Annotated in this window: 108 protein-coding genes, 1 pseudogene and 1 riboswitch; of the genes and pseudogenes, 91 read left to right on the top strand and 18 right to left on the bottom strand. The window is 41.2% G+C overall.

Annotation, left to right across the window (positions count from 1 at the left end; genetic code table 11):
• Positions 1 to 176 precede the first annotated feature (176 nt).
• Positions 177 to 1,892 carry a phospho-sugar mutase gene (locus tag O2Q26_RS10040; RefSeq protein ID WP_289215781.1) on the top strand — a complete coding sequence of 572 codons (1,716 nt, stop codon included), beginning with the start codon at positions 177 to 179 and terminating at the stop codon, positions 1,890 to 1,892.
• 197 nt (positions 1,893 to 2,089) lie between these two features.
• Positions 2,090 to 3,190: a glycosyltransferase family 4 protein gene (locus tag O2Q26_RS10045; protein WP_289215782.1), complete on the top strand. Its 1,101-nt coding sequence runs from the start codon at positions 2,090 to 2,092 to the stop codon at positions 3,188 to 3,190.
• A 51-nt stretch (positions 3,191 to 3,241) separates the two neighbouring features.
• Here the strand turns inward: O2Q26_RS10045 and O2Q26_RS10050 are convergent, their stop codons facing one another.
• From O2Q26_RS10050 to O2Q26_RS10060, 3 genes are all read right to left on the bottom strand, one after another.
• Positions 3,242 to 4,276 carry a glycosyltransferase family 2 protein gene (locus tag O2Q26_RS10050; protein ID WP_289215783.1) on the bottom strand — a complete coding sequence of 345 codons (1,035 nt, stop codon included), beginning with the start codon at positions 4,274 to 4,276 and terminating at the stop codon, positions 3,242 to 3,244.
• A 114-nt stretch (positions 4,277 to 4,390) separates the two neighbouring features.
• Positions 4,391 to 6,175: an asparagine synthase-related protein gene (locus O2Q26_RS10055; RefSeq protein WP_289215784.1), complete on the bottom strand. Its 1,785-nt coding sequence runs from the start codon at positions 6,173 to 6,175 to the stop codon at positions 4,391 to 4,393.
• A gap of 259 nt (positions 6,176 to 6,434) precedes the next feature.
• A complete protein-coding gene (locus O2Q26_RS10060; RefSeq protein ID WP_289215785.1) occupies positions 6,435 to 7,466 on the bottom strand; it encodes a GNAT family N-acetyltransferase in 1,032 nt (343 codons plus the stop codon).
• Between the two features lie 465 nt (positions 7,467 to 7,931).
• Between O2Q26_RS10060 and O2Q26_RS10065 the strand changes: the two genes are divergently transcribed.
• The 7 genes from O2Q26_RS10065 to O2Q26_RS10095 all read left to right on the top strand — a co-directional run bounded on the left by O2Q26_RS10065 (position 7,932) and on the right by O2Q26_RS10095 (position 14,687).
• Positions 7,932 to 8,825, top strand: a complete 894-nt coding sequence (locus O2Q26_RS10065; protein WP_289215786.1) for a PIG-L deacetylase family protein — start codon at positions 7,932 to 7,934, stop codon at positions 8,823 to 8,825.
• Between the two features lie 121 nt (positions 8,826 to 8,946).
• Complete coding sequence (locus tag O2Q26_RS10070) at positions 8,947 to 10,335, top strand: O-antigen ligase family protein (protein ID WP_289215787.1); 1,389 nt, start codon at positions 8,947 to 8,949, stop codon at positions 10,333 to 10,335.
• 12 nt (positions 10,336 to 10,347) lie between these two features.
• Positions 10,348 to 11,448 (top strand): glycosyltransferase, encoded by a 1,101-nt coding sequence (locus tag O2Q26_RS10075; RefSeq protein WP_289215788.1) that lies wholly within the window; start codon positions 10,348 to 10,350, stop codon positions 11,446 to 11,448.
• The gene (gene pssD / locus O2Q26_RS10080) at positions 11,449 to 11,919 is read left to right on the top strand and encodes a PssD/Cps14F family polysaccharide biosynthesis glycosyltransferase (protein WP_253935441.1); all 471 of its coding nucleotides are present in this window, start codon (positions 11,449 to 11,451) and stop codon (positions 11,917 to 11,919) included. It begins immediately after the preceding gene.
• On the top strand, positions 11,916 to 12,395 hold the full coding sequence (gene pssE, locus O2Q26_RS10085; RefSeq protein ID WP_289215789.1) for a PssE/Cps14G family polysaccharide biosynthesis glycosyltransferase: 480 nt from the start codon (positions 11,916 to 11,918) through the stop codon (positions 12,393 to 12,395). Before pssD ends, pssE begins: the two co-directional genes overlap by 4 nt.
• A 66-nt stretch (positions 12,396 to 12,461) precedes the next feature.
• Positions 12,462 to 13,343 carry a UTP--glucose-1-phosphate uridylyltransferase GalU gene (galU, locus tag O2Q26_RS10090; RefSeq protein ID WP_289215790.1) on the top strand — a complete coding sequence of 294 codons (882 nt, stop codon included), beginning with the start codon at positions 12,462 to 12,464 and terminating at the stop codon, positions 13,341 to 13,343.
• A gap of 18 nt (positions 13,344 to 13,361) precedes the next feature.
• The gene (locus O2Q26_RS10095) at positions 13,362 to 14,687 is read left to right on the top strand and encodes a UDP-glucose dehydrogenase family protein (protein ID WP_289215791.1); all 1,326 of its coding nucleotides are present in this window, start codon (positions 13,362 to 13,364) and stop codon (positions 14,685 to 14,687) included.
• Positions 14,688 to 14,769: 82 nt separating this feature from the next.
• Here O2Q26_RS10095 and csaB read toward each other — a convergent pair whose 3' ends face one another.
• From csaB to O2Q26_RS10115, 4 genes are all read right to left on the bottom strand, one after another.
• Complete coding sequence (gene csaB / locus O2Q26_RS10100; RefSeq protein WP_289215792.1) at positions 14,770 to 15,843, bottom strand: polysaccharide pyruvyl transferase CsaB; 1,074 nt, start codon at positions 15,841 to 15,843, stop codon at positions 14,770 to 14,772.
• Between the two features lie 14 nt (positions 15,844 to 15,857).
• Positions 15,858 to 17,420: a putative polysaccharide biosynthesis protein gene (locus O2Q26_RS10105; RefSeq protein ID WP_289215793.1), complete on the bottom strand. Its 1,563-nt coding sequence runs from the start codon at positions 17,418 to 17,420 to the stop codon at positions 15,858 to 15,860.
• Positions 17,417 to 18,148, bottom strand: a complete 732-nt coding sequence (locus O2Q26_RS10110) for a WecB/TagA/CpsF family glycosyltransferase (RefSeq protein ID WP_289215794.1) — start codon at positions 18,146 to 18,148, stop codon at positions 17,417 to 17,419. Before O2Q26_RS10110 ends, O2Q26_RS10105 begins: the two co-directional genes overlap by 4 nt.
• Positions 18,149 to 18,253: 105 nt before the next feature.
• Positions 18,254 to 20,170, bottom strand: coding sequence for an S-layer homology domain-containing protein (locus O2Q26_RS10115; protein WP_289215795.1), 1,917 nt, complete (start codon positions 20,168 to 20,170; stop codon positions 18,254 to 18,256).
• 443 nt (positions 20,171 to 20,613) lie between these two features.
• Between O2Q26_RS10115 and O2Q26_RS10120 the strand changes: the two genes are divergently transcribed.
• The 5 genes from O2Q26_RS10120 (at position 20,614) to O2Q26_RS10140 (ending at position 28,468) form a co-directional block, all read left to right on the top strand.
• Positions 20,614 to 22,026 (top strand): N-acetylmuramoyl-L-alanine amidase, encoded by a 1,413-nt coding sequence (locus O2Q26_RS10120; RefSeq protein WP_289215796.1) that lies wholly within the window; start codon positions 20,614 to 20,616, stop codon positions 22,024 to 22,026.
• Between the two features lie 60 nt (positions 22,027 to 22,086).
• Positions 22,087 to 23,754 carry a S8 family peptidase gene (locus tag O2Q26_RS10125; protein ID WP_289215797.1) on the top strand — a complete coding sequence of 556 codons (1,668 nt, stop codon included), beginning with the start codon at positions 22,087 to 22,089 and terminating at the stop codon, positions 23,752 to 23,754.
• Between the two features lie 415 nt (positions 23,755 to 24,169).
• On the top strand, positions 24,170 to 24,373 hold the full coding sequence (locus tag O2Q26_RS10130; RefSeq protein WP_289215798.1) for a hypothetical protein: 204 nt from the start codon (positions 24,170 to 24,172) through the stop codon (positions 24,371 to 24,373).
• A 211-nt stretch (positions 24,374 to 24,584) separates the two neighbouring features.
• Entirely contained in the window at positions 24,585 to 25,589 is a 1,005-nt protein-coding gene (locus O2Q26_RS10135) for a C40 family peptidase (RefSeq protein ID WP_289215799.1), read from the top strand.
• A gap of 659 nt (positions 25,590 to 26,248) precedes the next feature.
• Positions 26,249 to 28,468 (top strand): 5'-nucleotidase C-terminal domain-containing protein, encoded by a 2,220-nt coding sequence (locus tag O2Q26_RS10140; protein WP_289215800.1) that lies wholly within the window; start codon positions 26,249 to 26,251, stop codon positions 28,466 to 28,468.
• Positions 28,469 to 28,515: 47 nt separating this feature from the next.
• Here the strand turns inward: O2Q26_RS10140 and O2Q26_RS10145 are convergent, their stop codons facing one another.
• Together O2Q26_RS10145 and secA2 are read right to left on the bottom strand one after the other, a co-directional pair.
• The gene (locus tag O2Q26_RS10145; protein ID WP_289215801.1) at positions 28,516 to 29,433 is read right to left on the bottom strand and encodes an accessory Sec system S-layer assembly protein; all 918 of its coding nucleotides are present in this window, start codon (positions 29,431 to 29,433) and stop codon (positions 28,516 to 28,518) included.
• The gene (secA2, locus tag O2Q26_RS10150; RefSeq protein WP_289215802.1) at positions 29,417 to 31,807 is read right to left on the bottom strand and encodes an accessory Sec system translocase SecA2; all 2,391 of its coding nucleotides are present in this window, start codon (positions 31,805 to 31,807) and stop codon (positions 29,417 to 29,419) included. The genes O2Q26_RS10145 and secA2 overlap by 17 nt, the downstream gene beginning before the upstream one ends.
• A gap of 249 nt (positions 31,808 to 32,056) precedes the next feature.
• Here secA2 and O2Q26_RS10155 point away from each other — a divergent pair, with 249 nt between their 5' ends.
• From O2Q26_RS10155 to O2Q26_RS10180, 6 genes are all read left to right on the top strand, one after another.
• A complete protein-coding gene (locus O2Q26_RS10155; RefSeq protein WP_289215803.1) occupies positions 32,057 to 33,103 on the top strand; it encodes a glycosyltransferase family 4 protein in 1,047 nt (348 codons plus the stop codon).
• A gap of 159 nt (positions 33,104 to 33,262) precedes the next feature.
• Positions 33,263 to 34,021, top strand: a complete 759-nt coding sequence (locus O2Q26_RS10160; protein ID WP_289215804.1) for a YveK family protein — start codon at positions 33,263 to 33,265, stop codon at positions 34,019 to 34,021.
• Positions 34,011 to 34,712, top strand: coding sequence for a CpsD/CapB family tyrosine-protein kinase (locus tag O2Q26_RS10165; protein WP_289215805.1), 702 nt, complete (start codon positions 34,011 to 34,013; stop codon positions 34,710 to 34,712). Before O2Q26_RS10160 ends, O2Q26_RS10165 begins: the two co-directional genes overlap by 11 nt.
• A 145-nt stretch (positions 34,713 to 34,857) precedes the next feature.
• On the top strand, positions 34,858 to 35,064 hold the full coding sequence (locus O2Q26_RS10170) for a YkvS family protein (RefSeq protein WP_253935424.1): 207 nt from the start codon (positions 34,858 to 34,860) through the stop codon (positions 35,062 to 35,064).
• 67 nt (positions 35,065 to 35,131) lie between these two features.
• A riboswitch (cyclic di-GMP riboswitch) is annotated at positions 35,132 to 35,219 on the top strand.
• Between the two features lie 33 nt (positions 35,220 to 35,252).
• On the top strand, positions 35,253 to 35,387 hold the full coding sequence (gene sinI / locus O2Q26_RS10175) for a DNA-binding anti-repressor SinI (RefSeq protein WP_289216025.1): 135 nt from the start codon (positions 35,253 to 35,255) through the stop codon (positions 35,385 to 35,387).
• A gap of 243 nt (positions 35,388 to 35,630) precedes the next feature.
• On the top strand, positions 35,631 to 36,890 hold the full coding sequence (locus O2Q26_RS10180; protein WP_289215806.1) for a TcaA second domain-containing protein: 1,260 nt from the start codon (positions 35,631 to 35,633) through the stop codon (positions 36,888 to 36,890).
• Positions 36,891 to 37,144: 254 nt separating this feature from the next.
• Here the strand turns inward: O2Q26_RS10180 and O2Q26_RS10185 are convergent, their stop codons facing one another.
• From O2Q26_RS10185 to O2Q26_RS10195, 3 genes are all read right to left on the bottom strand, one after another.
• The gene (locus O2Q26_RS10185) at positions 37,145 to 38,605 is read right to left on the bottom strand and encodes an APC family permease (RefSeq protein WP_289215807.1); all 1,461 of its coding nucleotides are present in this window, start codon (positions 38,603 to 38,605) and stop codon (positions 37,145 to 37,147) included.
• Positions 38,606 to 38,830: 225 nt separating this feature from the next.
• Positions 38,831 to 39,856, bottom strand: coding sequence for an LCP family protein (locus tag O2Q26_RS10190; protein WP_289215808.1), 1,026 nt, complete (start codon positions 39,854 to 39,856; stop codon positions 38,831 to 38,833).
• Between the two features lie 29 nt (positions 39,857 to 39,885).
• Positions 39,886 to 40,524, bottom strand: a complete 639-nt coding sequence (locus tag O2Q26_RS10195; protein ID WP_289215809.1) for a YigZ family protein — start codon at positions 40,522 to 40,524, stop codon at positions 39,886 to 39,888.
• A gap of 149 nt (positions 40,525 to 40,673) precedes the next feature.
• Between O2Q26_RS10195 and O2Q26_RS10200 the strand changes: the two genes are divergently transcribed.
• From O2Q26_RS10200 to O2Q26_RS10295, 20 genes and pseudogenes are all read left to right on the top strand, one after another.
• Positions 40,674 to 41,813, top strand: a complete 1,140-nt coding sequence (locus O2Q26_RS10200; RefSeq protein ID WP_289215810.1) for a sensor histidine kinase — start codon at positions 40,674 to 40,676, stop codon at positions 41,811 to 41,813.
• Positions 41,814 to 41,969: 156 nt separating this feature from the next.
• Complete coding sequence (locus tag O2Q26_RS10205) at positions 41,970 to 42,644, top strand: response regulator (RefSeq protein ID WP_253935418.1); 675 nt, start codon at positions 41,970 to 41,972, stop codon at positions 42,642 to 42,644.
• A gap of 276 nt (positions 42,645 to 42,920) precedes the next feature.
• Positions 42,921 to 44,126 (top strand): stalk domain-containing protein, encoded by a 1,206-nt coding sequence (locus O2Q26_RS10210; protein ID WP_289216026.1) that lies wholly within the window; start codon positions 42,921 to 42,923, stop codon positions 44,124 to 44,126.
• Between the two features lie 216 nt (positions 44,127 to 44,342).
• Positions 44,343 to 45,188, top strand: a complete 846-nt coding sequence (locus O2Q26_RS10215) for a DegV family protein (protein ID WP_289215811.1) — start codon at positions 44,343 to 44,345, stop codon at positions 45,186 to 45,188.
• A 64-nt stretch (positions 45,189 to 45,252) separates the two neighbouring features.
• On the top strand, positions 45,253 to 46,620 hold the full coding sequence (locus O2Q26_RS10220; protein ID WP_289215812.1) for an ATP-dependent helicase ComFA: 1,368 nt from the start codon (positions 45,253 to 45,255) through the stop codon (positions 46,618 to 46,620).
• The gene (locus tag O2Q26_RS10225) at positions 46,617 to 47,288 is read left to right on the top strand and encodes a ComF family protein (RefSeq protein WP_289215813.1); all 672 of its coding nucleotides are present in this window, start codon (positions 46,617 to 46,619) and stop codon (positions 47,286 to 47,288) included. The genes O2Q26_RS10220 and O2Q26_RS10225 overlap by 4 nt, the downstream gene beginning before the upstream one ends.
• Before the next feature lie 66 nt (positions 47,289 to 47,354).
• Complete coding sequence (locus O2Q26_RS10230) at positions 47,355 to 47,777, top strand: TIGR03826 family flagellar region protein (RefSeq protein ID WP_289215814.1); 423 nt, start codon at positions 47,355 to 47,357, stop codon at positions 47,775 to 47,777.
• Positions 47,778 to 47,840: 63 nt separating this feature from the next.
• Entirely contained in the window at positions 47,841 to 48,110 is a 270-nt protein-coding gene (gene flgM, locus O2Q26_RS10235) for a flagellar biosynthesis anti-sigma factor FlgM (protein ID WP_289215815.1), read from the top strand.
• Between the two features lie 6 nt (positions 48,111 to 48,116).
• Entirely contained in the window at positions 48,117 to 48,611 is a 495-nt protein-coding gene (locus tag O2Q26_RS10240) for a flagellar protein FlgN (protein ID WP_289215816.1), read from the top strand.
• 18 nt (positions 48,612 to 48,629) lie between these two features.
• Complete coding sequence (gene flgK / locus O2Q26_RS10245; protein ID WP_289215817.1) at positions 48,630 to 50,168, top strand: flagellar hook-associated protein FlgK; 1,539 nt, start codon at positions 48,630 to 48,632, stop codon at positions 50,166 to 50,168.
• A gap of 11 nt (positions 50,169 to 50,179) precedes the next feature.
• Positions 50,180 to 51,055, top strand: coding sequence for a flagellar hook-associated protein FlgL (gene flgL / locus O2Q26_RS10250; RefSeq protein ID WP_289215818.1), 876 nt, complete (start codon positions 50,180 to 50,182; stop codon positions 51,053 to 51,055).
• A 50-nt stretch (positions 51,056 to 51,105) separates the two neighbouring features.
• Positions 51,106 to 51,657 carry a DUF6470 family protein gene (locus O2Q26_RS10255; protein ID WP_289215819.1) on the top strand — a complete coding sequence of 184 codons (552 nt, stop codon included), beginning with the start codon at positions 51,106 to 51,108 and terminating at the stop codon, positions 51,655 to 51,657.
• Between the two features lie 14 nt (positions 51,658 to 51,671).
• The gene (fliW, locus tag O2Q26_RS10260) at positions 51,672 to 52,124 is read left to right on the top strand and encodes a flagellar assembly protein FliW (protein ID WP_289215820.1); all 453 of its coding nucleotides are present in this window, start codon (positions 51,672 to 51,674) and stop codon (positions 52,122 to 52,124) included.
• Positions 52,111 to 52,341 carry a carbon storage regulator CsrA gene (gene csrA / locus O2Q26_RS10265; RefSeq protein ID WP_289215821.1) on the top strand — a complete coding sequence of 77 codons (231 nt, stop codon included), beginning with the start codon at positions 52,111 to 52,113 and terminating at the stop codon, positions 52,339 to 52,341. Before fliW ends, csrA begins: the two co-directional genes overlap by 14 nt.
• Positions 52,342 to 52,345: 4 nt before the next feature.
• Positions 52,346 to 52,645: pseudogene (locus tag O2Q26_RS10270) on the top strand (flagellin); the annotation flags it as partial.
• Positions 52,646 to 52,853: 208 nt separating this feature from the next.
• The gene (flaG, locus tag O2Q26_RS10275; RefSeq protein ID WP_289215822.1) at positions 52,854 to 53,222 is read left to right on the top strand and encodes a flagellar protein FlaG; all 369 of its coding nucleotides are present in this window, start codon (positions 52,854 to 52,856) and stop codon (positions 53,220 to 53,222) included.
• Positions 53,223 to 53,233: 11 nt separating this feature from the next.
• Positions 53,234 to 54,739, top strand: a complete 1,506-nt coding sequence (locus O2Q26_RS10280) for a flagellar hook-associated protein 2 (protein ID WP_289215823.1) — start codon at positions 53,234 to 53,236, stop codon at positions 54,737 to 54,739.
• A gap of 25 nt (positions 54,740 to 54,764) precedes the next feature.
• Complete coding sequence (gene fliS / locus O2Q26_RS10285) at positions 54,765 to 55,154, top strand: flagellar export chaperone FliS (RefSeq protein ID WP_289215824.1); 390 nt, start codon at positions 54,765 to 54,767, stop codon at positions 55,152 to 55,154.
• 1 nt (position 55,155) lies between these two features.
• A complete protein-coding gene (fliT, locus tag O2Q26_RS10290; RefSeq protein ID WP_289215825.1) occupies positions 55,156 to 55,506 on the top strand; it encodes a flagellar protein FliT in 351 nt (116 codons plus the stop codon).
• On the top strand, positions 55,503 to 55,880 hold the full coding sequence (locus O2Q26_RS10295; RefSeq protein ID WP_289215826.1) for a DUF8042 domain-containing protein: 378 nt from the start codon (positions 55,503 to 55,505) through the stop codon (positions 55,878 to 55,880). Before fliT ends, O2Q26_RS10295 begins: the two co-directional genes overlap by 4 nt.
• A 33-nt stretch (positions 55,881 to 55,913) precedes the next feature.
• Here O2Q26_RS10295 and O2Q26_RS10300 read toward each other — a convergent pair whose 3' ends face one another.
• Genes O2Q26_RS10300 through O2Q26_RS10310 form a run of 3 tightly spaced genes read right to left on the bottom strand, consistent with a single transcriptional unit; the run spans position 55,914 to position 58,470 of the window.
• Positions 55,914 to 56,918 carry an aliphatic sulfonate ABC transporter substrate-binding protein gene (locus O2Q26_RS10300; protein WP_289215827.1) on the bottom strand — a complete coding sequence of 335 codons (1,005 nt, stop codon included), beginning with the start codon at positions 56,916 to 56,918 and terminating at the stop codon, positions 55,914 to 55,916.
• A gap of 21 nt (positions 56,919 to 56,939) precedes the next feature.
• Positions 56,940 to 57,698 (bottom strand): ABC transporter permease, encoded by a 759-nt coding sequence (locus O2Q26_RS10305; protein WP_289215828.1) that lies wholly within the window; start codon positions 57,696 to 57,698, stop codon positions 56,940 to 56,942.
• On the bottom strand, positions 57,676 to 58,470 hold the full coding sequence (locus O2Q26_RS10310) for an ABC transporter ATP-binding protein (protein ID WP_289215829.1): 795 nt from the start codon (positions 58,468 to 58,470) through the stop codon (positions 57,676 to 57,678). The genes O2Q26_RS10305 and O2Q26_RS10310 overlap by 23 nt, the downstream gene beginning before the upstream one ends.
• 982 nt (positions 58,471 to 59,452) lie before the next feature.
• Here O2Q26_RS10310 and hpf point away from each other — a divergent pair.
• From hpf to O2Q26_RS10380, 14 genes are all read left to right on the top strand, one after another.
• Entirely contained in the window at positions 59,453 to 60,007 is a 555-nt protein-coding gene (hpf, locus tag O2Q26_RS10315; RefSeq protein ID WP_289215830.1) for a ribosome hibernation-promoting factor, HPF/YfiA family, read from the top strand.
• Between the two features lie 228 nt (positions 60,008 to 60,235).
• Positions 60,236 to 60,436, top strand: a complete 201-nt coding sequence (locus tag O2Q26_RS10320; RefSeq protein ID WP_289215831.1) for a hypothetical protein — start codon at positions 60,236 to 60,238, stop codon at positions 60,434 to 60,436.
• 172 nt (positions 60,437 to 60,608) lie between these two features.
• Entirely contained in the window at positions 60,609 to 63,125 is a 2,517-nt protein-coding gene (gene secA, locus O2Q26_RS10325; RefSeq protein WP_289215832.1) for a preprotein translocase subunit SecA, read from the top strand.
• A gap of 81 nt (positions 63,126 to 63,206) precedes the next feature.
• Positions 63,207 to 64,308, top strand: a protein-coding gene (gene prfB, locus O2Q26_RS10330) for a peptide chain release factor 2 (RefSeq protein ID WP_289215833.1) whose coding sequence is annotated in 2 segments (ribosomal slippage) — positions 63,207 to 63,278 and positions 63,280 to 64,308 — 1,101 coding nt in all. Because the reading frame shifts where the segments join, the coding sequence is not laid out codon by codon here.
• A 210-nt stretch (positions 64,309 to 64,518) separates the two neighbouring features.
• Positions 64,519 to 65,358 carry a YitT family protein gene (locus O2Q26_RS10335; protein ID WP_371925025.1) on the top strand — a complete coding sequence of 280 codons (840 nt, stop codon included), beginning with the start codon at positions 64,519 to 64,521 and terminating at the stop codon, positions 65,356 to 65,358.
• Positions 65,359 to 65,417: 59 nt separating this feature from the next.
• Positions 65,418 to 65,771, top strand: a complete 354-nt coding sequence (cccB, locus tag O2Q26_RS10340; RefSeq protein ID WP_289215834.1) for a cytochrome c551 — start codon at positions 65,418 to 65,420, stop codon at positions 65,769 to 65,771.
• 307 nt (positions 65,772 to 66,078) lie between these two features.
• Positions 66,079 to 66,765, top strand: a complete 687-nt coding sequence (gene ftsE, locus O2Q26_RS10345; protein ID WP_253935392.1) for a cell division ATP-binding protein FtsE — start codon at positions 66,079 to 66,081, stop codon at positions 66,763 to 66,765.
• Positions 66,755 to 67,648, top strand: a complete 894-nt coding sequence (gene ftsX, locus O2Q26_RS10350) for a permease-like cell division protein FtsX (RefSeq protein WP_289215835.1) — start codon at positions 66,755 to 66,757, stop codon at positions 67,646 to 67,648. The genes ftsE and ftsX overlap by 11 nt, the downstream gene beginning before the upstream one ends.
• Positions 67,649 to 67,676: 28 nt before the next feature.
• Positions 67,677 to 69,128 carry a murein hydrolase activator EnvC family protein gene (locus O2Q26_RS10355; RefSeq protein ID WP_289215836.1) on the top strand — a complete coding sequence of 484 codons (1,452 nt, stop codon included), beginning with the start codon at positions 67,677 to 67,679 and terminating at the stop codon, positions 69,126 to 69,128.
• Positions 69,129 to 69,601: 473 nt separating this feature from the next.
• Positions 69,602 to 70,192 (top strand): copper resistance CopC family protein, encoded by a 591-nt coding sequence (locus tag O2Q26_RS10360; RefSeq protein ID WP_289215837.1) that lies wholly within the window; start codon positions 69,602 to 69,604, stop codon positions 70,190 to 70,192.
• On the top strand, positions 70,189 to 71,343 hold the full coding sequence (locus O2Q26_RS10365) for a copper resistance D family protein (RefSeq protein WP_289215838.1): 1,155 nt from the start codon (positions 70,189 to 70,191) through the stop codon (positions 71,341 to 71,343). Before O2Q26_RS10360 ends, O2Q26_RS10365 begins: the two co-directional genes overlap by 4 nt.
• A 96-nt stretch (positions 71,344 to 71,439) precedes the next feature.
• Complete coding sequence (locus tag O2Q26_RS10370; protein ID WP_289215839.1) at positions 71,440 to 72,939, top strand: S41 family peptidase; 1,500 nt, start codon at positions 71,440 to 71,442, stop codon at positions 72,937 to 72,939.
• An 86-nt stretch (positions 72,940 to 73,025) separates the two neighbouring features.
• A complete protein-coding gene (locus O2Q26_RS10375; protein WP_289215840.1) occupies positions 73,026 to 74,207 on the top strand; it encodes a PDZ domain-containing protein in 1,182 nt (393 codons plus the stop codon).
• A gap of 238 nt (positions 74,208 to 74,445) precedes the next feature.
• Positions 74,446 to 75,297: an ABC transporter ATP-binding protein gene (locus tag O2Q26_RS10380; RefSeq protein ID WP_289215841.1), complete on the top strand. Its 852-nt coding sequence runs from the start codon at positions 74,446 to 74,448 to the stop codon at positions 75,295 to 75,297.
• Positions 75,298 to 75,337: 40 nt separating this feature from the next.
• On the opposite strand, the gene O2Q26_RS10385 is transcribed toward O2Q26_RS10380, so the two are convergent.
• Positions 75,338 to 75,994 (bottom strand): haloacid dehalogenase type II, encoded by a 657-nt coding sequence (locus O2Q26_RS10385; protein ID WP_289215842.1) that lies wholly within the window; start codon positions 75,992 to 75,994, stop codon positions 75,338 to 75,340.
• A gap of 117 nt (positions 75,995 to 76,111) precedes the next feature.
• Between O2Q26_RS10385 and O2Q26_RS10390 the strand changes: the two genes are divergently transcribed.
• Positions 76,112 to 76,660: a metal-dependent hydrolase gene (locus O2Q26_RS10390; RefSeq protein ID WP_289215843.1), complete on the top strand. Its 549-nt coding sequence runs from the start codon at positions 76,112 to 76,114 to the stop codon at positions 76,658 to 76,660.
• 83 nt (positions 76,661 to 76,743) lie between these two features.
• Positions 76,744 to 77,625: a COX15/CtaA family protein gene (locus O2Q26_RS10395; protein ID WP_289215844.1), complete on the top strand. Its 882-nt coding sequence runs from the start codon at positions 76,744 to 76,746 to the stop codon at positions 77,623 to 77,625.
• 59 nt (positions 77,626 to 77,684) lie between these two features.
• Here O2Q26_RS10395 and O2Q26_RS10400 read toward each other — a convergent pair whose 3' ends face one another.
• On the bottom strand, positions 77,685 to 80,888 hold the full coding sequence (locus tag O2Q26_RS10400; RefSeq protein WP_289215845.1) for a DEAD/DEAH box helicase: 3,204 nt from the start codon (positions 80,886 to 80,888) through the stop codon (positions 77,685 to 77,687).
• A gap of 296 nt (positions 80,889 to 81,184) precedes the next feature.
• On the opposite strand from O2Q26_RS10400, the gene O2Q26_RS10405 reads away from it, so the two are divergent.
• The 35 genes from O2Q26_RS10405 to O2Q26_RS10575 all read left to right on the top strand — a co-directional run bounded on the left by O2Q26_RS10405 (position 81,185) and on the right by O2Q26_RS10575 (position 114,439).
• Positions 81,185 to 82,768: a peptide chain release factor 3 gene (locus tag O2Q26_RS10405; protein ID WP_289215846.1), complete on the top strand. Its 1,584-nt coding sequence runs from the start codon at positions 81,185 to 81,187 to the stop codon at positions 82,766 to 82,768.
• Between the two features lie 166 nt (positions 82,769 to 82,934).
• Positions 82,935 to 84,914, top strand: a complete 1,980-nt coding sequence (uvrB, locus tag O2Q26_RS10410) for an excinuclease ABC subunit UvrB (protein WP_289215847.1) — start codon at positions 82,935 to 82,937, stop codon at positions 84,912 to 84,914.
• Between the two features lie 7 nt (positions 84,915 to 84,921).
• Positions 84,922 to 87,798, top strand: a complete 2,877-nt coding sequence (gene uvrA / locus O2Q26_RS10415) for an excinuclease ABC subunit UvrA (protein WP_289215848.1) — start codon at positions 84,922 to 84,924, stop codon at positions 87,796 to 87,798.
• A gap of 70 nt (positions 87,799 to 87,868) precedes the next feature.
• Positions 87,869 to 88,240, top strand: a complete 372-nt coding sequence (locus tag O2Q26_RS10420; protein ID WP_253935377.1) for a YojF family protein — start codon at positions 87,869 to 87,871, stop codon at positions 88,238 to 88,240.
• Positions 88,233 to 88,892, top strand: a complete 660-nt coding sequence (gene bshB2 / locus O2Q26_RS10425) for a bacillithiol biosynthesis deacetylase BshB2 (RefSeq protein ID WP_289215849.1) — start codon at positions 88,233 to 88,235, stop codon at positions 88,890 to 88,892. Before O2Q26_RS10420 ends, bshB2 begins: the two co-directional genes overlap by 8 nt.
• 422 nt (positions 88,893 to 89,314) lie before the next feature.
• Entirely contained in the window at positions 89,315 to 90,340 is a 1,026-nt protein-coding gene (locus O2Q26_RS10430; protein ID WP_289215850.1) for a DUF4097 family beta strand repeat-containing protein, read from the top strand.
• A 28-nt stretch (positions 90,341 to 90,368) separates the two neighbouring features.
• Positions 90,369 to 90,713 carry a phage holin family protein gene (locus tag O2Q26_RS10435; RefSeq protein ID WP_289215851.1) on the top strand — a complete coding sequence of 115 codons (345 nt, stop codon included), beginning with the start codon at positions 90,369 to 90,371 and terminating at the stop codon, positions 90,711 to 90,713.
• A 118-nt stretch (positions 90,714 to 90,831) separates the two neighbouring features.
• A complete protein-coding gene (hprK, locus tag O2Q26_RS10440; RefSeq protein ID WP_289215852.1) occupies positions 90,832 to 91,773 on the top strand; it encodes an HPr(Ser) kinase/phosphatase in 942 nt (313 codons plus the stop codon).
• Between the two features lie 14 nt (positions 91,774 to 91,787).
• On the top strand, positions 91,788 to 92,624 hold the full coding sequence (gene lgt, locus O2Q26_RS10445; protein ID WP_289215853.1) for a prolipoprotein diacylglyceryl transferase: 837 nt from the start codon (positions 91,788 to 91,790) through the stop codon (positions 92,622 to 92,624).
• Positions 92,625 to 92,640: 16 nt separating this feature from the next.
• Positions 92,641 to 93,585, top strand: coding sequence for a nucleoside recognition domain-containing protein (locus O2Q26_RS10450; RefSeq protein WP_289215854.1), 945 nt, complete (start codon positions 92,641 to 92,643; stop codon positions 93,583 to 93,585).
• The gene (ppaX, locus tag O2Q26_RS10455; RefSeq protein WP_289215855.1) at positions 93,575 to 94,213 is read left to right on the top strand and encodes a pyrophosphatase PpaX; all 639 of its coding nucleotides are present in this window, start codon (positions 93,575 to 93,577) and stop codon (positions 94,211 to 94,213) included. The genes O2Q26_RS10450 and ppaX overlap by 11 nt, the downstream gene beginning before the upstream one ends.
• A 3-nt stretch (positions 94,214 to 94,216) precedes the next feature.
• Positions 94,217 to 94,738: an acyltransferase gene (locus O2Q26_RS10460; RefSeq protein WP_289215856.1), complete on the top strand. Its 522-nt coding sequence runs from the start codon at positions 94,217 to 94,219 to the stop codon at positions 94,736 to 94,738.
• Positions 94,738 to 95,283 carry a glycerol-3-phosphate responsive antiterminator gene (locus O2Q26_RS10465; protein ID WP_289215857.1) on the top strand — a complete coding sequence of 182 codons (546 nt, stop codon included), beginning with the start codon at positions 94,738 to 94,740 and terminating at the stop codon, positions 95,281 to 95,283. Before O2Q26_RS10460 ends, O2Q26_RS10465 begins: the two co-directional genes overlap by 1 nt.
• Positions 95,284 to 95,415: 132 nt before the next feature.
• Positions 95,416 to 96,231, top strand: a complete 816-nt coding sequence (locus tag O2Q26_RS10470) for an MIP/aquaporin family protein (protein ID WP_289215858.1) — start codon at positions 95,416 to 95,418, stop codon at positions 96,229 to 96,231.
• 12 nt (positions 96,232 to 96,243) lie between these two features.
• The gene (gene glpK / locus O2Q26_RS10475) at positions 96,244 to 97,743 is read left to right on the top strand and encodes a glycerol kinase GlpK (protein ID WP_289215859.1); all 1,500 of its coding nucleotides are present in this window, start codon (positions 96,244 to 96,246) and stop codon (positions 97,741 to 97,743) included.
• 225 nt (positions 97,744 to 97,968) lie between these two features.
• A complete protein-coding gene (locus tag O2Q26_RS10480) occupies positions 97,969 to 99,636 on the top strand; it encodes a glycerol-3-phosphate dehydrogenase/oxidase (protein WP_289215860.1) in 1,668 nt (555 codons plus the stop codon).
• A 420-nt stretch (positions 99,637 to 100,056) separates the two neighbouring features.
• Positions 100,057 to 100,878: a hypothetical protein gene (locus tag O2Q26_RS10485; protein ID WP_289215861.1), complete on the top strand. Its 822-nt coding sequence runs from the start codon at positions 100,057 to 100,059 to the stop codon at positions 100,876 to 100,878.
• 121 nt (positions 100,879 to 100,999) lie between these two features.
• A complete protein-coding gene (locus O2Q26_RS10490) occupies positions 101,000 to 101,386 on the top strand; it encodes a MerR family transcriptional regulator (protein ID WP_352232238.1) in 387 nt (128 codons plus the stop codon).
• Between the two features lie 40 nt (positions 101,387 to 101,426).
• Positions 101,427 to 101,600: a hypothetical protein gene (locus O2Q26_RS10495; RefSeq protein ID WP_289215862.1), complete on the top strand. Its 174-nt coding sequence runs from the start codon at positions 101,427 to 101,429 to the stop codon at positions 101,598 to 101,600.
• Positions 101,575 to 101,760 (top strand): hypothetical protein, encoded by a 186-nt coding sequence (locus O2Q26_RS10500; RefSeq protein WP_289215863.1) that lies wholly within the window; start codon positions 101,575 to 101,577, stop codon positions 101,758 to 101,760. The genes O2Q26_RS10495 and O2Q26_RS10500 overlap by 26 nt, the downstream gene beginning before the upstream one ends.
• 181 nt (positions 101,761 to 101,941) lie before the next feature.
• The gene (locus tag O2Q26_RS10505) at positions 101,942 to 103,126 is read left to right on the top strand and encodes an ATP phosphoribosyltransferase regulatory subunit (protein WP_289215864.1); all 1,185 of its coding nucleotides are present in this window, start codon (positions 101,942 to 101,944) and stop codon (positions 103,124 to 103,126) included.
• Positions 103,119 to 103,757 carry an ATP phosphoribosyltransferase gene (gene hisG / locus O2Q26_RS10510; protein ID WP_253935362.1) on the top strand — a complete coding sequence of 213 codons (639 nt, stop codon included), beginning with the start codon at positions 103,119 to 103,121 and terminating at the stop codon, positions 103,755 to 103,757. Before O2Q26_RS10505 ends, hisG begins: the two co-directional genes overlap by 8 nt.
• A complete protein-coding gene (hisD, locus tag O2Q26_RS10515) occupies positions 103,754 to 105,028 on the top strand; it encodes a histidinol dehydrogenase (protein ID WP_289215865.1) in 1,275 nt (424 codons plus the stop codon). The genes hisG and hisD overlap by 4 nt, the downstream gene beginning before the upstream one ends.
• On the top strand, positions 105,028 to 105,618 hold the full coding sequence (gene hisB / locus O2Q26_RS10520) for an imidazoleglycerol-phosphate dehydratase HisB (RefSeq protein WP_390216768.1): 591 nt from the start codon (positions 105,028 to 105,030) through the stop codon (positions 105,616 to 105,618). Before hisD ends, hisB begins: the two co-directional genes overlap by 1 nt.
• Positions 105,619 to 106,248, top strand: coding sequence for an imidazole glycerol phosphate synthase subunit HisH (gene hisH, locus O2Q26_RS10525; RefSeq protein WP_289215867.1), 630 nt, complete (start codon positions 105,619 to 105,621; stop codon positions 106,246 to 106,248). It abuts the gene before it with no gap.
• A gap of 12 nt (positions 106,249 to 106,260) precedes the next feature.
• Positions 106,261 to 106,992 carry a 1-(5-phosphoribosyl)-5-[(5-phosphoribosylamino)methylideneamino]imidazole-4-carboxamide isomerase gene (gene hisA, locus O2Q26_RS10530; protein ID WP_289215868.1) on the top strand — a complete coding sequence of 244 codons (732 nt, stop codon included), beginning with the start codon at positions 106,261 to 106,263 and terminating at the stop codon, positions 106,990 to 106,992.
• A complete protein-coding gene (gene hisF / locus O2Q26_RS10535; RefSeq protein WP_289215869.1) occupies positions 106,992 to 107,750 on the top strand; it encodes an imidazole glycerol phosphate synthase subunit HisF in 759 nt (252 codons plus the stop codon). The genes hisA and hisF overlap by 1 nt, the downstream gene beginning before the upstream one ends.
• Positions 107,747 to 108,370: a bifunctional phosphoribosyl-AMP cyclohydrolase/phosphoribosyl-ATP diphosphatase HisIE gene (hisIE, locus tag O2Q26_RS10540; RefSeq protein WP_289215870.1), complete on the top strand. Its 624-nt coding sequence runs from the start codon at positions 107,747 to 107,749 to the stop codon at positions 108,368 to 108,370. Before hisF ends, hisIE begins: the two co-directional genes overlap by 4 nt.
• Before the next feature lie 97 nt (positions 108,371 to 108,467).
• Positions 108,468 to 109,484: a tetratricopeptide repeat protein gene (locus tag O2Q26_RS10545; protein ID WP_289215871.1), complete on the top strand. Its 1,017-nt coding sequence runs from the start codon at positions 108,468 to 108,470 to the stop codon at positions 109,482 to 109,484.
• Between the two features lie 79 nt (positions 109,485 to 109,563).
• Complete coding sequence (trxB, locus tag O2Q26_RS10550) at positions 109,564 to 110,514, top strand: thioredoxin-disulfide reductase (protein ID WP_289215872.1); 951 nt, start codon at positions 109,564 to 109,566, stop codon at positions 110,512 to 110,514.
• Positions 110,515 to 110,747: 233 nt separating this feature from the next.
• Complete coding sequence (locus O2Q26_RS10555) at positions 110,748 to 111,215, top strand: 8-oxo-dGTP diphosphatase (protein WP_289215873.1); 468 nt, start codon at positions 110,748 to 110,750, stop codon at positions 111,213 to 111,215.
• Positions 111,216 to 111,233: 18 nt separating this feature from the next.
• Positions 111,234 to 112,118: an RNase adapter RapZ gene (gene rapZ, locus O2Q26_RS10560; protein ID WP_289215874.1), complete on the top strand. Its 885-nt coding sequence runs from the start codon at positions 111,234 to 111,236 to the stop codon at positions 112,116 to 112,118.
• A gap of 3 nt (positions 112,119 to 112,121) precedes the next feature.
• A complete protein-coding gene (locus O2Q26_RS10565) occupies positions 112,122 to 113,075 on the top strand; it encodes a gluconeogenesis factor YvcK family protein (RefSeq protein ID WP_289215875.1) in 954 nt (317 codons plus the stop codon).
• 21 nt (positions 113,076 to 113,096) lie between these two features.
• Positions 113,097 to 114,053, top strand: a complete 957-nt coding sequence (gene whiA / locus O2Q26_RS10570) for a DNA-binding protein WhiA (RefSeq protein WP_253935350.1) — start codon at positions 113,097 to 113,099, stop codon at positions 114,051 to 114,053.
• A 131-nt stretch (positions 114,054 to 114,184) separates the two neighbouring features.
• Complete coding sequence (locus O2Q26_RS10575; RefSeq protein WP_253935349.1) at positions 114,185 to 114,439, top strand: HPr family phosphocarrier protein; 255 nt, start codon at positions 114,185 to 114,187, stop codon at positions 114,437 to 114,439.
• 115 nt (positions 114,440 to 114,554) lie between these two features.
• On the opposite strand, the gene clpP is transcribed toward O2Q26_RS10575, so the two are convergent.
• The gene (gene clpP, locus O2Q26_RS10580) at positions 114,555 to 115,142 is read right to left on the bottom strand and encodes an ATP-dependent Clp endopeptidase proteolytic subunit ClpP (RefSeq protein ID WP_253935348.1); all 588 of its coding nucleotides are present in this window, start codon (positions 115,140 to 115,142) and stop codon (positions 114,555 to 114,557) included.
• Positions 115,143 to 115,343 lie beyond the last annotated feature (201 nt).

Raw genomic sequence — 115,343 nt, forward strand, 5'->3', positions numbered from 1 at the left:
ACAGAATCTGAAGAACTGTCATCTTCTGAAGAGGTTATTAACAGAATGATCCAGCAGCTGCAAGCATAATTCAAGAGCAGATTTCTGCTCTTTTTTTGCAACAGAAGGCTCTTGAATTTACCTTTTTATGTTATAATTTAAACCACTACATAAATAAAATGTAAAGGGATGATGATATGACTTGGAACCAAGAATTTGAGCGTTGGAACAATTTTGCTGATTTAGATCCAGCACTTCGAACGGAACTCGACCGTTTACAACAAGATGAACAATCTTTAGAAGATGCCTACTACAAGAATCTAGAATTCGGTACTGGTGGTATGAGAGGAAAACTTGGACCAGGAACAAACCGTATGAACATATACACCATCCGCCGAGCCGCAGAAGGACTAGCCGCCTATGTGGAAAGCAAAAATGCCAAAGAACAAGGTGTAGTAGTTGCCTATGATTCCAGATATATGTCCCAAGAGTTCTCAATTGAGACAGCAAAAGTCCTTGGTCGCCATGGTATCCAATCCTACGTATTTTCTTCCTTGAGACCTACACCTGAATTATCTTTCGCTGTCCGCCATTTAGGGGCTGCAGCAGGTGTAGTAGTTACCGCAAGTCATAATCCCCCTGAATATAATGGATTTAAAGCATACAACTCCGATGGTGGACAGCTTCCTCCAAACGAGGCTTCCACTGTGATCGACATGGTTAATAAAGTAGAGAATGAACTAGAGGTCGAAGTGGCTGAACAATCCGAAATTGAAGCCTCAGGACTTCTGAAATGGATAGATGAAGAAGTGGATAAAGCTTATTTGGATGCTTTACAATCTGTCCATGTTCACCCAAGAATATCTGAGATCGCAAAAGATCTAAGTGTGGTGTTCACCCCGCTACACGGAACAGCGAAAATGCTTGTTGAAAAAGGATTGCAAAGCATGGGTGTGCAGAACGTTCATACGGTAGAAGAACAAGCTCAGCCCGACCCTGAATTCTCTACTGTAGCTTCACCTAACCCTGAAGAACATCAAGCATTTGAAATGGCGATCAAAAAGGGTAAAGAGTTAGGGTCTGATATCCTGATTGCTACAGATCCTGACGCAGATCGATTGGGAGTTGCTGTTCCAGATGAATCAGGAGAGTATCAAGTCCTGACAGGGAACCAAACAGGTGCACTTCTGATTGACTATCTGCTTTCTCAATCTGAACAAGTCCCTAAAAACGGAATAGTCATTAAGACTATAGTCACATCAGAATTCGGACGAGTGATAGCGAACCATTATGGGGCAAGCAGTCTTGATACGCTGACAGGTTTTAAATTCATCGGTGAAAAAATAAAAGAATACGAAGAGACTGGTGAACACAGTTTTCTATTCGGGTATGAAGAGAGTTATGGCTATTTAGTTAAAGATTTTGCCCGGGACAAGGATGCCGTACAGGCTGCAGTTCTATCAGCAGAAGTGGCTGCCTACTGGAAATCCAAAGGCATGACCCTTCTCGAGGCGCTGGAAGAGCTATATCAACAGCATGGTTATTTCTTAGAAGACCTGCAATCCCTGACTATGGAAGGAAAAAGCGGGTCAGAGCAAATTGAAGAAATTATGAATGACTTCAGGAGTAACCCTCCTAAAAATGCTGGAGGTCTTAAAGTGTTGGCTGTGGAGGACTATTCCACTTCGGAAAGACTTACGACAGAAGGTGATAAAGAAGTAATTGAGCTGCCTAAAGCCAATGTTCTTAAATTCATTTTAGAGAATGACAGCTGGTTCTGTCTGCGACCATCAGGTACTGAGCCTAAAATCAAGTTCTATTACGGAGTCAAAACTTCTTCAAAAGAAGACAGCCAAAACTTAATAAAGTCTTTGAAAGAGACAGTCAACGAACAAATTAATAGAACAGTATAAAAAAAGCCTCTGTTAAGGGGCTTTTTTTACTGGAAAAGGCCGTCATAAATCAGAACTCCATACGAAGTAATATAGTTGTGTAGTTTATATAAAGACTTTAAAATTTTTACTGAAGTGTAAAATGAATAACCTTTATGTATGCTATAATTAAGTTTGCATGTTCTAAAACTAAGTTATTAAGACAAGTGAGGATATTTATGAATGAATACATCAATATTGCCATAGCGTTAGCTATATCTATGCTAGTCAGTTATTTACTCGTTTTCCCAGTCATCAAGTTAGCAGTCAAGTGGAGAATGATGGATCACCCAGAAGAACGGAAAATTCACAAAGTAGTAACTCCTAGAATGGGTGGTATCGCTATTTTTGGTGGTGTAGTGGCAGGGATGCTATTTATTCGTCCCGAACTCAGCTATCTTACACCTATCAGCATTGGAGCTTTTATTATAGTATTGACTGGTCTATTGGATGATCGGTACCAAATCAGCCCGATATTAAAGCTAACAGGCCAAATTGCTGCTGCATTTGTCGTTATACTCTCAGGATTAAAAATAGATATTATTACTATTCCATTCCTTGGAATGATACCTTTGAGCGATCCAGTCAGTGTAATTTTCACATTCTTTTGGATCATCGGGATTACGAATGCGATTAACTTGATAGATGGACTGGATGGATTAGCAACAGGAGTCACCACCATATCACTAATAAGTATAGCTATAATGGCACTAGCCATCGAACCGCAAATTGCTATCGTTTATTTGTGTGTTGTGCTGATCGGTAGTAATTTAGGTTTCTTGATCCATAATTTCTATCCAGCCAAGATTTATATGGGGGATACAGGCTCGCTGTTTTTAGGTTATTCTATGGCTGTCATCTCTATGGTCGGACTATTTAAAAATGTAACACTTTTTAGTTTTATCATTCCTATAATTGTTCTGGCAGTTCCCCTGTTTGATACTTTATTTTCTATTATGCGAAGAATAATCAACAAACAGAAAATCATGATGCCTGATAATAAGCATATCCATTATCAAATATTAGCTGAAGGTTTTAGTCATAGAGCGACCGTGCTGATTGTATATGCGTTCAGTGCCTTATTCGGGTTTCTAGCAATAATGTTTTCTTTAACTTCTTTTGGCATATCATTAATTATAACTTTTGTGTTACTGCTAATGATTCACTTATTTGCAGAAATGACGGGAGTTGTATCTAAGGGTAAGCGTCCTATAATTGATTTACTCAAAAACCCAAAATCAGCTCAGCGTAACAAAGAAAAAAATAAAGAGAAGCAGTAAAAAAATGCTCGAGCCATTGAGTTTTCCTCAGTGCTCGAGCATTTTTACGTTTCAAGATAATTGATTCGGAAATTCCGCGACAATATAATAATTCCACTTTTTACTCAACTTACCATTTTTAGATGATTGGTTAATTTTTTTGAGTTTTTTTCCAACAATTGAACGACCGGCAAGTGTCTTGAATTCATTCAATTTTATCTTTCGTGCGGAAAGCTCGTCCTTCGAATGGGACTCTTTGATAAATTGTTCTTTTTCTCTTAGGTACCCTTTGTAATTTTTATTCTGGATGTAGACTCCTGCTATTTTTTCTAAATGAATTTCTTTTACTTTAGCTTTCAGTGAGTCGTCTATTTTAGGAAAGAGATTCTCTTCAGTATAGCTGTATAGCTGCCTGATTCCCTCAAGTTTAGGACCATAACTGTCACTGATCCTATTGTTTGAGTGAATTCGGTAAAGAAGTAACGGTTCTTTTAAAATAAACACATCTGCGCCACAATCAATAATCCTAAGAAAAAGATTCGTTTCCTGTGCACTTTTTAAATCTTCTTGAAAACCACCCAGTTTCTCCAAATGAGATCTTCGTAAAAGTGGAAAAGAAGCTCCGCCTATAAAATTACCGAGAAGCATTTTCTCTAAAGCCTGCTGGCTTTCGAATAATTTATCATTTCCTCTATTCCGATAACCTGCAATGTCATCATTTTCATCAAGATAAAAGTTATTGCAGCTTACTATACCTACAGACGGCCGTTGATTCATGATCTCCAGCTGTAGTTCCAATTTTCTCTTCGCCCAAACATCATCATCGTCTAAGAAAGCGATGTAATTTCCTTTTGATTGTTTTAAGCCGTTATTTCGAGCAATATTTCCACCTTTAGGCTGTTCATGAGTGATTATTTTCACCCTTGGGTCTTCAATACTTCGTAAATACTCAGGCGTACTATCGTTAGAAGCTTCATCAATAATAAAGAGCTCCAGGTTTTCATAAGTCTGGTTCAATACACTTTCAATGGCTACCTTCAAGAGGTTGACTCTGTTTCTGGTAGGTATAATTACACTAATCAAATCTTCATTATTATTTTGGTTCATATTTTGACCTCTCTTATTCAAATGACATATAAATGATGCTGACTGATGAATCAGTGTAGTATTTAATTAATTGTAACAATTTATTACCGCAAGTTGAAGTTGTGGAAGATCGAGCTAACTTTGTTTTAATTCTTCCTCTATCCTCAAGTTACTATGAAGAACTTGCATAAGGTTTATTTTTTGTGACTTGTTTAGTTTGTCGGTTTCAAAAAGGTTGTATAAATCGTTGTCTTTTAGTGCGGGCTCAAGAACAGACAAGCCTTCTGAATAACCTTCATAGCTATGTTTCCAAGTATCGCTTTTCATTACTACATCCCATTGGGTCCAGGACTCCTGATTTCCTTTAATGATATTAGTTTTCTTTCCAAATTCCCGAAATATCCAAACCCACAATTGTACAAAAAAGTTTACGTATATTGGGAAATAAGGTAATCGTCCTTCCCCATGTAACAACCATTTAGTTTTTGACAATAAGGGTTTTGCCATAATCCGGAACAACCTATGGTTAAGCTTCCAGCTTTGAGGAACTGAAGCACTTATTTTAACGACGTCTTTTGCCATAAAAGGTTCGTAACTCCGGAAGAGTCTCCGATTTCCATGAAGGTTAGGGATATTCATGTTCATCGTACTTGGCCAAAGTTCAAACCACTCTTGAGCCGAATGTGTCCGAAATGCTTTTACTCGATCTAAATGTGCCCGCCTTCTTTTCGTAACCTCAGTTAGAATATCTTGTGTGAAGGCTTCATTTTTTTTAGAATGCGCATTCGAATATTTTCTGTTTTTTATTTGTGGAAGAAATGGGAAACGTCTAGGGCCGCGAACCTTTTTAATGCGGGAGCCTTTAAGCATTGCATCCGCAAACAATCCTCCAAAAACGGCCGGATATTCGTCGAGCTTACAATGCTTATGAAAGCCAAAAGTGTGTACGTGATGAAATTGAGATCCGCTTCCTACTAACCGGTCAGTTTGAGGGAGGATGCTAAGGTAGTGATTTTGCGTCCGTGTTGAAAGAGTAAAATTCGCTCCATAAGCATTAGCGGCTTTTTTTGCTACTTTTCCTTCTCTGTTCATATGTTCTAAGAACACAAATGCATCCCGTCTAGATGTCTCAGGTAATAATCCCGATAAAGCACGAGAATCTTCGCCGCCGCTTATGAACTGGGCGATATGAGGCATATCCTCTGTAATTGACCCCACATATTCTTGTAAGGCATTTCGTAAATCCGAAGCAGCTTCTGTAATATTTTCATATTTGATCATTTCCCTGGGGATCCAATAAGATTCAGATTTCAGAGTGTTTGAAATGCCTGGAATAGTGTGTATGGAAGCTGGTGGTATTTGTTTGATTTCCTTGTATATAGTGAATGGATAAGTGACAAATCCGTGCAGGATAAAATCTGCCTCAGATACTAAATCAATATTCCCCTGTTCATCCGCTGCGCAGGCTAATATGTCTACGTGGGAAGAGAGCATGATATTACTATGATTACTAAATGAATAAACAGGAATGAAAGACATCAAGTCGGTCATACAATAGATCTCGGATGTATGCTTATTTACGATGAAAACTGAATAAGGTCCACTCAAATCCTCATTCCAAAGCATTTGGTCGCTATGCCAGCGTTCATAAATTGAGCGGGTCCCCTCGAAAACGGCCTCTTCATTGACTAGAAAACGGTTATCTCTATAACACAATACCGGGCCTCCCAGCACCAAAGTGATGTGTTCGTCTGTTTCGTAGGGCTGGAAACCGTTATACAAGTTGTGACTTACAGCTAAAGCACCCCATTTTCCGTGGAACTCTTCTACTATAGGCGCATCCTCGTGATATATTTTTTTTATATGATTTGTTAACTCACCGCGGTCGAATGTTTTTCTTGAAAAAATAAAATCGCTCACTGCAAAACACCTAATTTCTCTTATTTTGAAGTTTCAATAACCTTTTCATCAAACTTTTTACTGATCCTTATAGTTATGAAGATCAACAATAAATTCAAGATCGCTCCTCATAAAGCAGTATAATTCTGACTCAATCCTCTTATTATGGAACGTGATAATTAAGACTTAATTTGAAATAGTAAAGAGCAACGAATGTATCGTTGCTTCAGAATTTAAGTAATCAGGTTGTTATATAATTGCTGGTTATTCTGAGTTTATACTAAAAAGAATCTACATCGCCAGGGGTGATGAACCATTTGGATTCGTCTTCGAAACCTGTGAATTCATCATGTGTTTGAATACCGACTAGAGGAACAGGTCTATCTTTTTGATAAAAGCTGTTATTAATGAATTGGGAATACATTGAGGTATGCGGTAAAGCCCAAGTCTGAATAATTGCAGTATTCCTCATATATTTCAACGCTGAATCTAATAGCAAATCACAGCCTTCGGTATCTTCAAGGCAGCACCAATCTAAAATCATACCACTCTTATAAGATTCTTTGTTTTCAATAGTGAAAACTATATAGCCTCGAAGTGCTTTAGAAGGACCTTCCAAAGCTAAAATGGTATATTTTTTTTCTGAATGGAAAGTATATCTCCAATTCAAATAAGCAGCGTCTCTCACTACTTTAACAAGGCCGTCATTACGAATACCGGCATCGAGGCTAGTGAACCTATCATCAAAGTTATCGATTTCAACTACAGATAGTTCGTTAGATGGTTTCATTTTTTTGCGGTTTTTAAAATTATAAATAAGTTCATCCACAGGTTTTAACATTTTCAATACAGATAGCTTAGACGATAACAAAGAGAAAGGTCTTTGAATATTTATGAGTCTGGGTATGTCGGTAATGTGGACACCTTTCGAATATTTAATCAATAAATCTTTCGCTTTAGGTGCAGGGAATCCATACAAATAAACGATATTCTCTTTTTGGGCTATCTCGCTGAGTTTTTCATTTAATTTACTATATATACCTTTACCTCTTGTTTGAGGATCTACCATAGTATCGATTCTTAAACCGACTTTGTGAATCTCGTTTCCTATATAAGCTTTATTCACCCATAGACTGATATGTCCTAGAATTTTTCCATCCTCTTCCCATACCAATATCGTAGGATCTTCATAATGCGGATGTTTTTTAAATTTCCACTCCCACTCTTCATAAGAACGGTTATGGTTAAAAGTTTTTGCAAACAGTTCTTGAATCTGTTCTTCATCACCAGGTGCATAATTTCTTATCGCCATTCTGACTACCTTTCCTCTCGAAAATGGATAATATTGAGTATCTTATTTCACGCACTTAATATTACACTAAATTCTATTCCATTGAAAACTAATAATAATGTTGAATTTGTCTGTTTTGAAGGCTGTTTGAAATTCTATTTAACTTCAGCCGTTCCCTGGATAATCAACACTTAATTATTATAGATATCTAAATGAATCAATAATAAATAATGCAGGAAGTATATTAGATTTTTTTTACTCAAATGTTATAATGTTTGAAGTGGGATGGAAGTATGAACATTTATGTAGTTTAATGTATAGTTCTATTAAAGATTGTAGAAAATTGACGAATAATATATATACATACAATTTTTCCCTCTCCATATATCATATCCAAAAGTCATGTTTATGAACTAGACAAGAGGGTCAAATCAATCAAGATGACATAGTTTAACGTTAGAAGCTTGAAAGGAGAGGAGAGGAGCAGTGAACCTTAAACGATTTCTTATAGAAGGTAGTAAACCAGTAATAACCCCTATTACAAAAGTGATCTTAAAGAAGCATTACACTTCAAATCTATCGATAACACCTCTAGGGAACTATAAGAAAGTTTTAATAGTCGCTCCCCATATGGATGACGAAACGATAGGTTTGGGTGGAACGATAAAGCGACATATACAGGAAGGTGCTGAAGTTCATTGTGTCTTTAGTACAGATGGATCAAACAGCGAAAGTGAACTCTCCAGAGAGGAATTAAGCCGGATAAGAAAAGATGAAATAGAAAAAGTGAATGAACTTCTCGGTATGGACTCGATTCATTACATGGATTTGCCGGACGGCAATGTGCAGTCTACAAGTGAAGCTCAAAATAAACTGATCTCATTATTAGAACAAATCGAACCTGATTTAATTTATTGCACTCCTTTTGTAGATGCTCATCCTGATCATACAGGGACGACCGCCATACTATCAGATTGTTTGAAGCTGCGGAGAAATGGTGAAAAGATTCGCTTATACGAGATCAATTGTCCAATTCCTCCTCGAGAAATTAATTGTGTAATTGACATCACTTCCACATATCCTACAAAAAAAGATGCGATTAAGTTATTCACTTCTCAAGCCATAGCATTTGATGGATTTTTACTTTTGAATAAACTTAAATCACATATGGTAAAAGATCGTTCAGTTTCGGCTGCGGAAGTTTTTATAGAAGTGGATGCAGATCAATTCACTAAACAGTTCGACAAATTGAGGGAGAAGAATTATCCTTATCACAAAATGTTTAAGCAAGCGAACCGTGTAGTGACCTTGCTTTGGGCCATGTTCAAAAATTACCCTCAAAAAAAACGAATTTATCAGGAAAGACTATCAAAGAATTAAAACAGCTTATTAAAAAGTTTTGGTCGAACGAGTATGGTGTACTGGGTTCTGTTATCTCAACTTCATCTTTTACCAGAGCTGAAAATTAAAATAATTTTATGAATTATGGAGGATTAGTACTATGCATCACGGGAAGAACAAGAACCAATTTATTAGGTTTATGGAAATTTACCTAATCGTCTTCATATTGCTGCAGCCGATTTTAGATATTACAGCATATATAAATCTACCTATTTCTGAACCAATCCGAGTACTGACACTTTTTCTAGGACTGATTTATGTCCTGCTTAGTCCTTATAAAAGGGCTAAAATGTTTTCCATAAGCTACATTGTACTTCTGGGTATATTTATGGGATTAAGTCTAGTCAATAATTTAATGGTGAAAGAGCCGGTTTCCTTGATAACTGAAACGACATACATAATTAAGACCTCTTATTTCTTAATTATGCTTATCGTCTACTATTTTGTATTCAAGTCTCTAAGCGAGAGAATCGATTGGAGAAGTAAATTACAAAAATACTTGACGATCAACCTCACTGTTATTGGTGTCGTTATGGTCATAGCCTCATTAACAGATACAGGAAAGAGAAGCTATGGAATGCTGGATAAAGAAGGACATTCCGGCTGGTTCTATTCTGCAAATGAACTTAGTGCCATTTTAGGTATAGGGTTCGCTATTATGATTCTTTTCTTAATGAAACAGCCGACAGTAAAAAAACTCTTTCTTTTAATACCTGCTGTCATTGTTACGGCGTGGGCTATTTTTACAGTTGGAACAAAGGTAGGGTTGGGATCCATCCTCATGGTGTTAGCATTGGGAAGCCTTATAGCCTTATTTGAGGCTTTCAAAAAGAAGGCCTGGCTGAATGCGATCGTATTGCCTGCCCTGTTTGTTGTATCCATATTAGCTATACCCTATACAGCCGTTGGAAATAATATGGATCTGACATATGAAAATAATAATCCGGCTCCAGACACGGAAACGGAGACGGACGAAGAAGGTTCAGGGGGCAATGATACCGGAACGGAAGAAGGGACCGGCGGAGCTGAAGGTGAAGAGGAAGATGATTCTTCAGGAAATGTAGACGCAACCGCCCTTTTAAGTAATCGGGATGTATTTCTAGGAGAGAAAGTAGAGCAATTCAGACAAGCACCGATCTCTCAAAAGTTATTAGGAATGGGTCGTGGTGGAAATTACGAATATGAACCAAGCTTAGTCGAAATGGACTTGATGGATTGGTTCTTGAACTTTGGAATCGTAGGTTTCGTTATTCTTATGACGCCTGTTGTATACTTTATCTATATGATCTTGAAAAACTTGATCACTAGTCGATTCAGGGTTTTGACCGGTGAGAATTTGTTTATCGGTGTAGCAGTAGGTATAGGGCTTGGGACTGCATTTCTTGCAGGACATGTACTTTCTGCGCCTGCTGCAGGAATTTATTTAGCGTTGTTACTGGCTTATCTTTATCGAAGTACTAAACCAAGTCAAAAGATAAGTCCAACTTAGGAAGGTGATCTTTTGCCGGAAAAAATTCTCGTTATAACTACTATGTACCCTAGTAAAAGCAACAAAACTTTTGGAATCTTTGTGAAAAACCAGGTGGAAGAATTGAGAAAACAATCATCAACAGTTGATGTCTCAGCGATACTGGATGATAAGACGTCGAAACTTCATGTGATTCTCAAATATTTTAAGTGGATAATGTATACATTGTTCATCCTTCTTACAAAAGGCCGTAAGTACGATTTAGTTCATGCTCACTATGCTTTCCCGAGCGGGTGGCTCGGCTTACTCTTCAAAAAGTTGTTTGGTGTGAAGCTCGTTGTCACTTGTCATGGTGGGGATATAGATAAAATGGCTAGAATAAATAAGTTTATACACAATCAGACTAAAAAGATTTTAAATGGTGCTGATCACGTCATTGCGGTTGGTGAAGGTTTGAAGGAGGATATTATAAATGATTTTAGCGTTTCTGAATCATCTATAACTGTCATGAGTATGGGAATTAACAGACAGGTGTTTAAACCTATCCCGAAAAACGAGGCAAGGCAGTCGCTGAATATGACCGATTCTTCCAAGCATATATTGTTTGTCGGTAACATTATTGCTGCAAAAGGTATAGAAGAGTTGATAGAGGCGTTCAAGCTACTGAAGCAAGAGGACAACCGTTTATCATTACAGTTAGTAGGGCAGCCTAAGCAGGAAGCTTTTCTAAACAAGTTAAAGCAAAAGATACGCGATGAACATATAGAAGGTGTCACTTTCCATGGGGCTTTGTCTCAAAAAGAAGTGGCTGTATGGATGGCTGCTGCGGATGTTTTTGTGCTGCCATCTTATATAGAAGGTTTCGGTTTAGTTGCTGTGGAAGCCATGTCATGTCATACTCCAGTTGTAGCAACAAAAGTCGGCGGGCTCCAATACTTGTTAGATGAAAGCCTGGGAGTGCTTGTGCCGCCTAGAAACCCCGCCGCCTTAAAAGAATCAATTAAGAACGTAATGGAAGATGAACATTTAAGATATAAACTTATAAAACATGGCGAAGATAAGGCACAGGAGAATGATCATGATGTTTTAATCGATCGACTGAGATCGATTTATGATGAGATCGGAGCGAAATAAATGAAGAAAAAAAAGTTGTTAATGATTTCTTCTATTGGAGGACATCTGACTCAGTTACTGCAGCTGGAACCTCTGTTCACACAGTATGACTATCATATAGTCACAGAGAAATCTGATATCACGAAAGATTTAAAGCAAAAGTATCCAGTCTCCTTTCTATTATATGGGGCACGCAATTATCCTTTTCGATATATTTTCAAGTTTTCCTACAACATAATTAAGTCCTTGTTTATATTTTTAAGAGAAAGGCCTGATGTTGTTGTCACAACTGGAGTACATTCTTCTGTACCGATGTGTTATATCGCAAAATTATTCAGGAAGAAAGTAATATTCATTGAGAGTTTTGCGAAGTCATCATCACCTACCTTAGCCGGTCGGATGGTCTATCCGATAGCAGATCTATTTATCGTTCAATGGGAATCTATGAAGAAAGTGTATCCTAAAGCGGTTTATGGGGGGAGTATCTATTGATTTTTGTTGTTCTAGGTACCCATGAATTACAATTCAGACGGCTGCTTGCGGAAGTGGAAAGGCTGAAAAAAGCTGGCGTCATTCAGGAAGAGGTAGTCGTTCAAAATGGGAATACCTCATTTGAAAGTGATGTCCTTACCTTGAAGCCGTTCGTGACGTACGATGAGATGGACGCTCTTTTTGACCAGGCCGATCTCGTGGTCACACATGCTGGAACCGGCTCAGTCACAACAGCATTAAAAAAAGGAAAAAAAGTAATTGCAGCTGCAAGGCTTAAAGAATATGGAGAACATAATGACGATCACCAACTTGAATTGATCGAAGTATTCCTTGAGCAAGGATATATTTTAAATTGGGGAAAAGGGGAAGACCTTGAAGATGTGTTACATCAAGTAGATTCATTTAACCCTCCTCCATTTCAGTCTGGAAAAACACAAATGATACAATTGATTAAAGATTTTATTGAAAAATCATAGAATTTCTTTTTTTATCGAAAGATGTTAAATTTTAGAATAATTACAAACTGAATGGAGTTGATGAAGTTGAAAGTACGCAAGGCAATTATACCTGCTGCAGGGCTTGGAACCCGCTTCCTGCCGGCAACGAAAGCTCAACCGAAAGAAATGCTCCCTATTGTTGATAAACCAACGATACAATATATCGTAGAAGAAGCAGTGGCATCTGGTATTGAAGATATTATCATCGTTTCAGGACGCGGTAAGCGAGCGATTGAAGATCACTTTGATAAATCATATGAACTGGAAGAAAAGCTGATAGAAAAAGAAAAGTATGATGTTTTAGAGGAAGTCCAAAACATATCGAACTTAGCCAATATACATTATATTCGTCAAAAAGAACAAAAAGGACTTGGCCACGCCATATCATGTGCCAGCCGTTTCATAGGAAACGAGCCTTTTGCCATCTTACTGGGGGATGACATCGTCCAATCAGACGAACCTTGTCTGAAACAATTAATGAATGTGTATGAAGAGCAGGAATGCTCGGTTGTAGGTGTGCAAGAAGTACCCGAAGAACTTGTTTCCAGCTACGGAGTAGTAGCTCCTCGAACAGGTGAAGATCCATTGAATGACCAAATTGAAATTCAAGATATGGTGGAGAAACCTTCTAAAGAGGAAGCTCCATCCAATCTAGCAATAATGGGGCGTTACGTACTTACACCCGCAATATTTAATATTCTTGAAGACTTGCCGCCAGGGCGTGGTGATGAAATTCAGCTGACCGATGCTATCAAGCAGTTGAATACAAGTGAGAGAGTAGTCGCTTATAATTTCAAAGGCCGTCGTTATGATATAGGCAATAAACTTGGCTTCATTGATGCTACACTTGATTTTGCATTGAACCGTGAAGATTTAAGAGAAGACGTCGTTAACTTATTAAGAGCCAAATATGAAAAACTAGACTAGTAAAGTAAGGTGAAACTAATGAAAATTTCTGTTATTGGAACGGGGTACGTTGGATTAGTGACTGGTGTATGCTTGACGGAAGTAGGCCATCATGTAACCTGCGTGGATATTGATGAAAATAAAGTTCAAAATATGCGTAAAGGAATTTCGCCTATTTTTGAACCCGGATTAGAAGATATGATGACCAAGAACATTAATGAGAATCGTCTTTCCTTCACTAGTGATTACAAAGAAGCGATGAAAGATAAAGAGATCGTGTTCATTGCAGTTGGTACGCCGCAGTCAAAAGATGGATCTGCTGAACTTACATACTTGAAAAAAGCGTGTAAAAGTATAGCGGAACATATGACAGATGACCTGATCGTGATAACGAAAAGTACAGTACCAGTAGGAACCAATGAATATGTGAAAGAACTTATTGAAAAGCATAAAAATGCTTCACACAAGGTAAGCGTAGTGTCAAACCCTGAATTCCTTAGAGAAGGATCGGCCATCCACGACACATTCTATGGTGACAGGATTGTCATCGGTTCAGAAGAACAGGAAGCATTAGACCGCGTGAAAGAAGTTTATTCTTCATTCACGCTCCCTATTTTAGAGACTGACCTTCGAAGCGCTGAAATGATAAAGTACGCTTCCAACGCTTTTTTAGCGACGAAAATAAGTTTCATCAATGAACTGGGGAATTTGTGTGAGCGTTTAGGAGCGAACATTGAAAATGTCTCCAAAGGCATGGGAATGGATAAGCGGATCGGTGATAAATTTCTTAATGCGGGTGTTGGTTACGGAGGCTCCTGTTTCCCTAAAGATACAAATGCTCTAGTGTCAATTGGGCATAGTGTCGGTTATCATATGTCGATAGTGGATAGTGTCATTGAAACTAATGATAAGCAACAGCGTATCATCATTGATAAAATCAAGGAGTTCTATCCAGATCTATCCCACAAAAAAGTAGCTGTTTTAGGTCTTGCTTTTAAACCGAATACGGATGACATGAGAGATGCTCCATCCATTAAAGTAATTAGAGAACTTGTTGATAACGAGGCAGAAGTTTATGCTTATGACCCTATTGCTGAGGAAAATGCCAAGGTGTTTCTTCCTGGAGGCACAATCTATAAAGATTCTATCGACGAAACATTAAAAGACAAAGATTTTGCGATCATCATGACCGATTGGCAAGAGATAAAAGAATACCCTCTTGAACAATTGAAGTCGCAGCTGAAGCATCCAGCATTATTTGACGGGCGTAATTGCTTCAACCTTGAAAGAGTGAAGGAGTCAGGGTTAGAGTACCACTCAATCGGACGACCTTCTATCGGTGTAAGGGAAGATGAAGAAAAATAACAGGACAATATAAAGACGAATATTTAAAAAGCATGAGATTCTCCTGAGTGCAGGAGAGTCCCATGCTTTTTTCGTGATATATTTATTTCGAGTGTTTGATAACAGATAGCATATGTTTCACGGCTTGTCTGGACTTGTTTCTTTGTTCGTGTATGATGGTTTGGAGTTGGCTTTGTATTTTTTTATAGTTTGCTTGAAGGCGGAAGATGTCTTCAGCAATGTGTTCACCAGTCCAAGAATCATTATTTACGTGGCCTAATACTTTTTGATCCATATGTTCCACGAATGAATCAATTTTTGGATCATAAGAAACCGCAACAAAGGGGGTATGGGTAATTGCAGAAAAAATCAGGGAGTGCAGCCTCATTCCGATAAGGAATCTGGAAGAGGCGATAATGTTTATTTTTTCGTGCAGGGTTATGTCTTGAGAAAGAATATCGGATTTTTCCTTCATAAGTGACTGTATGTTTTGAGAACACATGGCATCCTCCTCGCCATGCATGGGCAGAAATACAATTTCAAAGCCTTGATGAGCCAATAAATCTAATCCATGAGCGAATTTTTGTTGGTAAGGCTGTGTTGACGGCCACTGACGTACACTTACGATAATGACGGAGTTGTCTTTTTCTCTGCCGCTTCTTTCGGTAAGAGAGTCGTCCAGTCCCATGACACTGTCTGGTACCACTTCGATATTTTTCTGGATCCCCATTTTTGTAAGGAGCTGTTTAGAATCCCTATCTCTTACGGTAAGGTGATCTACTTTATTCATTGTAAATTCAGTCAGTTTTTTGGCTGTTGCACCATTAAGTGGCCCGATGCCCTGGGAATAGATGATGACGGGTTTTTGTAGAACCTTAGCTATCCCAATGACACCAGTGTAATAGATGACCGATTTCACTCCGATAACGTCCTGTAGTAAACTGCCTCCGCCACTGATTAACCCATCTGATCTTTTTATGACCGTAACGACTTCTTTCAAGCTCCATCGGTTAACAGCATGAACATCGTACGTATCTTTAGTATGGGCTGGATCGTTGGACAATACCGTGATTTTGATAGAAGGATCTTCCTGTCGGATTTGCTGAATCATGGAATAAAGGATAGCTTCATCTCCTGTATTTTGAAAACCGAAATAGCCGGACAAAATGATGTGCATAGTAGGACCTCGCTTTATATTTTCCACCGCTTCCCGATAACAGGCAAGTTTGCAAGGCTCTCTCTATTAATAACTTTCATCAAGAAAAGTTGTAAGAAGTAAACAAGCGCACCTGCTATTATAACTAAGAATACATACAGTAGATTCATTGCACGTGACCAATGTTCGAAGTTCAGCCACAAAGAAGGAAGTGCTGCAATCATACCCATTAATGCAGCAGCAAGTATAATTCTTGGTAATTCGCGTGGGAAAAGGTTGTATGATACGGTTCTTCGTATGAATATTGTATTTACTGCCACTAATAATATATAAATGATGAGGGTAGATATTGCAGCCCCAAGTATTCCGTAATAATTTATAAATACTATGTTGAGTAACGCCTTCAATGCTACACCAGTCACCACTATGAAAGCAGCTGTCTTATTCAGATTGATTCCCTGCAGGATCCCTGTGCCGACAAGTGCCAGTGATGTGAATGCTGAACTGAATCCGATGACCGCTAACATACTGCTTCCTTCTAAATTAGTAAATAGTGCCAGGTTCAAAGGAAGAGTCAATGCAAGCAAACCAAAAGCAGCAGGCCAAGAAATGAGGTGGGTGAGGTAGTTCGACTTTTCTATTAATTCCTTGGTCTCAGAATGCTTTTTTTCTGCGATTTTTTTAGTCAGTAATGGAATAAGCGGCAAAACTATGGAGGTGGCGAATACAGTGGCGATCTGCACTAGCGCAAGCCCCCTGCCATAGACTCCATATAAGTAGGTCAAGTTGATCGTCGAACCATCACTTTGTGAGTGAAGAGCCAGAGGGATGGTCAAGGAATCAATCGCATTCAATAAAGCCATAGTAATAGTGCCAATGGCTACCGGTATAGATACTTTCAGAATTCTTTTGCTCCACAAGATAAACGAATGGAGCTGATATTTTTTAGGGCTGGATTTTGGAAGATCAGATTTTTTATAGGTGTATTGAAGATACAAAAGAGAAGCAATAACACCTATTACAGATCCACTCATTACACCACCAGCTACAATATCTTCTGAAAAGTCATTTGCGGTAAAAAGCAAGGCAGCTCCTATGATTACGCTGACTCTGAATAATTGTTCCAGCACTTGTGAAACAGCCGTTGGTTTCATATCATCAAAACCTTGGAAATATCCTCTGTATACAGCCATATATGGCGCAAACAGCAGGGAAGAAGCAACTATAATTAAAGCTGTCTCAGTGGAAGAATCACCCATGATTACAGATAATGGTTCAGAAAAAATATACAATATTGTAAAACTTGCAAATCCAAACAGTAATCCTAATATATGAGCTGTACGTTTAATTTCACCGACAGCCTCCAAATTTTTATTTAATTTCGCTTCGGCAATCATTTTAGAAATTGCAATGGGGATACCTGCTACAGATAAGATAAGGGCGACCATATATACGGGGTAAACAAGAGTAAAAATACCGAGAACCTGGTCTCCAGCAATATTTTGCAGAGGAATTCTAAAAACACTGCCCAATATTTTAGATAACAGGGCAGCGATTGATAGAATGAAAGTACTTTTTATTAAATTTGATTTGCTCATGAGGAATTTTTCACTCTCTGTTTAATGATACGGTAGCTGAAGCGAGGGAGGGCTAACATTCTTCTCCAGCGGCGCGGCTGCTTTAAAAGACGGTAAAGCCACTCAAGATTAATATTCTGCCAGCTTAGTGGAGCGCGCTTTACATTCCCTGAAATAACGTCAAAGCTTCCTCCCACACATATGAATACCCCTTTAGTGAACTGATCGATATGTTGAGAGATCCAAGTTTCTTGTTTTGGAGCCCCAAGTGCCACGAATACGATGTCAGGCTTTTTCTCGTGAATCTCTTCAGCAATTCTATTATTATTCCAATCAAAATAGCCGTCATGATAGCCTGCAATGCGAATAGAAGGAAATTGTTTTTCGATATTATTTTTAGTAGATAGCAAGGTTTCTTTATCAGCACCTAATAAATAAATGCTGTACTGGTGATCACAGGATAATTGAAGCATATCCATCATAACATCATAGCCTGTCACTCTCTCTGGAAGAGGGTTTTTTAAGATCTTTGAGGCTTTGACAATACCGATTCCATCAGCAGTTATGTATGAAGCACGAAGTAAATGATTCTTGTACTCTTGATGTTCGTTAGCTTGCATTACGATTTCAGGATTTGCGGTAATGACAAAAGATTTTTCTGCCGATTGGACATGCTGGCTCAGTCTCTTTATCAAGTAGTCATGGTTTATGATCGAAAACGGGATACCCAAGATATTTACGTGCTTCATATTGTAAAGTGACTCCTTTAATATACACATTCATGCTCTACATAATATAACATAAAAAGGCGGCAACATGTTAGATGTTACCGCCGTAATTCGACATAATAGGACTTATTCAGCAATTGGTAATTTTTCAAGACTTGTTCCGTATGAAGAGTACCCGTCACTGTAAACGAAAGCTTTCTCATAATCATTTTCTAAAATGTTTTTTGGAGTAATTTCGTACCATGTTCCTCTGGCATCGACTTCCTCAATAATTTCTACTGTTTCATTAGCTTTAGGCAATTGATAGAGTGGAGCACCATCAGTACTTGCTTCACTACGTACGTTTATGTTTGTCGTAACCGTTTGGGCTAAGTCATTTTGACCATTTTCCGGTGAGCTGCCCGACTTATTACTCAAATACTGATCGGCTCTGTACATGTGACCGGCAATTTTCTGACCCCAATAAGCATCAGAAGCGTATTTTACATTCATCCCTGTGCTTTTGTTTCCGAGCTGAGCTCCATTAAAACGGTAGTCTTCATCATTGAAATATCCAGGAACGATGAAATCTGACGCGGCTTCTAATATACCAGATTCAAAATCAGTATATTCTTTTGCATTTTCATAAGGGTTACTGTCCACTGCGCCTATCCCGAACAAATTGTTTTTACCTGCAGCAATTTCGCTTTGCCCCCAGTTACTTTCATGTATGGCGTGTGCTAGTAAGTATAGAGCATTTGTCCCGTATTCTTTCTCAGCCTTTTTAAAAGATTCCCCAGTTCCAACTAACGGGCTATTAGGCTTTTCACTTTTAACAAAGTCATCTAACTGTTCTGCAGTATACTTCGTTTCTGTATAAAGCGGCATTCTATTAAAATATTGGTAAGCTTCCCCAGCTTTATCTCCATTAGTCTTGTAGAAGGTATTTCCGTTCCAACTATAATAATCTTTACCTGTTTCCATAAAGCCTGGAGCAGCTCCATAAGTATACTTTGAAGTCGTGTCATTAATAGAGTTATATAAATAATGAACCAGTGCGCCATTTTCCTCAGTATAGTAGGAACGATTTTCTATCATATGCGTAGGTGTCAAGTTGACAACGGACGGATCTACATATCCAGTAGTATCAGCTACCTTAACCTTCACCCAGTCCTCTGAAACTTCAATAAGTTCCATTTCTACACCAGAAGTTACATAAGTAATATCGGAAGAAAGGTTCTTGTTATTGTAAAGGATCGTGAATTTATTAGAAGAGACCATTCCATCTTTTATCCAAACAACGTTATTTCCTTCAAGTACCACTTCGCTGCCGACTGCTCGGTTTACAGCTTGATCGAATGTTTCATATTCCCCTTTTCTAACGTGGTCCCCGTCAGGGTCAAGAGAAACGACGGAATAATCCAAGTTTTCAGGAGGGTTCAATTGGTCGAGTAATCTAGTGATTACTGCTGCAGTTTCCCCACGTGATGTTTCATCTTTAGGTGCGAAGGATAAGGTGTTATCTTTGTGCTTTTTGCCATTTATAATTTCTAAGTATGTTAATCTTTCAACAGCTTCAACAGCATAGGGAGAGATTTGTTCACTATCCTTAAACTGATCAATCGGTAACCTTTCACTCACTAATCCTTCTGATTCAGCTGCGTTCATCATCATCATCGCCATGTCTTGACGAGAGATGACATTATTTGGCCTAAAGTCGCCTCCAGGATAGCCATCGACAATACCTTGATTGTAAGCTGACATCACATATTTATGATGCCAATGATTTGGGGTGACATCATTGAAGTCCTTATCTGGATATTCGTCTTCTTTAAGTTCGACATCTAATGCTCGAACTAAGAAAGTAGTGAATTCAGCCCGTGTCACTGAATTTTGTGGTCTATATGTACCATCTGTGTAACCTTCCATTATGTTTTTATCAATCAATATTCTCATTTCTTCCTCAAAAGGTGTATCTGTAATGTCATCTTTTGCTAAAACAGTTGTTGAAAAAACTGCCATTAGCGTCATAAGTCCTACAAACAGAATCATAGCTTTTTTCATTTAGTGTATTTCCCCCTTGAAAATTAGATACTCTATTAATTTATCAAAAAATTAAGGAGATTAATAGCTAATATTGTAATGTTATGTAATACAGTAAAATTTATACTATATGGCTATTAACCCTAAAATCCCATTAAATGAACAGTTAAAAATATAGTGTTAAATTGTTCATTATAATAAGTTAGTTCTTTTGTAGGATAAAATTATTCCTGTGTTTGACGATATAATGATTAGCAGATGAGGGAATTACATACATATTATTACAATTAAAGTTAAAATTTCTAATTAAACGACATTTTCTCTCATTTCTATCTTTAAATTCATAATGGACTGGAGAGTGATTTGCTAGCTGGAAAAGAGAGTTGAAGAATTGATAAATTCAATAATAAGCTTTGTATTCAAATAACTTATTACAGAGCCAATAAAAAAAAGGAGTAGGATGAATGAAAAAAGTTTTTATTTTATTATTTGGGGTAATTGTTCTAGTTAGTGTTTTTTTACAGATTCAAAGTACAGTTTCCGCTCAATCAATTGAAGGCATTCCTTCAAAATATGAAAAGGAAATTAACTATTTAATCGATGAAGAGATAATATTTGGGTACCCTGATCAGTCGTTCCGACCAAAGAATGATGTTTCTAGGCAGGAAGCTGCTACCATGATTGGACGAGCGTTAGATTTAGATAATAAGCAAAGAAACACAGTTTTTACTGATGTGGATTCTTACCATTATGGCTCAGGTTACATAGATTCAGCAGTAGATAAGGGCATTATTACAGGCTATCCTGACGGTACATTTCGACCAAATAAAACAATAACTCGGGGAGAGATGGCCGCACTTATATCGAGGGCATTTACTCTTAACGGTCACCAGGATTTGTCGTTTAATGACGTGTCTCCTAGCAATCCTTTTTACCCTTATGTTGATGATGTTGCGTCTGCTAATGTAACGACCGGATACCCTGACGGTACGTTTAAACCAAATCGAGTGATAACTAGAGAGGAATTCTCTTTGCTTGTTGCCAGAAGCATGAATTCTGAATATAGAAGCCAGCAAGATCAGAATGACAATCAAAATCAACAAGAAGAAGATTTGAAGGTTATTGATGAAAAGATTGTTACAGCAGACTCATTAAATGTCCGTTCAGGCCCTGGTACGAGCAACGATGTTGTAGGTACTCTATCAACAGCCAGTGCTGTATCTGTCTATAAAAAAGATGGGGGCTGGGCATACGTTGCCAAGGGAAATGTAGAAGGCTGGGTCTCAGCTTACTACCTAATCGACAAACCGAGGTCATCCCATGTGATCGCACTTGACCCTGGTCACGGTGGTAATGATCCTGGGGCAGCGGCGAATGGTCTATTAGAAAAAGAAGTTGTCTTAGATGTTGGAAAAATTGCTGAAGAGTATTTAGAGGATGCAGGTCTTGAAGTATTCATGACGAGAGACACGGATATTTACCATACATTAGATAATCGCGTTAGATTAGCTACCGATAATAAAGCAGATGCTTTCGTCAGTATTCATGCGAATGCTTTTCCTGACAGCAGTGTGAATGGTGTAGAAACATTTTATTCTGCGGCGGGGTTATCCAATCGGGCATACAGTAGTCTGAAATTATCTCAGTTTATAAATGAAAGACTTGTAAAAGAGATGAACATGACGAACCGTGGTGTTAAAGAAGCTGGATATCGTGTGATCAAAGCTACTTCGTTACCTTCAGCACTTACGGAAATCGGCTTTTTAACAAACAAAAGTGATGCAGATAAACTTAAGCAAGTTCATTACCGTGAAGCTGCTGCAAGAGCTATTTCACTAGGTGTAGTAGATTATTATAATTGGGAAGAGAATAATTAATATGGAAGAAGCGGACGAATCACGTTCGCTTCTTTTGTAATGACAAAAGGAGAATCTGGATTGAAAAAGTTTATAATCATTTGTATGTTCATACTTTTCATATCGTACGTATTTTCAGGCAATCAAGAAGTTTCAGCATCAATTGAATCGACGGATGAAAAACAGCGAGTCATCATAGGGTTTGAAGAGAAAGTGGAAGAAGAAGTGCTATCTGAAATACCTTATGACCTCCATCATACATATGATTCTTTTAATGCTGTTGCTGTATCTATACCGGTTGAATCTATAAGTAATCTGGAAAGACAACCTGAAATAAAATGGATAGAATCAGATCAAAAAGTAAGTGCTAATGCTCAGAAAATTGATTGGGGCTACGAATCCATAAATACTAACCTCTCTTATAATTGGGGGTTAACAGGTAAAGGAATTAATGTAGCTGTCATTGACACAGGTATAGATGAAGAGCATCCAGACTTGAATATAAAAGGAGGTAAAAATTTTATTGATACTAGCAGCAGTTACGATGATGATAATGGTCACGGAACCCATGTGGCCGGAGTAATTGGAGCTAAAGATAATTCTATAGGAATAATTGGTGTAGCCCCTCAGGCGAATTTATATGCTCTGAAAGCATTAGACCGGGAAGGAGAAGGCTGGGAAGCTGAAATTATTGCCGGAGTTCAATGGGCTGTTGAAAATAAAATGGATGTCATTAATTTGAGTTTAACTTCCTGTAAATCTTCTGAAGCAATGAGAAGAGTGCTGAACGAGGCGGAAAAGGATGGTATTTCAGTGGTGGCGGCTTCAGGGAATAAGCTTCTATGCAGTGGAGAATATTTAAACGATGTGATGTACCCCGCACGTTATTCAAGTGTCATTAGTGTAGGTGCTGTAGACAGAAATAAAGAACGTGCGCTGTTTTCTTATGGCGGTGATTCATTGGATTTTGTGGCACCAGGTGAAAGTATCTATAGTACTTATACTGGAAGCCAATCAGGTGGAGGAGCTTATGAAACTTTAAACGGTACTTCTATGGCTGCTCCTTACGTGTCAGGGATCATCGCTTTACACAAACAAGCGTTTCCTAATTTAAGTTTAGGTGATATAGAACAAATGATGATTGATCATTCAGTAGACTTAGGGGAAAGGGGAAAAGATTTCAAGTACGGCCATGGACTTATTCAATCACTAGAGAGACCATTTTTGGACGTGCCTACTAATCCGTGGTTTGAACCTTACTTAAAAAGCTTATATTCAAATAATGTAATTAAAGGTTTTACAGACGGAACTTTTAGACCAAATACCGAGATCTCAAGGGAAGAAGCGATTACGATGGTCGGCCGGGCTCTTAAATTAGATGGAACGAAAAGACCATCCGGTTTTCCTGATGTGGAGGCTGGCTCCTATAGTTCAGGTTATATAGCTTCTGCTGAAGAAATGGGGATTATAGAAGGTCTTCCAAGCGGGGATTTTGAACCTGAAAAGTCGATAAAGAGGGCTGATATCGCACTTATCATTCAGAGAGCTTATCAACTTAATGGAGATACGAGTATTCACGGTTACACGGATGTTGAAGACGATTTTTATGCAAAAGATGCGATTAGTAAATTATCGAGTGGGGACATCATAACCGGCTATCCAGATGGTACATTCCGTCCGCGAAGCAATGTAACTCGTTCTGAATTCACTTCTTTGCTTGCTAAAGCAGACGAGCCATCCTTAAGGTGATGGCCCTGTTCTGATCATGATTTAACTTATTCTGCCTTGACGTTGTAGAGGATGTTTTAGACAATCGTCCAGAAGACGTATATAACACCTTGTTACAAATTATCAGCAATTTCTAATTTATTGCTTAAAATAAGAAGCCGGCCATTTAGGCTGGTTTCTTTTATTAAAATTTTTTTCATGAGGAGGGGGTAAATAAGGTGAAAGATTGGACAGCAGTGGGAGGAAGTGACATTTTCAAATCATTTTAAAATTAGTGATGTCCCCTTTTGATGTGTTCAATTATCAGTGGAGATGAGCAATAGAATGACCACGTATATGAAAAGCGGTTTCTCGACAGAAGATATAAGTGATTATAGAGAGAAGCCAAATATATCTCTTCGGAATGAAAAATGTATCTGATCAGGTTATCCATATAATGAAGAAACTCGGTATTAATTTACCTGATGGTGTAATTAGAAGAGAGTTCTTATCTTTATGGATGGAACTTGATAAAAGTTCACAAATTACAGTAATCACACAAGTGGGGACTGAAATACAGAGCCTTATTGATCAGGTGGAAAAATCCGTCACCGCCTTCTCATTAATAGATGAAACAGAAATCAACGATAGAAATTCTTAAGGAACTTGAAAATAATCGCAGTAAGTTGTAATGGGTTTGTAATAATAAAATCAGTAATTCTAGATTAATAGTAGGGAGACTGTAAAAAAATTGTCGAATTCTTAAAATTAGATTACATCTTTCTGTCGACTGTTATCGAACTGTAAAATAAAATTCCAACAATATATGATACCCTGATTCTAGAGAAATTAAACGTGGGGGTATACATAAAATGTTGAGGAAGTCGTTTGTTTTGTTTTTATCAAGTTTAATGCTTTTGTCGATCTTTGCACCTTCGGCAATGGGGGCATCAGTTTCAGGGAGTAAAATTGTCGATATTGCGAATAAGTACTCGGGCGCGCCATATGATTACGGAGGAACTACTACGTCAGGGTTTGATTGCTCTGGTTTCACACAATATGTATTCGAAGAAGCAGGAATTGAACTGCCAAGAAATTCGAGACAGCAAAACGGTGTTGGAGAATATGTTTCTAAGTCAGATTTACAGGCTGGAGATTTAGTGTTTTTCAGCAGTACACCAGGCTCAGACCGTATTTCACATGTAGGGATTTATACAAGCAACGATAATTACATATCTGCTACTGTAAGTAAGGGAGTAAATGAAGTTTCAATCAATGATCCATATTACTGGGGACCTCGTTATGTAGGGGCTAAGAGAGTACTTGATGATAAGTCTCAAGCTTCCAGTAATAATACCTCGGTAGGTGAGTATCATGATGTTACAAGTCATCACTGGGCTTCTGATCATATTGAAAACTTAAGTCAAACAGGAATTATCAATGGCGATGAAAATCAGAATTTTAATCCGGAAGATGATGTTACTAGAGCAGAGGCTGCTAAAATGGTCAGTGAAGCTCTAGGGTTAAAAACTTCTGCTACTAATGCTTTCCATGATTCTTCTTCTCACTGGGCAAAAGGTTATATTAATGCAGCAGCAGAAGAAGGGATTATTGAAGGGGATGGAAAAGGTGAATTCCGACCTAATGATAGTATAGAAAGGGAAGAAATCGCTGCTATCCTAACACGTGCATTCAATTTATCAGGAGGCGGAAGCCAAGCTACATTTAATGATGTCAGCAAAAACCACTGGGCATTTTCAGAAATTGAAGCTCTTGCAGCTAATTCCATAGCTTCAGGAACAGGCAATAATAATTTCCAGCCTAGCGAGAATGCTACTCGCGCTGAATTTACAGCCTTCCTTGATAGAGCATTATAATAAAAAGGTCAAACAGAGTAACTTCTGTTTGACCTTTTTTGTTCTGTTAGGTCTTAGCAGATTTTTTCATATAACCTTACTATTCTTGAAGGCTTAGTTTCGAGACTTTTGTATGATGAAATGGGGGCTTTAGAATACGGATCGCTTTCCGTTGGCATGTGGTGAGCTTCCTCAGGCTTCGTCTTCCGGGATCTCACCTACCATGTGCATCCCACCTCTTATACCATAATAGTTATTAATATAAACAATTACATAAGTAATTGCATAAACCATATTGGGCTATATACAGCCCCAGTGCTTCCGCTCTCAAAGGTAGGAGTCTCACCTTTTTCTAAATCCACCATACGATTTGAAGATTCTTGAAACTACCTTCAAGTGTAGGAAGTTTTTAAAACTTAAATAATATAATCACGACACTGGAATCTGCAATGAATCTCATAAATTATTAATTATATGTGCAATTATTGTAATCTCTGTTTAAATATTGAATGTTTATTCATAAATTCTATTTTAAATTCCTGCAAATTAATGTAATATCAAAACTATAGGTATTTTATCTTAATAGGGCGAATTTTGGAAAGATTCTTTACATAACACCAAAAATATCCTATTAACCTATGAAAAAGGTTATTACAATTTGTGAGGGAGGAATTTTATTAATGAGCAACAAAAAAGAGACGAGAAATAAGGTGCTAGTATCTTCATTAGGTGCGGCCCTTGCCGCTTCTGCTTTGGTTCCGACAGCTGTAGCCGCAGATTCCAGTTTTCCTGATGTGTCAGAAGGACATCAATATTATGAGGTGATTCATCAGCTGAAAGACGCTGGCGTAGTCAACGGATATGAAGATGGAGAATTCAAGATGTTCACTTCTATGACGAGAGCTGAAGCATCCAAGATGATAGTCAAAATTCTTGACCTTGATACTGATGACTCTACTGGAGGCCAATTTTCTGACGTTCCTGATAGTGCATGGTATGCCAAATACGTAAATACTCTTTATGATGAAGGTTACATATCTGGAATGGGAGATGGAACTTTTGATCCTAATAAGCAGATGACACGCGCAGAGTTTGCTCAGCTCATTGTCAATTCGTATGAAATTGAAAACGAAGAGGCAGACCTTCCTTTTGGTGACCTCAGGGATGGAGCCTGGTATGAACCCGCTATAGAAACGTTGTACGCAAATGGATTAATTAATGGTTTGACTCCTATCACTTTTGGTCCTGAACAGGATGTAAAGCGTGGTGATTTTGCCTGGCTGTTAGCTAATACTGATTATAAATTCGGGGATAAACTGCCGAAACCAGACGGTGGAGAAAGCGAAAGCTATGAATTGTCTTTGATGCATACGAATGATACACATGCCAATTTAGATGATGTTGCAAGAAGGGTTACGGCTGTTGAAAACGTCAGAGCTGAGAAACCAAATGCTCTTTTATTGGATGCCGGGGATGTTTTTTCAGGAACTTTATACTTTAACGAATTTCTTGGTCAAGCGGATTTGGAATTCATGAATTTGATGGAATACGATTTGATGACTTTCGGAAATCATGAATTCGATCTAGGTTCCAGCCCGGATGGACATAAGGCTCTTGCGGATTTTGTAACAGCATCGAAGTTTCCTTACGTCAGTTCCAATGTAGACTTCTCACAAGATAGCAACATGAAAGACCTATTTAATGATGAAATGACAGACTCTCCTGAAGACGGACAAATTTATAACAGTGTCATCGAGGAAATTGATGGGGAGAAGGTAGGAGTGTTTGGTTTGACGACGGCAGAGACAGCTGACATTTCCAGCCCGGAGGACATAACCTTTGAGGATTATATCGAAGCGGCAGAAGAACAGGTGGCCTCTTTCGAGAAAGAAGGAATCGATAAAATTGTCGGTCTCACCCACATTGGATATGATGACAATCCAAACTATGATAACGATTTACTTTTAGCTGAACATGTAGAAGGTATTGACGTCATCGTTGGCGGTCATAGTCACACATCTTTAGATGAGCCGACAGAAGTATCGGAAAACAAAGATGGTGAAGAAAAAGATCCAACAGTCATCGTTCAAGCTTCCCAGTATGGGAGTGATTTAGGGACGTTAGACGTTGAATTTGATGAAAATGGTGTTGTAACAGGATTTAGCGGTGAATTGCTGGAAGTATCCGAGTTTGAAGAGAACCCAGAGGCTGCTGAGATGCTTGAGGAGTATTCATCCCAGATTGAAAAAGTTGAAAATGAAGAGAGTGGAGGAGTAGCTGTTACTGAGCTTCCGAATCCTCGTACGGGTGAAGGCAGTGATGTAAGTGTGAGAAACAGTGAAACAAAACTAGGAAATTTGATTACAGATGGAATGCTTGATAAGGCGAAAGAGTATGATGAGAATGTAATTGCTGCATTTCAAAATGGTGGAGGAATCCGTACTTCCATTGATCAAGGCCCAATCACTATTGGAGAAATCTTAGAAGTGATGCCTTTCGGAAATACTTTAGCCACTATGGAGTTGACAGGTGCTGAAATCAAGCAAGCCTTAGAACATAGTGTTAGTGAAGCCCCGTCTGAAAATGGCGGTTTCCTGCATGTTTCTGGTATGGAATTTACGTATTCCAGCTCAGAGGAATCTGGGAATCGTGTTCAATCAGTAGAGTTTAAGAAAGGTGAGGATATGGTAGCCCTTGAAGACGAAGAAGAGTATCTCATCGCTACCAATGCATTTACAGCAAAAGGTGGAGACGGATTTGACGTCTTTGCGGCGGCTTACGATGAGGGACGCGTAACAGACCTTGGTTCATCTGACTGGGAGAATTTCCGTGATTACGTAGCTGAACTTGGAGAAGTAGATCCTGAGATTGAAGGAAGAATTGTAGACGAAGCTAAGTAACTATCGTTTTTATTAGAAAGTAAAAGGCAAGATAAAGAGAGAACTCTTTATCTTGCCTTTTCTATTGGATAGAGCTGCCATTCAGTTAAATCTGCTTCATAATCAGTGAGTGAGGGTTTAGGAAAGATGAATGTCCAGGGCTTACTTGTGTTGGTTTTCACAACGAAATCCTGTAATGAAAACCCTCTTTCTCCGACAATTTGTTGGCTGGCATCTTCGAATCTTAAAGGAAGGTATTTTAGCCTGTAATCCTTGTCACTGCCATTTCGTATTAAAATAGTGGCATGTAACTCTCCTGTTTGAGAAAAGGTTGCATGTAAGCCATGAAATGTCAACTCGTCTTTTGTTGGTAAAGGAAGGCTGGCTACATATTTTTCTAGCTTCTCTATGTCATCGAAAGTCATTTTCTCCCTCCATATATAGTCTAAGGACAGAGAATGTTCATTTGAGGGTTTGGTGAGTTCAAATACTACTTTCCACCCATCTTCAAATGAGAGCTCATATACGTCTTTCAAAAAGTCTTTTCTTTCAAATTCAATTGTCCAGGGACGGCTGGCGTTTGAAGGTAAAGTTCCTGCATTTTTCAATTCCACTTCTTTTTGTGCGATCTTTTCATGGTCATTGTTTAATAGAAGAATCGTGGACTTTTTTAATCGTACGCTTTTAGGAAGAGAGCTTCTAATAAACACGTCTACTATTAATTTTCGGTTTATGATGCTTAAGTCATATCCGGAAATTGAAAGTTGGTTTGGTTTTAATGGCTGCATTTGTGTGTTCAAATACTTAAAAACGTATTCGTCCTCGTCTGAAACTTTCCATTCAGGATGTACAGAAAGTTTGGGATATATTTGTGTGTCTGCAGGAGTTTGCTGCACATCGGTGAAACCTTCTGAGTCTACAGCATCTTCATCAAAGCTTTGGTCATTTTTAAAACGATTTTTTAAGAAATTAATCATACGTTCCATCCTTTGAAACCCCTTCGTTCCCGCTGTTACAGTAGTCCTGTACGTGTTGCGACAGTTCAAGAATCATTTCTTTGCGTATTTCTGAAAAAGTATAACGAAAAATATAAAATCCATCGTTTTGGTACAATCTTATAGGGTCTTCCTGCTGATATTGACGCATTCCAATACCCTCTTTTAAACGATTCATCATTTCTAAATGACGAGTCCATAATTGGTCAATGACGGAGAGGCAGACTATTCTCAATTCCGTTTGAAGCTGGTCATTTTCTCTCCACTGATTCAAGTAGGCTTCATATTTTCGTGCAATGTTAGAAGCTTCTTGCTTTAATTGTTCAGGATCTTCATAGTCCAACATTAAGTTTACCTCAGCCGCAGGGGCAGCCCTCTTTATTTCAACCTCAATGTGTTCAATCGGCCAATTCTCGTAAGCGATTGTTTCTGGACAATGATGCTCAATTAAATTATCGAAGTATTCCCCCAACATGGATACGATCAAGTGAATCAAATCTTTTTTTTCTAAAAGTGAATCTCTGAACTCATACACGACTTTTCTCTGATCATTCACAACATCGTCCAGCTTAAGCGTCAGTTCCCTAATATTATAATTGCTTCCTTCACTTATCTGCTGGGCCGTATTTATAAATTGATTCATGTCTTTATTTAGAACTTGTTCATTTGAATCTGTTGTTATCGTTTTTAACTTTCGTTTTAGTTCATCTTTTGCGAATCTTGAAATCAATTCATCTTCCAGGGATATAATGAACTGAGAAGCTCCAGAATCGCCTTGGCGGCCAGCCCGTCCTTTCAATTGATTATCAATTCTTCGTGCGTCATGCCTTTCTGTTCCAATGACGAACAGCCCGCCTAATTTGTCTACTCCTTCACCCAATTTTATATCTGTGCCACGACCAGCCATGTTAGTGGCGATAATAATATTGTACTTTTGACCGGCTTTTGCAATGAGCTTCACTTCTTGCTCCACGCTATTGGCATTAAGAAGTTGGAAGATGAGGCCGGCTTCTCTTAGATACTTTGCAACTTCTTCAGATTGAAGGATAGAGGTAGTTCCAATCAGAATAGGCTGACCGGTTTGGTGCTTCTCCTTAACGATTCTTGCGAGTGCCTTGTATTTTTGAGCTTTTGTCATAAATATGAGGTCAGTGTAATCGACTCTTTTAACTGGTCTGTTAGTAGGTACTTTAATTACGTTCATTCCATAAAGATTTTGAAATTCAGTTGCTTCGGTCTTAGCCGTTCCGGTCATTCCAGAGAGCATCGGATACATTCTGAAGTAGTTTTGTACCGTTATGGACGCTCGAGTTTTGTTTTCCTCACTGATCGATACGCTTTCTTTTGCCTCTAATGCCTGATGAAGCCCGTCAGACAACGTTCTTCCATCCATCACTCTGCCAGTGAATATATCTACCAGTTTTATTTGATCATGATCTACTATGTAATCTACATCCCGTTTGAATAGCACGTGAGCTCTCAAGCTCTGAATGATGTAGTGATATAAAGACTGATGTTCTAAATCGTATAAATTTTCTATATCAAAGGCTTTCTCGACTTTTAATGCACCCTGTTCGTTAAGGTTCACGAATTTATTTTCTCGATCCACCTGATAATCCGTTTCCTCTTCGAAGCTGCTTATTAACAAAGCGGAAACCTTGTGCAACTTTGGGCTGGACATTGCTTTACCAGCGATAACAAGCGGTGTTTTTGCTTCATCTATAAGTACACTGTCAATTTCATCAATGAGAGCGAAGTGGTAATTTCTTTGAACTTTTTGGTTTTTGTTATTCACCATGTGGTCTCTTAAAAAATCGAATCCAAATTCGGTTCCGATTCCATATGTTATATCAGCTTTATACGCTTGTTTCTTTTCTGCAGATGATAATTTAGAGATGTTTAGTCCTGTGCTCATGCCTAAAAATGTATACAATGGTTTTAATGTTTCAAAATCTCGTTTGGCTAAATACTCATTAGCCGTAATTACGTGCACACCTTTACCTTCCAATGCTTTTAAATAACCCGCTATGGATGCTGCTAGCGTCTTTCCCTCTCCTGTAGCCATCTCAGCAATGTTTCCTTCGCTTAATATCAATCCGCCCATTAACTGCACGTCAAATGGCCGAAGTCCGAGCACTCGTTTAGACGCTTCACGAACGACTGCAAATACTTCATGTTGTATTTGTTTTAAAGACGTGCCATTGCGGATCTTTTTTTTAAAATGTAATGTTTTTGACTGGAGTGCTTTATCTGAAAGTATACTGATCTCACTTTCAAGACCATTAATATATTCGATAGATTTTAAATGCTTTTTAAGAGGTCTATCCGTCTTTTCAGGGAGGACTTTTTTGAGAGTTTCAATCATAAGCATTAAACACTCCTTAGACTATGTAATCATACATATTTTATCATGACATGGTACTGATTTACTAGTTTATTCCATAGAAGTTAAGTTGCAGACGTTCAGGTTTTGACGAATTTGATCGAATTTTATCTGGATTAGTAGAACTAACTCTAGTAAAATTTGACAAAGTATTGTATCTTACTAGAGAGCCTAAAAAAAATACATATAATTTATCTAAAAATCATTACAAATATAGAAGGAGGTTTTTAATTGGAATACCTTGTGGTCATTTTCTGTTTTATCGCTACGATCTTGATTACCCCTTTTGTTAAAAAAGCAGCATTGAGGTTAGGAGCGACCGATCAGCCAAATGAAAGAAAAGTACATAAAGGAACAATGCCGAGATTAGGAGGTTTAGCTATATTTCTAAGTTTCCTTGCAGGGATCATCGTATTCTATCCTGATAGTACATATACGCTTCCTATTATTATTGGTGCAAGTTTGGTCGTTGTAACCGGCGTTGCTGATGATTTAGTAGAAGTTTCGCCAAAAATAAAATTATTAGGTCAGCTTCTCGCTACCGGAGTCGTTATCTATGGAGGAGTGCAAGTTGAGTTCGTTAATCTTCCATTTGGGGGGCAGTTGGAGTTCGGAATGCTAAGTATACCGATCACTGTGTTATGGATTGTAGGTATTACTAACGCTATTAATCTTATCGATGGATTAGACGGGTTAGCTGCAGGTGTCTCTTCCATAGCTTTATTGACCATTTCTGGAATGGCATTATTTATGGGAAACACTTTTGTAGTTATTGTAGGCCTTATCGTATTAGGCAGTACGTTAGGATTCCTTCTGTTCAATTTTTATCCCGCCAAAATATTCATGGGGGATACAGGAGCGCTTTTTCTAGGCTTCATGATTGCTGTTTTATCTTTATTAGGGTTCAAAAATGTGACATTATTTTCATTCATCATCCCTATCATTATATTAGGTGTGCCGATATCAGATACTTTATTTGCTATATTAAGACGGAAATTGCAGAATAAACCGTGGTCTTCTCCGGACAAGTCCCATCTGCATCATTGTCTGCTCAACTTAGGGTACTCTCATCCACAAGCTGTTCTGATCATTTATGCAGTGAGTGCTTTATTCAGTATAGCTGCAGTAGTGTTCTCCCAGGCCACATTATTCGGTTCTTTAGCAGTAGTCGCATCATTGATATTAATGATCGAACTGATCGCCGAATTCACCGGATTAATTGGAAAAGATTATAAACCTATCATAAATTTTATGAAAATTTACAAAACCCGTAAATAGCTGGAATCTCCCATGGATACAGGGATGAGCATACTATTTGTAAAGTTTTAGGTAGATACTCACATTATTCTGTGCTTTATTATGTAGAACAGTATGATATAATACGAGATATCTTGTGTCTTTTCGACACGAAGCATTTACATAATTGGAGGTACATCAATGGAAGAAACCATTTCTTTAAAAGAAATATTTGAAGTTTTGAAAAAAAGAATTTGGATGATACTTGCTATCACAGTAGGCGCTGCAGCGATTAGTGCAGTTGTAACCTTCTTCGTTTTAACCCCTACATATGAAGCATCCTCGGAGTTCATCGTTAATCAATCTGAAAGTACGGATTCGAATAACCCTTATGATGTCAATGATATTAGAACGAATGTTGAATTAATTAGTACATACAATGTTATCATCAAAAGCCCCGCGGTATTAGATCAGGTTACCGATAACATAGGGTTAGATATGTCAGCAGAACAGTTGAGTAATAAAATTCAAGTGTCGAGTGCTGAAGAATCGCAAGTTGTGAACGTTACCGTCACGGATGAGAGTCCTTCCATGTCTGTTGAAATAGCTAACAATACAGTAGAAACGTTCCAAGAGACCATTCCGACACTTATGAACGTAGATAATGTTAATATTCTCTCGCCTGCAATGGAGAAAGCGGACCCGTCACCAGTAAGCCCACAGCCTGCGCTGAATATTGCAATTGCTATCGTAGTAGGTCTTATGGTTGGAGTAGGCTTAGCTTTCTTATTAGAGTATTTGGACAATACAATCAAAACAGAACAAGATGTGGAAAAAACTTTGGGATTACCCTTAATGGGAGTAATCTCAACGGTTTCTGAAGAAGATCTTGGGCCAGAGTCTATGAGCGAACAGAATAGCAGGGCTTCCAAAGTTAGGGGTGAGTCGGTTGGCACGTAAAAAAAATAAGAAAAATGATTTGCTGATGAAGGCAAGGAAAATTATTGCAAATGATAATCCTAAATCACCGATTGCTGAGCAGTATAGGACAGTACGTGCCAATTTACAGTTCGCTTCCGTAGACCATGAATTGAATACACTACTTGTCACTTCATCTGGACCTGCTGAAGGAAAATCGATGACAGCTGGAAATATTGCTGCCGTATTCGCTCAGCAAGGAAAGAGAGTATTATTGATTGATGCAGATTTAAGAAAACCGACGGTCCATCACTCTTTCCGACTTAACAACACAAAAGGATTGAGCAATTTCTTAGTAGGTAAAGAGGTTTTAAAAGCGACGACCCAAAATACCAATGTAGAAAACTTAGAGGTCATGACGAGTGGGCCGATTCCACCGAATCCTTCTGAATTACTTGGCTCAAAAGCGATGAGCAAGCTTATTCTGGAAGCTCGACAGACCTATGATCTGCTAGTTTTTGATACACCTCCAGTGCTTGCTGTTTCTGATTCTCAAGTCTTAGCTAGTGAAGTCGACGGCGTCATGCTTGTGGTAAGAAGCGGCCACACAGATAATTCTTCTGCCGAGCGTGCTAAAGAATTACTGGAGCAGTCCAAAGCTAATATTCTTGGAGTAGTTTTAAACGATCAGGAGAAAAAGAATAGCAACTATTATTATTACTATGGTAACTAAAGAGACAGGAGCAGTGATTGCTCCTGTCTCTTTTTGTCTAAAATTATCGAAAATTTTAATCATATTATATATATTACTTGATTTATCTGAATAATTACATTATCCTTTATTTTGAATTGTTTAAATGTGGAAAGGGGTCACTATAATGGTTACACCAGATACAAAGATAGCTCAACCTGGTAATATCGTAGAATTTGAAAGAAATGATATCACATTTAAAGGAAAAGTCATTCCTAGTCAATGCCAGCGCTCTGTCATAGTGGACTTGACGATTATGGATAATCTTGCTGAAGTAGATTTTGAATTTGAACGTACAGTAGTAGCGCATGAAAACTATAGAATATTGTCGTAATTTTCTGTAAAACTATTGTGCTTTTTGAAAAACACCATTATAATAAAGTTTATATCAAGCGACTTCTCCTTGAAAAAGGCAAACTTATTGAAAAATAAGGACGCAAAACTACGGGTCTAAAATCCTTAGAGGATTATGATGGCCGGGTTGTCTAGGATGAATGGTAGGGGGATCATTCATTGGACGATATGGAGTTTGTGATGAAGTTGGATGCGGACTGGGTAGCCCTTGTAAAAGAAGCAAAAGAATTAGGATTGACTATAGAGGAAGTACGGCACTCTATAGAAACGATGAAACAAATGAATCTTAAAGAGAGAGCTTAGATTTTATCAAATGTTTCCCGAATGAGAGACGCTGAAATAGCGTGCTTATTCGGGTTTTTTTGTGCTCTCTTACAACTTACAAACTCCTAGCATTAACCAATTTTTAGAAGGAAGTTCAGAGCGCGATAAAGGTTCTATGTCATACGAATACTTACATTATAGGAAAAACTTGCGAAACGGAGATTTTATAGCTGTACTTTTATGCTAAAATAGAATCAGTTTTACAAAAGATGGGGGAGTTTTATGGAAAAGTGTATCGAATGTGGAAATGAAGTACATTCTTCAAATAGTACTTGTGAAGAATGTACTTCAAATACGCGGGCAAAACAGCCGTCTTATTTTGCTGCTAGTGATGATTGGTTGAACGCCAGTCAATATTATGAACGCCATTATAAAGAACAAAAAAAGAATAAAAATAAAAATTGGAAGAAAATATTTACTACTTTAATAACTGTTGCAATGGTGATCGGTCTATCAGTTACTGGATGGGCGTATCTTTCGAAAATTACTTCCTCTGAATATATCGTTCACGAATTTGAGAACGCTGTAAAAGAAAACGATGCTGAAAGCCTATTGAAGTTGATTGATTTTCAGCACGCTTCCGAATCATTCAAATTGACTCATGCTGAGAACATGGTTGAGCATTTCAATAAATCTTCCGGGGAGTTTGTCGAGACTTTAGGATATTTAAGAGCTTCGGCCGACGGAGCTGAGTTAGAAAATGAACAAATGCTCCATGTCAGTAATCAAGGTTCCAAATGGTTGATGTTTAATGATTATAAACTGCAATTGACCCCAGAGAATATGGAAGTTTTCTCTACGCAATCAGGTGTGAAACTTTATTTAAATAATGAACAACTTGGAACACTTTCTAAAGGAACTTATGAGCTTAGTGGACTGCCTCCAGGAGAACATGAGTTAAAAGGTGTAGTAGAAATAGACGGAGAGACTTATGATGAGGTTGTAACAATAAATACATATGAACTTTCCAAAGAGACGGTGGAAGTGAACTTCGAAGATCTTAATCCTCAAGCTGTCAAGGCTTCTTTAGAAGAAACATTGGAAGCCGACTTACAACAGGCTGTGTCTGAGCATGTTGAAGAATATGTGACTGCTTTTAAAGAGAAAGACATAACTGTTTTCAATAGGATGAGGAATGATTCTTATTTAGAAGACACAAAACTAAGCATTGAAGAAATGGAAAGCTTGGGCCAGCATTATGATGGTGAAATAAAGGGTATTTTTTATGAAGGAAACCCTGAAGTAACAGTAGATAAAGAAACAGGAAGTTATAAATCGACTATGAGCGCATCCTTTGATATTAAGTCCGGGTACTATCTTGATGGTGAGGGAGAGGATAGCGCCCGAATGAATAAAAATACGTATTCGTGGGAATATGATTTCACCTTTGATGATGAAGAGAATTTATGGGTGATTACTTCTGGTAAGCCTATGACATCAACATCAATAGAAACGGCTCAGCTGGAATCTCAAGGTTTTTAATTCAAATATAACTCTCTCCATTTTAATGGGAGTTGTTCAGTTTTTGAATAGAAGACCTGGAGTTACAAGCGAATCAGCATGTAAAAAAGCTCAGAATACCTATATTCGGTTCTGAGCCTTCTTGCGTGGAAGTATTTAATTGTAGGTTTAGTCCAAAATCCTATCTCTTAAACTTTTGGGACTGAACCTATTTATTTTGCAATTTCACATAACCTTAAGTGCTATTCATCCTGTCTATCATTAAAATAATATAGCTAAATTTTCTCTCTTCCAATAATAAGATAATTCAATTCTTCATCAGACAGATTGTTGTACCGGCGTGAATTAAATAGGTAGAATACTACGCCTAGCAATACCCAGATTCCAAGAGCTACTAGAGATTCCTGTCCTAATGCAGCTGGTGAAGCAGGTAGTAACAATAGAATGAGAAAGATGATAGAACTGATCATTCCTAATAAAGATAATAGTTTTCTGCCGGGTGCAGCAACAGTTTTAATATTTTTGTCAGGCTGCTTATTGGACCATTTAAACATTTTATAAGCGGTTGCTGTACAGAAAAAGTAGGCAATGGCAACTCCGGTTGAAGACATATCGACTACCCATAAAAGTGCTTCACGTCCAAACCACGGAGCAATTAAACATATCGACATAGTAAATATAATTCCGACATAAGGCGTGTGGTATTTACTGTGCAGCGAGCGGAAAGCATTTGGTAAAATTCTTGCGCGGCCCATAGCAAAGGTCAATCGACTGGCAGATAAGTAAAAACCATTCAAACCTGTAAATATACCCATGCATATAGCTGCAGCAATGATGAATACGCCTGTTCGTCCCATATAACTCTCGATGGCGTCTCCTGTTCCCCAGACAGAATTTTGTTCGTTAATTTGTGCCAGCAGGTTCTGCCACGGCATCGTACTTGCTGTGATAATGATCATAAATGCGTAAGCAAGCCCTGCAGCTAATAGTGACCATATTATCAAGCCGAAAGCTTTTTTCGATTCGAACTTAAACTCTTCAGCTGCTTGAGGTATATTATCGAAACCTACGTAAGCGAAAGGTGCAATCGCCAGGATTGCCAAGACAGAAGCAATGGCCGGCTGTGTTGGCTCAAAGCCAGGTGTGATGTTGGATAGGGATGGACCCTCAGTGAACATCGCACCAGCCGCTAACATCAGTATTCCTAAAATCAAAATAAGACTGAAAATGAATTGAGTCTGGCCGGAAAAGCTGGTTCCTCTAATGTTTAATAAAGCAAAAACTACAAGTACCGTACTAGCGATCAAGATTTGTACGATAGATACATCATACCCAGCTACACTATAAAGTGTACCTATCGCTGCGAATTCAGGGAATAGAAATTTGGCAAGCAGGGAGAGAGCTGATGCGTTCAAGGCTACAATACATATGTACCCGAGGGTCAGAAACCAGCCAGCCATAAATGCGAATCCACGACCGAATCCTATATAAGCGTAAGAAAATTCCCCACCGGTTACCGGGAATTTCTCAATTAGGAAGCCGTAGCTGACTCCAATGACCATCATAAGAATTGCGCCTAACAGTATTCCTAGGACTACTCCGATAGGTCCAGCCTGTCCGATCCAATCAGTGGGTAATACAAAAGCTCCCCACCCGATTGCTGAGCCGAATGCGATGGCCCATACCCAATGAGGCTTTAGGGAGCGCTTTAATTGTCTTCTTTCAAGTTTTTCCATAAATAATTTATCCTCCTATAGTAAAAAACACACAAATTCCATTTTACATTTTATGAAACGAATGTCCAGTATAACAATTGTATAATCATCTTCATGCAAAATTACTTAGTACCCACTGTATTTGTTCAAATCTTGTGCAAAAAATCACTATTCTTATCGGAATAGTGATTTTTCGACACCGGTAAGCATTTTAATACTTATTTCCCGGGAAATTTTATAAGGTCATCAATTGATATCTTCTTCAGCGGATTGGTCTTCACCAGCAAATGATCCGGAATTATTAGGGGCATCTAGATCCAGGTGACTTCTCAATGACTCTTGAATATTTTCTAAACTCGTTTCATTGATTTGGTAATACCATATACCGTTATCGTGATAGCCTCCTTCACCTTTTAACTGCATATCATCGAAATCAAGCCCGTTTCCACTAATTACGTAATCCTTATATGAAGTCATATCATCGAATGATAGATTCGTTTTCATATTATTACCGATCGAATCGATAATCTTACCATAATTAGAAATGGAACCGAGACTGGCAGTCTTGTCGGTGATTGCTTTGATCATTTCCATTTGACGTTCTCCTCGCGCAAGGTCACTGTCATATTGTCTTGAGCGGACTAGAGCTAAAGCTTCTTCTCCATTCACCGTCTGTCTGCCTTCTTCAAGCTTGATGGCACCTTTCTCATCATCACTGTTTTGTTCGGCTAAGTCGAAAGGTACGTCATATTCGACTCCATTTATAGCATTAATTACATCGACAAAAGAATTGAAGTTCAAGCGGACGTAGTAATCCACAGGGATATCAAACAAATTTTCTACAGTTTCTATTGTTGCATCTATTCCACCGAAAGAATGGGCGTGTGTGATTTTATCGTAGTAACCGACCTCTGGAATGTATGTGTAAGCGTCTCGCGGTATACTGACCAGCTTTACAGTTTTATCATCATTATTAAAAGTTGCCAGTACGAGGGCATCCGATAAACTACTGCTATTGCCGTTTTCACTTGCGCTGCGTTTGTCGCTGTCATCTACACCGACAAATAACATAGAAGTAGAATTCAAATCAGGAGTAACTATTTCCTCACGTTTTTCTGACTTTTCTCCTCTTGCTAATGAATCGTGAGAAGAATTAGCCGTTTCCCGTGCTTTGTCGGTCAAAAAAGCGGCATACCCCGCTGTAGCTCCTATCGACAAAAGGACAACTGCAGCGATGACCCAGAAAAATATTCTTATTTTTCTACTTTTCATCCCTATAAACTCCTTTTGTATTCCGTGTATTATACATCTGCGTTTGTCTCCATATAGGAAAAACTCCCAACAGTAATAACTGCTTTATCGCTTGTTAAATTAACAATCCATTTCTTAAATTCATCAATATCATTTTTTTTAACATATACGTCTATTTCCACATTCTCCAGGTAATTAACCTTTTTAATAGGGTGGACTGAATTTCTGATTTCATTCTCGAGTTTACCAAGAAGTGTATATTCGGCTGTTACTTTAACTTCTTGCATGAGCTCTCTCTTTACGACTCCGGTAGCTTTGATCGCTTCAGAGACGGCACTTGAATAGGCGCGGATTAAGCCGCCGGCTCCGAGTTTCGTTCCCCCGAAGTACCTCGTCACTACCACCGCTGTATCTTTCAACTCCATTTTTTTCAAAACGTCAAGCATAGGAACTCCAGCCGTGCCGCTCGGTTCCCCATCGTCATTCGCTTTTTGAATTAGATCATGCTCGCCAATCATATAGGCTGAACAATTATGTGTAGCATCGGAGTGTTTCTTTTTAATCGATTGTATAAAGGCTTGAGCTTCTTCTTCAGTTTCACATCTTTTGATGTAGCCAATAAACCGAGACTTTTGTATGTTTATTTCATGATGTCCTTCTTTCTTTACAGTTGTATAACATTCTAGCATCGTGATTTAACCTCCTAAATTTTTATTATATAATGGGTAGAGTAATTGGGGCAACTTATTGATGGAATTTGTCAAATGAACAACTACCCCCACAAATGGACTTAGGTCCTACGAATGATTATTGTGAACATTGATGGAGGAGACTTAAAATGGATGATTCTAAGTCTGGGAATAAAGCGCTTGACTATATTATCAAGGATATGGTCTCGACCGTTTCCAATAGTAAAGATGAGATTTTCCAGATTGGAGAAGATTCTCGTACCGAGTTTGAGAAGCTTAGCAAGGAACTTGAAACTATTAAAGTTAATGTAGCGACTTTAATAGACGATGGAGATGAACTGGAGCGTAAAGTCCGGTTATCGAGGCTCCGGTTGTCAGAAGTCAGTAAGAAATTCCTGCAATACTCGGAAGACGAAATACGAAAAGTGTATGAACAAACTCATGGACTACAAATGGATTTATCGATGACAAGAGAGAAAGAGAAACAGTTACGTGATCGGCGACATGAGATCGAATTAAGATTAAGAAGCATAGATGAAACGATAGAAAAAGCCGAAGGACTGGCTGGTAAAATTTCAGTCGTATTGAACTATTTGACGGAAGATCTTAAAGACGTAACTGAAACTCTAAAGACTGCAAAAGAAAAACAGCAATTCGGGCTCCAGATTATTGAAGCCCAAGAGGAAGAAAGGCGGCGCCTTTCCCGAGAAATCCACGATGGCCCAGCTCAAGCTCTCGCAAATGTTATGCTTCGATCCGACTTGGTAGAACGGACGTTTAATGCCCGAGGAATAGATGAAGCATTAGAAGAGATGCGTAACGTCCGAAAGCTAGTCCGCTCTGCGCTATATGACGTGCGCCGTATTATTTACGATTTACGGCCGATGGCGTTAGACGATCTTGGATTAGTACCGACCTTGAAAAAATACTTGGCGACGGTAGAAGATTACAATCAAACAACCATTGAATTTGTATCCATGGGGAGCAGCCGGAGGATAGACAGTAAGTATGAGGTTGCCATTTTCAGGCTAATTCAAGAAGCCGTCCAAAACGCATTAAAGCATGCGGAAGCACGTACGATTGAAGTGAAATTCGAGCTAAAAGCCAGTTCGACGACCATTGTCATTAAAGATGATGGGAAAGGCTTCGACCCTTCTGTGAAGAAAGAAAAGTCTTTCGGGCTCGTAGGTATGCGGGAACGGGTAGAAATGGTGAATGGTGACTTGGATATCCATTCTGTACCAGGAGAAGGGACCATCGTAACGATTAAAATGCCATTAAATAGTTAAATAGATGAAAAACTATGTAAAAAGGCGTGAATCGTTTATAATAGGAATTAGGATTAGGGTCGATCGACTAAAATAGATAAATAGAATTTAGAGAACCACTGCATTCGATTTAAAAAAAGAGATTCGGATGCTAAAAATTTAGGAGGTAGACTCAATATGACCAGAATCGTATTAATTGATGACCACAAATTGTTTCGTGAGGGAGTAAAAAGAATCCTTGACTTTGAATCCAGCTTTGAGGTCGTTGCCGAAGGAGACGACGGTTCAGCTGCGCTAGATATAATCGATAAACATAATCCTGATGTTGTTTTAATGGATATAAATATGCCGAGCATGAACGGGGTAGAAGCAACAGCCGAACTAACGAAAAGACATCCAAGTCTAAAGATTATCATCCTGTCTATTCACGACGATGAAAACTATGTCACTCACGCCTTAAAAACGGGAGCACAAGGTTATTTATTGAAAGAAATGGACTCGAACGCATTAATCGAAGCTATAAAGGTAGTAGGAAACGGAGGTTCTTACCTTCATCCTAAAGTGACTCATAATTTAGTGGCTGAATATCGCCGACTTTCAGATACGAGTTCCAATGAGGCGTTCCGTGCCATCGAGTACCGTAAACCGCTCCATCTGCTGACCCGCAGAGAATGCGAAGTGCTGCAGCTATTAGCAGACGGGCAGAGCAACCGCGGAGTAGCAGAGGCTCTCTTCATCAGTGAAAAAACGGTGAAAAACCATGTGAGCAATATTTTGCAGAAAATGAATGTGAATGATCGTACGCAAGCTGTAGTTACAGCAATAAAAAATGGCTGGGTAGAAGTCATATAATAGCTTGATAGAAAGCCCTCGCGTCTATGGACGTGAGGGCTTTTTTCGGTGTAGTCAACATTTGCGGGAGCCATAAGTAATAGGTTATACAATGACATGTAATAATTTATAGGTCTAAAACCATACATCAGAACAATCACTAGCATGAATAATAGGTATAAATAAATCTTTAATTACCAATTATGTAGTGCAAATATCACAACATTCATGTAAAATAATACCTGTTAAATATCTATGTAACTTGTACATAAGAGATTGGGGTAGTTGAATGTGAAGATGAAGTTTGGGGTGTTGGTTGTTTGTGCAAGTACTATTTTAGTAGTTATGTTGTTAGGAAGCTGGAACCTTCATGCGGAGGTTAAAGTCATGCTGGATGGGAAAGAAGTGAAGTATGATACCCCGGCTCAACTCATGAACAAGAGAACAATGGTACCTATTCGATTTACTATGGAAAAGCTGGGAGCTGACATTGAATGGAGTCATACTAAGCGAGAAGTGAAGGTGTTTCGAGGAGAGGATGTCATCAGCTTAACGATTGGGGAGAAAGAGGCTTCAAAGAACGGTGAGATAGTACTTAACGATGCAGCTCCTGTGCTTAAGGGTAAGCGTACACTCGTGCCTCTTAGGTTCCTTTCAGAGAACTTCGGGTATGGTGTGGATTGGGATCATAGCACACGTACTGTCTTCATTGATTCTGATGGCGAAGAATTCAATCCATACGAAGTGGATGTTCCAGTCTTGATGTATCATCATTTGGCGAGTGGAGTTTCTACTGGAGCAACCATTGATCCTGTAGTGTTCGAATCACATATGAAAGCTATACATAATAAAGGGTACAACACAATTACAGATCATGACTTAGTTGATTACTTAGAGAGAGGCAAGAAACTTCCAGAACAGCCGATATTAATTACCTTTGACGATGGGTATCGCAGTAATTATGATTTGGCTTACCCCATTTTAAAAGAATTGGAGATGAAGGCTTCAATTAATTTGATTGCCAGCCGTATGAGTAATGATGTGGATGCTTTTCCGAATGAAATTCCGAAGATGACGTGGGACCAAGCTAGAGATAGTTTAGATGTTTTCACTTTTCAAGGACACACGTGGGATTCTCACTATAAAGGAAAGACTGCGGGTGGGACTAAAAGAGGGGTTATTACTGAGAGAATGTACGTAGGTGATAAATTGGAAACACAAGCATCGTTTGAAAATCGTTTGCGGAGCGACCTTTCAAAATCCAAAGAGAGTATTGAAAAACAGTTAGGTGAGAGCGTTGTTTCTATAGCATATCCTTATGGAAATTATAGCCGTGATACTATAAGGGTTGCTCAAGAAGTCGGGTATAAAATCGGCTTTACTACAAAGAACGGAGATGTCTCGTATGGTGAAGATTCCCTGTTCGAATTGAAGAGAATTAATGGACATGGAAAGTATTCAGCTGATGATATGATAAATAAAATCGAAGAGGCATTACAATGATAATAAGTAGGATTTGGCAAGTGCATAGAGCGCTTGCCTGTTTTTTATATAAAGTAGAAGTGAAAAGTGTTACATTAGAAATTAGAAGAGTTGTTAATTTTATTTGAGTGAGAAATAAGATAGGAGTTTAGGCTATAAAAACAAGATTGTTATTCAAGTAAAATGAAGATATACGAAAAGAGCTATAAAAAATACATAGGTAAGGAGAATGGTTCTATGAAAACAGCGGTACTTACCGATAGTACAGCCTACATTCCTAAAAAAACAAGGCAGTCGAAGAATATTCATATGGTTCCGCTAAATGTCGTATTTGGCCAGGAATCGTATCAGGAAGAGGTAGACATTACGACAGATGATTTCTACGACATGGTGAAGGAATATGAGCAGCTCCCTAAAACATCACAGCCTTCGATCGGTCTGATGACTGAAAAGCTGGAGGAGCTTGCGAAAGAATACGACGCCGTAATTGCTATCCACTTGTCGAGCGGCATAAGCGGAACGTTCCAGGGGATAATTACAGCGGGTGAAATGGTGGACGATATAGAAGTGTACCCCTTCGACTCTGAAACCAGCTGTCTCATGCAAGGGTTTTATGCTCTTGAAGCTTCTGAGCTGGCGAATAATGGAGCTCTTCCTGATCAGATTATGACCCGTCTTGATAAAATGAAAGAATCCATGCAGGCTTACTTCATGGCGGACGATTTGAGTCACTTACAGCGAGGCGGACGTTTGAACGGAGCTCAGGCATTCGTAGGGAGTTTGCTTCAGGTGAAGCCGGTGCTTCATTTTGTGGATACGAAAATCGTTCCGTTTGAAAAAATCCGCACACGTAAAAAGGCGCTGAAGCGCATACTTACGCTCTTCGAAGAATCGATATCAAGCGAGGGCCGCTACAAAGCAAGTGTCATCCATGCAAACCGTCCTGCAGAAGCGGAGCAGATGAAACGGGAGATTGAAGCAGAGTTCGATCAGGTCGAAGTGACGATCAGCTATTTCGGTCCGGTCATCGGCACGCACCTCGGTGAAGGTGCGATGGGGTTAGGATGGTATCGCGAATCTTAACTGTTGAGCATGAGCCTATTTGTGAGACTCGAATAGGCTCTACTCTAATAAGAAGGTGATCATAGTGCTTCAAGAAAAGATATCTTTCTCCCCTGAACAGATAGCAGGAAAGCTGCTTACAATGCAAGAATTCCCCTTTTCACCGGAAGACGTCAACGAGCTTGTACGTCAGTCCATCCTCAACAAAACCCCTTCGATCGTCACGTCTAATGGCAAATCGGTTTGTCAGCGCTGCGGTAATGATCGATCCTATTTGTTCGCCGTTTTTCCGCACTCCACTTGTAAAAATAATACCTGCTTATACTGCAGAAACTGTATCATGATGGGACGGATTACTCAGTGTGAGCCGTTATATGAGGGGGCAGCTGTCGTATGGCCTCAGCATGCCGATCCTTGCAGATGGGGTGGACAGTTGACGGTCAGTCAAGAGGCGGCTGCTCAAAGAATTGTTTCAGCCATTGAACAAAAAAGCGAGCTTCTCGTTTGGGCTGTCTGCGGGGCAGGGAAAACGGAAATGCTTTTTCCCGGCATTACCACGGCTCTTCAGAAAGGCTTACGAATTGTCTTGGCTACTCCACGTACCGATGTCGTGCGTGAGCTGCTTCCGCGCTTTCAACAAGCGTTCCCACAAGTTCCCATTCAGGCGTTGTACGGAGATTCTGAAGAAAAGCAGGGAGACGCCCAACTGCTAATTTCCACCACCCATCAGCTCTATCGGTACTCGCGGGCTTTTGATGTAGTAATCATCGATGAGATCGATGCCTTCCCGTACCATAACGATGATTCTCTTCAGTTCGCTGCAGCAAGAGCTGCTAAAACCGACGCTGCGCGCATTTATTTAACGGCTACTCCTCGAAAAAAAGAAAAATCAAAAATAAGAAAAAGGAAGCTCCCCGCAGCTTTCATCCCGCAGCGTTTCCACGGTCATCCTCTTCCCGTACCAAAACTTAAGCTTACTCCTACCTTAAAGCGCCAGTTATCCAAAGGGCGATTGCCTCAATCTTTAATAAAAACAATTGAGATTCAGCAAAAAGGAAGCCGCCAGCTGCTGCTTTTCGTTTCGACGATCACCTATGCAGGAGCGGTTAAAGCCTTTCTTGAAAATGACTTCAATGTGGACTCGGTCCATGCAGAAGACCCGGACCGGGGCGAAAAAGTCCAGCGGTTCCGCGATCGTACAATCGACATTCTTGTGACGACGACCATCTTAGAACGCGGAGTAACATTTCCTTCCGTCGATGTCTTTGTCATTGACGCTGGTCACCACGTATTTGATGAAGCCGCCTTAGTACAAATTGCCGGGCGGGCAGGACGAAGTCCGGAAGACCCTGATGGCGACGTCATTTTCTACCATTTTGGTAAAACAAACGCCATGCTTGATGCTCAGGAAGCCATCATTCACATGAACAAAAAAGCGAGGAAGGAGCTATGAGGTGCCTCATCTGTTTTGAACAAGTGCTTCCCAAAGTGGATTGGACCAGCTTTTTGACTGTGCAAAAGCCGATCAAACTCTGTGTTTCCTGCATGGAGAAGTTCGCTGTCATCGATGAACCCGGCTGCAAGGGATGTGGACGGAAAGATGGCAATGGTTTGTGCTTCGACTGTGAGCGCTGGAATCGGTCGGAGTACAGCGGGGTTCTTGAGGAGAATGTGTCGGTGTTTGGTTACAACGATTTCGCAAAAGAGCTAGTCGCACGCTGGAAGTATCGGGGGGACTTTACGCTCGTCCATGCCTTTGCTGAAGCTGTCCAGACGAAGTATAAAAACCACTTTCACGGGATGGATGCAGAGCTTGGAGCAATTCCTTTGAGTGTGGAGAGGTTGTTGGAGCGGGGATTCAACCAGTCGGAAGCAGTCATAACAATGCTGGGTGCGTCTCCTCATCATTTTTTTAAAAGAAAAGGGAATGAGAAGCAGTCGAAGCGTGGACGGGTAGAACGGATTATGGGGGAGAATCCGTTTGAGCTTATTGAAAGTGTAGAATGTCCGGTGGTGCTGGTAGATGATATTTATACGACGGGGATGACGGTGAGGCATTTGGCTCGTCTGCTTAGGGAGAATGGGTGTCCGCGAGTGCATTCGTTTACGGTTTTTCGCTAGTGCATCTTTTGATTTCTGTATTATTGCCGATATAATAGAAAAAGAGTAGTATTGGAGGATTGGGTGATGGCTGAATTAGCGAATTGTCCTAGGTGTCATGCGTTGTTTGTGAAGGGGCCGGCGATAGTCTGCAATGATTGTGTGAAGCGAGAGGAAGAGGATTTTCAATTGGTGTATTCTTTTGTGAGGAAAAAGGAGAACCGGACGGCTGCGATTCTTGATATTGTGAGGGAAACGGGTGTGGAAGAGTATAAGATACGTGAGTTCGTAAAGTCGAAGCGGCTCCACCCGGCCCAATTCCCGGCGTTATCTTATGGTTGTGAGCGGTGCGGGGCGGAGATCCGTGAGGGGCGTCTGTGTGAAAGCTGTACTGTATCCATCAGGTCTGGGGTACAAAAGCAGGGTGAACTGGATGACCTGGAAGCTCGTAATAAGAAGGAAGGCTTAGGTCCTGTGACTTATTATACGGTGAATGATGACAACCGCTAAACTGTTTCCTTTATTGGACGATATACAAAGTAACGACAGGCTGGAATGAAAGAGGTGAATGATATGAAAATCAATGGGCCGAACCATTCGAATTTTAATCCATATCAAAAGCAGTTGAACAAACAGGAAGAAGTGAAGCAGCCGGTTAAACAGCAGCAGGATAAAGTAGAGATTTCTTCTGCCGGTAAGGCGCTGCAAGACTCAGGGAAAACGAATGAGACACGTCAAAATTATATAAATGAAATTAAAATCCAGGTAGAAAATGGGAATTATAAAGTTGACCACCAGCGGACGGCTGGAAATATGGTGGATTTCTTTTCGGATAAGAAGTAAAGGAGAATGACGTTGACAGCTAAATTAATTATCGATCATCTGGGACGGATGAAGCAGCTGCACGAAAGTCTGCTTGTTTTGTCGAGGAAAAAGACGGAAGCTTTGAAAACGAACGATATGGATGCTTTGCAATTGTGTCTGTCACAGGAGCGGAAACATGTGTCAGCTATTAATTCGTTAGAAAAGAAACGCAGTGCAGCCGTTAAGGAATGGGCAGCTGGCAAGCAGGGCTTTGCGGATGCTGTGCCGAAGGTTTCCGATATTATTAAGTGGAGCCGTTGGCCGGATCGTGAACAGCTTGAAGAAGTGTACAACTCTTTCATTTTAGTGTTGGCCGACTTGAAGCAGCAGGAAGTATTGAACGGTGAGCTGACGAAGCAGTCGCTGCAGTTCATAAATATGTCGCTTGATTTATTGCAGCCTTCTTTAAATAATTTAAATTATGGTCATGCATCTGGATCGAACGGGCAGAATCGCTCCGTATTCGATTCACAGGCGTAATCGAAGAGGAGAGGTTTTATGGGATCAACTTTTGGCGGGTTGGAAGTGGCCAAACGCGGATTGTTTGCCCAGCAATCTGCATTACATACGACGGGGCATAACATATCGAATGCTAATACAGAAGGATATACGAGGCAGCGAGTTAATTTTGAATCATCCGGACCTTATCCGCCGGCTTCAAGAAACCGTCCGGAAATCCCGGGGCAGGTGGGCAGCGGTGTTCAAATCGGAGCGATTGAACGAATTCGAGTAGGCTATCTTGACGATCAGTATCGCGGTGAAAATAATAAAGCGGGTTATTATGAGGCTCGTGCCGAAGAGCTTGGCCGCCTTGAGGAAATTATGAATGAACCTTCTGAGGATGGTTTGTCCAAAACGATGGATCGCTTCTGGAATTCCCTGCAGGATTTAGCGGTCAATCCTGAAGATTCCGGTGCACGTTCGGTCGTGCGTCAGCGTGGTCAGGCTGTAGCGGAGACGTTCAATTACTTATCGAATACGTTGAACGATGTACAGGAGGATATTTCAGCTGAAATCGAAGTGACAAGTAAAGAGATCAATTCGATGGCAAGACAAATTAATAATTTAAACCAGCAAATTGCAGAAGTGGAGCCTCACGGTTTGGTTCCAAACGACTTATATGATGAACGTGACAACTTGATAGATAATCTTTCCGGACACTTGAATATCGACGTATCCTACGAAGAACCTCCGTCATCCGCCGATGCGATGGCTATGGGGAAAGCAAATATTACCATCAGAGGTGAAAACGGATCAGCCCTCGAGCCGAATTTAGTTAATGGAGCAGATAACTCTACTAATGAGTTGAATGTCAATACCAACGGGGAAGGATTAGCTACATCTGTTGAACTGGGCAGCGAGGAAATGACAGTGGAGAATTTCACTTCCATCGGGAAGCTGAAAGGCTTAATGGATTCAGGCGGTTATCTTAACAACGACGGTGATGCAATTGGAGCGTATGAAAATATGCTGCGTGATTTAGATAAAATGGCAACAGGATTTGCTGAGGCTTTCAACGAAGTACATACGAGCGGAGAATCGTTGAACAGTATTGCCAACGATGCAGAAGTCCCTGCCTTTTTTGAAGTTGCAGGAGAGAAGAATGAAGAAGGAGTAATCGAAGGGTTGGCTCGTCGATTAGACATTACGGATGAAATAAAAGCAGACGCCGATCATATTGCAGCGGCGGATCAACCTTTGTCGGGTGATGGAGGTAATGCTTCGGCTTTAGCTAACGTGCAAAATGAAGCCAATGAGGTATTCGGAGAAGAGACGTCCTTAGACGATTACTATGAATCTATGATCGGCGCCATGGCTGTGGAAACGCAAGAAGCCCAGCGCATGCAAGGCAATACGAACACGCTGAAGGATTCAGTACAACAGCAGCGTCAGTCCGTCAGCGCGGTTTCTTTAGATGAAGAAATGACGAACATGATCAAATTTCAGCACGCGTACAATGCTTCGGCTAGGAACATCACCGTTGTGGATGAAATGCTGGATCGTATTATCAATCAAATGGGTGTAGTGGGAAGGTAGGTGAGTAGCACATGCGCGTAACTCAAGGAATGTTATCAAATAATATGCTGCGTAATTTAAGCAACAGTTACGGCGATTTAGGAAAGTACCAAGAACAGCTTTCAACCGGCAAAAAAATCAGTAAACCTTCCCAGGACCCTGTAGTGGCGATGAAAGGCATGAACTACCGCTCTCAGCTTGGTCAGGTGGAGCAATTCCAGCGTAATATCGGAGAAGTGCATAACTGGATGGATAACAGTGATGCCGCTTTAGATGAAGCGACCCAGGCGATTCAGCGCATCCGCGAGCTGAATGTGCAGGCAAGCAATGGGACGTACGAAGACGAGGAACGTGAGAACATAGCAAAAGAAGTCCGCCAGTTGAAAGAGCATTTGGCCGAGGTTGGCAACACCCAAGTCAACGGCAAATACATTTTCAATGGGGCGAATACAACGGAAAAACCGATTGATTCAGATACTTTCGAACTAAACGTCACTGATACACCGGTAGAAATTGAAGTGTCCTCAGGAGTGAAAATCCAGGCGAACATTACATCAGGCTCCGTGTTCAACGAAGACTTATTTGCTGATATAGAAAAATTTGCTTCTGATTTAGAAAGCGGCGCAAGCGAAGATGAGCTCAGCAGCAGCTTAAGCCAAATGGATAATCATGTGAACAGCTTTGTAGGTGAGCGTGCCGATTTAGGCGCACGAATGAACCGGGTGGAGCTGATTGAGGACCGCTTAGGCACTCAGCAAGTAAGTGCCACTAAAATGATGTCCGACAATGAAGATGCGGACATTGAAAAGGTGATTACCGATTTAAAAGCACAAGAAAGTGTCCACCGTGCCGCGATGGGCGTAGGAGCGAGGATCATTCAACCATCGCTGATGGACTTTCTTAGATAAGGCTGTCTCTTCGCAGAGGCAGTCTCATTTTTTAGAGGAGGGGTTGATGGATGGCTGTTCCACAAATTCAAATTCAATCGACACCGGCCAGGTTAGGATTAAATATAGACCGAGGAGAGCAGACGATCCGTCAGCCAAAAGCGCAGCAATCGATTCAGCAGCCTAAAGCCGACATGTCTATTCAGCAGCGGCCGGGCAAGCTGACAATCGATCAGACAAAAGCCTGGCACAATATTGATTTAAAAAATGCACTTCTGCGGACAAAAGACACGGCACAAGTCGGTGAACAAAAGTGGATGCAGGGGATAGCCCGGGTCTCTTCAGAAGGCGATGAGCTGATGAAGATAGAAAATGGAGGCAACCCGATCGCGTCTCAAGCCGAGCGCAACTCAGGGTTTGACTTTGACATTCAACTCGGACGCACCCCGGTCAACGAGTTAGTGGATCTTCATTATCAGCCGGGCGAAGCTGATATTTCTGTCCAGCGAAACGAGCCGATCATTAATGTGGAAAGAAGAGACCCTGAAACCTCCTTTCAGCAAGGAAAAGTAGGCACCTATATGCAGCAGTACCCGGATATACAAATTGACTGGAAAGTGTAAGGAAGGTGGAAATCATGAACATTGCGACGAAATACTTTGGCGACATCGAAGTGAAAGAAGACGACTGCATTACGTTTAAAAAAGGAATCCCGGGCTTTGAAAGCTATCACACATTCATATTGCTGCCGGTAAACGATACCAGCCTTTATCTTGCCCTGCAATCAGTGGATGAGGCGGGCGTTGCGCTCATCGTTACGAATCCGTATTTATTTTATAAAAATTATGAATTCGACCTGGACGAAAAATCACAGGAAGGACTTGGCATTACTAAGCCTGAGGATGTGGCCGTATATACTGTCGTCACAGTAAAAGAGCCGTTCGCTCAGTCCACACTTAATCTGCAGGCACCGATCATTATGAACATCAATAACGGCCAGGCGAAGCAAATCATCCTGAACCAAACGACCTACCGCACAAAGCATCCACTGTTTACAAATGAAGGCGGTGAAACCTATGCTCGTCCTTAATCGAAAATCAGGAGAATCCGTCCGCATAGGTGATGACATCGAAGTGAAAGTCGTATCTGTCGAAGGCGGTCAGGTGAAGCTAGGGATCGAAGCACCAAAGCACGTAGAAATTCACCGCCAGGAAATCTACGTGGCAATACAAGAAGAGAACGCCGAAGCGGCTACATTCTCAGGGAATTTACTAGATTTGCTGAAAAACTCCTCAGACGGCAATTGATACTCTTGACAAGGCTATACCCTCTGTTTCAGCTTCACGAGCTCAAATGAGAGCTTATCAAAATAGATTAGTCCTTTCTATTAACAACTTTGGAACGTCTTCTGAAAATTTAACAGCAACAGAATCTCGTATCAGAGATGTGGACATGGCCTAGGAAATGATGACCCAAATGAAGAATTCTTTTTTAGGGCAAGCATCTCAAGCTATGTTAGCTCAAGCCAATCAGCAGCCACAAGGATTTCTCTTCAATTACCACGTTAATATGTATGGAAAGGACCTTATCCTTAGGGTCCTTTTACTATGAGGAATTTTTGACTGAGTTATTGAAAGTTAACTTTTCTCTCATTTTATCAATAGCGTGAAATTATATTTACTCCTCCTAACCCAGTTACCACCGAAACCTTCCACAAAGCAGCCATACAATAGACACCTCCATTTTATCTAACCACTCAACAATCATAAAAAATAACCGATATAAAAACTAAACCATATAACATGGGGAGTTGTTGAAGGTGGATGTTAAAAAAAGCATGAGCCAATCACAGCTTCTGCACAGAAGCACAACCCAACTTAGTGATATTTCAGCTGTACAGGAGAATTTAAAGCAGATACAGAAAGAAAAAGATAAGAGCACTCCTTATCTCGGGGGTGCGCCGGATAAACTACATGCTGGAGAGATTATTGCTAAAATGAATGAGCTGTTGGATTATGAGCCGACGTCTTTGCGGTTCGAGATGCATGATAAATTGGATGAGTACTATGTGACGATCGTCGATATGAAGACGAGAGAGGTCGTGAAGGAGATTCCTCCTAAACAGATGCTTGATTATTACGGGGCGATGGCTGAGTTTCTAGGTTTCATCGTAGATGACAAAATATAAGAGGTGATTTGATGAGTGATATGCGAATTGGCGGGCTGGCTTCCGGTATTGATACGGATAGTATTATAAGAGATTTGATGGAAGCTGAACGGATGCCGCTGAATAAGATGGAGCAGGAGAAGACTAAGCTTGAGTGGCAGCGTGATGAGTACCGTGACGTAAATAAGACGTTTCTTGAGCTTGATAATTTAGCACTGGATATGAAGCTTGATCGTACATATCAATCAAAAGAGGCTTCTTCCTCAAATTCTGCCGTGAGTGCGAAAGCCAGTTCGAGTGCTGGGGAAGGCAGATATAGTCTGGAGGTTACTCAACTTGCCTCTGCTGCTTATAATTACTCTGAAGGATCGATTACGGGTGGAAACGATGAGTTTGACCCTGATGCTTCGTTAGATTCTCAAAGAGGTTTCTTTGCCAATGGGCTGGATGAAAGTGACTTTGAGATTAAGACATACGGAAAAGATGGAGAAAAATCTCATGTGTTTTCCATTGATTCAAGTGATTCATTAAATGATGTTCTAAAAGAAATTAACGATTCTCAAATCGGCGTGAGGGCTTTTTATGATAAAAATGCCGATAAAGTGATGATTGAGCGAGATGAGACGGGAAATTACAACTCCGTTGGAAAAGAAATTGATTTTGGCGGTGGACCGAACTTTTTAACGAGTACTTTAGGTCTGAGCGGTGAAGAAAAAGGCGGGAGGGACGCAAAGTTCACATATAATGATAGTGGCTTTGAAATTACGTCCCATGACAATAATTACTCTGTTAATGGTGTCGACTTTACTCTTCACGAAGTAGGGAAATCTACTGTCAACGTTACTAATAACGTTGATGGAGCAGTTGAAAAAATTACTGACTTCGTTAATAAATACAATGACATCATCGAAAGTCTGGGCGATAAGCTGAATGAAAGAAAAAACCGTGATTACCCTCCTTTGACCGAGCAGCAGAAAGAAGCTATGGAAGAGGATGAAATTGAAAAGTGGGAGGAGCAGGCTAGAAAAGGTCTGCTTCAAGGGGATTCTGTCTTATCCGGCTCTCTTGCACAAATGAGGACGAGCTGGTACAGCAAGGTCGAATCTGGCGGCGAATTTAATATTCTTTCGCAAATCGGCATTGAAACGTCCTCTAATTACCGCGACCGTGGTAAGCTTGAGATTGATGAAGAAAAGCTTCGCAATGCTTTAAGTGAAGATGCTTCTTCTGTAAAATCCCTTTTTGCTAATGATGGAGAGGGTGAGGAGAAGGGGATCGTCCGCCGTCTTGAAGATATTATCGGCAGTACGCGAACGTCGATTGAAAGGAAGGCTGGAAAAGAAACGAGCACTAATCAAAGTTTTTCTTTAGGCAGGGAACTAGTGAATGTCGATCAGCGTATGCTCAGCTTCGAGAGCAAGCTGACTCAAATTGAAGACCGTTACTGGTCCGAATTTGGTGCCATGGAGAAAGCAATTCAGGAGATGAACTCACAATCAGCTTATATTCAACAAAACTTTTCAGCAGGTATGATGTAATAATATAAAAGGAGTGTTTGTTTAGATGTCGATCCAAGCCTATCAAAACAACTCAGTAGTAACAGCTTCTCCAGGCGAACTTACTTTGATGCTTTATAACGGATGCATTAAATTCATCCGCGCTGGTAAGAAAGCTATGGAAAATAAAGAGATCGAACAAAAAAATACCGTCATTCAAAAAGCACAGGCGATCATTCGTGAACTGATGGTGACGATGAATCAGGATTACGCCGTGGCCGAGGACGTTCTTCCGCTGTATGAGTATATGAACCGCCGGCTAATCGAAGCTAACATTCAAAATGATCCGGCTATTTTGGATGAGGTGGAGGGTCTGGTGACCGAGTTCCGTGATACGTGGAAACAGGTGCTTCTCCAGTCCAGAAAAGCTCAATATGGCGCAGGCGGAACAGCTTAGTATGGTATGGCGGCAATTTTTAACGATCACCGAACTTTTATCTAAGGAAGTGAATCGCAAAGTCACCGACGATAATCGCCAGGAAGTTGTTCAGGAAATCCAGCGGTTACTTGGTGAACGTTCGGCGATCATTCAACAGCTTCCTCAACCTCAAACCAATCAGGATAAAGAAATCGTTCAAACTGTGATGAGTCTGGATCTCGATATTAATCAGAAGCTTGAATTTCTTTTTAACGGATTGAAGGTAGAGCTTCGGCAGATGAGAAGGCAGAAATCAAGCACGCAGCGCTATACGAATCCTTATCAAAGTGTCTCCTCGTATGACGGCATGTTTTTGGACCGTAAAAAATGAGACAGCGTACAGTTGAAGAGCAGGAGATGCTTTATGAATACATGCAGGTGTTGACGGGTGTAAGCGAGGCTTTTCAGTACTTAGATGGAGCGAACATGAATGATCAGAGGCCAAAGATCGTCTTCAGGGACACGATCATGGCTTTTGAAAAAATGCACCGGTCTCATACTCATATCGTGGATGTCCTCGATGATCCTTTCTATTCTCAGGAACTGTTGACTGATTTCCATGATGTAATTGTAGTGTTTGAAGAATGGGTACAAGCAAAAGCGGCTGATAAGAAAAGTCTGACGTTGAACCAACAGCTGATTCCTTCCTTTGAACGGTGGAAGTCAAAGATGCAGGCTCACATTTTCCCTTATATTTCTCATTAAAAAGAGCCTTCCACATCGGAAAGGCTCTTTTGCTTATTCTTCAATGAATGTCGTATCGACTAACCCATTTAAGTTCGGTTTTTCTTCAAGGAACTGAAGTTCATAAGAGGAGTCAGCAAACATTTGGATTTCATTCGCTTCGACTTCGTACGTGAAGTTCATGCGCTCCCATGAGCTGTCTACGACTTCCTGGGATAGTTCCTGATCGGTGATTTCTTTAATTTGTGCAATTGCGATTTCTTTCGATTCTTCTGGGTTCTCATTCACGAAGTCTGTCGCTTTTTTATGAGCATCCACTAAGTTTTGAATCATTCCTGGATCCTTCTCTTTCAACTTCTCGGAAGTTACAAAAACAGAAGCAGGCATATTTACGTTATGAGCGACTTCGTCATTTTGAAAAAGGACTTCTCCAGTACCTTGCGCTTCGATGTAAGCAGCCCATGGTTCAGGTACGGCTGCTACGTCTACTTTTCCGGATTCGAACATACTGCTGTAAGTGGCCGGTTTACCTGTGACGTGTTTCATTTCGCCGTCCAGACGATCAGAAGTGATTCCGAATTCATTTTTCATCATCGTTTCAAATTGAACATCGTGTGTACAACCGACACGAGGAGAGATAAAGGTTTTTCCTTTAATATCTTCAGCAGATTCTATATCTGCACCATTTCTAGCCATAATGACGGTACCGCCCGTCGCTCCAGCGGCAACGATATTGATTTTCGCTCCGCTTGTAAAGTGGTTCATTGCTGGTCCCGGTCCGACAATTCCGCCTTCTATTTCTCCAGTTTCAATCGCCGTCATGAAGGCTGAGCCATCCGGGAAATATTGATAGTTTACGTCTGTACCTTCAGGTAATGCTTCTTCATAAAGTCCTTTATCTTCTGCAACCATTCCCGCAGCATGATCGATGTTAGGGAAGTAACCGATCGTCACTTCATCTTTGTCTGAGTTTCCACTGCCTGAAGTGGAGCTGCTTCCGCAAGCTGCCAGTATCCCGATTAATATAATAAAGCTGAATCCTGTAATTATTTTTTTCAATATAACTCTCCCTCTCTATATTTAAGATAAACCCCAGCGGTTTCTTACATTTTTCTCTAGTTTAGAAAATACGAATTGATCAACGACTGCTCCGATAACGCCAATAATGACGATAATCGCAACGACCTGATCCATACGTGCATAATCCTGAGCGTAGGCTAGTGAGTAGCCGAGCCCCGGTCCGTTACTTAACAGCTCGCCAGCCATTAACGCTCGCCAGCTGAATGCCCATGCTAAGCGCAGCCCGGTCATAAAATAAGGTACGCTTGAAGGGATTTCGACTCTGAAAAAAGAGCTGATGCCTCTCGTTCCCATCGTTCTTGCGGCTCGTATGAATTGAGGGGGAACGCTTTGGATTGCCGTTCGTACGTTTAACGCCATAACAAACGTTCCACCGAGAACAACTACGAAAATAACAGCGAACTCTGAGAATCCGAATAACATAATAGCGAGCGGCACCCAAACGATGCTCGGAATACTCTGCATGGCAATTAAATACATGCCGGCAGTTTCATCCGCTTGCTTTGACTTGCCAAGGATGACGCCGATCACTGTGCCAAAAGCAATCGCCATCGCTAATCCTATGAATAAGTGCCTGAAACTAGCGCCTAATGCACCGAGGAAATCTCCAGTAGTAAATCCGTTATAAAGAGCTTCCCACACACTGAGCGGGGAAGGGAAAATGATTTCTTCCAAAACGCCTGCGCTGAAAATTAATTGCCAGATACCAACGACTGCGACAAGAAAAAGGATACGTTTAATGAGAATATTCAAGTTCATTGTTTAATTCTTCCTTCAGTACTTTATTGATTTCTTCTTTTAGCAGATTCATCACTTTATCTTCTAGCTCTATCACTCGTTCATCAGATCTTTTTCTAGGTCTCGGAATATCGACGTTAAAATCGGCGATAATACGCCCAGGACGAGTGCCCATAACGATGACTCGATCAGAGAGCTTGATTGCTTCCTGGATACTGTGAGTGACGAACAGTATCGTTTTTTGAGTTTCTTCCCAAATTTTGATGAGTTCATCGTGGAGTATGTGACGAGTTTGCTCATCCAGCGCGCCAAACGGTTCATCCATAAGGAGGACCTTAGGATCCATTGCTAACGCGCGGGCGATTGCTACTCGCTGCTGCATGCCGCCTGACAATTCATACGTATAATGTTTTTTGAAGCGGCTCAAGTGAACCATTTTTAAAAAGTGGTCGGCTCGTTTTTCAGCTTCTTGTTTAGACAACGTGGATTTTAATGGGAAGGTGACGTTATCACGGACGTTCAGCCAGGGGAACAACGAGGGCTGCTGGAAGACCATGCCCCGGTCCGGGCCTGCTTGTTTAATTTGTTTGTCTTCTAGCTGAATCGTTCCGGATGTAGCATGTTCCAGGCCTGCTACCATCGAAAGTAACGTGGATTTCCCGCAGCCGGAAGGCCCTAATAGCGAGACGAATTCTTTTCTGTCTATTGATAAATCAATGTTAGAAAAAACTTCAAATTCTCCTTTTTCCTTATCTTCGAATGTTTTCCCTACATCATTTAATTGAAGAAACATGTGATCCCTCCCTTATATATGTATAATTCCTATAAACTTAGTTGGCTTTAGCTGTAGTTTTAGATTATAACATGATTCAAGAAACGTGCAACGATTCTTATTGAATTATTGAAATATTTTTAAAAGTAAGAGGGAATATAGTGTGTTCTGGGGGAATTATCGAAGTTTGTGTCTCACTGAATGGTCGAATTAATTACGGCATTCGAGGAATTAATGGCAAAACCGCTCCCATTTAAAGGAGAGGCTGATTATTTTATTCAATAGACGGTAAAAGAGGTCTTTTGTTCTTCCGGCTGCAGATAATGGTAAAGGAGCAAGCATTTTATTAGCCGTCGAGGAGGATTTCAAAAAACAGAATTCGTGGAAATCTCTATTGTTGACCGTCGATTTTATCAAATGAGAATAATCGTGCAAAGCTCTCTCATGATTTTGACGGGGAGAAGGTGACATACAGCTGCACCGCAACCTGCCGTAAAGTCTCTTCATATTGAAAAGGTGACATCGAATGTCTTGTACAATTTGACATGGATGTACGTTCAGCTGTTTTTATATAGTAGAAAAGTGATTGTTGTCCATTATATATGAAAAATTATCTATAGTCGTTCTCGATGAGTGTGTAGCTGGTATGTGTTCGAGAGAGTCTTCGAGGTAAAGCTTCATATTTTAAAGGGTGGAGCGGGAGTATTGCAAAAGTTTACATCCATCCTTTCTATAATCTATGTAAATTATATTCTCTAACTATTTTAAAAATCATCTATAAAAGGTGAAAATAGTATATTACCTTCATCATCTGTTTTAATTCGACCATATTCTTTCAAAATTCAACCATTAAATGGAATTATTCAACCAACTTTCATGGTATTTCCTCCAATTCCACAAAAGTTCGACAATGATTATTGTAAAGTTCAGAAAGTTTATGCAGGAAAGGGCAAGGGTATGGTAGAATATAAACTACATAAGGATGAAAGGAGGACACTTGCATATGTTAAATTATAACATTCGTGGTGAAAACTTAGAGGTGACGGATCCCATCAAAGATTACGTTCAAAAAAAGGTGGGCAAATTGGAGCGTTATTTCGAGACTCCGCCGTCTTCTGAAGTTCACGTTAATCTAAGTGTCTATAATGATGAGCAGAAAATCGAGGTCACAATCCCGATGAAAAATTTACTACTGCGTGCTGAGGAGCACAATTCAGATTTATATGCTGCCATCGACCTTGTTGTAGATAAATTAGAAAGACAAATCCGTAAATACAAAACAAAAGTGAACCGGAGATCCCGTCAGGAGGGCGCTCCAAAATATGTATTCGCTGAAATGGAAAGAGAAGCTCAAGCCGAAAAATATGATAACGATGAATCCGAAGTGAAAATTGTAAAAACGAAGCGTTTCGACCTGAAACCTATGGACAGTGAAGAAGCCGCTTTACAAATGGATCTGCTTGGACACGCGTTTTTCGTATTCACTAACGCGGATACAGATGAAACGAATATCGTCTACAAACGTAGAGACGGACGATATGGCTTAATTGAAACTTAATTAGAGAAAAGGCAGCCTCAGTAAAATGGGGCTGCTTTTTAAATTTATTTAATATAGTGAAGATCCCCAGCAGCTTAGCAAAATTGTCCTTTATAATCCGCTTTCCTTCTACTCAAAAATGATTTTTATATCCTTGCTCCCGATTGATTATCGAAATTCCGCCTTTTTTCTTTCAATTCCTTCCATGATATAAATAAATAGTAACAATCCTACCTTGGAGGCGAAATCATGACCAGTACTTATACTTGCTCAGATTGTGTTCATTTATATGAACGTTTAAAACAACAAGAAGAAACGATTGCTCAGCTCGTAGAAATCATTGGTACAGCTAATCGACGTATATATGAAGTCGATCAGCGCCAATCGAACATGGAGCATCAGTTGATTCGTGAGCAGCAACCCCGCTTGGCCCCTTCTCATTCCTTATAATCGCCTCCGCCGATCGGGCAGTTCACCCCCGGACTGCTCCGTCGGTATTTCTTCGCTCACACCAGTCCTTCACGTTCTCTGATTTGTTGTCATTTCGCTGTTCTTAGTGTTATGATAAGGTGTGGATTAAACTATTCAACCGAAGATAGGATATTAAAGAGGAGCGGTTGCAATGCTTGGAACATTAAAAAAGATTTTTGGTGATGGAAACTCACGCCAACTTAAAAGTTTAGAAAAAATAGCGGAGAAGGTAGATGAGTTAGAATCAGATTTAGAGAAACTGTCTGACGATGGTCTTCGCAATAAAACAGATGAATTCAAGTCCCGATATGAAAAAGGAGAAAAGCTTGATGATATGATGGTGGAAGCTTATGCTGTCGTACGTGAAGCCTCCAAACGCGTGTTAGGTATGCGCCCGTTCACTGTCCAGATCCTTGGTGCCGTAGCCCTTCACGAGGGGAATATAGCCGAAATGAAAACAGGTGAAGGTAAAACATTAGCTTCTACTATGCCTGCATATTTGAACGCTATAACCGGGAAAGGTGTTCACATTATTACGGTCAACGACTATCTAGCGAGTCGTGATGCGAAGGAAATGGGTGAGCTTTTTCAATTCCTCGGTCTGACTGTTGGTTTGAACTTAAATGGAATGTCCAAAGATGATAAAAGAGAAGCTTATTTGGCTGATATTACGTACGGAACCAACAACGAGTTTGGTTTCGATTATTTGCGTGACAATATGGTTTTATATAAAGAGCAGATGGTGCAGCGTCCGCTTCACTTCGCGATCATTGATGAGGTTGATTCCATTCTGGTCGATGAAGCGCGTACTCCCTTGATCATTTCCGGCTCAGCGTCCAAGTCGGCTGATTTGTATCAGGCGGCGAATTCCTTTGTGCGTCTTCTTGAACGTGATGATGAATTTACGTTTGATGAAAAGACGAAGAACGTCCAGCTTACGGAGGAAGGGATCAACAAGGCAGAAAAATTCTTCAAAATTGAGAACTTGTTCGACCTTTCTAACGTATCATTGATCCACCACATCAACCAGGCTTTAAAAGCCCACACGACGATGCATCGTGATACGGATTATGTTGTGGAAGAGGATGAAGTCGTTATCGTCGACCAATTCACGGGCCGTCTTATGAAAGGACGACGCTATAGTGACGGGCTGCATCAGGCGATAGAAGCGAAGGAAGGCTTGCAGATCCAAAATGAAAGCATGACCCTTGCCTCTATCACATTCCAGAACTTATTCCGGATGTATGAAAAGCTGTCGGGGATGACTGGTACGGCTAAAACAGAAGAAGAAGAGTTCTTGAATATATACAATATGCGCGTCATAGCGATTCCAACGAATCAGCCGATTATCCGTGATGACAAACCAGATCTTGTTTATAAGACGATGGATGGCAAATTCCGTGCCGTCGTAGAAGATATTAAAGAACGTTATGAAAAAGGACAGCCTGTGCTTGTCGGAACAGTAGCTGTTGAAACATCAGAGATTATCTCTCGTTATTTGACTAAAGCTAAAGTACCTCATAATGTACTGAACGCAAAAAACCACTTCCGAGAAGCAGAAATCATTGAAAATGCAGGCCAAAAAGGCGCAGTGACGATTGCAACGAACATGGCCGGACGTGGTACCGACATTAAATTAGGCGATGGCGTCCGTGAAGCGGGCGGACTTGCTGTCATAGGTACAGAGCGTCACGAATCACGTCGGATCGATAATCAGCTGCGTGGTCGTTCAGGTCGTCAAGGTGATCCGGGAATGTCACAGTTTTATTTGGCTACTGATGATGAGCTGATGCGCCGTTTCGCTTCAGATAATATGCGCAACATGATGGAACGCCTCGGTATGGACGATTCACAGCCGATTGAAAGTAAAATGATTTCAAGAGCTGTGGAATCGGCTCAGAAACGGGTCGAGGGTAATAACTTTGATGCGCGTAAAACGATACTTTCATATGATGATGTGCTTCGTCAGCAGCGTGAAGTCATTTATAAACAGCGCTATGATGTTCTCACTTCCGAGAATCTGCGCGAAATCATTGAGCAGATGATTCAAAACGTCGTGCGAAAAACTGTACAGGCTCATACGTCTGAGGAAATCGATGACGATTGGGAGCTTGATTCCATTGTTGAATACGTGAAAGCCAACCTACTTCATGAAGGCGATGTAACGGTTGAAGACTTAAAAGGTAAAGATCCTGAAGAGATGGAAGAGCTCATTATAGAAAAAGTCAAAGTACGTTATGACGAAAAAGAAGCTGAGCTTACAGAAGAGCAGATGAGAGAATTCGAGAAAGTCATCCTGCTGCGGACGGTCGACCAGAAATGGATGGACCATATCGACCAAATGGATCAGCTTCGTCAAGGTATCCATTTACGCGCTTATGGACAGAATGACCCGCTTCGTGAATACCAATTCGAAGGTTTCAGTATGTTCGAGGCGATGGTTCAAACCATTGACGAAGAAGTGGCCAAGTACGTCATGAAAGCCCAAATCCGGAACAACCTCCAGCGTCAGGAAGTCGCGCAGGGTGCAAAGGCAGTTTCAGGGGACGGGGAAGAAAGTAAAGAATCTAAAAGAAAAATGCCTTACGTTAAAAAAGACACGGTAGGCCGGAATGATCCTTGCCCATGCGGCAGCGGTAAAAAATATAAAAATTGTCACGGATCTTAATAGACGAGGGCACTCTCACATAAGAGGGTGTCTTCCCTTGTGCTTACGTGATGTCTTGAATCTTACTAGGAGTGATGGAAAATGGATATGGCAGAAATTCGCCACGAACTCGATAATACAGCTAAACGATTAGCGGACTTCAGGGGGTCTCTTTGACGTCGAACAAAAGAAGACCCGCATTGCTGAGCTGGAAGAAGAAATGACAGAGCCAGGATTTTGGGACCAACAGGAAAACGCTCAAAAAGTTATCAATGAAGTGAATGGACTGAAAGGCCTTGTACACACATTGGAGGAGCATGAAGAATCCCACGAAAACCTGGAAGTCTCCTATGAGCTTGTAAAAGAAGAGGAAGATCAAGAGCTTCGTAAGGAATTGGAAGAGGAAGTGACCTCTCTAGTTGAGAACCTTAACGAATTTGAGCTTAACATGCTTCTAAGTGAACCTTATGACAAAAATAATGCCATCCTTGAGCTGCACCCGGGGGCAGGCGGAACTGAGTCGCAGGACTGGGCGAGCATGCTGCTTCGGATGTATACCCGTTATGCCGAGAAAAAAGGTTTTTCTGTAGAAACGATGGATTATCTTCCTGGTGATGAAGCTGGAGTGAAAAGTGTAACTCTGCTAATAAAAGGGCATAACGCTTATGGATACTTGAAAGCTGAAAAAGGAGTGCATCGCCTCGTCCGTATTTCTCCATTCGATTCATCTGGACGGCGTCACACGTCGTTTGTTTCATGCGAAGTTATGCCTGAATTCAACGATGAGGTCGAAATTGATGTGAGAACAGAGGACTTGAAAATTGACACGTACCGATCCAGCGGGGCTGGCGGGCAGCACGTCAACACGACAGACTCAGCAGTTCGTATTACCCACGTCCCGACTAAAACCGTTGTGACATGTCAATCCGAGCGGTCACAGTTGAAAAATAGGGATCAAGCAATGAAAATGCTTAAATCTAAGCTTTATCAGCTTGAAATAGAACGTCAACAGGCTGAGCTTGATGATATTCGAGGGGAGCAAAAGGAAATTGGCTGGGGCAGTCAAATCCGCTCCTACGTTTTCCATCCATATTCTATGGTGAAAGACCACCGTACCAATGTAGAAAACGGAAATTCCCAGGGCGTCATGGATGGGGAGCTTGATAAGTTCATTAACGCTTTTCTGCGTTCCAAAATGAATTAATGTAGAACCCTCTCTTTTCCACATGAAGAGAGGGTTTTTCTGTTTTACAGCTGGCTTCTACAATGTAATAACTTCACACTTTACCATAGTAATACGTTATCACAACCGCGTTTACATTCTGATCTTCTCAGTGGTATACTCCTAAACGGCAGTCGACTCATTCAGGAGGAATTTAGTATGATGATGGCAAAAAAATACCGGCGCCAGCCTATGCCCCCTTTATTACGACATATCATTGAATATGGACTAGTCATTCTGGGGTCATTTTTTGTGGCGCTCGCTTTTAATATATTTCTACTCCCCAATAATATTGCTTCAGGCGGAGTTGCAGGAATCAGTACGATAACTAAGGGAGTATTCGGTTGGGAGCCGGGGATTGTACAGGCTGTTCTTAATGTGCCTCTTTTCATTACAGGTGTCATTATCCTCGGGAAAAATTTTGGCTTGAAGTCATTTGTAGGTACAATGGTTCTCCCTTTGTTCGTTTTGTTGACAAGTCAATTGGAACCGGCTTCAGAAAATCCTCTTTTAGGAGCGATTTTTGGTGGTATGGGTGTCGGGTTAGGCCTTGGTATTGTGTTTAGAGGGCGTGCTTCTACTGGCGGGATCGATTTAGCTGCTCAAGTACTACATAAGTTTACGCATCTCCCGCTTGGAGTCAGCGTGGCGCTATTTGATGGTATGATCGTTCTTACGTCTGCTCTCGTTTTTTCTGTAGAAGAAGGACTATATGCTTTAATCGGACTATTCGTGACCAGTCGAACGATTGATTTTGTACAAGTGGGATTGAACACCTCTAAAAATGTGATGATCATTACGAACGACGTGGACAAAGTGAGATCAGCAATTCTACATGAAATTGATCGCGGAGTTACAGTTTTGAGTGGTGCTGGAGGGTATACGGAAGAAGAGCGGAGAATTATCATGTGTGTCGTTCAGCAAAATGAATTCATTAAATTGACACAAACGGTCAAACTCATTGACCCAGGGGCTTTCGTGGTTGCTATGAACGCCACAGAAGTACTTGGAGAGGGTTTTAAAACAAGTTGATTAGGTTATACTAATCTATAATCCATTTATGAAAAAATTACCTGTTTGGGGGTTACGCGATGAAGAAATTATTATGGGCTTCTTTAGTAGGGATGATCTTAGTATTAGGTGCCTGTGGCGGTGGAGACGATGAATCCGGAAATGGCGGTGAGTCTGAAGATACCGGCAGTGAAGAGTCCAGTTTTGATGGGGATGTTGCGGCGGCTGAAGAAGTATTTCAGCAAAACTGTGCAAGCTGTCACGGCGGCGACATGGAAGGGAATGTCGGTCCGGCGTTAACTGAAATCGGATCTAAATATTCTGCTGATGAGATCCAGTCGATCATCCAAGAAGGAAAAGGTTCCATGTCAGCGCAAAATGTTGAAGAGAGCGATGCTGAATTAGTAGCGAGCTGGCTTGCAACAATGGAGTGATATATTAATATTTCTTAGCGAACCCGACAGAATATAGTCGGGTTTTTTATATGGTCATTTTCCATAACGTGGAACTATTACATAGACATTCCTTAAACCATTTACACAATATAGAAAATACGTACATATCCTGAAAAAAATGTCGAATTTTATATATTTATTAAAGATTCTGAAATGAAAATGTAATATTTTTTTATCATAAAAACTCGAATCTGAATGGTATAATGAACGAGGACTTAAGACGATAAACAGCTAGAGTTAAAAAACAACTTAGAAGATTGATAGTAAAGGAGTTAAGGTGATCTGTATGATTGAAATGAAGGGAGTCTATAAGACTTACCCTAATGGTGTGACGGCTTTAAATGGGATCGACGTACATATAGATCAAGGAGAATTTGTATATGTAGTAGGGCCCAGCGGGGCGGGAAAGTCGACATTCACGAAGCTGATGTTCAGAGAAGAAAAGGCGACAAAAGGCACTGTTAACGTAAATAATTTTAATTTAACTACGATAAAAGAAAAAAAAGTACCGTTTTTACGCAGGAATGTAGGAGTCGTTTACCAGGACTTCCGTCTGCTTCCAAGACTGACAGTCTATGAGAACGTTGCATTTGCTTTAGAGGTTATTGAAGAATCTCCTAACCAAATTCGGCGTCGTGTCATGGATGTTTTGGATCAAGTCAGGTTAAAAAATAAAGCGCGTTTTATTCCTGATGAATTATCCGGTGGAGAGCAGCAGAGGGTATCTATTGCGAGAGCGATTGTAAATCGTCCGCGCCTCTTGATCGCTGACGAGCCTACAGGGAATTTAGATCCGGATACTTCATGGGAAATCATGCACATTTTAGAAGAAATCAATGCTAAAGGAACCACTGTACTTATGGCTACCCACAGCCAGGAAATTGTAAACACCATTCGTAAACGTGTTATCGCCATTGAAGATGGTCAAATCGTTCGTGATGAGGCTCGGGGGGAATACGGTTATGAAATTTAAAACCCTCGGCAGACATGCTCGTGAAGGAACTAAAAGTGTTTGGCGTAATGGCTGGATGACGATTTCAGCGGTGGGAGCCGTTACAACGACATTACTGCTTGTAGGAGTATTTCTTGCTCTAATGCTGAACTTGAATGAAATAGCTGGAAACATAGAAGATGATGTTGAAGTGAAAGTTCTTGTTGAATTGACAGCGGACGAGCAGCAGGTTTCAGAACTTGAAAATAACCTGGGAGATTTACCAGCCGTCGGTGAATTGACCTACTCTTCTAAAGAAGAAGAATTAGATGAATTAGTAGATAGTCTCGGAGATCAGGGGAAGGCTTTTGAACTGTTTGAACAGAGCAACCCATTAAATGATGCCTTTATCATTAAACCTGATAATCCTGTTGATGCCGTTCAAATTGCGGAAGAAGCAGAAGCTATGGATCAGGTAGATGAGGTCGACTTCGGAGAAGAAATCGTCCAGAGGCTGTTCCAGTTTAATGAATATGCAAGATATATCGGGTTGGGTCTAATCGTAGGGTTAGTCTTTACAGCTATCTTTTTAATATCTAATACGATCAAGATAACGATCATCGCCCGTAAAAAAGAGATTGGCATTATGAAACTAGTAGGAGCGACTAATGCGTTTATCCGTTGGCCTTTCTTCGTGGAAGGATTGATCCTTGGGGTTCTCGGATCCATCATTCCAATTGCGGCCGTGATGAGTGGTTATTACTATTTATATTATAATTTGCAAGACCGCATACAGTTCGACTTCATCCAATTACTTCCATTCAACCCTTTCGCTTTTCAGCTGGCAGGTTTGATTCTTGTAATTGGAGCATTCATAGGCGTTTGGGGAAGCGTTATGAGTGTAAGGAAGTTCTTGAAAGTTTAACGGAATTCAGGGGGAGGAAAACGGTCATATGAGAAAGTTTTACACCTTATCATTAACTACTCTGCTTGCAGCGGGGGCATTGTTTACACCTCTTAAAGAAGTCAGCGCCAATGCAGACTTGGAAGAAGTACGGGAGGAACTAAAAGAGCTTGAAGAAGAAAAAGGCAGCGTAGATGAAAAGAAAAATGATGTTGCCGACGACAAAAACAGTACAGAAGAAGAAATTTCTGAGAATGAAGAAGAACAAGAAGAGACTCAGGACAAAATGGAAGAACTTGATAATAAACTGAGTGAAACTCAAGAAAATCTTCGCTTGAAAGAAGAAGAGATTAAGAAAACAGAAGAGGAAATAGAACAGCTAGAAAAGGATATAGATGAGCTTAAGGAACGTATCGACGAGCGTGAAGAATTGCTTACAGAGCGGTTACGTGCTTTGCAAAAGAGTGGAGGAGACGTGCAATACCTGGAGGTCATCATGGGGTCGCAAAGCTTCGGTGATTTTCTAGATCGTGCGTCAGCCGTCACTACCATCATGGACCAGGATAAGAACATCATGGATACCCATATGGAAGAGAAAGCTCTGTTAGAAGAAAAGCAAATAGAAGTGGAAGAAAAAATGGCTGATCTTGAAGAACAGAAAGCTGATCTTGAAAATATCCAGGAAGAACTGGACAGTCAATTAGAAGAAAAAGAAGAATTGATGGAAGAGCTTGAGATGCAGGAAGAAGAGCTTCATGATCATAAAATGGCCCTTGAAGAAGAAGAATCATTATTAAGTGGACAAGAGGCAGCTATTCAAGAAGCAATGAAAAATGCAGAAGAAGATGAAGAGAATATCCAGGCTGAAATCGAAAGAGAAAAAGAACGTGAGAGAGAGCGCGAACGTGAATTAGAGCGACAAAGAGAAGAAGAAGCTAAGAAAGCAGAAGAGGCAAAAGAAGAAGCTGAAGAAGCAAAAGAAGAAGAAGAAGAAACAAAAGAAGAAAGCAGTTCAAGCAGCTCGGAGAAGAGCAGTTCTTCGGAATCATCGAGCGGTTCCGGTTCATCGGCCAGCAGTTCATCAGCTCCAGCCCCTTCTTCTTCCAGCGATAAGTTCATGCGGCCATCAAGCGGGCCAGTCACTTCAGGATTTGGTCCACGCTGGGGAAGTGAACACCAGGGGATCGATCTTGGAGGAAACGGATTACCGGTGGTTGCCGCCGCTTCTGGTGAAGTGTTGAGGTCATATTACTCATCTTCTTACGGAAACGTAGTGTATGTTACTCACTATATCGATGGACAAGTTTACACCACCGTTTATGCGCACATGCAAAATCGTGAAGTAAGCTCAGGAGATCGTGTATCGAAGGGAGAGCAACTTGGCCGTGTAGGAAATACAGGCCGTTCAACCGGACCCCACCTTCACTTTGAAGTTCATGAAGGAGCCTGGAATGCTTCCAAGAGTAATGCAGTAGACCCTAGGACACATGTCAACTTCTAAATCTATATATCTATGAAGCTAAAAGAAACCATTTGTATTCAGCAAATGGTTTCTTTTCTTTTGGCTATGTGTTGATATTGATAATTGAGTTATTCAACAATATGGCAGGATTGAGGAAGACTTGATTTCGAGACATTTGATGAGAGGGTCTGGGCGGCGGGAAATGACTCGTTTTCCTTGGGAGAGCGGTGAGCTTCCTGGGACGTCCTGTCCTGCGGGATCTCACCAAGCGTTAGTTCTTTTTCATAATTGTACTCCTTAGAACAAACGTGGCACATAGTCATTCCCCTTTTTATAATGGCCGGGCATAGTTGTACTTTTCAAGTGTACGAACTCCAAAGAAAGTATTCTGACGTCACAATATCGTTAATATTTTTTTATAGCTTACCACTAGGATCTTTGTTATAACTAAACTATAATCGTGTATGTAGACGATTTAATATCATTCATTAAATTAAGAAAGAGGTTAAAATATGAAGAAAGCCGTGGTAATGCTCATCATGCTGGTTCTTATTTTCCCTACGCTGGCAGGTGCTCATACTCATTTGGAGAGTGCAGACCCTGAAGCAGGGGAGACGATTTCAGAAGTGAACTCGACGATAACGCTGACATTTGACTCTCCTGTCCAGGAGCCGAACGAGATTAACGTAACAAACGGAAGCGGAGAAGAAATGGAAATTACTGAGATTAATCATTCACCTGAAAATGTCATTGAAGTTACGCTCCCCTCATCCATGGAAAATGGAGATTTCACTTTGTTTTACAGCATTGTAGGGGAAGACGGTCATATCATGGAAGATGAACTTGAGTACAAATATGAAGGTCTTGAAGATGTTGAAGAAAACGAAGAAGCTGCTGAAGAAGCAGCGGAAGAAGAAGCAGAAAAGGAAGCGGAAAACGAAGCAGGAAATGCATCGGATGAAAGCGCCACTGAATCTGATGAGCAAGTAGAATCCAGTGAGGATCAGTCAGGAAATGAGGGAGGCTGGACGCTTCCGCTTATTGTAGCTCTTTTAGCTGCAGTAGCAGTCATCGCCTTTATGTTTATTAGGAAGAAGTCATGATTTACGCTTTTAGCAACAGCATTTTGTATATATGCTTTGCTATAATTATCGGTGCCAGTATCCTGTCGATCATTCCTAAAGACCATAGGCCAGAGCTTCAACTTCCGAAGACTTTGATCAAAGGAAGTACCTTGCTCGTACCGATTGTGTCTCTTGTACCTGTCCTGGAGCTGGCGGGCGGTATCAATGTTTATCGTGACGAGTCGTTCATGGCTAGTTTGATGTATGTGTGGCTGCACCTGGAAACGGGAAAAGCCTGGTTGGTGCTGGCCCTTTTGTCCCTGCTCTTTATCGTGTTATTAAGTTTAAAAGTAAGGCAATCGGTTATTTTCGGTGCCGGTCTAATGATCGCTTTAGGAATGATCGTTACCCAGGGGGTAGTCGGACATTCGGCCAACATGGGCAGTTTTCCGGGAGCTGCCGCCCATATTTTTCATCTTGTTTCTGTCAGCTCATGGGCAGGGGTGCTGCTGATTGTGAGCTGGTTCTCGGTAAGTGACCGCCATTGGAAGGAGTTCATTGATTGGTTTACGTTTCTAGCCTTAGGCTGCATCGTAATCCTCACATTTACAGGCTTGTTTATGACCTTCCTGCTTAACGAAAACCTTGTGGATTCGTGGGTTTTAACGTATGGTCAAGCACTGTTATTGAAGCATTTACTATATGTGCCGCTTTTGTTGTTTGCGTGTATTAACGGCTTTCTCATAAAGCAAAAGATGCGTCATAATCACTCATTTTCACCTCGATCCTGGTGGAGAGCAGAAAGTCTGATCCTGATCAGTATTTTTACGGTTACTGGATTTTTGACGGAGAAGGAACCTGCCCATAATATTTCGCAGACGTTAAGAGGAGAAGAGCCTTCAATCCTATTTCGGACGTTCACTTCTATCTCAGCAGGAGCTGAGCCTCATTTGGTTATTCAGCCAAGTGTCATCAGCCTTCTTTTTCTAGCCGTAGGCGGCGTGTTTTTATTTCTCATATTTTATGCTTTTCAGCAAAACAGTTCTCCTGCCGCTGCTCTAAGTATTGCTGGGCTTGCTATCATAAGCGTATATTTCGGACTCATGAGTGCGCTTTCTATTGGGGAAGAGGCAACGCTGGGAGTTTGGAACTACGAGGCTTTGGACATTCTTACTAAAATTGTGGCATAAGTTTATAAATAAAGCATCTCACGTTTACGGTGTGGTGCTTTTTTTGCTAGTATAGAAGAATCAAGTAGAAATTTTTTACACAGAAGGGTGAATGCGATGAATGTTAAACCACGTTACGTCGCGATCATAGTGGGGCTTGCTTTACTATTAGGGGCCGCGGGGTCGTATGTGGGGATGCAGTATTTTGGGGTGTCCTCCAATGATAATGCTGGTCAATCTGCGAATGTAGAAAAAGAAGCAGAGAATTTTGCGGATTTATCAGAAGACGAACAAAAGAGTTTCATAGAAGGTTTGTCAGGTGATACAGACATAGAAAAGGTTGAACAAGCCTACCAGATGATACAGGAGAACTCTTTGATCGAAGCTGAGGATAACCAGCTGATTGAAGGAGCAATCGAAGGTATGCTGGATACATTAGACGACCCTTATAGTACGTATATGGATAAAGAAACGATGAAGCAGTTCGATCAGTCCATTGAATCTTCCTTCCAAGGTATAGGTGCCGAAGTGAGCATGGTGGACGAAAAGGTAACTATAGTAGCCCCTATTAAAGGATCACCCGCAGAAGAGGCTGGTTTGAAGCCTAACGATCAAATCCTTGAGGTGGATGGCGAGAGTGTCGAAGGACTTGACTTATACGATGCGGTTTCCAAAATCAGAGGTGAAAAAGGATCGGAGGTCACTTTGACGATTGAGCGGCCGGGATCGAGTGACTCTTTGGAAATCGATCTTGTAAGAGATGATATTCCGCTTGAAACGGTATATAAAGATACAAAAACGGTCGATGGGAAAAAAGCCGGGATCATTGAAATTACTTCCTTCTCTGAAAAAACATCCAAAGAGTTTGAAAATGCTTTGAATGAGCTTGAGGAAGAAAATATAGAAGGTCTTGTAATTGACGTAAGAGGTAATCCAGGTGGACTGTTCACCGATGTACAGGAAATATTAGAGCAGTTTATCACAGATGAACAGCCTTATGTGCAAGTGGAAGATAGTGAGGGCGAAAAATCTGAATACCGATCGAACCTTCAAGAAATGAAGGACTATCCAATCACGGTGCTTCAGGATGAAGGAAGCGCCTCGGCTTCTGAAATATTATCAGCTGCTATGAATGAAGCGGGCGGCTATGATATCGTCGGAACGAAAAGCTTCGGTAAAGGCACTGTGCAGCAGACAATGCCTATGGGTGATGGAAGTACGATCAAGTTGACGCTGTATAAGTGGCTGACACCGGAAGGTAACTGGATCCATGAAAAAGGAGTCGAGCCTACGGTAGAAGTTAAGCAGCCTGAATATTTCTATACAAACCCTGTAGAAATTGAGAAAGAATTAAGCTACGACGATAATGCTGAGCAAATTGAAAATGTACAAATCATGTTAGAAGGATTAGGTTATGAGCCAGGTCGAACTGACGGGTACTTCAGTAAAGAAACAGAAGCTGCTGTCTCTGAATTCCAGGCTGATCAAGGGCTTGAGACATCAGGCAAGGTAAATGAAGAAACTGGCGGAAAAATTCAAGAGTTGATTATCGAGCAGGTTCGTTCAGGTGAGAATGATCAACAAATGGATAAAGCCATAGATGTATTGTTTAAATAAGCAGGATTTAAGCAAAAAATCTCGAAGTTAATCCGTAGTCTACAGACTGCGGATTTTTTCGAGGAAAAGGGAGAGGGGGCATAATGATGGAGGTTTGGTTCGAAGAATTTCTTCAAGGTTTTATCAGGCTGATGACTCAGCCGCTATTATATTGGTCTATTATACTATTGTTTGTCATATCGATACGGAGAATGAAACAGGAGCGCAGGCGATTCGGGACGAGAGTATATGATATCTTCACCGAGGGGAGAAGTACGTGGAGGGTCTCTTTAGTTGCAGGATTTCTTATTTCGATATTTGCTTTAGCCGGGGGGATGGTTTTTACTACAGCTTCGTTATTGGTAGTAACAGGAATTACAATCCTTTTAAGCCTCCCATTAAAGCTGACATGGTTATCTCCAGCTTATACACTCGGAATCTCGATCCTATTGATTTTTGGGATATCCTATGTGCCGGGTCTCTCTTTCATAGAACAGACAATTCCAGGCGTGACCGGAGTTTCATTGCCGGGAATGGCCATCATACTTAGTATTTTACTTGTCGTAGAAGGGGTTTTCCTTATGAAAACTTCATCACGGCGCACGTTTCCGGAACGTGTTCCGGGGCCGCGTGGGAAAAAGATTGGTCAACACCGGGTAAAAAAACTCGCACTGATTCCGATGGTTACACTTTTTCCAGCAGGAATGATCGAACCGGTTGCTGATTGGTGGCCACTCTTCAGCATAGGCGAAGGCAGATATGGTTTAGTAATGTTTCCTGTTTTATTAGGTTATGAATGGCTGGCGAGAGCTCAGTCTCCGAAATTGTCAGCGATCAGACTTGGAAGGCAGACGATTGCGATAGCTGTTGTCACTTTATTCATTGCTGTAAGCAGTATATTTTTCCCTGTACTTGCTGCCGCTGCCGTTCTTATAGCTGTCCTGGGAAGACTAGCGATTTATTCAATTCACAGCAGCAGGGAGAAAAATCAGCCCTATTTCACAGAGGACCACCGCGGCGTCCGAATACTTGGGACGATACCGGGAAGCCCAGCGGATGAGATGGACCTTTTACCAGGCGAGTTGATCATCAGAGTTAACGGCATTTATGTTTCTTCTGTTAACGAACTGTATGAAGCCTTACAGACAAACCGGGCGCTTACTAAGATCGAAGTGAAGGATTTCCAAGGCGAGAACCGTTTTGAGCAGAGAGCGATGTACGAAGGGGAGCACCACCAGTTAGGATTGCTGTTCGTTCAAGAAAATTCTTATGAACCAATGGCTCAGTAAAGAGACAGGTAAAGCTCAATACATCGAGCTTTTGCCTGTCTTTATTTTTTGAAAATTTTATGAATAGTATCTTTTTTTAATGAAAATGATTCTCAAATTCATTGACACAATTCGATTTACCTTCTAAACTTAAAAGAGATGTAATAGCCCATTCTTGAATTAATTAACTGAGAATATACTTGAAATTATACTTAAACCATTCAGACGAACGGGTCGTTTGTAAAGGAGAGAAAAGCAGATGGAGTCATTGCTGGCGAACAATCTGACGTTAGGTTATGGAGATCAAATTATAATTGATTCATTAGATATAAAAATTCCTAAAGGGAAAGTTACCGTTTTAATTGGGGGTAACGGCTGCGGAAAATCCACTTTGCTTCGTTCACTTGCTCGATTGCTGAAGCCGAAATCCGGAGAAGTCATTCTGGACAGTGCTGATATTTCTAAAATGCGCACGAAAGATGTTGCTAAAAAAATGGCGATTCTTCCACAAAGTCCGACTACTCCTGAAGGATTGAGTGTTTATCAGCTAGTCAAGCAAGGACGCTACCCATACCAGAGCTGGGCTAAAAAGTGGTCGAAGGAAGATGAAGATTCTGTCAATAAGGCTCTTCACGATACGAACTTGACCGAATTGAAGGACCGTTCGGTGGATTCTTTATCAGGAGGTCAGCGTCAAAGGGCGTGGATCGCAATGACGCTCGCTCAAAATACAGATTTGCTGCTGCTTGATGAACCGACGACTTATCTAGACATGACCCACCAAATTGATATTCTCGATTTATTGTTCGATTTGAATCAGGATAATGGACGTACGGTAGTCATGGTTCTTCACGATATAAATTTGGCTTGTCGATATGCAGACCATATTGTGGCTGTGAAGGATAAAGAAGTCTTTGATCAAGGGAAGCCTGAAGATGTCATTACTTGTGAATTGATGCAGCATGTTTTTGAAATGAACTGTGATGTACGACAGGATCCGCTTTTTGGTACTCCGATGTGCATTCCGCACGGCAAAGGACGTTGTTTAATCAAACAAGCCCAAGCTGAAGCGCAGAAGACACAAGGGCAGAGCCAGACCGTCGTCAGCTAAAAAAAGCCTCAAGGCCGGGTTCACGGTCTTGAGGCTTTTCTTATGGCTTTGAAGGAATATCAGTCAAATCATGAAGGATATGAGTAGGCTCAATTCCTAATTCCGGCCACTTTTGTTCATTACGGTTAACCCAGGCGGTATCGAAACCATACTGGGCAGCTCCTGCGACATCCCATGGATTACTCGAAAAGAATAGAATTTCGTCCTGTGAAGCCTGCAGCTTATCTTCTGCAAAATGATAAGCGTCCGGATGAGGTTTATAGACTTTCGGTGTATCCGCACTGAGCTGCAGGAAGGACTCAGCCAGCTGGTTGTTATCGAGCAGTGGCTTGAGCATTGATTTCGTTCCGTTTGAAAAAATCGTTAATTCCTTTTCAGGGTGCTTTTCTTTCAAGAAAGGAACTTCATCGTAAGGTTTTAATTTTTCGTATTGTTTCATCAAATGATTTATGGTTTCATTATCCGCCTCTGCACCTGAAGAAACGAGTGCATCTTTTAAGGCCCAGCGAGTGACTTGATCGAATGAAACATACCCATCGATCAATTGACGCACCATGAAATAATGAATTTGTCTGCTGCGCCACTGCTCGCTGACCTGCGGCCCTTTGTCTGGAAAATGGTCATGAATGGCATCCATGACAGAATGGACATCGAATAATGTACCATATGCATCGAATATATAAGCTTTATAACTCATTTTAATTCTGCCTCCTGTCTATCTTTGGGGTACCCTTTCATCTTTTTCTATAAACCTTAAAAATAATGACAAAAAAGAGCAGGGAGGGTAAACTGGATAGACTAAGGGAGGGAGCCTATGAATACCCTGCATCACGGTTATTGGACGTTTTTCGCAACGAGAAAAAGTCCTTACTTAGCCTGGTTCATAATGGGGAGCATATTCCCAGATGTCGTCTATTACGTGATGTTTCTATATTTGGTTATAGAGAGGGCCCATATATTCGGCAGTACGGACTTATCAGAGTATCTCTATATGGTTGTCCACGAATTATTTGAGCATCCGGTTGTATCCTTGCTCCGGCAAACGGGGCATTCTTTATTTATATGGGCCTTGATTTTTGTTGTACTTATTTATATAAAAGGCAGGAAATTGACGAGATGGACGGCTTTCATGTATGGGTGGCTCGGTCATGTCATTCTGGATCTGCTCACCCACGTAGAAGATGCCGTGCCGACTTTTTATCCGGTGAGTGATTACACCTTCAGGAGTGGCGTTTCTTACTGGGATGACGACCATTATGGTGGTGTTTTTTCATTGGTGAATATTTTCCTTATCATCATTTCTCTCCTTTATTTGTGGATTGGAAAACGGAGTAAGGATAAGAAGTTCACAAAAAATTCATGAGGGGAACCCGCAACCTATAGGCAATTTCATGATATGATTTGTGAGAAGATGATTAAATGACTAGAAATAGGAAGGGTAAGACGATGAAAAAATTCTCGATATTAACGACAATCGTCACGTTTATTGCTCTCATTCTTGGTAATTTAGTAGTTGCTACTAATTCAGGAGATGCATGCGGGACGACTTGGCCGGTTTGTAATGGTCAGATTATACCAGACTTTACAGATTACCATATACTGATCGAATATTCTCACCGATTAATGGTTCCTTTGCTTGCTATCTTAACGTTCATCAATGCAGTCGGAGCGATTTTAAAGCATCGTGAAAAACGCGCTGTTGTAGTTCTGGCGGTTTTGAGTTTAGGAATGCTGCTGTTCCAATCGGCAATTGGCGGTTTAAACGTATTGCTTGGGACACCTCCTGGATTTACAACTTTAGATGTCACGTTTAGTCAAGTGCTGCTGCTCATTCTCGTGCTGCTGAGTTACAGTCTTCACGAAACGAAAATCGAATTGGATCAGGTAAGCTGGTCGACTGTAAGCATGAGTTACCGGGCTTTTGTGCTCGGGTTCACCGTTTATATGGCCCAAGTCATTCTTGGTGCATTTTTCAAACACAGCCGCGCCAGTAATGTCATGATGGATATTCCTGCGGCTGAGTACTTGATTAGAAGTGAGTCGGTTGCCAACATGGTATATTCTCTTCATTGGGTGGCTACAGTCGTCATTTTTGTAGCAGCCCTCTGGTATGTGATTTACGCGACGAGGTTCAAGTATCATAAAGTCCTTGCCTGGGCTTATTTATCGACGATCTTATTGAACGCTGTAGTCGGGTTTGTCATTGTAGTGACTGGTAATGTTGTTCTTGCTTCCTCCATGCATATGATTCTATCTACTATAACCACAGTTATCGGTGGAATGATATTAGGCGGCTATTGGTTCAAGCTTCATAAGAAACATATTTAACCCGTTTAAAAAAGCTGTCGCACAGAAAAGAACTTCTGTGCGACAGCTTTTTTTCGTCGTTATTGAAATAAGTTGCGTATTTCCTCTTCGCTCAATGAGCTTAGCATCGATTCTCCCGGCTGAATAATCTGATCGACCAGGTCGCGTTTTTTCTGCTGTAGCTGGAAAATGCGCTCTTCAATCGTACCTTCTGAAATCATGCGGATGACTTGAACGACTTTTTCCTGTCCGATCCTATGAGCTCGACCAGCTGCTTGTTCTTCAATAGCCGGGTTCCACCATAAGTCATAAAGAATGACAGTGTCGGCTCCTGTCAGGTTCAGCCCGGTTCCTCCGGCTTTCAATGAAATGAAAAATGCATCATTTTCTCCTTGATTGAATCGTTCAACCATTTCTACACGGGCTTCGCTTTTTGTACTTCCATCTAAATAAAATGCTTCTAATCCAGTTTTCGTTAACTCTTCGTACATCAGCTTGAGCATGCTTGCAAACTGGGAAAAGATGAGCACGCGGTGACCGCCTGCTTTCAATTCTGACACGAGTTCTTTCAGCTGCTCGAGTTTACCTGATTCTCCTTCGTAGTTTTCTAGAAAGAGGGCAGGGTGACAGCAGATTTGCCGTAGTCTCGTTAAGCCGGCCAGAATCTCAAGCTTTCCACGCTGAATCCCCTTCGTTGCAATCGTTTCTTTAACTTCAGACTGTATTTTTTCTAAATAGGCTAAATACACTTCTTTTTGAGGGCGTGTAAGTTCTGAATATTGTACAGTTTCAATTTTATCAGGAAGTTCTTCGAGCACTTCTGTTTTCATGCGTCGTAAAATAAATGGTCTTGTCATCCGAGCTATTTTTTCAGGTTTCATTTGGAGGAATTTTTTCTTGCTTGTGTAAAAACCTGGCATGATGGTCCTGAAAAGTGCCCATAGTTCGGTCAATGAATTTTCGATAGGTGTACCGCTTAAAGCAAAACGGTGCTTTGCCTTTAATGAGCGAACAGCCTGAGAAGTTTTCGTCGATTCGTTTTTGATTGCCTGCGCTTCGTCCAATATTATGGCGTGGAAGGTTTTCCCCTCATAAAACGTAACGTCCTGGCGCAGCAAAGGATAAGAAGTGATTAGTATATCTGCGCTCGCTTTTTGGATCTGTTCACTCCTGGATATGGGGTCTCCTGTAATCACCTGAACGGATAGCGTTGGTGAGAATTTTTCAATTTCTTTTTTCCAGTTATATACAAGAGAGGCTGGAGTGACGATGATCGCTGGCTGCTCCATCAGACCTTCTGTTTTTTCATAAAGTAAAAAAGCGATACTTTGGACAGTTTTTCCGAGTCCCATATCATCGGCTAACACACCACCCAGTCCGTAAGTCGAAAGAGTTTTTAACCATCTGAATCCTGTCAGCTGGTAGCTCCTTAGTTCGGCTTCTAGAGTATCAGGCGGATCGATATTGAACGATTGCGGGGATTGCAGCCGCTGGACAAGCTGGCTGAATCGCTCATTGCGCTCTTTTTCTTCAAGAGCCAGTGCATCATTAACTTGCAGGCTCCTCGCTTTGGAGATTTGTAGAGAAGACCCATCAATATCAGATGAGGATAAGTCTAATTCTTCTGCTAATGTCTGGAATCTTTCAAATGATTCTGAAGTAAGTGACAGTAAAGCCCCATCTGATAACCGGTAGTACTTCTTCCGTTCGATAGCGGCTCTTAAGGCGTTACTGACATCATCTTCAGAAATGCCATCTATTCCGAACTTCACATCCAGCCAGCTGCCATCGCTTTCGATGTCTACTGAAGGGACGAGCTCACGGTCCTGATTGTCAATGATTGATTTTACAGAGTTAGAGGTGTAAACATCTGCTATCTGGGCCAATTCTGGCAAATAATCGATCAAGAAGCGGTCAAGCGCTTCATCTTCTTCTAGATACACTGTTTCACCATCAAATCTGAACTCAGCCTGTTCAATGATATGGATAATCGACTGCTCCGTTTCACGGTCACGCTGGATGATTTGCTGATTATCTACGCTCTGCTTTTTAAAGGGATGAAGGGTATGATCGCCATAAACAAATGATACATCGATCGTCAGAGCCCATTGTTCAAAATCCAAATACACTTTCGTAGTCAATTCCTCTTGCACGATTTTACTTTGAGCGGAAGGATCAAGCCTTACATTAGCGATTGACTTTAATTCTGGAAGTACATAAGATACGATCCCTTCCATGTCGACCTGCCCTACAGTATGGTTCCCGTTGGAATTGTATGGAAGAAGGGAATGGAGCGTGCGGACCACCTCTTCTTTTTCTGGAGATAAAGGGTAGAAGCACGCATTGTTGTAAAGGAGGTGGTACTCCTTTAAGTATTCAAAGTTCTTAAGCTGATTCATGTGCAGATGATACATGCCTCGCTCTTCAGCAATATAAAAATCAAGTTCTGGAAAATCGTCCATCAGCTCTAATTGACCGACAGCACTGCCTCGTTCGATGACTTCACAGTACTGTGGCGCCAAATATTTCATTAGATCCGGGGCGAGAGCGGGAGGTATCGTCAGGACGCGCTGTTCTCCAGAGTTCCAGTGGCGATCATAAAAAAGCTCTTGTTCATAAGCGTCATGAAGCTTTTCAATGATTTTCAAATCATTATCCTTGAAATAATGATCGGCCGGATCGTATGAGAATTTTTTTGAAATACGGTAAGGCTGGTCCTGGCGGATATGTTGAAGAAGACTGCGGATGTCCTTAATCACATATGGGTAGTCCTCACCAAGCTTAATTTCAAGCGCAAGATTTTTACTTCCAAGCAGGGATTGGATGTGTAAATAATATTGGATATTCAATGCCTGTTTGGAAGAGTTCGTATAGCGGTTTTCCTGACGGTCACGGAACGTTTCGTATAATCGCATAGCAAATACACGGTCCATTTTATGGTCCGTTTGTTCAGGGGGCGTTTCAGTCTGCTGCGTCAGTTTAGGAGATGCTTCTGCAATGGCCTGCTCTCTTATTGCACATAGAACGGCTGCAATATGTTTGCAGCTGAAGTACGTATCATAAGCGGGACATTCGCATCGGGCTTCCAGGTCGTCGTCTTCAAAAAAGAAAACGCGTACTTCATAATCATGAGTACCCGTCACGACGGCTCGCCAGGAACGAATGGCGCTGTTATGAGAGAGGGCGTATACTTTTCCTTGCTTATAGTATTGCTCTCCACGATCATAAAACGTTTGTCCTGTAATTTTTATAATATCTTTAGGTTGTAAAAGGTATGACTGCATAGCTTGCATCCTAACTCTAGTCTTTTTAATCATTATAACAGGTAAACGGGGTAATTTTCTTCCTTTATCTTTGGCTATTTTCTCCTGTTTATGAAAATCCATGCCATGACGCCCATGTTGAACAGACATATTGATTTTAAGTGCTTGATATGCTAACTTTCAAGGTAGAGAGTTTTAAATTCGAAGGGCCGCTCGTCGAGTGAGCGGCCTTTGTTATGGAGTGAAATGGCCGATGTGATACGTATATCCTATCCAACCATTGAAATGATCCATTAATAGAACTGGAGGATATCACGATGACGATAAAAAATGAGATGGAAAAGCGCCGGACATTTGCAATTATATCCCACCCGGATGCTGGTAAAACGACAATGACAGAAAAAATGCTTCTGTTCGGTAACCTGATTCGCTCGGCGGGTACGGTGAAAGGGAAGAAGTCAGGAAAGTTCGCTACTTCAGACTGGATGGAAATCGAGAAACAGCGAGGAATTTCTGTAACTTCTAGTGTGATGAACTTTCCTTATAAAGGATATCAAGTCAATATTCTTGATACTCCCGGACACGAAGATTTCAGTGAAGATACGTACCGGACATTGACGGCCGTTGACAGCGTAGTCATGGTCATTGATGGTACTAAAGGAATCGAAGCGCAGACATTGAAATTATTTAAAGTCTGTAAAATGCGCGGTATCCCTATTTTCACTTTCATTAATAAAATGGACCGTGAAGGCCGTGAGCCCCTAGAATTAATGGAAGAAATCGAATCGACTCTGAATATAGAAACGTATCCAATGACCTGGCCTGTTGGTATGGGGAAACGATTCATGGGTGTTTTCGATAGAGAAAATGAGCAATTCGTACAATATACGGGAAATGAAGAAGAAACGTACATCCCTAATTCCGAGCTTGATCAACATCCTGAGCTTACGGAAGATCCAACATATAAAGAAGCTGAAGATGAGTTGATGCTTCTGGATGAAGCAGGAGACGGATTTGATCTCGATAAAGTGATGAAAGGGGATCAAACACCAGTATTCTTCGGAAGTGCGCTGGCTCCATTTGGTGTAGAAACTTTCTTTAACACATTTATCAATTATGCACCTGAGCCTGCTCCACGCCGCTCTACTGAAGGTACAGTATCTCCAGAAAATGAAGAGTTCTCTGGATTCATCTTCAAAATTCAAGCGAATATGAACCCTCAGCACCGGGACAGGATAGCTTTTGTAAGAATTTGTTCCGGGAAGTTTGAGCGAGGAATGAACGTAACTCTTTCAAGGACCGGTAAAACGTTTAAGCTTGCACAGTCGCAGCAGTTCGTCGCTTCTTCACGAGGAACTGTGGAAGAAGGGTACGCAGGCGACATTATCGGAATCTATGATCCAAATGTTTACCGAATCGGTGATACAATCTTGACGGGTAAACAAAACTTTGAGTTTGATGAAATGCCGCAGTTCCCCCCTGAATTATTCAAAAAGGTTACGGCAAAAAACGTCATGAAATCAAAGTCTTTCAAAAAAGGTTTAGAGCAGCTTGTACAAGAAGGTGCGATCCAGTTGTTCAAGCACTATCATTTTGAAGATTACATCATCGGAGCCGTCGGTGAGCTGCAGTATGAGGTATTTGAATACCGCATGAAAAATGAATACAATGTCGAGGTTGAACTGACTTCCATCGGTGAGCGGATCCCACGCTGGATTCCTCAAGATCAAGTGGATGAGTCTATGTTCGATGACCGGAACATGCTTGTATTGGACCGTGAACAACAGCCGCTTGTGTTATTTAAAAACGACTTCTCTCTGCGCTGGTTCAAAGACAAACATGAAGATATCGAGTTGATTGATTTATTCGAAGTCAATCAGTATGATCAATCTTACGAATAAAAATAAAAACCTAAGGATGTAGTATCCTTAGGTTTTTTTACGTTCGATTTGGACTGGGAAGATATTCTATCAAAGTACAGTACCGAATGTTTGTTCGTTGCATGTTAGAATGGTAAAATATTGTGGTAAACTATTGATGAACGAATGTAGAACGGAGGATTGTGAAATGAACAATCAATTTGAATTAGTTTCAGAATATCAACCTCAAGGCGATCAGCCTCGTGCAATAGATGAACTTGTCAAAGGGATTCAAAACGGCCAGAAACACCAGACTTTACTAGGTGCTACAGGTACAGGGAAGACCTTTACGATGTCGAATGTCATACAGGAAGTTAATAAACCGACCCTGATTATTGCTCATAATAAGACATTGGCAGGGCAGCTTTACAGTGAGTTCAAGGAGTTTTTTCCGAACAACGCTGTAGAGTATTTTGTCAGCTTTTATGACTATTATCAGCCGGAAGCTTATGTTCCGCAGACAGATACATTTATCGAAAAAGACTCAAACATAAATGATGAGATTGATAAACTCCGCCACTCTGCGACCACGTCGTTATTTGAGCGTAACGATGTAATCATCGTCGCAAGTGTTTCTTGTATTTATGGCTTAGGTTCTCCTGAAGAATACAGCAGCCAGGTTTTGTCACTCCGTCCTGGAATGGAAAAGGACCGTGATGAACTGCTCCGTTCATTAGTGGATATCCAGTACGCTCGAAATGATATCGACTTTCAGCGCGGAACTTTCCGTGTGCGAGGAGACTCTGTGGAAGTAATTACTGCTTCACGTGAGGAACACGCAATTCGCGTAGAATTTTTTGGAGACGAAATTGATCGGATCAGGGAAATTGATGTACTGACCGGAGAAGTTGTCGGCGACCGTGAGCATGTAGCTATTTTCCCGGCTTCCCACTTCGTAACCCGAGAACAAAAACTGAAAAAAGCAATCGAAAATATTGAAAAAGAAATGCACGTGCGGGTTAAAGAACTGAAGGATCAAAACAAGCTGTTAGAAGCCCAGCGCTTGGAACAGCGCACGAATTATGATTTGGAAATGATGAATGAGATGGGCTTCTGTTCGGGGATTGAGAACTATTCCCGACATTTGACATTCAGAGAAAAAGGAGCAACACCATATACATTGATGGATTATTTTCCTGAGGACTCCCTCATCATAGTGGATGAGTCACACGTTACGCTCCCCCAGATCCGAGGAATGTTTAACGGAGACCAGGCGAGGAAGCAAGTTCTAGTCGATCACGGATTCCGATTACCTTCGGCATTGGACAACCGTCCGTTAAGGTTTGAAGAATTCGAAAAGAAAATCGAATTTATCACCTATGTGTCTGCAACACCTGGACCTTATGAACTTGAGCATACTCCTAAAATGACGGAACAGATCATCCGTCCAACAGGACTGCTCGATCCGGAAATAGAAATTCGGCCGATCCACGGTCAAATTGATGATTTGATTGGAGAGATCAATAAGCGGAAAGACATCAATGAACGTGTGCTCGTCACCACCTTGACTAAAAAGATGTCTGAGGATTTGACAGATTACCTTAAGGAAATCGGGATCAAAGTGGCTTATCTTCACTCCGAAATCAATACGATGGAGCGAATAGAAATCATACGGGATCTGCGTCTAGGCAAGTATGATGTCCTCGTTGGAATCAACCTTCTAAGGGAAGGAATCGATATCCCTGAAGTTTCCTTAGTTACAATTTTGGATGCGGATAAAGAAGGGTTCCTAAGGTCGGACCGCTCGTTGATTCAGACGATAGGACGGGCTGCCCGTAATGAAAACGGGCGAGTGATCATGTATGCGGACAAAACGACAAAATCAATGCAGTACGCCATAGATGAAACGTACCGCAGGAGAGAGAAGCAGATCGCTTATAACGAGGAACACGGCATCACCCCTAAAACGATCAAGAAAGAAATTCGCAGTCTCATTTCTGCAACGAAGGTAGCGGAGGAAGAAGAATCCTATCTGACCGAAAAGAAACCATCGGAAATGACGAAAAAAGAGCGTTTGGAATTAGTGGATAATTTGGAAACTGAGATGAAACAGGCTGCTAAGGACTTAGATTTCGAACGTGCAGCAGAACTGCGGGATGTCATCTTAGAATTAAAAGCGAAAGGATGAGGACCTTATGGCCAGTAAGAACATTAGTATAAAAGGGGCAAGAGCCCACAATTTGAAAAATATCGATATAGATATACCAAAAAATAAACTCGTGGTCATGACCGGTCTTTCTGGCTCTGGTAAGTCTTCTTTAGCTTTTGATACGATTTACGCCGAGGGTCAAAGAAGATATGTTGAATCATTGAGTGCGTATGCGCGTCAGTTTCTCGGCCAAATGGATAAGCCTGATGTAGACTCCATTGAAGGGCTGTCTCCAGCAATCTCCATCGATCAGAAAACGACGAGTAAAAACCCACGTTCTACCGTAGGTACCGTTACGGAAATTTATGACTACCTCAGACTTCTGTATGCTCGTGTTGGACGCCCAACCTGCCCGAATCACGGCATTGAAATCAGCTCCCAGACTGTCCAGCAGATGGTAGACCAGGTTATGGAGCAGCCGGAACGTACGAAGCTTCAGGTTTTGTCACCTGTAGTTTCCGGGCGGAAGGGAGAACACGTGAAAGTGTTCGAACAGCTCCGTAAAGAAGGCTACATTCGCCTGCGGGTAGACGGAGAGATGAGGGAAATTTCCGAGGAAATATCTTTGGAAAAAAACAAGAAGCACTCGATTGAAGTAGTCGTTGACAGAATCGTTGTGAAAGATGGCGTTGAAGGGCGGCTCTCCGATTCCATCGAAACGGCTTTGAAGCTAGGAGCTGGTCATCTAATCATTGATATTATTGACGGGGAAGAATTGCAGTTCAGTGAACATCATGCCTGCCCGATTTGCGGTTTTTCAGTAAGCGAACTGGAGCCGCGTATGTTTTCATTCAACAGTCCATATGGAGCATGCAGCCGCTGTGACGGCCTGGGAACTCAGCTTGAAGTGGATCTTGATCTCGTCATTCCCGACTGGAATAAATCTTTAAGGGACCATGCCATCGCTGCCTGGGAGCCGACAAGCTCTCAATATTATCCTCAGCTGTTACAAAGCGTAGCGAATCATTATGGCATTGATATGGACAAACCGGTCAAAGATTTATCAAAAGATCAGATGGACCGCGTCCTTTATGGGAGCGGAAATGAAAAGGTTCAATTCCGTTATGAAAATGACTTTGGTAAAGTCCGTGAAAATGAAATCTTTTATGAAGGAGTCATCCCTAACATATCAAGAAGGTATAGGGAAACCGGTTCTGACTTTATTCGTGAGCAGATGGAGAAATATATGGCACAAAAGCCATGTCCGAAGTGTGAGGGTAACCGCTTGAATGAGGAAGCGTTAGCCGTGCTGATCGGAGGCAAACATGTGGGAGAGACGACCGAATATTCGGTTACGGAAGCTAAGGAATTTTTCGATAGCCTTGAGCTTACCGAGAAGGAAGAGACCATCGCCCGCATGATCCTTAAAGAGATCTGTGAACGGTTAAGCTTTTTGGCTAATGTAGGCCTTGATTACCTGACCCTCTCAAGATCTGCGGGAACACTGTCGGGTGGCGAAGCTCAGCGTATCCGCTTGGCTACTCAAATTGGTTCTGCTTTGACGGGCGTCCTTTATGTCCTTGACGAACCATCAATCGGTCTTCACCAAAGAGATAACGATCGACTGATCAATACGCTGAAAAGAATGCGTGATTTAGATAATACGTTAATCGTTGTGGAGCATGATGAAGACACGATGCTGGCTGCTGATTACTTGATCGATATCGGACCAGGTGCAGGTGCTCATGGCGGTGAAATCGTTACCCAGGGCACACCGAAACAGGTGATGAAAAGCAGCAAATCGCTTACCGGACAATATCTGTCCGGCAAGAAATTTATTCCTCTTCCAGCAAAACGACGTAAAGCGGATGGACGTTATATTACGATCAAACAGGCTGAAGAGAACAATTTGAAAAAAGTGGACGCAAGTATTCCTCTTGGATTATTTACAGCCGTCACTGGTGTATCAGGCTCAGGAAAGAGTACACTGATCAATGATATTTTATATAAGTCATTATCCATGAAGCTTCATAACGGCAAGCAGAAGCCAGGGAAACATAGAGAAATCAAAGGCATAGATCAATTGGAAAAAGTCATCGACATCGATCAGTCACCGATCGGACGGACGCCGCGCTCCAATCCCGCCACCTATACCGGAGTATTTGATGATATCCGTGATGTTTTCGCACAAACGAACGAAGCAAAAATACGCGGATATAAAAAAGGCAGGTTCAGCTTCAACGTCAAAGGCGGTCGATGTGAGGCCTGCCGTGGAGACGGAATCATCAAAATCGAAATGCACTTTCTGCCGGACGTGTACGTACCATGTGAAGTGTGCGACGGCAAACGTTACAACCGCGAAACTCTGGAAGTGAAGTATAAAGGGAAAAATATTTCAGAAGTCCTTGGCATGACGATTGAAGAGGCGCTGGAGTTTTTCGCAAACATTCCTAAGATCAAACGGAAAATGCAGACTGTCGCAGATGTTGGACTTGAATACATTAAGCTAGGACAGCCGGCAACAACGCTTTCCGGGGGTGAAGCCCAGCGTGTAAAGCTGGCCAGTGAACTTCACCGCCGTTCGAATGGAAAATCATTTTATATACTCGATGAGCCGACCACTGGACTTCACGTAGATGATATTTCACGTCTGCTGAAAGTTCTGCAGAGACTGGTGGATAATGGCGATTCTGTTCTCATCATTGAACATAGTTTAGATGTGATCAAGGAAGCGGACCACATTATTGACCTTGGTCCCGAAGGCGGGGAAAAAGGCGGACAGATCATCGCTACCGGTACCCCGGAAGAAGTAGCAGAAGAAAAAGCTTCTTATACAGGGAAATATTTAAAACCCGTACTTGAACGTGATGAAAAGCGCATGAAAACGAAGTTAAAATCAAGAGAAAGAGTCTCTTCAAAGTAGATGCTTTGACGCTGTCGATGGATTTGAAGTATCGTTAAACAAGAGACGTTTAACGGGAGGAATTTTGCAAATGGAAGCGATAGATCAATCAGCAGTACAAGAAAAAATCAATCATTTTGCCAACAAAGACGTATACATTCATTTAGAAACCACGAATGGAGCGTATGCCAGCCACTTTGATGAAACAGCCTACAATGTAGGAGCATTCATCCGCAATGCTAAAGTGAATTATCAACATGGAAAAATTGTGAGTACAGGCGGTTCGTACCGAGTAGGACTAAAGCTCGATATAGGCTGGGTTTATGCAGAAGGAGTCAGTGACTTCGAAATTGACGAAAAGGATCGTCTCCTTTTAGCAGGCCATGATCGAGAAGGACGATTGATGGTAGCGTTGGAAATAAGTGAAGAGCCATTTACTCATGAGGCAGAAGAGCATGAGTAATAAGCACATTCTAGTCATTTTCCCCCATCCAGATGATGAGTCCTTCGGCACTTCTGGAACCATTTCGAAGTTTCGGGCAGAAGGGGTGCCAGTCACCTATTTGTGCGGGACATTAGGGGAAATGGGAAGAAATATGGGAAATCCAGTATTCGCTAATCGAGAAACTCTGTACACCTACAGGAAAAAGGAATTGGCTGAAGCTGCAAAAGAGCTGGATATTGACGTAGAATTGTTAGGCTACCGTGATAAAACTTTAGAATTTGAGCCACTTGATGAATTGGCTCAGCATTTGAAGGAACGTATTCTTGCGTACGGAGCTACTACAATCATTACACATTATCCAGGATACGCCGTACACCCTGATCATGATGCATTAGGTGCGGCTGTCGTCAAAGCTGTAGAGCTTATCGAGCCAGGAAAGCGGCCTGAGGTATGGATGCACGCCATTACGAACAACCATGAAGATGAATTAGGTGAGCCGGACTTCGTTTTTGACATTGAGCCTTATTGGGAAAGAAAAGAAGCGGCAATCCGGGCTCATCTGTCACAAGTTGATGGGATGATGAATTTAATAGAGAATCACGAGCAAACATCTAAACAGATTCAACGATTGAAAAGAGAGCAGTTTTACCGCTTAACACTTTCTTCGTGATACCTGATGAGTTAGACACCCTTGTAGAATGTTCAACATTTCTTCAGGGTGTCTTTTTTCTCTTAACACTCATTTTTAGTCTTTGGCTATGCTACACGTCGTAGTTGATTTTTTCATTAGAGAGTTATCAGGGCAGAGTTTTTGGGAACTTCGAGACATTCAGTTAGTGGAATCAGGGTGGCGGGGAATGGCTCGTCCTCCTAGGGAGCGCAATGAGTCTCCTGTGGGGTGTTCATGATCGGTGAGATCCAGGAAGGCGAAGCCTGAGGAAGCTCACTACATGCCCATGTAAATCGATTCGTTTTCTAAATCCACCATATCCAAATATAATCTTATTTGGAAAAACCACCTTTAAGAATTTTCAAAGCCTAGTTTTTTATTGGAGCTGGCAGGGAATAAAATAATAAAGGAGCGAGTGGCAGATGAATGAAGAGAGAATGAAAATCTTAAAGATGATTGAAAATGGTACCATTTCAGCAGATGAAGGAGAGAAACTTCTCAAAGCTGTTGAATATTCTAAGGAAGAAGAGACAAAAGCAGCGGGAAAAAAATACGGACTAAAAGATTTTGTCGGAGAAGCCGTAGAGAAAATCAAAAACGCTGATTTTGATTTGGCATTCGGTGAGGCTGTAGAGTTTCAATATCATCTCCAAACCGATGAAGAATCTTTTCATGACCTGGACATCACTATCGCTAACGGGTCCTTATACTTGGAACCCTGGCAGGAGACTTACGCTCAAGCGGAATGCCAGGTGAAGGTTTATCAAGCTGCAGATGAAAAAGAGGCGAAAGAGCAGTTTTTGGCTGATGGGCAATTTGATGTTACGAACGGGATATTGCGGTTTGCCAACCCCTCTAAAAAGGTAAAAACACATGTTAAACTTTACTTACCAAAAAAGCGGTATGACTTTATTAAAGCTAAGCTTTCAAACGGAAGCATCACCACGGCTGAAGTTCAGTCCGACCACTTTCATATGAAAACGAGTAACGGAGCTTTGAAGGTGAATGGGTCCAAAGGCGAAACATGTAAGTTAGAAACTGGAAACGGTTCGATAACAGTCTCTGACAGCCGCTTCTCTACGTTTGAAACGGATACGATCAACGGATCCGTTAAAGTAGACGGCCACTTCGGGAAGTGTGATGTGTCCGCTGTAACTGGCAGTATTACAGTGAAGAACTATGGAAGTGAAGCTCACACAGGTTTTTTCAAAACTACGACAGGGCAAGTCATTGTCTACGTACCTGAGAGCAGAAGAATTGACGGTAAGATTAAAACTAGCATGGGGAGCCTTCACTGTGAGGTAGAAAACTATAAGATTTTAAGAAATAAGAAAGAAATCATGACCAAAGAGCTGGTGTTTGAAGCCAGAGAACAATTCGAAGACGTTTATCATGTAGAAGCGGACACTAAAACCGGGTCCGTTTATGTAAAGGACACTTCGTCATAATTTTGTATGGTAGAAGAGAGGGATATTTGTGAAAAACTGGTTATTACACATATTAGTTAACGCGATTGCCATCATTATCGTCAGCTTTGTATTCAGTTCTGTGGAGATTGAAGGATTCATTGGTGCGCTGATCGCAGCATTGATACTATCTATATTGAACGCGATTGTACGACCGATTCTTGTAATTTTGACTTTGCCGATTACGGTCCTGACTTTAGGGTTGTTTTTATTGGTCGTCAATGCCATTACGCTGGCTATGACTGACGCCTTATTAGGCAGTACATTTGAAATTGCTGGATTTGGAATGACGATTATTGCTGCTCTTGTCATTTCATTACTCAACTTAGTGCTGAATAGTTTTATTAAAGATTAACAGATATTTATATCAGCCCTATAGGCATTCTTATGCCTATAGGATTTTTTGTGTCCAAGATTTTTCAAAACATGCTACAATAAGGGACAGTGAAGTTACGAAATATAGGAGGTCTACCATGAGTAAAGTTAGAACGGAGCATTTGTTAGATCGTTTTGAGCTTGAATTAGTTGCAGGTGAGGACGGCGTTCACCGTGAGATACATATGAGTGATATTTCACGCCCTGGTGTTGAGATGACAGGATATTTTAAATTTTATCCTAAAGATCGTTTGCAGCTCCTAGGTAAAACGGAACTTTCTTATTTCAATGAATTGACCCATGAACAGAGAAAGCATAGAGCTGAACAGTTATGCACGGATATCACACCGGGAATCGTCATCACTAGAGGCATGGATATTCCTGAAGAACTGGCTGTAGCTGCAAAAGATGCAGGAGTCCCTTTAATGCGTTCACCGCATAAGACGACTCGTGTAATCAGCCGTCTGACTAATTTTCTGGAGACTAAGTTCGCCCCGTTCACCGCTATTCATGGTGTGCTTGTTGATATCTATGGTATTGGAGTTCTGATTACGGGGCAGAGTGGTGTAGGTAAAAGTGAGACAGCCCTTGAGCTTGTCAAAAGAGGACATCGTCTCGTAGCTGATGATAGTGTGGAAATCCGACAGGAGGACTACGATACGCTAATCGGAAATAGTCCGCCTTTAATCGAACATTTACTAGAGATCCGTGGTCTGGGCATCATCAATGTCATGACTTTATTTGGTGCGGGAGCTGTGCGCAGTTTCAAGCGCATAACTCTCGTCATCAATCTGGAAATCTGGGATAAGAATAAACAGTATGATCGACTGGGTCTTGAAGAAGAGACGATGAAGATTATGGATGCCGAAATACCTAAAGCTACAATCCCTGTACGACCGGGACGTAACTTGGCCGTTATCATTGAAGTAGCTGCCATGAACTTCCGGTTAAAGCGTATGGGTGTCAACGCAGCTGAAGAATTTTCTGAGCGGTTGACAAAGGTCATCGATGAAGACCAAGATCAATCACCGGAAGAGTAAGGAGAGAGTAGATCGTGTCATGTTCAGCAGAATCACTTGATCGAGTATTATTACAATTAGGTCCCCTATCTATCTATTGGTATGGAGTTATCATAGCAACTGGCGCATTTTTAGGCTTGCTAATAGCGACAAGAGAAACGGAACGACTAGGTTTGAAGAAAGATTATATGGTGGACATCGTCGTATATGCAATTCCAGTTGCGATATTATGCGCGAGACTTTATTATGTCATTTTTGAGTTTGATCGATATATTGGTGAGCCATGGTGGAAGGTGTTTGCGATATGGGAAGGCGGCATCGCTATCCATGGTGCACTGATCGGTTCATTTCTGACGGCTTATGTCTATACAAAAGTCAAAGGTTTATCCTTCTGGATGATGGCTGATATCGCAGCTCCCAGTCTAATTCTAGGACAGGCCATCGGACGTTGGGGAAATTTCATGAACCAGGAAGCCCATGGCGGCCCTGTTTCGGAATCTTTTTATAATAACTACATGCAATATTTGCCGAATTTTATTAATCAGCAGATGTGTATTGATGGTACGATGTATCATCCAACGTTTCTATATGAATCTTTATGGAACATAGCAGGATTCATTCTGCTTCTCGTTTTGCGGCATAAATTCAACCCTCGACGTGGAGAAGTATTCTTAAGTTACATTATTTGGTATTCCATTGGACGTTTTTATGTGGAAGGACTGCGTACTGACAGCCTCTATCTGTTCAGTGAAATACGAACGGCACAGTTCATTTCGATCGTGCTTATTATCGTTTCGCTTATCATCGCAGTTTATCGTAGAAAAATGGGGCTGGCGGATAAGTATTATAACGGTAAAAAAGTGAAAAAATAAGAAGGAGGGGTGAATAATGTCCGCTATTTTACTAGAAGGACTAAAAAAAGGGATGAAGCTGACTTGGACATTAGGAAAAGTTATATTTCCTGTCACGTTGATCGTCACCATTCTTCAGTACACCCCTGTACTTCCTTGGGTAATGGATCAGCTTGCTCCTTTGATGAGCCTGCTTGGTCTTTCAGGTGAAGCCGCAGTACCTCTGGTGCTCGGTAATTTTCTGAATTTGTATGCAGGTATTGCTGCGATCATTTCATTTGAGTTTACTGTGAAAGAGGTATTTATTCTTGCGGTTATGTTATCGTTCTGCCATAACTTGATTATTGAATCCACTGTGGCGAAGAAAGTAGGCGTAAGCTGGTGGCTCGTCATCGGAGTCAGGGTCGGATTAGCCCTCTTCTCAGCGGTCGTCATCAATTTAATGTGGAGCGGCGGGCAGGAACAAGCCCAATACGGATTTGCTCCAGAGCAACGATCTGCACCAGAAGGGTGGGCAGAGATCATTTTACAAGGTTTGCAAACGGCCGCCATGGGGATCGTTCAATTAGCGTTGATCGTCATTCCATTGATGATTGTCATGCAGTATTTAAGAGAAAAAGGCTGGCTTGAACGTTTTTCCGATTGGCTTGCTCCAGCTACTAAATTCCTCGGAATGGAACGTAATACGTCTATGACACTAGCAGCCGGCCTGACGATTGGACTGGCTTATGGTGCTGGATTGATGATACAAGCAGTCGAGGAAGACGGTGTTTCTAAAAAAGATATGTTTTTAGCAATGATCTTTCTCGTATCCTGTCACGCCGTAGTTGAAGATACGCTCATCTTCATCCCTTTAGGCATACCAATCTGGCCGCTTCTTATCATTCGTCTGACGACCGCCATATTATTAACTGCAGCCGTAGGATTTGTCTGGAATAAATTACAGCGTGAGAAGAGGAGAAGTTTGACACATGAGTATTAATACAATTCTTTTTGATTTAGACGGCACATTAATCGACACCAATGAATTGATCATCGCTTCCTTCACACATACGCTCGGCCAATATGCTGAACGTCCTTATTCGCGTGAAGAGATATTGGAATTTATCGGACCTCCGCTTAGGGAAAGCCTGAGTAAAGTAAATCCGGATCGAGTAGATGAAATGGTTGCAACGTACCGCGAGCATAACACTAAAAACCATGATGAATATGTCACGGCTTATGAAGGTGTAGTTGAAACAGTCAAAACGTTAAAGGATCAGGGTTATCGCTTAGGTATCGTCACGACAAAAATGCGCCATACTGTAGAAATGGGACTTGCGCTGACAGGGTTGGACGGTGTATTTGAAACGGTCGTGACACTAGATGACGTACACCATGCTAAACCACACCCTGAGCCTGTCATCAAAGCGCTTGAAGCATTGAATGGAACTGCGGCACAATCTCTTATGGTCGGTGATAATACCCATGACATTGAAGCTGGGAAAAATGCTGGCACGAAAACTGCGGGTGTTGTATGGACAGTAAAAGGGCGACAAGTGCTGGACGACCTGAATCCAGATTTCATGCTTCAAAAGATGGATGATCTGATCGAAATTTTGGGAGGATAAATCATGCGGCGCACGAAACGATATCCTGTTCAAGGAGCCAATTCACTTTGGCATATTTATCAAACGGTTCCTTTCTTAAAAGTGGTCAAGAATTTCATAGTCATTCAAATCGCGAGGTACACTCCATCTTTGAGTTTTAAGAATGGACTGTACCGTCGTTTTTTAAAGATGGAAGTCGGGGAGAAGACTGCTTTTGCCTTGATGGTGATGCCTGACATCATGTTTCCAGAAAGAATTAAAGTGGGACGTAATACGATCATCGGTTATAATACAACGATTTTAGCTCACGAATATTTGATACAGGAGTACCGGCTGGGCGACGTAGAGATCGGAGATGCAGTTATGATCGGAGCAAATACGACTATTCTTCCAGGAATAAAGATCGGGGACGGTGCCATTGTATCTGCGGGTACCGTTGTTCATAAAGATGTCCCGGAAGGAACTTTTGTAGGAGGGAATCCTATGAAACTCATCTACACCAAGGCACAAATGGAAGACCGAAAGAGGAATGAGGTGACTGAATAATGAGCATTCAACAAAAAGTCTTACCAGCTGTAAAAAACATGAAGGATTTTGAGAAGCTTCTTGAAACAACAACAGAATACATTATTATTTTAGAAAGCAGATTAGGGAACCTGCACAAAGTGGTGCGGGCAGCGCAAAAGGCCGGCAAAAAAGTGCTGATCCATGTCGATCTCATTCAGGGCCTGAAGGCTGATGACTATGGTATGGAATTTTTAGGGCGAGTCGTTAAGCCGGACGGTGTGATATCCACGAGATCACATGTCATTCAACAAGCAAAAAAATATAAAATGATTTCTATACAGCGATTATTTTTAATAGACAGTCAAGCAGTAGAACATAACGTTGCCATTATAAAAAAAGTGAAGCCTGATTATGTCGAGGTTTTACCAGGTATCGTTCCGGGAATGATTAAAGAGGTAAAGGATCAGATTGGAGCATCGGTGATTGCCGGGGGATTGATTCGTACGGAAGATGAGGTCAATTCCGCAATCGAGTCAGGTGCTTCGGCAGTATCTACTTCACGGTCAGAGCTTTGGAACTTTTAGCTGAAGGATTATGTACATAGTGAAATCGTGATATAAGCTGGCTGATCCACACAAATATAAGTAGCTATCCGCTATTTCTTATTGTGTGTTTTTTTATTTGAGGGGTTTAACTATTGAAAGGAGTTGTCCTGGATGACAGAGTTCATGGGAGAACTGATCGGGACTATGATCCTCATTATTTTAGGTGGAGGTGTAATAGCCGGAGCCAATTTAAACGCCACGAAAGCAGAAGGGAACTGGGTGCTCATTACAATAGCCTGGGGACTTGGTGTAGCTATGGGGGTATACGCTGTAGGAGATGTTACGGGGGCGCACATTAATCCCGCAGTGACTCTCGGGTTAGCTACTGTCGGAGACTTTGCATGGGCAAAAGTGCCGATGTATATTTTAGCTCAGCTTATCGGTGCGTTTATTGGAGCGGTGATAGTCTTCTTCCATTACCTCCCCCACTGGGCAGGAACGGAAGACGATATGGCAAAGCTTTCTATTTTTGCTACGGATCCAGCGATCGATAGTCCTGTCTCCAACTTGGTAAGTGAAATTATCGGAACATTTGTATTAGTTATGGGAATACTGTTCATAGGTGCAACAGAGTTTACTGATGGACTGAACCCTATCATCGTCGGTCTGCTCATAGTAGCAATCGGTATGTCACTAGGATCGACTACAGGTTATGCAATTAATCCAGCTCGTGATTTAGGGCCGAGAATCGCGCATGCCTTGCTGCCGATTCCAGGAAAAGGCCATTCGAATTGGGGTTATTCCTGGGTGCCTGTATTAGGTCCTGCTATAGGCGGTGTCTATGGAGGGTTGTTTTATCAAGCTATCTTTGAAGCCACTCCTAATATATGGTTTTGGTTGATGTCAGTAGTCTTAGTCCTGATTTTGGGAACATCTTTAAAGGTAGAACTGAAGAAAGCTCAGCAAGGGAAACAACGAACAGCATAGGAGGAATTCAATATGGAAAAATACATCTTATCAATTGACCAAGGTACCACTAGTTCGAGAGCCATTTTATTCGACCATGAAGGAACTATTGTAGAAACAGCGCAAAAAGAATTTGAACAATATTTTCCTAAACCAGGCTGGGTTGAGCATGACGCGAATGAAATATGGACTTCAGTTCTGGGCTGTATAGCTGATGTACTTGTGAGAGCCGATGTGGAAGCAGACCAAATTGAGGGGATCGGCATCACTAACCAGCGTGAAACAACTGTTGTATGGGACCGTCATACTGGAAAGCCGATATATAAAGCTATAGTTTGGCAGTCCCGTCAGACGCAGCCAATCTGCAATGAACTCCGCGAACAAGGACATAATGATACATTCAGAGATAAGACCGGTCTGCTTTTGGACCCTTATTTCTCAGGAACTAAAGTCAAATGGATATTGGATAATGTCGACGGTGCAAGGGAAAAAGCTGAAAAAGGCGACTTGATGTTCGGTACGATCGATTCATGGCTTGTTTACAAACTATCTGGAAAAGAAGCGCACGTGACTGATTATTCCAATGCTTCAAGAACTTTAATGTACAATATTTACGATTTGAAATGGGATGAGGAGCTTCTCGATATTTTAGGAGTGCCGAAATCGATGCTTCCTGAGGTGAAACCTTCTTCAGAAATATACGCCCATACAGTAGACTATCACTTCTTCGGTAGAAAAATTCCGATCGCCGGCATAGCTGGAGATCAGCAAGCCGCTTTATTTGGTCAGGCTTGTTTCGAAAAAGGGATGGCGAAGAATACGTATGGTACCGGCGGATTCCTGCTTATGAATACGGGTGAGGAAGCTGTTCAATCTGAGCATGGACTCCTTACCACTCTTGCATGGGGAGTTGACGGTAAGGTGGAGTATGCCTTAGAAGGAAGTATTTTCGTATCGGGATCAGCTATACAGTGGCTGCGCGATGGATTGAAAATGCTGGAATCCTCTGCTCAAAGCCAGGAAATCGCGAGCGAGGTGGATACGACAGACGGGGTTTATGTCGTACCCGCATTTGTCGGATTAGGTACTCCCTATTGGGATAGTGAAGCACGTGGAGCTGTGTTCGGTTTAACGAGAGGCACGAAGAAGTCGCACTTTGTGCGCGCGACACTAGAATCGCTGGCTTATCAGGCTAAAGATGTGGTCGATGCCATGCATGAAGATTCTGGAATTGACCTGAAAAAACTGCGTGTCGATGGTGGGGCTGTGAAGAATGATTTACTGATGCAATTCCAAAGTGATCTTCTTAACACAACTGTCGAGCGGCCAAAAGTCGATGAAACGACAGCTCTGGGTGCTGCCTATCTTGCAGGTCTTGCTATTGGATTCTGGGAAAACCGAGAAGAAATCGCTAAGCAATGGAAAGTAGGTAAAGAATTCGACCCTGACATGGCAGAAGAAAAGAGCGAAGAATTATATAAAGGGTGGCAGAAAGCTGTAGAAGCTACTAGAGTTTTCAAAACTGAATCTTAAGAGTGGATTTTTTACGCTGCGTTTGATAGGATTAAAGTAAGTTAATAGATTCTGGTCGGAGATTTGGAGAGACCACGACACTTTGTAACAAACGTTGCTAAAGTTGTTCGTGGTCTCTTTTTTTATTTCAATGCTCATTCCTACACATAATCCTGACCCGAATAGGGAATAAAGGTTATCAGACGATCAAAATCAATCCGACTATACAAAAGGAGAGGTATCATCATGAAGAATTTTTCTAATTATCAGCGACAAGAACAATTTAACAAGCTTAATCAAGAAGATTGGGACGTCCTCGTGATTGGCGGTGGAATAACGGGTTCAGGTATAGCTCTTGATGCAGCCAGCCGTGGAATGAAGACAGCAGTAGTGGAGATGCAGGACTACGCGGCCGGAACTTCAAGCCGATCCACTAAGCTTGTTCACGGTGGTTTAAGATATTTAAAACAATTTGAAGTTAAAATGGTAGCTGAAGTAGGGAAAGAACGTGAGATTGTTTATGAGAATGGTCCTCATGTCACTACACCTGAATGGATGATGCTTCCGTTCCACGAAGGCGGAAACTTCGGTCCTTTCAGTACGAGCCTCGGTCTTCGTGTTTATGACTACCTGGCAGGCGTAAAGAAGAGCGAGCGCAGAACGATGTTCGATTCCAAAGAAACGTTAGAACGCGAACCTTTAGTAAGAAAAGAAGGCCTTAAAGGGGCAGGGTTCTATGTAGAATATAAAACGGACGATGCACGTCTGACGCTAGAAGTAATGAAAAAAGCTGTAGAGCATGGAGCCACATCACTTAACTATGCAAAAGTAGTAGATTTTCTCTATAGTGACTCAGGAAAAATTGAGGGAGCAATCGTCGAGGATTCCATTAGCGGAGAAACATATCAAGTTAATGCTAAACGTGTAGTTAATGCGGGTGGACCGTGGGTCGACGAGCTACGTGAAATTGATGGATCCAAAAAAGGTAAAACACTGCAGCTGACTAAAGGTGTCCACCTTGTCTTTGACCAATCCGATTTCCCATTACAGCAAGCGATTTACTTCGATACGCCGGATGGTCGAATGATTTTCGCAATCCCTAGAGACGGAAAAACATATGTCGGAACTACAGATACGCCTTTTGACGAAGAAATCGATCATCCTAAAATGACAAACGTTGACCGTGACTATATTTTGGATGCCATACACATGATGTTCCCGTCTGTGAAAGTTACAGCAGAAGATGTTGAGTCCAGCTGGGCTGGTGTGCGTCCGCTTATTCACGAAGATGGAAAAGATCCTTCTGAAATTTCTCGTAAAGATGAGATATTCGTTTCAGATTCAGGATTGATTTCCATGGCTGGAGGTAAACTGACGGGGTACCGTAAAATGTCTCAAACCGCTGTCGATATAGTCAGAGATCAGCTGGCAGAGGAGTATGGTATTCGTTATTCTGATTCAGAGACGAAGCATATGGCTATTTCAGGGGGAGAAGTCAACGGATCCAAAGGATACAAAACGTTCAGAGAAGAACGAATCAAAATCGGCGAATCCCTTGGGTTAACCCATGAAAAAGCGGCAGAAATGGTGGACTTATATGGAGCAAATGTCGATAAGTTTTATCAACTGTTCCAAGATAAAAAGGCTGAAGCTTCTGCAGCATTGATTGATCGGGTAGTATTTGCCCAGTTAACTATGGCTTTAGAATATGAGGGAGTCTATAAGCCTGTCGACTTTTTTGTAAGAAGAACGGCTGCCCTGTTTTTCAATATCGCTTGGGTGCACGAACACAAGCAGCCAGTGATTGATTATATGGCTCAAGAATTGAAATGGACAGATCAACAGAAGATGGAGTACACGGCTGAACTTGACGAATTGTTAAGAGAAGCTGTGGAGCCTGTGCAAATCAGTTAATAAAGTAAATGGTTCAATCGTGAATTCACTTGAGTAAAGCTCAGAGCTGCTATATGGCTCTGAGCTTTATTTATATACAGGTTTATTAACTAAATATCCCTTATTTTTATGACCAGGCTTTAAGATGTTTTTTGGCGGTTTCAACGACTGAAACGCGAGCCTATTCCTACAACCACCTTCCGCTCATTATGGTGACGGAACAGTGGAAAATCTTGAAGTTGACTATTCAACAATTCTTTCAGTGCACTGACCAATAATTGATAAACGAAACTATTTATATGCTTTCGCTTTTGCAAAAATAAATTCACCTGCTGTTTACTTAGTTTCAATACCTTATCTTAACTACTTGCCCATTGAGCGGATGGAATTTTTTGTGTATACTTTTATTAACTGAATTTTCTAGGAATGGGAATGTAGTCTATGATCAATGCACAGAAGCTAGTCCGCCGCGATGGCGTAAGACAGCTTATTACAGGCGGAATATTAATCGCGATTATGATGTTCTTTTTGATTTCTATATTTTTTACCGGATTCAGCAGTATGCTTATTTCGAGCGTATATAGTATAGCTTTTGGTCTGGCAGGCATAGCCGTATTTAATCGCGGAATAAAGGATTATCGCGATGCATCTCAGTCCAAAGGATTCATTCAAGATCTTTCTACTGATTCCTACCACACCTTACCACAGCGCATGTATATCGGTCATAAAGCTGCAGATGTTTTTCATGCTAGCTTATACGATATGAACGGAGAGGTATACAGCGAAATTAAACCAAAAGAAAAGTACGATATAAAGATTTTCAGACCTTTCATCAGCCTGTTTAATGGAGGAAGTCTTATTCCGGCTACTTATCAAATGTATGATAAGGCTGGAGATCCTTCTTATAAAATCGATAAAAAAGGCGGGTTTACTTGGCGCGGTTACGTACAGTATCCAGATGGCGCCTATGTAGCATATACTTCGCATGAAAAATTAAAAGGGACTGGCAAGAGTGTATTCTGTTATATTGAAGGAGAAAAAACTCAATGGAAGGCAGAAGGAGACAGGGTTATCGGACATTTGGAAGTGAAAGATGAAGAAGGACTTTTATGGGCTGTAATTAAAAGGGATGCTGTTCCTTATGAAGCTGCTGAACAATTTGACCGCATGCCTGGATATTTAGTCGAATGGAAAAAACGTGAAGATATTCCCCACTCCCTGGTAGCTTTTCTGTTCTTAGTTCAAACGAATACAGCTGGATAATTGCGCTGATGCCTGGCATCAGCGTTTTTTAGCGTGAAGTGAAACGTGTTGACCTTTACGTCAACGTAAATGCTATGATTTATGTGCGGAGAAGGAGGATTTTCCTATCGAAAATAAAACTATTTCAGAAGTAGCGTATCATTATGACGTCACTGCAAGAACGATTCGGTATTATGAAGAGCTTGGTCTAATTTCACCGATGAGGAAGAATGGACAGCGTGTGTTCACTCAAAAGGAAATGACTAGACTGCGTCTAATTTCTCGTGGTAAAAAATATGGATTTCAACTTGATGAAATTAAAGAAATGATACAGCTTTTTGATCAGGATCCTTCGGGTATCAAACAGCTTGAATCCGTCATTCAGCGAGCTCAGAGGAAAATGGATGAGGTGGAAGCACGAATTGAGGAATTACAATTGCTGAAGACAGAGATGAAAAGCTGGATTTTCAACTTTAATGAAGAATCGGAAAAACGGAAAAAAGGAAGGCTGATGCCTTTTATCGACTAGTAAACTCTGTAAAATAGTAGAAACTCTTGGAGGTCTGTCTATGAATTTTTACAAAGAAGACGATGACTTGAGAAAAATTCTGAAAAAACAGCTGGAACCCTCATTTTTTGTTTGGGCTGATCGCAAGGGGCAGCCTAAATTAATCAAGTTTAATACAAAAGGAGAAGATATTTCAGAAGTTTGGGTTAATGAAGGCTGCCGTAATACAATATGAGATAGCTTCTGAAAATGAACGAAAGTTAAACGTTGCGAAGGTGTTTATACACCAAATCTCTAATCATGCAACCAAAAAAGTGAGCCCGTTTACATTGAAATTTGCAGAAGATATATTGGAGCTTTCTGAAGAAACTGCAGCAAAAACTGATGAGAATTAAGCTCATCATTTTTTTTTGGAAACTTTGTTAAATCTCAGTACTATTAAGAAAGTAAGTTTGCTCTATGCTGGTTTTGGTATGATAATAGAGGGAATGTATTATAGGTCTAAGTATTGACGGTGTAACTTCATCATGTTAGCATATTAGCATACTAAAGGATTTAGGAAGGACGGAACTCTAAATGGCGAAGCGTCTTATGTTTGAAAAACCATTAGGAATGCGAGACACGCTTCCTTTTTTTTATAATCAAAAATCAAAAGCAAGAGAACAATTGAAGTCATCTATTCTTTCTTATGGGTTTTCTTTTATGGATACCCCCTTTCTCGAATATCACGAAACGGTAGGCAAGGTCAGTGCCACCAAAGAGCAGCGCTTATTCAAGCTGCTTGATCAGCAAGGACATACTCTCGTGCTGCGTCCAGATATGACAGCACCTATTGCTCGTGTGGCCGCCTCTCAGCTTAAAGATGCAGAATATCCTTTGCGTTTAGCTTATGACGGTCCAGTATTCAGAGCACAACAGGCGGAAGGCGGAAAGCCTGCCCAATTTGAACAGGTTGGGACTGAGCTCATTGGAGATCATTCATCTCACGGTGATGCGGAAGTCATTGCCTTATTAGTTGAATCATTAAAACGGTCAGGTTTGACCGACTTTGTGATTACGATAGGACACATTGGTTATGTAAAAGCGTTCTTTAAAGATTTACTAGGAAATGACGAATCGACTAAAGAGTTGCTGCTGGAGCATCTCTATCGTAAAAATTATGTCGGTTACCGCGAAGAAGTGAAGGCACAAACCCTTACGGATGATAAAAAGAATGCTTTGCTAGCTTTGTTGGACCTGCGCGGTGGAGAAGAAGTATTCGCGAAAAGTAAATCTCTGGCCAGAAATCAAGTGTGCATGCAGGCGGTAAATGAATTGAAGCAGCTCTATAAGTTATTGAGTAATTATGGCGTTGAAAGCCATGTGAAATTTGACTTCAACCTGATCAGCCATATGAATTACTACACGGGGATTTTATTTGAAGGATACGCTCCGAACCTTGGCGCTTTATTATGTAATGGAGGAAGGTATGATACATTGCTTCCTTCTTTTAAGCTGAACGCGTCGGCTACTGGGTTCGCCATTCATCTGGAACGACTTGTAGAAGCGATCAATGATGAAGAAAATGGAGAGACCAGGCTTGGGGTCATCGTCGATGATGATACTCACATCAAAGGTGTGCAGAAAGCGAAGGAACTGCGTCAACAAGGATACCCTGTACTTTTACAGCACGTTGACCAGATCCCGGACATTCAAGAATTTAAAAATCAACTGAAGGAGCATATCGATTTTACTGCGAAAGGAGGACTAAATGATGAGTAAGCCACTAGTAATCGCGATGCCTAAAGGCCGGATTTATGAAGAGGCAGCCGGTTTAATGAAGCAGGCTGGTTACCATTTATCAGCCGATGCAGAAGAATCACGGAAGTTGATATTGGACTTTCCAGAACAGAATATCCAGGTGATGATGGCTAAACCTATGGACGTTGTGACGTACGTTGAATATGGTGCGGCAGATATAGGAATTGCGGGTAAGGATGTTCTTCTAGAACAAGATCGTGATGTATATGAAGTATTGGATTTGAAAATCAGTCCTTGCTACGTAGCTGTTGCAGGGCTGCCCAATCAGCCGCTCAGCCGTATCGCTCCGAAGATCGCAACTAAATATCCTAAAATCGCGTCAGACTATTTCAGACAACAGGGAGAACAAATAGAAATCATCCCGTTGAATGGTTCGATTGAACTGGCTCCCATCATTGGCCTCACTGACCGCATAGTAGATATAGTGTCTACGGGACGCACATTGAAAGAAAACGGTCTTGTTGAATATGAGAAAATTACGGATATCACGTCTCGTTTAATCGTCAACCCTGTCAGTTATCGTCTGAAGGGTGAGGAGATTGATGAGATGGTGAACGGACTGAGCAAAGCAGTGGAGGTGGAACAAGCTTGAAAATCATCCAAAAACACGAACTGAACTCTTTAAAAAGAAGTGTGGATCAAGGGACTGAAGAGCAAAGAGAAGCTGTGAAAAAAATCATTCATGATGTAAAACAGCGCGGAGATGCAGCTGTCCAATCTTACACGAAGCAGTTCGATCGAGTTGACCTTGAGGAGTTGCGGGTATCGGAAGATGAGATGGATGCGGCTTATGAATCGATTGATGGTGAATTCATTGAAATTCTCCAGGAAGCTGAGCAGAACATCCGTCGTTTCCATGAGCGCCAACGTACAAATTCCTGGTTTGAACCTGCAGCGGATGGTTCAATTCTTGGCCAAAAAATCACTGCCATCGATGCTGCGGGGATTTATGTGCCAGGCGGGACAGCGGCCTATCCCTCTTCTGTTTTTATGAACGTTATTCCTGCCCAAGTAGCCGGAGTAGAACGTATCGTTATGACGACGCCACCAGGAAAAGATGGGAACGTCCCTGAGGGCGTCCTTGTAGCTGCTAAGCTCTTAGGTGTTCATGAGGTCTATAAAGTGGGGGGAGCTCAAGCTATTGCAGCATTAGCTTATGGAACAGAAAGCCTTCAACCTGTCGATAAAATCACCGGCCCGGGAAATGTATTTGTCGCTCTTGCCAAGCGTGAAGTTTTTGGGGATGTAGATATTGATATGATTGCCGGCCCAAGCGAAATCGCGGTGTTAGCTGATGATTCTGCTAAAGCTAACGAGGTGGCGGCTGATTTATTATCACAGGCAGAGCATGATGCCCGTTCCTCCAGTGTGCTCGTTACGACGAGCAGAGAACTGGCTGAAAAAGTGGAAGAGCAAATTGAAACCCAGCTTAAAGACCTCCCGCGTTATGAGATTGCACGTGCAAGTATTGACGATTATGGAGCGATTATTATCTGTGAGGAGATGGATGAAGCAATCGCAGTCATCAATGAAATCGCAGCAGAACACTTGGAAATTATGACAAAGGATCCATTTGGCGATATGGCAAAAGTGAAACACGCAGGGGCGATTTTTTTAGGTCCATATAGCAGTGAGCCTGTTGGTGATTACTTTGCGGGGCCGAATCACGTATTGCCAACCAGCGGCACAGCGAGATTTTCCAGTCCGTTATCCGTTGATGACTTTACTAAAAAATCCAGTATCATCTCATACAGTGAGCAAGCATTAAAAAGCAATGGCGGGAAAATTTCTCAATTCGCACGTTTAGAAGGACTCGAGGCCCATGCCAGGGCTATAGAAACCCGGAAGGAGCGCTGGAAATGATGGCAGAGCGTAAATCTGTGATAGCTAGAAAAACTAGAGAGACGGATATTGAACTTGAATTCGCGATTGATGGAACAGGAACATCAGATCTTAATGTCCAAGTTCCTTTCATGTCCCATATGCTGGAATTGTTCACAAAACACGGGCAGTTTGATTTGAAGGTAGCGGGGAAGGGTGATGTTGAAGTTGATGACCATCATCTGACAGAAGATATCGGCATCGTACTTGGACAAGCTTTAAAGGAAGCATTGGGAGATAAATATGGAATCAAACGGTATGGATCTATGACTCTTCCAATGGATGAAACACTGGTCACTGTGGCCGTGGACTTGAGCGACCGTCCTCACCTTGAATGGCGGGCTGACCTTCCTAAGGATCGAGTTGGAACATTTGATACGGAAAATGTTCACGAATTTTTCTGGAAGCTGGCTGTAGAAGCTCGTATGAATCTTCATATTGTGGTTCATCACGGTCATAACACTCATCACATTATAGAAGCGATGTTTAAAGCATTGGCTAGAGCACTTGATGAGGCTACGACGGTCGATCCTAGAATCCAAGGTGTGCCAAGTACGAAAGGAAGTTTATAAATGATAGGAATCATTGATTATGGAATGGGTAATTTATTCAGCGTTTCGAAGGCGCTGGAACGAATGGACATTCCTTACAAGATAGGGGATCGCCCTGATAAGATCGATAACTGCACAGGATATATTTTACCTGGTGTTGGCGCGTTCCCGGATGCGATGAAAGCTCTTGAAGAACATGGTTTTATTGATTTTATAAAACAAAAGGTGAGTGAAGGTGTACCTATGTATGGTATTTGTTTAGGTATGCAGCTGCTGTTTGAAGAAAGCGAAGAAGGCGGTTTGACTAAAGGTCTCGGATTATTTCCCGGGAAAATCGAAAGGTTTCCGGGTATCAGTCCAGGCGGTCAAACGTATAAAGTGCCTCATATGGGCTGGAATCAGTTGAAGCTGCATCAATCTGACCATCTACTAATGGAAAATGTAGGGGAAGAATACGTCTACTTTGTGCACTCCTACGTCGTGGAAACTGACGAAAATGCCATACTATATGCCACAGCTGATTATCATCAGCAGGTGCCGGCTATAGTAGGGAAAGGAAACCTCGTAGCAAGCCAGTTTCACCCTGAAAAAAGTGGGCGTGCCGGTGTACAGCTTTTAGAAAATTTTTGTAAGCGAATCGTTAAACAGTGAGGAGCATTTAGTATGAGCTTTACGATTTTTCCAGCTATTGATATGCGAAATGGTCAATGTGTCCGCCTTGAACAAGGCGATTTTAATAAACAGACAGTCTACGGAGATAATCCGTTTGAAGTAGCAAAAGGGTTCGCTGAAGCAGGTGCCACGTGGATCCACATGGTAGACTTGGACGGTGCAAAAGAGGGATCCAAGCAAAATGCAGAGCATGTCGTAAAAGTAGCTCAACAGCTTGACGTGAAAGTCCAGATTGGCGGAGGTATTCGTTCGGAAGAAGATATTGAATATTACTTAAGCCGCGGTGTTGACAGGGTAATTATAGGTTCTTTAGCTGTTCGAGACCTTGCGCTGACGAAGCAGCTTCTCGGTAAATACGGAAAGCGCATCGTCATTGGTCTGGATGCAAGAGACGGGTATGTCGCAACAGAAGGATGGCTTGAAAAGTCAGAAGTCCAGGCTGTTGATCTCGGGAAGGAGCTGGCGAGTGCCGGAGCAAGGACATTCGTTTACACTGATATCGCCAAAGATGGCATGCTTCAAGGTCCAAACACTTCTGAAATTGTGCGTTTAGCTGACCAGACAGGAGTGGATGTGATCGCTTCAGGAGGAATTAAAGGCATAGAGGACCTTCAGGAGCTGAAAAAATATCAGCAGCAAAATATCATCGGTTCTATCGTGGGGAAAGCACTATATACCGACCGTATCCAATTATCCGACGCATTGAATGAGGAGGTACGCTAATGTTATCAAAACGGATCATACCTTGTTTAGATGTGAAAGAAGGTCGAGTAGTCAAAGGCATACAGTTCGTAGATATCCGCGATGCCGGTGATCCGGTTGAACTGGCTAAAGTTTACGATGAACAAGGCGCAGATGAACTTGTTTTCTTAGACATATCCGCCACTCATGAAGGTAAAAAAACGATGATTGATGTGGTTCGTTCGGTCGCTTCTCAGCTAGCGATTCCATTTACTGTCGGCGGAGGCATCCGTACACTTGAAGACATGAAGGAAACATTGCGAAACGGAGCTGATAAAGTTTCACTAAACTCAGCTGCTGTTAAGCGGCCAGAGCTGATCAGTGAAGGTGCTGATTATTTCGGAGCTCAATGCATCGTTGTCGCTATTGATGCTCGTTACGACGAAGAAGCTGGAACATGGCGCGTCTATACGCATGGAGGACGCACGCCTACGGAATGGCTCGTGACCGATTGGGCAAAGAAAGCTGTTAAGCTGGGAGCCGGGGAAATTTTACTTACCTCAATGAACCAGGACGGAGAGAAGACAGGGTTTGATCTGCCGCTTCTTAAAGCTGTACAAGATGTAGTGACTGTCCCGGTTATTGCTTCAGGCGGCGCAGGTTCGGCTGATCATTTTTATGAAGTTTTCAACGAAGTGGATGCAGATGCGGCTTTAGCGGCTTCTATTTTTCACTATAAAGAAACGTCAGTAGAAAGCGTAAAAGACTATTTACGTTCGAAAGGGGTCGTCATACGATGAATATAGATGATGTTGTTTTTGATGAAAAAGGGTTAGTGCCTGCTATCGTTCAGGATGCTCGATCAAAATCTGTATTAACGCTGGCCTATATGAATAAAGAATCACTTCAAATGACTATCGACCAAAAGGAAACGGTTTTTTACAGCCGTTCTCGACAGGAATTATGGCATAAAGGCGCCACTTCAGGAAACACCCAGGCAGTTGAAAGTTTACATTATGATTGTGATCAAGACGCGATTTTAGTTCAGGTGATCCCATCAGGGCCAGCTTGTCATAAAGGGGATTATAGCTGTTTCAGTGATTCATTAATCGACTCTGGGATTTCTCCAAAACAAGAACGCTATGCTATTCTCGATCAATTAACTCAAGTATTAGCAGAGAGGAAAACGACATTACCAGAAGGCTCATATACTTCTCAACTTTTCCAAGAGGGCGTAGACCGGATCGCTAAGAAAATCGGTGAAGAAGCAGGAGAGGTTATCATTGCTGCAAAAAACGATGATAAAGAAGAGTTGTCGATGGAGTCTGCGGATTTGTTGTTCCACTTACTATTGTTATTGACCGATCGCGGAGTCAGTTTAGATCAAGTGCTCTCCGTATTGGAATCCCGTCATCAGTAAGTCAGTAGACAAATTCCGTCAATCTCCTATTTCAACTCTACTATCTATGTTATACTGCATAATTAGTGAGAACGGATATGGAAGTAGGAGGACAGTCATGACGAGATCACCGAATCCGACCATTACAGATAAACAGTCTAATGTCATCCCGTTTTTGCCGACAGGAAGCTTTTATTTCACTTACGGGATCCAAGCTTTTAAGAAGCGGCGGTTTGATACGGCTGTGAAATGGTTGAAAAAAGCAATTGAATTATCGCCAGATGAACCTCTTTACCCTTGCCAGCTCTCTGTAGTATATACGGAAGTTGGCTCTTATCATGCAGCAAATCAGCTGCTGAGTGAAGTGGTCATCACTTATGGCGAAGAATATGTAGACTGTTACTACTTAATGGCGAATAATTATGCCCATTTAGGGCTGCTGAATGACGCTAAAAAGTATGCCGAGAAATATATGGACCAAGCGAAAGACGGAGACTTTGAAGAAGCTGCTTCCCAGCTGCTGCAAATGCTGGATTCTCTTGAAGAAGAAGAGGCGGACGAAGATTATGCCTTTGAAGATGAAGACGAATTATTGATTTACCAAGAGACGGCTTTTTATCATTTAGAGAATGAGGAGTGGGAAGAAGCGATCCCTGTTCTTCATGAAATGATGAAGTTATTTCCCGAATTCACTCTTGCTAAACATCAGTACGCCTATGCTTTATTCCAAAGTGGCAGCGAGGAAGAAGCGATTGAGCTTGAAAATCAGTGGATCACTGCGGATACTAAAGATATTCATAGTCATGTGAATCTTGCTGCTTTCTATTTACTAAGTAAACAAGAGGAAAAGGCCTTTGCTCATATTGAACCACTGCGTAATGTATTTCCTCTTCATGAGCAGCAGAAGCTGGCCATTGCTGAGGTGCTGACCCGAGCTGGTTACTATCAAGAAGCCGTCGAACGTTTTAGCGGGTTAAAAAATAAATTAGTAATAGGGCGTAGAGGATACTATAAGTGGTTCAGTATCGCTTCATACCAAACAGGTAAGCCGTCTCAGGCGCTTCAGCTTTGGGAAAAAGGTTGTAAACAATTCCCTCACCTCAGTGAGGAAGGCGGGCCTTGGAATCACCAATAAGCACATTAATGGACGGTTTTTCGACAATTTATTATGATATAGACAGTAAAAGTTTGAGTGAAGCGAGGAGTTGATTTACATGACTGAAGATCGTATTTATGATGTCATCATTGCTGGCGCAGGGCCGGCAGGTATGACTGCAGCAGTTTATACGTCACGCGCTAATCTGGATACGTTGATGATTGAACGAGGTATTCCAGGCGGACAAATGGCTAATACAGAAGATGTGGAAAACTATCCAGGGTTCGAGAGCATTTTAGGCCCCGATTTATCCAATAAAATGTTTGAGCATGCTAAAAAATTTGGTGCTGAATATGCATATGGGGATATTAAAGAAGTCATCGACGGAAAAGAGTATAAAACCGTTGTCGCAGGGAAAAAAGAATATAAAGCGCGCAGCGTAATTATTACTACAGGTGCCCAGTATAAAGAACTTGGAGTACCCGGAGAGAAAGAACTAGGTGGACGCGGCGTATCTTACTGTGCTGTTTGTGACGGAGCGTTCTTCCGTGATAAAGAATTAGTGGTTGTAGGCGGTGGTGACTCCGCTGTCGAAGAAGGTGTTTACCTCACACGCTTTGCTAGTAAGGTTACGATTGTGCACCGTCGTGATGAACTTCGCGCTCAAAAGATTCTTCAGGACAGAGCATTCGATAATGAAAAGATCGATTTCATTTGGAATACTGAAGTTAAAACAATCAATGAAAAAGAGGGCAAAGTAGGAAGTGTCACTCTTCATAACAATAAAACGAATGAAGAATATGAATTTGATACAGATGGATCTTTCATATACATTGGAATGAATCCTCTAAGCGTTCCGTTTGAAAGCTTAGGAGTAACCAATGAGCAAGGGTATATCGAAACAGATGAACGCATGGAAACAAAAGTACCAGGTGTGTTTGCAGCGGGAGATATCCGAGAAAAAGAACTGCGTCAAATAGTTACAGCTACAGGAGATGGAAGCATTGCAGCTCAATCAGCTCAGCATTATATTGAAAACCTGTTAGAAGAGCTGAAAGTTGTCAACTAAAAAAGTAACGGTTTTTTAACTATCCTGTAACACTTACGAAACATTTGTGGGGTACAATTATAATGATTAATTGACCCCCTTTTAATAGATAGATCTCTATTATGCACAGGTGTTTATGACCTGTGCACTTTTTTTGTGCATGAATATAGTGGGGACATAACATTGTGACGGATTGCGTATTCATTGTATAATGGTAAAAGATGTCCTCGAGATAGAAAAATGAGGTGAAAGTCATGCAGCGGGTAGCAAACTGTATTCTAAGAGTAGATAATAAAATTTTAATGTTAAAAAAACCGAGAAGAGGATGGTATGTTGTTCCTGGCGGAAAAATGGAAGCCGGGGAGAATATTAAAGACTCGGTGATACGGGAATTCAAAGAAGAAACAGGGTTGGATATACAAAGTCCAGAACTTATGGGTTCTTTTACATTCATAATGAAAGAGGACCATCAGACTGTTCAAGAGTGGATGATGTTTACGTTCCAATCCTCCACCTATAAGGGGGAGCTTCTCGAAACTAGTGAAGAAGGCGAGCTGGAATGGGTGCAGGTCGAAGATGTTCTTAATAAACCGATGGCTGAAGGCGACCGACATATTTTTAAACATATATTAAACAGTGAAGACCAAATTTATGGCACTTTCGTGTACACAACCGATTTCAAATTGATTGACCAGGATATGGATCCATCTCGACCTAAGTAAACGAGGGGGCGGTTTTAAATGACGGAGAAAGATCAAAGCACACAATTAGTGATAATTACAGGTATGTCAGGTGCAGGTAAAACAGTAGCTATTCAAAGTTTTGAGGATTTGGGGTATTTTTGTGTAGATAACCTTCCACCGGCACTGCTTCCTAAATTCTTAGAGTTGATGAAGGATTCAACAAATGATATCCGTAATGTAGCGTTGGTGATGGACTTGCGGGGAAGAGAATTTTTTGACGCCCTGTTCGATGCTCTGGACCAAGTAAGCGAAGTGGATTGGCTTGATGCTCACATCTTGTTTTTAGATGCTGATGACCAGGCTTTAGTTGCTCGCTATAAAGAAACAAGAAGATCTCATCCGCTCGCACAGGATGGCCTTCCACTTGAAGGGATTCAGCAGGAGCGAACGCTGTTGGATGAATTAAGGGGACGTGCACAAACCATTATTCATACTACAAGTTTAAAGCCCAGAGAGTTGCGCGATCGCATTCTCGATCAGTATAAAGCCAGAGAGCAGCACGTGTTCTCAGTTCAGATGGTTTCATTCGGTTTTAAATATGGGGTTCCAATTGACGCGGATTTAGTATTTGATGTGCGCTTTTTACCTAATCCACATTATGTTGAACAAATGCGCCCATTAACCGGACTTAACGCTGAAGTGTCTTCTTATGTGTTCAAATGGTCGGATACTCAGAAGTTCTTGGAAAAGCTCAAAGACTTATTACAATTCATGCTTCCTCAATATAGACGCGAAGGTAAAAGTCAGCTTGTCATCGCCATCGGCTGTACCGGAGGCCAGCATCGATCAGTCGCTTTAGCTGAACACCTTGCGAATTATTTCTCAACGGACTATACTTCGCACGTTACTCATCGAGATATTGAAAAAAGAAAGGGACTGTAATCGATGAACCCTTCGACGAAGCCTCGCGTAGTCGTTATAGGGGGAGGAACGGGAATGCCGGTATTGTTAAGAGGCCTCAAGTATTTCCCTATCGACCTTTCTGCTATCGTAACTGTAGCTGATGACGGAGGAAGTTCTGGCAGACTTCGAAATGAATTGGCCATACCAGCTCCTGGGGATATCCGTAATGTACTGGCAGCCTTGTCGGATGCAGAACCGATGCTGCTTGATTTGTTTCAACATCGTTTTTCAAATGGGAATGGTCTTTCCGGTCATTCGATGGGGAATTTATTGTTGGCAGCTATGACCTCGATGACGGGTGATTTTTATAATGGAATCAAAGAAATTTCCAGAGTTCTCAATGTCCGAGGGAAAATCTACCCTACGGCCAACCATTCCATGAACCTTCATGCGGAAATGGATGATGGCACGATCGTTACTGGCGAATCGAATATTCCGAAACAAAATAAAAAGATTAAGCGTGTTTTTGTCAGCCCACTCCCTATCCAGCCTCTCCCTGAGGCTATGAGTGCAATTATGGAAGCGGATCTTGTCGTCATAGCTCCTGGAAGTTTATACACAAGCATTATGCCGAACATAATAGTTCCGGAAATACGGGAAGCTATGCAAAAAACAAAGGCTAAAGTTACGTATGTATGTAACGTTATGACCCAAAACGGTGAGACATCGGGTTACTCAGCAGGAGATCACGTGCAGGCGCTGCATGATCATGTAGGGAGAGGGACAATTCAATCGATAATCGTTCATAATCGGCCGATCGCTCCAAAAGTAAAAAGGATTTATGCTGAGGAGAATGCTGAGCCTGTCGTTTATGATATAGATCGAATAAGGTCTATGGGGCTGGAAGTTATAGAAGAAGATATTCTAGATCGTAACAAGTCAACGATTCGACATGACACGAATAAGTTGGCTCATTTGTTATATTCCATGATTTAAAAAGTGTTAGGGGGTGTACTCATGTCTTTTGCTTCAGAGATAAAAAAAGAATTAACTAATGTAGAAGCGGATGAATGCTGTAATGAATCTGAATTAGCAGCACTCGTTCGAATGAATGGGACGTTTTCACTCTCCAATCAAAAGTATTTGCTGGATGTACAAACAGAGAACGCAGCGATAGCGAGGCGTATATATACTCTTATGAAAAAGTTGTATCCCTACCCGGTAGAACTACTCGTTCGTAAAAAAATGCGCTTGAAGAAAAACAACGTATATATTGTCAGGATGAAAGAAAATGCGGAAAAAGTGCTGGAAGATTTAGAAATTTTAAAAGGACCCTTAAGTATCAACCCTAATATCCCCGATAAATACTTACAGACTACGTGCTGTAAACGTGCTTATTTAAGAGGTGCGTTCCTTGCGGGAGGTTCTGTTAATAATCCAGAGACTTCTTCTTACCATTTGGAAATCTATTCTTCTGATCAGAATCACAATGAATCACTATGTGAGCTTATGAACAGTTTCGGACTTCACGCTCGAACGCTTGAACGGAAAAAAGGGTATATTACTTACTTGAAAGAGGCTGAAAAAATCACCGAACTCATAAGTAATATAGGAGCCCACCAAGCATTGTTTAAATTCGAGGATGTCCGGATAGTTAGAGATATGAGGAATTCAGTGAACCGGTTAGTGAATTGTGAAACAGCTAATCTGAACAAGACCATCGGAGCGGCATTCAGACAAGTGGAAAATATAAAGTTCATTAAAAGAACAGTAGGTCTTGAGGCGTTACCAGAGAAACTGCACGAAATTGCCAGGCTGCGCTATGAAAATCAGGAAGTTTCTTTGAAAGAATTAGGAGAACTAGTCTCAGGTGCACCGATCAGTAAATCAGGAATTAATCATAGATTAAGGAAAATAGATGAATTTGCTGATAAAGTGAGGCGCGGTGAGATTCAAGAAAACAGTCAAAAATAATGTCATGCTGCGTGATTCGTGGTATAATTGTTTAAATAAGAACGCACTCGAAATAAAGAGGCGTTCTTTATTTTAAAAGATTGAATGCGCTTTCTAAGTTTTAATGTAATTGTTAGGAAGGAGAATGATAGATGAAAGAACAAACCATCACGATTGATTTAGACACAGGGCTTCAAGCCAGACCGGCTGCTCAGTTCGTCCAGCTTGCTAACCGTTTTTCTTCAGATGTTTTTATAGAAAAGGGTAGTAAGAGAATCAATGCAAAAAGTATCATGGGATTAATGAGTCTTGCAGTAGGACAAGGAGAAGAAATTAAGCTGATTGCAGATGGATCTGATGAAGATAAAGTCATTAATGAGCTTAGTGATTTTGTTAAGCAGCCTTAAACCTTTTCATGTGAAGGTATGAGCAGAAGGGATTAAATGGAGAATGTTTAATCCTACATATCTGAATTTAACATGAAAAAACCCGCTGCCAATGGCAAGCGGGTTTCAAAATGTTTTAATTAGGTTTTTTTTCCATAACTTTATCAATCAGCCCATATTCAACGGCTTCTTCAGCAGACATGAAATTATCACGGTCTGTGTCACGTTCGATCACTTCGATCGGCTGACCTGTTCTCTCAGCAAGGATTTGGTTCAATTTCTCACGCATTTTGATGATGCGTTTAGCGTGAATTTCAATGTCAGTAGCTTGTCCCTGTGTACCGCCTAAAGGCTGGTGAATCATCACTTCACTGTTAGGTAATGCGAATCGTTTACCTTTAGTACCTGCGTTTAATAGAAATGCTCCCATTGATGCAGCCATACCCGTACAAATGGTTTGAACGTCAGGCTTAATGAATTGAATCGTATCGTAAATAGCCATTCCAGCGGTAATGGAACCACCTGGTGAGTTGATATAGATTGAAATATCTTTGTCGGGGTCATCTGCCGCTAAGAACAGCAGCTGAGCGACAACTGAGTTAGAAATATTATCGTCAATCGGGCTTCCTAACATAATGATGCGGTCTTTGAGCAGGCGTGAATAAATATCGTAAGCACGCTCTCCCCTGTTCGTTTGTTCAATTACTGTTGGGATTAAATTCATTGTTATTCCTCCTTATTATCATACCTATATGATGGAATGTATTTTTATCATACCTTTATGGTCAGAAAAGGTCAAACGAAAACATTCGACTAGTTTCTTATACCATCTTTCCCTAAAAAAAGTTGTATAAACGTGGGCTCAGCCTTATTTTATAAAAGTTGCCTTGCTTTTATACAATTTAAAAAGTATAATAGATTTTGC

It is taken from the genome of Halobacillus campisalis (genome assembly GCF_030345335.1).
GTDB lineage: Bacteria > Bacillota > Bacilli > Bacillales > Halobacillaceae > Halobacillus_A > Halobacillus_A campisalis.

Coding starts and splice junctions, on each gene's coding strand:
- O2Q26_RS10255 (WP_289215819.1), top strand. CDS start 51,106: ATGGCTGTTCCACAAATTCAAATTCAATCGACACCGGCCAGGTTAGGA.
- O2Q26_RS10335 (WP_371925025.1), top strand. CDS start 64,519: ATGCCCCCTTTATTACGACATATCATTGAATATGGACTAGTCATTCTG.
- O2Q26_RS10205 (WP_253935418.1), top strand. CDS start 41,970: ATGACCAGAATCGTATTAATTGATGACCACAAATTGTTTCGTGAGGGA.
- O2Q26_RS10360 (WP_289215837.1), top strand. CDS start 69,602: ATGAAGAAAGCCGTGGTAATGCTCATCATGCTGGTTCTTATTTTCCCT.
- ftsE (WP_253935392.1), top strand. CDS start 66,079: ATGATTGAAATGAAGGGAGTCTATAAGACTTACCCTAATGGTGTGACG.
- secA (WP_289215832.1), top strand. CDS start 60,609: ATGCTTGGAACATTAAAAAAGATTTTTGGTGATGGAAACTCACGCCAA.
- O2Q26_RS10420 (WP_253935377.1), top strand. CDS start 87,869: ATGGAAGCGATAGATCAATCAGCAGTACAAGAAAAAATCAATCATTTT.
- O2Q26_RS10405 (WP_289215846.1), top strand. CDS start 81,185: ATGACGATAAAAAATGAGATGGAAAAGCGCCGGACATTTGCAATTATA.
- O2Q26_RS10390 (WP_289215843.1), top strand. CDS start 76,112: ATGAATACCCTGCATCACGGTTATTGGACGTTTTTCGCAACGAGAAAA.
- uvrB (WP_289215847.1), top strand. CDS start 82,935: ATGAACAATCAATTTGAATTAGTTTCAGAATATCAACCTCAAGGCGAT.
- O2Q26_RS10305 (WP_289215828.1), bottom strand. CDS start 57,698: ATGAACTTGAATATTCTCATTAAACGTATCCTTTTTCTTGTCGCAGTC.
- O2Q26_RS10200 (WP_289215810.1), top strand. CDS start 40,674: ATGGATGATTCTAAGTCTGGGAATAAAGCGCTTGACTATATTATCAAG.
- flgL (WP_289215818.1), top strand. CDS start 50,180: ATGCGCGTAACTCAAGGAATGTTATCAAATAATATGCTGCGTAATTTA.
- O2Q26_RS10070 (WP_289215787.1), top strand. CDS start 8,947: ATGCATCACGGGAAGAACAAGAACCAATTTATTAGGTTTATGGAAATT.
- O2Q26_RS10050 (WP_289215783.1), bottom strand. CDS start 4,276: ATGAACCAAAATAATAATGAAGATTTGATTAGTGTAATTATACCTACC.
- hisF (WP_289215869.1), top strand. CDS start 106,992: ATGTTATCAAAACGGATCATACCTTGTTTAGATGTGAAAGAAGGTCGA.
- O2Q26_RS10185 (WP_289215807.1), bottom strand. CDS start 38,605: ATGGAAAAACTTGAAAGAAGACAATTAAAGCGCTCCCTAAAGCCTCAT.
- O2Q26_RS10545 (WP_289215871.1), top strand. CDS start 108,468: ATGACGAGATCACCGAATCCGACCATTACAGATAAACAGTCTAATGTC.
- hisH (WP_289215867.1), top strand. CDS start 105,619: ATGATAGGAATCATTGATTATGGAATGGGTAATTTATTCAGCGTTTCG.
- O2Q26_RS10460 (WP_289215856.1), top strand. CDS start 94,217: ATGCGGCGCACGAAACGATATCCTGTTCAAGGAGCCAATTCACTTTGG.
- O2Q26_RS10500 (WP_289215863.1), top strand. CDS start 101,575: ATGAAGGCTGCCGTAATACAATATGAGATAGCTTCTGAAAATGAACGA.
- secA2 (WP_289215802.1), bottom strand. CDS start 31,807: ATGATTGAAACTCTCAAAAAAGTCCTCCCTGAAAAGACGGATAGACCT.
- O2Q26_RS10385 (WP_289215842.1), bottom strand. CDS start 75,994: ATGAGTTATAAAGCTTATATATTCGATGCATATGGTACATTATTCGAT.
- O2Q26_RS10465 (WP_289215857.1), top strand. CDS start 94,738: ATGAGCATTCAACAAAAAGTCTTACCAGCTGTAAAAAACATGAAGGAT.
- whiA (WP_253935350.1), top strand. CDS start 113,097: ATGTCTTTTGCTTCAGAGATAAAAAAAGAATTAACTAATGTAGAAGCG.
- O2Q26_RS10365 (WP_289215838.1), top strand. CDS start 70,189: ATGATTTACGCTTTTAGCAACAGCATTTTGTATATATGCTTTGCTATA.
- O2Q26_RS10230 (WP_289215814.1), top strand. CDS start 47,355: ATGGCTGAATTAGCGAATTGTCCTAGGTGTCATGCGTTGTTTGTGAAG.
- O2Q26_RS10045 (WP_289215782.1), top strand. CDS start 2,090: ATGAATGAATACATCAATATTGCCATAGCGTTAGCTATATCTATGCTA.
- hisG (WP_253935362.1), top strand. CDS start 103,119: ATGAGTAAGCCACTAGTAATCGCGATGCCTAAAGGCCGGATTTATGAA.
- glpK (WP_289215859.1), top strand. CDS start 96,244: ATGGAAAAATACATCTTATCAATTGACCAAGGTACCACTAGTTCGAGA.
- csrA (WP_289215821.1), top strand. CDS start 52,111: ATGCTCGTCCTTAATCGAAAATCAGGAGAATCCGTCCGCATAGGTGAT.
- trxB (WP_289215872.1), top strand. CDS start 109,564: ATGACTGAAGATCGTATTTATGATGTCATCATTGCTGGCGCAGGGCCG.
- O2Q26_RS10105 (WP_289215793.1), bottom strand. CDS start 17,420: ATGAGCAAATCAAATTTAATAAAAAGTACTTTCATTCTATCAATCGCT.
- O2Q26_RS10170 (WP_253935424.1), top strand. CDS start 34,858: ATGGTTACACCAGATACAAAGATAGCTCAACCTGGTAATATCGTAGAA.
- O2Q26_RS10485 (WP_289215861.1), top strand. CDS start 100,057: ATGATCAATGCACAGAAGCTAGTCCGCCGCGATGGCGTAAGACAGCTT.
- O2Q26_RS10355 (WP_289215836.1), top strand. CDS start 67,677: ATGAGAAAGTTTTACACCTTATCATTAACTACTCTGCTTGCAGCGGGG.
- ppaX (WP_289215855.1), top strand. CDS start 93,575: ATGAGTATTAATACAATTCTTTTTGATTTAGACGGCACATTAATCGAC.
- pssD (WP_253935441.1), top strand. CDS start 11,449: ATGAAGAAAAAAAAGTTGTTAATGATTTCTTCTATTGGAGGACATCTG.
- O2Q26_RS10375 (WP_289215840.1), top strand. CDS start 73,026: ATGGAGGTTTGGTTCGAAGAATTTCTTCAAGGTTTTATCAGGCTGATG.
- O2Q26_RS10130 (WP_289215798.1), top strand. CDS start 24,170: ATGAAGAAACTCGGTATTAATTTACCTGATGGTGTAATTAGAAGAGAG.
- O2Q26_RS10505 (WP_289215864.1), top strand. CDS start 101,942: ATGGCGAAGCGTCTTATGTTTGAAAAACCATTAGGAATGCGAGACACG.
- O2Q26_RS10140 (WP_289215800.1), top strand. CDS start 26,249: ATGAGCAACAAAAAAGAGACGAGAAATAAGGTGCTAGTATCTTCATTA.
- hpf (WP_289215830.1), top strand. CDS start 59,453: ATGTTAAATTATAACATTCGTGGTGAAAACTTAGAGGTGACGGATCCC.
- O2Q26_RS10495 (WP_289215862.1), top strand. CDS start 101,427: ATGAATTTTTACAAAGAAGACGATGACTTGAGAAAAATTCTGAAAAAA.
- O2Q26_RS10160 (WP_289215804.1), top strand. CDS start 33,263: ATGGAAGAAACCATTTCTTTAAAAGAAATATTTGAAGTTTTGAAAAAA.
- O2Q26_RS10110 (WP_289215794.1), bottom strand. CDS start 18,148: ATGAAGCACGTAAATATCTTGGGTATCCCGTTTTCGATCATAAACCAT.
- hisB (WP_390216768.1), top strand. CDS start 105,028: ATGGCAGAGCGTAAATCTGTGATAGCTAGAAAAACTAGAGAGACGGAT.
- O2Q26_RS10295 (WP_289215826.1), top strand. CDS start 55,503: ATGAGACAGCGTACAGTTGAAGAGCAGGAGATGCTTTATGAATACATG.
- O2Q26_RS10395 (WP_289215844.1), top strand. CDS start 76,744: ATGAAAAAATTCTCGATATTAACGACAATCGTCACGTTTATTGCTCTC.
- O2Q26_RS10480 (WP_289215860.1), top strand. CDS start 97,969: ATGAAGAATTTTTCTAATTATCAGCGACAAGAACAATTTAACAAGCTT.
- hisA (WP_289215868.1), top strand. CDS start 106,261: ATGAGCTTTACGATTTTTCCAGCTATTGATATGCGAAATGGTCAATGT.
- O2Q26_RS10210 (WP_289216026.1), top strand. CDS start 42,921: ATGAAGTTTGGGGTGTTGGTTGTTTGTGCAAGTACTATTTTAGTAGTT.
- clpP (WP_253935348.1), bottom strand. CDS start 115,142: ATGAATTTAATCCCAACAGTAATTGAACAAACGAACAGGGGAGAGCGT.
- O2Q26_RS10320 (WP_289215831.1), top strand. CDS start 60,236: ATGACCAGTACTTATACTTGCTCAGATTGTGTTCATTTATATGAACGT.
- hprK (WP_289215852.1), top strand. CDS start 90,832: ATGAGTAAAGTTAGAACGGAGCATTTGTTAGATCGTTTTGAGCTTGAA.
- O2Q26_RS10380 (WP_289215841.1), top strand. CDS start 74,446: ATGGAGTCATTGCTGGCGAACAATCTGACGTTAGGTTATGGAGATCAA.
- sinI (WP_289216025.1), top strand. CDS start 35,253: ATGGAGTTTGTGATGAAGTTGGATGCGGACTGGGTAGCCCTTGTAAAA.
- fliW (WP_289215820.1), top strand. CDS start 51,672: ATGAACATTGCGACGAAATACTTTGGCGACATCGAAGTGAAAGAAGAC.
- O2Q26_RS10225 (WP_289215813.1), top strand. CDS start 46,617: ATGAGGTGCCTCATCTGTTTTGAACAAGTGCTTCCCAAAGTGGATTGG.
- O2Q26_RS10040 (WP_289215781.1), top strand. CDS start 177: ATGACTTGGAACCAAGAATTTGAGCGTTGGAACAATTTTGCTGATTTA.
- O2Q26_RS10135 (WP_289215799.1), top strand. CDS start 24,585: ATGTTGAGGAAGTCGTTTGTTTTGTTTTTATCAAGTTTAATGCTTTTG.
- O2Q26_RS10575 (WP_253935349.1), top strand. CDS start 114,185: ATGAAAGAACAAACCATCACGATTGATTTAGACACAGGGCTTCAAGCC.
- O2Q26_RS10060 (WP_289215785.1), bottom strand. CDS start 7,466: ATGGCGATAAGAAATTATGCACCTGGTGATGAAGAACAGATTCAAGAA.
- O2Q26_RS10195 (WP_289215809.1), bottom strand. CDS start 40,524: ATGCTAGAATGTTATACAACTGTAAAGAAAGAAGGACATCATGAAATA.
- O2Q26_RS10095 (WP_289215791.1), top strand. CDS start 13,362: ATGAAAATTTCTGTTATTGGAACGGGGTACGTTGGATTAGTGACTGGT.
- O2Q26_RS10240 (WP_289215816.1), top strand. CDS start 48,117: ATGACGTTGACAGCTAAATTAATTATCGATCATCTGGGACGGATGAAG.
- flgK (WP_289215817.1), top strand. CDS start 48,630: ATGGGATCAACTTTTGGCGGGTTGGAAGTGGCCAAACGCGGATTGTTT.
- O2Q26_RS10115 (WP_289215795.1), bottom strand. CDS start 20,170: ATGAAAAAAGCTATGATTCTGTTTGTAGGACTTATGACGCTAATGGCA.
- O2Q26_RS10145 (WP_289215801.1), bottom strand. CDS start 29,433: ATGGAACGTATGATTAATTTCTTAAAAAATCGTTTTAAAAATGACCAA.
- O2Q26_RS10280 (WP_289215823.1), top strand. CDS start 53,234: ATGAGTGATATGCGAATTGGCGGGCTGGCTTCCGGTATTGATACGGAT.
- flgM (WP_289215815.1), top strand. CDS start 47,841: ATGAAAATCAATGGGCCGAACCATTCGAATTTTAATCCATATCAAAAG.
- O2Q26_RS10215 (WP_289215811.1), top strand. CDS start 44,343: ATGAAAACAGCGGTACTTACCGATAGTACAGCCTACATTCCTAAAAAA.
- O2Q26_RS10470 (WP_289215858.1), top strand. CDS start 95,416: ATGACAGAGTTCATGGGAGAACTGATCGGGACTATGATCCTCATTATT.
- fliT (WP_289215825.1), top strand. CDS start 55,156: ATGGTATGGCGGCAATTTTTAACGATCACCGAACTTTTATCTAAGGAA.
- cccB (WP_289215834.1), top strand. CDS start 65,418: ATGAAGAAATTATTATGGGCTTCTTTAGTAGGGATGATCTTAGTATTA.
- O2Q26_RS10400 (WP_289215845.1), bottom strand. CDS start 80,888: ATGCAGTCATACCTTTTACAACCTAAAGATATTATAAAAATTACAGGA.
- O2Q26_RS10120 (WP_289215796.1), top strand. CDS start 20,614: ATGAAAAAAGTTTTTATTTTATTATTTGGGGTAATTGTTCTAGTTAGT.
- O2Q26_RS10310 (WP_289215829.1), bottom strand. CDS start 58,470: ATGTTTCTTCAATTAAATGATGTAGGGAAAACATTCGAAGATAAGGAA.
- O2Q26_RS10565 (WP_289215875.1), top strand. CDS start 112,122: ATGAACCCTTCGACGAAGCCTCGCGTAGTCGTTATAGGGGGAGGAACG.
- O2Q26_RS10430 (WP_289215850.1), top strand. CDS start 89,315: ATGAATGAAGAGAGAATGAAAATCTTAAAGATGATTGAAAATGGTACC.
- ftsX (WP_289215835.1), top strand. CDS start 66,755: ATGAAATTTAAAACCCTCGGCAGACATGCTCGTGAAGGAACTAAAAGT.
- O2Q26_RS10190 (WP_289215808.1), bottom strand. CDS start 39,856: ATGAAAAGTAGAAAAATAAGAATATTTTTCTGGGTCATCGCTGCAGTT.
- O2Q26_RS10555 (WP_289215873.1), top strand. CDS start 110,748: ATGCAGCGGGTAGCAAACTGTATTCTAAGAGTAGATAATAAAATTTTA.
- bshB2 (WP_289215849.1), top strand. CDS start 88,233: ATGAGTAATAAGCACATTCTAGTCATTTTCCCCCATCCAGATGATGAG.
- uvrA (WP_289215848.1), top strand. CDS start 84,922: ATGGCCAGTAAGAACATTAGTATAAAAGGGGCAAGAGCCCACAATTTG.
- csaB (WP_289215792.1), bottom strand. CDS start 15,843: ATGCACATCATTTTGTCCGGCTATTTCGGTTTTCAAAATACAGGAGAT.
- fliS (WP_289215824.1), top strand. CDS start 54,765: ATGTCGATCCAAGCCTATCAAAACAACTCAGTAGTAACAGCTTCTCCA.
- hisIE (WP_289215870.1), top strand. CDS start 107,747: ATGAATATAGATGATGTTGTTTTTGATGAAAAAGGGTTAGTGCCTGCT.
- O2Q26_RS10180 (WP_289215806.1), top strand. CDS start 35,631: ATGGAAAAGTGTATCGAATGTGGAAATGAAGTACATTCTTCAAATAGT.
- O2Q26_RS10370 (WP_289215839.1), top strand. CDS start 71,440: ATGAATGTTAAACCACGTTACGTCGCGATCATAGTGGGGCTTGCTTTA.
- rapZ (WP_289215874.1), top strand. CDS start 111,234: ATGACGGAGAAAGATCAAAGCACACAATTAGTGATAATTACAGGTATG.
- O2Q26_RS10450 (WP_289215854.1), top strand. CDS start 92,641: ATGTCCGCTATTTTACTAGAAGGACTAAAAAAAGGGATGAAGCTGACT.